This is a genomic window from Apibacter raozihei, assembly GCF_004014855.1.
GTDB classification, from domain to species: domain Bacteria; phylum Bacteroidota; class Bacteroidia; order Flavobacteriales; family Weeksellaceae; genus Apibacter; species Apibacter raozihei.
This window is the reverse complement of sequence record NZ_CP034930.1, coordinates 2941244-3056586: the sequence shown is the minus strand read 5'-3', so window position 1 is coordinate 3056586 and position 115343 is coordinate 2941244. Positions and strand designations below refer to the sequence as shown.

General features: G+C 31.8%; 100 protein-coding genes, 5 tRNA genes and 1 riboswitch (2 of these 106 running past the window's edge). Of the genes, 54 read left to right on the top strand and 51 right to left on the bottom strand.

What is annotated here, in order from left to right; genetic code table 11:
- The 3 genes from EOV51_RS13600 to EOV51_RS13590 all read left to right on the top strand — a co-directional run.
- Positions 1 to 543: the 3' portion of a Crp/Fnr family transcriptional regulator gene (locus EOV51_RS13600; RefSeq protein ID WP_164875317.1), read on the top strand. 33 nt of this gene lie to the left of the window's left edge; the window shows 543 of its 576 coding nt (coding positions 34-576); its start codon lies off the left edge, out of view; it ends in the stop codon at positions 541 to 543.
- A 66-nt stretch (positions 544 to 609) separates the two neighbouring features.
- Positions 610 to 1053 (top strand): carboxymuconolactone decarboxylase family protein, encoded by a 444-nt coding sequence (locus tag EOV51_RS13595; RefSeq protein WP_128153072.1) that lies wholly within the window; start codon positions 610 to 612, stop codon positions 1051 to 1053.
- Positions 1054 to 1223: 170 nt separating this feature from the next.
- A complete protein-coding gene (locus tag EOV51_RS13590; RefSeq protein WP_128153356.1) occupies positions 1224 to 2369 on the top strand; it encodes an acyl-CoA dehydrogenase in 1146 nt (381 codons plus the stop codon).
- A gap of 75 nt (positions 2370 to 2444) precedes the next feature.
- Here the strand turns inward: EOV51_RS13590 and EOV51_RS13585 are convergent, their stop codons facing one another.
- The 6 genes from EOV51_RS13585 to EOV51_RS13560 all read right to left on the bottom strand — a co-directional run bounded on the left by EOV51_RS13585 (position 2445) and on the right by EOV51_RS13560 (position 11075).
- The gene (locus EOV51_RS13585) at positions 2445 to 3839 is read right to left on the bottom strand and encodes an NADH-quinone oxidoreductase subunit N (protein WP_128153071.1); all 1395 of its coding nucleotides are present in this window, start codon (positions 3837 to 3839) and stop codon (positions 2445 to 2447) included.
- A 132-nt stretch (positions 3840 to 3971) separates the two neighbouring features.
- Positions 3972 to 5570: a T9SS type A sorting domain-containing protein gene (locus tag EOV51_RS13580; RefSeq protein WP_128153070.1), complete on the bottom strand. Its 1599-nt coding sequence runs from the start codon at positions 5568 to 5570 to the stop codon at positions 3972 to 3974.
- A gap of 28 nt (positions 5571 to 5598) precedes the next feature.
- Positions 5599 to 6798, bottom strand: coding sequence for a cell surface protein (locus tag EOV51_RS13575; protein WP_128153069.1), 1200 nt, complete (start codon positions 6796 to 6798; stop codon positions 5599 to 5601).
- Positions 6799 to 6801: 3 nt separating this feature from the next.
- Positions 6802 to 7953: a YncE family protein gene (locus tag EOV51_RS13570; protein ID WP_228427636.1), complete on the bottom strand. Its 1152-nt coding sequence runs from the start codon at positions 7951 to 7953 to the stop codon at positions 6802 to 6804.
- 5 nt (positions 7954 to 7958) lie between these two features.
- Positions 7959 to 9053, bottom strand: a complete 1095-nt coding sequence (locus EOV51_RS13565) for a YncE family protein (protein ID WP_128153068.1) — start codon at positions 9051 to 9053, stop codon at positions 7959 to 7961.
- A 9-nt stretch (positions 9054 to 9062) separates the two neighbouring features.
- Entirely contained in the window at positions 9063 to 11075 is a 2013-nt protein-coding gene (locus EOV51_RS13560) for a TonB-dependent receptor (RefSeq protein ID WP_128153067.1), read from the bottom strand.
- Between the two features lie 125 nt (positions 11076 to 11200).
- Positions 11201 to 11398: riboswitch (cobalamin riboswitch) on the bottom strand.
- 62 nt (positions 11399 to 11460) lie between these two features.
- Between EOV51_RS13560 and EOV51_RS13555 the strand changes: the two genes are divergently transcribed.
- The 3 genes from EOV51_RS13555 to EOV51_RS13545 all read left to right on the top strand — a co-directional run bounded on the left by EOV51_RS13555 (position 11461) and on the right by EOV51_RS13545 (position 13010).
- Positions 11461 to 11793 carry a MerR family transcriptional regulator gene (locus tag EOV51_RS13555; protein ID WP_128153066.1) on the top strand — a complete coding sequence of 111 codons (333 nt, stop codon included), beginning with the start codon at positions 11461 to 11463 and terminating at the stop codon, positions 11791 to 11793.
- A gap of 19 nt (positions 11794 to 11812) precedes the next feature.
- On the top strand, positions 11813 to 12049 hold the full coding sequence (locus tag EOV51_RS13550; protein WP_128153065.1) for a hypothetical protein: 237 nt from the start codon (positions 11813 to 11815) through the stop codon (positions 12047 to 12049).
- Between the two features lie 82 nt (positions 12050 to 12131).
- Complete coding sequence (locus EOV51_RS13545) at positions 12132 to 13010, top strand: SDR family oxidoreductase (protein WP_128153354.1); 879 nt, start codon at positions 12132 to 12134, stop codon at positions 13008 to 13010.
- A 7-nt stretch (positions 13011 to 13017) separates the two neighbouring features.
- Here EOV51_RS13545 and EOV51_RS13540 read toward each other — a convergent pair whose 3' ends face one another.
- Together EOV51_RS13540 and EOV51_RS13535 are read right to left on the bottom strand one after the other, a co-directional pair.
- Entirely contained in the window at positions 13018 to 14043 is a 1026-nt protein-coding gene (locus EOV51_RS13540; RefSeq protein WP_128153064.1) for a glycosyltransferase family 2 protein, read from the bottom strand.
- 3 nt (positions 14044 to 14046) lie between these two features.
- Complete coding sequence (locus EOV51_RS13535) at positions 14047 to 15003, bottom strand: glycosyltransferase family 2 protein (protein ID WP_128153063.1); 957 nt, start codon at positions 15001 to 15003, stop codon at positions 14047 to 14049.
- A gap of 144 nt (positions 15004 to 15147) precedes the next feature.
- Between EOV51_RS13535 and EOV51_RS13530 the strand changes: the two genes are divergently transcribed.
- The 3 genes from EOV51_RS13530 to EOV51_RS13520 all read left to right on the top strand — a co-directional run bounded on the left by EOV51_RS13530 (position 15148) and on the right by EOV51_RS13520 (position 17912).
- Positions 15148 to 15495 carry a PadR family transcriptional regulator gene (locus tag EOV51_RS13530; RefSeq protein ID WP_128153062.1) on the top strand — a complete coding sequence of 116 codons (348 nt, stop codon included), beginning with the start codon at positions 15148 to 15150 and terminating at the stop codon, positions 15493 to 15495.
- Entirely contained in the window at positions 15488 to 17173 is a 1686-nt protein-coding gene (locus EOV51_RS13525; RefSeq protein WP_128153061.1) for a PspC domain-containing protein, read from the top strand. The genes EOV51_RS13530 and EOV51_RS13525 overlap by 8 nt, the downstream gene beginning before the upstream one ends.
- Positions 17174 to 17339: 166 nt before the next feature.
- Positions 17340 to 17912 (top strand): 1-acyl-sn-glycerol-3-phosphate acyltransferase, encoded by a 573-nt coding sequence (locus tag EOV51_RS13520; protein ID WP_128153060.1) that lies wholly within the window; start codon positions 17340 to 17342, stop codon positions 17910 to 17912.
- 229 nt (positions 17913 to 18141) lie between these two features.
- On the opposite strand, the gene EOV51_RS13515 is transcribed toward EOV51_RS13520, so the two are convergent.
- Positions 18142 to 18834: a hypothetical protein gene (locus tag EOV51_RS13515; protein WP_128153059.1), complete on the bottom strand. Its 693-nt coding sequence runs from the start codon at positions 18832 to 18834 to the stop codon at positions 18142 to 18144.
- A gap of 71 nt (positions 18835 to 18905) precedes the next feature.
- Here EOV51_RS13515 and EOV51_RS13510 point away from each other — a divergent pair, with 71 nt between their 5' ends.
- The gene (locus EOV51_RS13510) at positions 18906 to 19292 is read left to right on the top strand and encodes an RNA-binding S4 domain-containing protein (protein WP_128153058.1); all 387 of its coding nucleotides are present in this window, start codon (positions 18906 to 18908) and stop codon (positions 19290 to 19292) included.
- 25 nt (positions 19293 to 19317) lie between these two features.
- Here the strand turns inward: EOV51_RS13510 and EOV51_RS13505 are convergent, their stop codons facing one another.
- Complete coding sequence (locus tag EOV51_RS13505) at positions 19318 to 19827, bottom strand: shikimate kinase (RefSeq protein ID WP_128153057.1); 510 nt, start codon at positions 19825 to 19827, stop codon at positions 19318 to 19320.
- A gap of 118 nt (positions 19828 to 19945) precedes the next feature.
- On the opposite strand from EOV51_RS13505, the gene EOV51_RS13500 reads away from it, so the two are divergent.
- The 3 genes from EOV51_RS13500 to EOV51_RS13490 all read left to right on the top strand — a co-directional run bounded on the left by EOV51_RS13500 (position 19946) and on the right by EOV51_RS13490 (position 20258).
- A tRNA-Lys gene (locus EOV51_RS13500) sits at positions 19946 to 20018 on the top strand.
- A 55-nt stretch (positions 20019 to 20073) separates the two neighbouring features.
- A tRNA-Lys gene (locus EOV51_RS13495) sits at positions 20074 to 20146 on the top strand.
- Positions 20147 to 20185: 39 nt separating this feature from the next.
- Positions 20186 to 20258 (top strand) — tRNA-Lys (locus EOV51_RS13490).
- Positions 20259 to 20270: 12 nt separating this feature from the next.
- Here EOV51_RS13490 and EOV51_RS13485 read toward each other — a convergent pair.
- The gene (locus EOV51_RS13485) at positions 20271 to 21281 is read right to left on the bottom strand and encodes a LacI family DNA-binding transcriptional regulator (RefSeq protein WP_128153056.1); all 1011 of its coding nucleotides are present in this window, start codon (positions 21279 to 21281) and stop codon (positions 20271 to 20273) included.
- A 189-nt stretch (positions 21282 to 21470) separates the two neighbouring features.
- Here EOV51_RS13485 and EOV51_RS13480 point away from each other — a divergent pair, with 189 nt between their 5' ends.
- The 5 genes from EOV51_RS13480 to EOV51_RS13460 all read left to right on the top strand — a co-directional run bounded on the left by EOV51_RS13480 (position 21471) and on the right by EOV51_RS13460 (position 26550).
- Positions 21471 to 22805, top strand: a complete 1335-nt coding sequence (locus EOV51_RS13480; protein WP_128153055.1) for an MFS transporter — start codon at positions 21471 to 21473, stop codon at positions 22803 to 22805.
- A 21-nt stretch (positions 22806 to 22826) separates the two neighbouring features.
- A complete protein-coding gene (xylB, locus tag EOV51_RS13475; RefSeq protein ID WP_128153054.1) occupies positions 22827 to 24368 on the top strand; it encodes a xylulokinase in 1542 nt (513 codons plus the stop codon).
- A gap of 58 nt (positions 24369 to 24426) precedes the next feature.
- The gene (locus EOV51_RS13470; RefSeq protein ID WP_128153053.1) at positions 24427 to 25482 is read left to right on the top strand and encodes an NAD(P)-dependent alcohol dehydrogenase; all 1056 of its coding nucleotides are present in this window, start codon (positions 24427 to 24429) and stop codon (positions 25480 to 25482) included.
- 171 nt (positions 25483 to 25653) lie between these two features.
- Positions 25654 to 26322: a ribulose-phosphate 3-epimerase gene (gene rpe, locus EOV51_RS13465; protein ID WP_128153052.1), complete on the top strand. Its 669-nt coding sequence runs from the start codon at positions 25654 to 25656 to the stop codon at positions 26320 to 26322.
- A 144-nt stretch (positions 26323 to 26466) separates the two neighbouring features.
- Positions 26467 to 26550 (top strand) — tRNA-Leu (locus EOV51_RS13460).
- 101 nt (positions 26551 to 26651) lie between these two features.
- On the opposite strand, the gene EOV51_RS13455 is transcribed toward EOV51_RS13460, so the two are convergent.
- The 6 genes from EOV51_RS13455 to EOV51_RS13430 form a co-directional block, all read right to left on the bottom strand.
- Positions 26652 to 28790 (bottom strand): DEAD/DEAH box helicase, encoded by a 2139-nt coding sequence (locus tag EOV51_RS13455; protein WP_128153051.1) that lies wholly within the window; start codon positions 28788 to 28790, stop codon positions 26652 to 26654.
- Complete coding sequence (locus tag EOV51_RS13450) at positions 28790 to 30112, bottom strand: ATP-binding protein (protein ID WP_128153050.1); 1323 nt, start codon at positions 30110 to 30112, stop codon at positions 28790 to 28792. Before EOV51_RS13450 ends, EOV51_RS13455 begins: the two co-directional genes overlap by 1 nt.
- Positions 30109 to 31995, bottom strand: coding sequence for a tellurite resistance TerB C-terminal domain-containing protein (locus EOV51_RS13445; RefSeq protein ID WP_128153049.1), 1887 nt, complete (start codon positions 31993 to 31995; stop codon positions 30109 to 30111). Before EOV51_RS13445 ends, EOV51_RS13450 begins: the two co-directional genes overlap by 4 nt.
- Before the next feature lie 303 nt (positions 31996 to 32298).
- A complete protein-coding gene (locus tag EOV51_RS13440) occupies positions 32299 to 33561 on the bottom strand; it encodes a Y-family DNA polymerase (RefSeq protein ID WP_128153048.1) in 1263 nt (420 codons plus the stop codon).
- Position 33562: 1 nt separating this feature from the next.
- Positions 33563 to 34030, bottom strand: a complete 468-nt coding sequence (locus EOV51_RS13435) for a LexA family protein (RefSeq protein WP_128153047.1) — start codon at positions 34028 to 34030, stop codon at positions 33563 to 33565.
- A gap of 231 nt (positions 34031 to 34261) precedes the next feature.
- A complete protein-coding gene (locus tag EOV51_RS13430; RefSeq protein ID WP_128153046.1) occupies positions 34262 to 34909 on the bottom strand; it encodes a helix-turn-helix transcriptional regulator in 648 nt (215 codons plus the stop codon).
- 1241 nt (positions 34910 to 36150) lie between these two features.
- Here EOV51_RS13430 and EOV51_RS13425 point away from each other — a divergent pair.
- From EOV51_RS13425 to EOV51_RS13410, 4 genes are all read left to right on the top strand, one after another.
- Positions 36151 to 37026 carry a C-type lectin domain-containing protein gene (locus EOV51_RS13425; protein ID WP_128153045.1) on the top strand — a complete coding sequence of 292 codons (876 nt, stop codon included), beginning with the start codon at positions 36151 to 36153 and terminating at the stop codon, positions 37024 to 37026.
- A gap of 3 nt (positions 37027 to 37029) precedes the next feature.
- Positions 37030 to 37944, top strand: coding sequence for a C-type lectin domain-containing protein (locus EOV51_RS13420; protein ID WP_128153044.1), 915 nt, complete (start codon positions 37030 to 37032; stop codon positions 37942 to 37944).
- 24 nt (positions 37945 to 37968) lie between these two features.
- Positions 37969 to 38949: a C-type lectin domain-containing protein gene (locus EOV51_RS13415; protein ID WP_164875316.1), complete on the top strand. Its 981-nt coding sequence runs from the start codon at positions 37969 to 37971 to the stop codon at positions 38947 to 38949.
- A gap of 99 nt (positions 38950 to 39048) precedes the next feature.
- A complete protein-coding gene (locus EOV51_RS13410) occupies positions 39049 to 39390 on the top strand; it encodes a hypothetical protein (protein WP_128153042.1) in 342 nt (113 codons plus the stop codon).
- Positions 39391 to 39446: 56 nt separating this feature from the next.
- Here EOV51_RS13410 and EOV51_RS13405 read toward each other — a convergent pair whose 3' ends face one another.
- Genes EOV51_RS13405 through EOV51_RS13390 form a run of 4 tightly spaced genes read right to left on the bottom strand, consistent with a single transcriptional unit; the run spans position 39447 to position 41927 of the window.
- Positions 39447 to 40127 carry an OmpA family protein gene (locus EOV51_RS13405; protein ID WP_128153041.1) on the bottom strand — a complete coding sequence of 227 codons (681 nt, stop codon included), beginning with the start codon at positions 40125 to 40127 and terminating at the stop codon, positions 39447 to 39449.
- A gap of 42 nt (positions 40128 to 40169) precedes the next feature.
- Positions 40170 to 40646, bottom strand: a complete 477-nt coding sequence (locus EOV51_RS13400) for a lipocalin family protein (RefSeq protein WP_128153040.1) — start codon at positions 40644 to 40646, stop codon at positions 40170 to 40172.
- Positions 40647 to 40684: 38 nt separating this feature from the next.
- A complete protein-coding gene (locus EOV51_RS13395) occupies positions 40685 to 41155 on the bottom strand; it encodes a DUF6702 family protein (RefSeq protein WP_128153039.1) in 471 nt (156 codons plus the stop codon).
- Between the two features lie 58 nt (positions 41156 to 41213).
- A complete protein-coding gene (locus EOV51_RS13390; RefSeq protein ID WP_128153038.1) occupies positions 41214 to 41927 on the bottom strand; it encodes an LOG family protein in 714 nt (237 codons plus the stop codon).
- 610 nt (positions 41928 to 42537) lie between these two features.
- On the opposite strand from EOV51_RS13390, the gene pdxS reads away from it, so the two are divergent.
- From pdxS to EOV51_RS13360, 6 genes are all read left to right on the top strand, one after another.
- Positions 42538 to 43413, top strand: a complete 876-nt coding sequence (gene pdxS / locus EOV51_RS13385; RefSeq protein WP_128153037.1) for a pyridoxal 5'-phosphate synthase lyase subunit PdxS — start codon at positions 42538 to 42540, stop codon at positions 43411 to 43413.
- A 168-nt stretch (positions 43414 to 43581) separates the two neighbouring features.
- Positions 43582 to 44148 carry a pyridoxal 5'-phosphate synthase glutaminase subunit PdxT gene (pdxT, locus tag EOV51_RS13380; protein WP_128153036.1) on the top strand — a complete coding sequence of 189 codons (567 nt, stop codon included), beginning with the start codon at positions 43582 to 43584 and terminating at the stop codon, positions 44146 to 44148.
- 751 nt (positions 44149 to 44899) lie between these two features.
- Complete coding sequence (locus tag EOV51_RS13375; protein WP_128153035.1) at positions 44900 to 46675, top strand: hypothetical protein; 1776 nt, start codon at positions 44900 to 44902, stop codon at positions 46673 to 46675.
- Positions 46676 to 46756: 81 nt separating this feature from the next.
- A complete protein-coding gene (locus EOV51_RS13370; protein WP_128153034.1) occupies positions 46757 to 48502 on the top strand; it encodes a hypothetical protein in 1746 nt (581 codons plus the stop codon).
- Positions 48503 to 48683: 181 nt separating this feature from the next.
- Positions 48684 to 49478 (top strand): SDR family NAD(P)-dependent oxidoreductase, encoded by a 795-nt coding sequence (locus tag EOV51_RS13365; RefSeq protein ID WP_128153033.1) that lies wholly within the window; start codon positions 48684 to 48686, stop codon positions 49476 to 49478.
- A 291-nt stretch (positions 49479 to 49769) separates the two neighbouring features.
- On the top strand, positions 49770 to 52034 hold the full coding sequence (locus tag EOV51_RS13360) for an ATP-binding cassette domain-containing protein (protein ID WP_128153032.1): 2265 nt from the start codon (positions 49770 to 49772) through the stop codon (positions 52032 to 52034).
- A gap of 207 nt (positions 52035 to 52241) precedes the next feature.
- Here the strand turns inward: EOV51_RS13360 and EOV51_RS13355 are convergent, their stop codons facing one another.
- The 5 genes from EOV51_RS13355 to EOV51_RS13335 form a co-directional block, all read right to left on the bottom strand.
- Positions 52242 to 52664, bottom strand: a complete 423-nt coding sequence (locus EOV51_RS13355; protein WP_128153031.1) for a hypothetical protein — start codon at positions 52662 to 52664, stop codon at positions 52242 to 52244.
- A gap of 3 nt (positions 52665 to 52667) precedes the next feature.
- A complete protein-coding gene (locus EOV51_RS13350; protein ID WP_128153030.1) occupies positions 52668 to 53327 on the bottom strand; it encodes a hypothetical protein in 660 nt (219 codons plus the stop codon).
- A 659-nt stretch (positions 53328 to 53986) separates the two neighbouring features.
- A complete protein-coding gene (locus EOV51_RS13345) occupies positions 53987 to 54781 on the bottom strand; it encodes a GIY-YIG nuclease family protein (protein ID WP_128153029.1) in 795 nt (264 codons plus the stop codon).
- Positions 54782 to 55121: 340 nt separating this feature from the next.
- The gene (locus EOV51_RS13340) at positions 55122 to 55637 is read right to left on the bottom strand and encodes a 5' nucleotidase, NT5C type (RefSeq protein WP_128153028.1); all 516 of its coding nucleotides are present in this window, start codon (positions 55635 to 55637) and stop codon (positions 55122 to 55124) included.
- Positions 55638 to 55650: 13 nt separating this feature from the next.
- Positions 55651 to 56406: a DeoR/GlpR family DNA-binding transcription regulator gene (locus tag EOV51_RS13335; RefSeq protein ID WP_128153027.1), complete on the bottom strand. Its 756-nt coding sequence runs from the start codon at positions 56404 to 56406 to the stop codon at positions 55651 to 55653.
- A 126-nt stretch (positions 56407 to 56532) separates the two neighbouring features.
- Here EOV51_RS13335 and EOV51_RS13330 point away from each other — a divergent pair, with 126 nt between their 5' ends.
- Positions 56533 to 57162 (top strand): Crp/Fnr family transcriptional regulator, encoded by a 630-nt coding sequence (locus EOV51_RS13330; RefSeq protein ID WP_128153026.1) that lies wholly within the window; start codon positions 56533 to 56535, stop codon positions 57160 to 57162.
- A gap of 35 nt (positions 57163 to 57197) precedes the next feature.
- Here the strand turns inward: EOV51_RS13330 and hxlB are convergent, their stop codons facing one another.
- Together hxlB and hxlA are read right to left on the bottom strand one after the other, a co-directional pair.
- A complete protein-coding gene (hxlB, locus tag EOV51_RS13325; protein WP_128153025.1) occupies positions 57198 to 57764 on the bottom strand; it encodes a 6-phospho-3-hexuloisomerase in 567 nt (188 codons plus the stop codon).
- Positions 57754 to 58395: a 3-hexulose-6-phosphate synthase gene (gene hxlA, locus EOV51_RS13320; RefSeq protein ID WP_128153024.1), complete on the bottom strand. Its 642-nt coding sequence runs from the start codon at positions 58393 to 58395 to the stop codon at positions 57754 to 57756. Before hxlA ends, hxlB begins: the two co-directional genes overlap by 11 nt.
- Before the next feature lie 416 nt (positions 58396 to 58811).
- Here hxlA and EOV51_RS13315 point away from each other — a divergent pair, with 416 nt between their 5' ends.
- Positions 58812 to 61205, top strand: a complete 2394-nt coding sequence (locus EOV51_RS13315; protein ID WP_128153023.1) for a WG repeat-containing protein — start codon at positions 58812 to 58814, stop codon at positions 61203 to 61205.
- 619 nt (positions 61206 to 61824) lie between these two features.
- Complete coding sequence (locus EOV51_RS13310) at positions 61825 to 62442, top strand: hypothetical protein (protein ID WP_128153022.1); 618 nt, start codon at positions 61825 to 61827, stop codon at positions 62440 to 62442.
- A gap of 100 nt (positions 62443 to 62542) precedes the next feature.
- On the opposite strand, the gene EOV51_RS13305 is transcribed toward EOV51_RS13310, so the two are convergent.
- Both EOV51_RS13305 and EOV51_RS14715 read right to left on the bottom strand, forming a co-directional pair.
- Entirely contained in the window at positions 62543 to 62950 is a 408-nt protein-coding gene (locus tag EOV51_RS13305; protein WP_128153021.1) for a hypothetical protein, read from the bottom strand.
- 103 nt (positions 62951 to 63053) lie between these two features.
- On the bottom strand, positions 63054 to 63209 hold the full coding sequence (locus EOV51_RS14715) for a hypothetical protein (RefSeq protein ID WP_164875315.1): 156 nt from the start codon (positions 63207 to 63209) through the stop codon (positions 63054 to 63056).
- A 298-nt stretch (positions 63210 to 63507) separates the two neighbouring features.
- On the opposite strand from EOV51_RS14715, the gene EOV51_RS13300 reads away from it, so the two are divergent.
- Complete coding sequence (locus EOV51_RS13300; protein ID WP_128153020.1) at positions 63508 to 64386, top strand: HEPN domain-containing protein; 879 nt, start codon at positions 63508 to 63510, stop codon at positions 64384 to 64386.
- Between the two features lie 75 nt (positions 64387 to 64461).
- On the opposite strand, the gene EOV51_RS13295 is transcribed toward EOV51_RS13300, so the two are convergent.
- From EOV51_RS13295 to EOV51_RS13240, 12 genes are all read right to left on the bottom strand, one after another.
- Positions 64462 to 65781 carry a 5-methylcytosine restriction system specificity protein McrC gene (locus tag EOV51_RS13295; RefSeq protein ID WP_128153019.1) on the bottom strand — a complete coding sequence of 440 codons (1320 nt, stop codon included), beginning with the start codon at positions 65779 to 65781 and terminating at the stop codon, positions 64462 to 64464.
- Positions 65782 to 67470: an AAA family ATPase gene (locus EOV51_RS13290; RefSeq protein ID WP_128153018.1), complete on the bottom strand. Its 1689-nt coding sequence runs from the start codon at positions 67468 to 67470 to the stop codon at positions 65782 to 65784. It lies immediately after the preceding gene.
- 802 nt (positions 67471 to 68272) lie between these two features.
- On the bottom strand, positions 68273 to 69040 hold the full coding sequence (locus EOV51_RS13285) for a hypothetical protein (protein ID WP_128153017.1): 768 nt from the start codon (positions 69038 to 69040) through the stop codon (positions 68273 to 68275).
- A 109-nt stretch (positions 69041 to 69149) separates the two neighbouring features.
- Positions 69150 to 72182, bottom strand: coding sequence for a hypothetical protein (locus EOV51_RS13280; RefSeq protein ID WP_128153016.1), 3033 nt, complete (start codon positions 72180 to 72182; stop codon positions 69150 to 69152).
- Positions 72183 to 72184: 2 nt separating this feature from the next.
- Positions 72185 to 72661 carry a DUF4280 domain-containing protein gene (locus EOV51_RS13275; protein ID WP_128153015.1) on the bottom strand — a complete coding sequence of 159 codons (477 nt, stop codon included), beginning with the start codon at positions 72659 to 72661 and terminating at the stop codon, positions 72185 to 72187.
- A 52-nt stretch (positions 72662 to 72713) separates the two neighbouring features.
- Entirely contained in the window at positions 72714 to 73703 is a 990-nt protein-coding gene (locus EOV51_RS13270; RefSeq protein ID WP_128153014.1) for a hypothetical protein, read from the bottom strand.
- Between the two features lie 265 nt (positions 73704 to 73968).
- Positions 73969 to 74355, bottom strand: a complete 387-nt coding sequence (locus EOV51_RS13265) for a hypothetical protein (protein ID WP_128153013.1) — start codon at positions 74353 to 74355, stop codon at positions 73969 to 73971.
- 251 nt (positions 74356 to 74606) lie between these two features.
- Positions 74607 to 76241, bottom strand: a complete 1635-nt coding sequence (locus EOV51_RS13260) for a type I restriction-modification system subunit M (RefSeq protein ID WP_128153012.1) — start codon at positions 76239 to 76241, stop codon at positions 74607 to 74609.
- 13 nt (positions 76242 to 76254) lie between these two features.
- Positions 76255 to 77334, bottom strand: a complete 1080-nt coding sequence (locus EOV51_RS13255) for an AAA family ATPase (RefSeq protein ID WP_128153011.1) — start codon at positions 77332 to 77334, stop codon at positions 76255 to 76257.
- A 1-nt stretch (position 77335) separates the two neighbouring features.
- Positions 77336 to 78538: a restriction endonuclease subunit S gene (locus EOV51_RS13250; RefSeq protein WP_128153010.1), complete on the bottom strand. Its 1203-nt coding sequence runs from the start codon at positions 78536 to 78538 to the stop codon at positions 77336 to 77338.
- Positions 78531 to 81563: a type I restriction endonuclease subunit R gene (locus EOV51_RS13245; protein ID WP_128153353.1), complete on the bottom strand. Its 3033-nt coding sequence runs from the start codon at positions 81561 to 81563 to the stop codon at positions 78531 to 78533. Before EOV51_RS13245 ends, EOV51_RS13250 begins: the two co-directional genes overlap by 8 nt.
- 1507 nt (positions 81564 to 83070) lie before the next feature.
- A complete protein-coding gene (locus tag EOV51_RS13240; protein ID WP_128153009.1) occupies positions 83071 to 83358 on the bottom strand; it encodes a hypothetical protein in 288 nt (95 codons plus the stop codon).
- Between the two features lie 143 nt (positions 83359 to 83501).
- On the opposite strand from EOV51_RS13240, the gene EOV51_RS13235 reads away from it, so the two are divergent.
- Positions 83502 to 83915, top strand: a complete 414-nt coding sequence (locus tag EOV51_RS13235) for a helix-turn-helix transcriptional regulator (RefSeq protein WP_128153008.1) — start codon at positions 83502 to 83504, stop codon at positions 83913 to 83915.
- A 153-nt stretch (positions 83916 to 84068) separates the two neighbouring features.
- The gene (locus EOV51_RS13230) at positions 84069 to 84593 is read left to right on the top strand and encodes an energy transducer TonB (RefSeq protein WP_128153007.1); all 525 of its coding nucleotides are present in this window, start codon (positions 84069 to 84071) and stop codon (positions 84591 to 84593) included.
- An 875-nt stretch (positions 84594 to 85468) separates the two neighbouring features.
- Here the strand turns inward: EOV51_RS13230 and EOV51_RS13225 are convergent.
- From EOV51_RS13225 to EOV51_RS13215, 3 genes are all read right to left on the bottom strand, one after another.
- A tRNA-Ile gene (locus EOV51_RS13225) sits at positions 85469 to 85542 on the bottom strand.
- A 161-nt stretch (positions 85543 to 85703) separates the two neighbouring features.
- Complete coding sequence (locus EOV51_RS13220; protein ID WP_128153006.1) at positions 85704 to 86561, bottom strand: DMT family transporter; 858 nt, start codon at positions 86559 to 86561, stop codon at positions 85704 to 85706.
- 80 nt (positions 86562 to 86641) lie between these two features.
- A complete protein-coding gene (locus tag EOV51_RS13215) occupies positions 86642 to 87508 on the bottom strand; it encodes a sigma-70 family RNA polymerase sigma factor (protein WP_128153005.1) in 867 nt (288 codons plus the stop codon).
- A 221-nt stretch (positions 87509 to 87729) separates the two neighbouring features.
- Between EOV51_RS13215 and EOV51_RS13210 the strand changes: the two genes are divergently transcribed.
- The 6 genes from EOV51_RS13210 to rsgA all read left to right on the top strand — a co-directional run bounded on the left by EOV51_RS13210 (position 87730) and on the right by rsgA (position 93442).
- The gene (locus tag EOV51_RS13210; RefSeq protein WP_128153004.1) at positions 87730 to 88671 is read left to right on the top strand and encodes a LysR substrate-binding domain-containing protein; all 942 of its coding nucleotides are present in this window, start codon (positions 87730 to 87732) and stop codon (positions 88669 to 88671) included.
- A 307-nt stretch (positions 88672 to 88978) separates the two neighbouring features.
- Positions 88979 to 90031, top strand: a complete 1053-nt coding sequence (locus EOV51_RS13205; protein ID WP_128153003.1) for an NAD(P)/FAD-dependent oxidoreductase — start codon at positions 88979 to 88981, stop codon at positions 90029 to 90031.
- A gap of 7 nt (positions 90032 to 90038) precedes the next feature.
- The gene (locus tag EOV51_RS13200; protein ID WP_128153002.1) at positions 90039 to 90371 is read left to right on the top strand and encodes a 2Fe-2S iron-sulfur cluster-binding family protein; all 333 of its coding nucleotides are present in this window, start codon (positions 90039 to 90041) and stop codon (positions 90369 to 90371) included.
- A 5-nt stretch (positions 90372 to 90376) separates the two neighbouring features.
- On the top strand, positions 90377 to 91156 hold the full coding sequence (locus EOV51_RS13195; RefSeq protein ID WP_128153001.1) for a TIGR02757 family protein: 780 nt from the start codon (positions 90377 to 90379) through the stop codon (positions 91154 to 91156).
- A 228-nt stretch (positions 91157 to 91384) separates the two neighbouring features.
- Positions 91385 to 92461, top strand: a complete 1077-nt coding sequence (locus tag EOV51_RS13190; protein WP_128153000.1) for a bifunctional 3-deoxy-7-phosphoheptulonate synthase/chorismate mutase type II — start codon at positions 91385 to 91387, stop codon at positions 92459 to 92461.
- Positions 92462 to 92527: 66 nt separating this feature from the next.
- Positions 92528 to 93442: a ribosome small subunit-dependent GTPase A gene (rsgA, locus tag EOV51_RS13185; protein WP_128152999.1), complete on the top strand. Its 915-nt coding sequence runs from the start codon at positions 92528 to 92530 to the stop codon at positions 93440 to 93442.
- A gap of 59 nt (positions 93443 to 93501) precedes the next feature.
- Here rsgA and EOV51_RS13180 read toward each other — a convergent pair whose 3' ends face one another.
- From EOV51_RS13180 to EOV51_RS13160, 5 genes are all read right to left on the bottom strand, one after another.
- Positions 93502 to 94890 (bottom strand): efflux transporter outer membrane subunit, encoded by a 1389-nt coding sequence (locus tag EOV51_RS13180; protein ID WP_128152998.1) that lies wholly within the window; start codon positions 94888 to 94890, stop codon positions 93502 to 93504.
- 19 nt (positions 94891 to 94909) lie between these two features.
- A complete protein-coding gene (locus EOV51_RS13175) occupies positions 94910 to 98065 on the bottom strand; it encodes an efflux RND transporter permease subunit (protein ID WP_128152997.1) in 3156 nt (1051 codons plus the stop codon).
- A 41-nt stretch (positions 98066 to 98106) separates the two neighbouring features.
- A complete protein-coding gene (locus EOV51_RS13170; RefSeq protein ID WP_128152996.1) occupies positions 98107 to 99243 on the bottom strand; it encodes an efflux RND transporter periplasmic adaptor subunit in 1137 nt (378 codons plus the stop codon).
- A gap of 5 nt (positions 99244 to 99248) precedes the next feature.
- Positions 99249 to 99779, bottom strand: coding sequence for a MarR family winged helix-turn-helix transcriptional regulator (locus EOV51_RS13165; RefSeq protein ID WP_128152995.1), 531 nt, complete (start codon positions 99777 to 99779; stop codon positions 99249 to 99251).
- A gap of 293 nt (positions 99780 to 100072) precedes the next feature.
- The gene (locus EOV51_RS13160) at positions 100073 to 100954 is read right to left on the bottom strand and encodes a mechanosensitive ion channel family protein (protein ID WP_128152994.1); all 882 of its coding nucleotides are present in this window, start codon (positions 100952 to 100954) and stop codon (positions 100073 to 100075) included.
- A 242-nt stretch (positions 100955 to 101196) separates the two neighbouring features.
- Here EOV51_RS13160 and rbfA point away from each other — a divergent pair, with 242 nt between their 5' ends.
- The 6 genes from rbfA to EOV51_RS13130 all read left to right on the top strand — a co-directional run bounded on the left by rbfA (position 101197) and on the right by EOV51_RS13130 (position 107347).
- Positions 101197 to 101556, top strand: a complete 360-nt coding sequence (gene rbfA, locus EOV51_RS13155) for a 30S ribosome-binding factor RbfA (RefSeq protein WP_128152993.1) — start codon at positions 101197 to 101199, stop codon at positions 101554 to 101556.
- 78 nt (positions 101557 to 101634) lie between these two features.
- Positions 101635 to 102744, top strand: a complete 1110-nt coding sequence (locus tag EOV51_RS13150; protein ID WP_228427635.1) for an ABC transporter permease — start codon at positions 101635 to 101637, stop codon at positions 102742 to 102744.
- 144 nt (positions 102745 to 102888) lie between these two features.
- Positions 102889 to 103812 carry a UTP--glucose-1-phosphate uridylyltransferase GalU gene (gene galU, locus EOV51_RS13145; protein ID WP_128152991.1) on the top strand — a complete coding sequence of 308 codons (924 nt, stop codon included), beginning with the start codon at positions 102889 to 102891 and terminating at the stop codon, positions 103810 to 103812.
- Positions 103813 to 103894: 82 nt separating this feature from the next.
- Positions 103895 to 104218, top strand: coding sequence for a hypothetical protein (locus tag EOV51_RS13140; RefSeq protein WP_128152990.1), 324 nt, complete (start codon positions 103895 to 103897; stop codon positions 104216 to 104218).
- Positions 104219 to 104310: 92 nt separating this feature from the next.
- Entirely contained in the window at positions 104311 to 106731 is a 2421-nt protein-coding gene (locus tag EOV51_RS13135) for a TonB-dependent receptor (RefSeq protein WP_128152989.1), read from the top strand.
- A gap of 10 nt (positions 106732 to 106741) precedes the next feature.
- Complete coding sequence (locus EOV51_RS13130) at positions 106742 to 107347, top strand: hypothetical protein (RefSeq protein WP_128152988.1); 606 nt, start codon at positions 106742 to 106744, stop codon at positions 107345 to 107347.
- 98 nt (positions 107348 to 107445) lie between these two features.
- Here the strand turns inward: EOV51_RS13130 and EOV51_RS13125 are convergent, their stop codons facing one another.
- Positions 107446 to 108690 carry a D-alanyl-D-alanine carboxypeptidase gene (locus tag EOV51_RS13125; RefSeq protein WP_128152987.1) on the bottom strand — a complete coding sequence of 415 codons (1245 nt, stop codon included), beginning with the start codon at positions 108688 to 108690 and terminating at the stop codon, positions 107446 to 107448.
- A 263-nt stretch (positions 108691 to 108953) separates the two neighbouring features.
- On the opposite strand from EOV51_RS13125, the gene EOV51_RS13120 reads away from it, so the two are divergent.
- The 8 genes from EOV51_RS13120 to EOV51_RS13085 form a co-directional block, all read left to right on the top strand.
- Complete coding sequence (locus tag EOV51_RS13120) at positions 108954 to 109808, top strand: AraC family transcriptional regulator (RefSeq protein WP_128152986.1); 855 nt, start codon at positions 108954 to 108956, stop codon at positions 109806 to 109808.
- Positions 109809 to 109971: 163 nt separating this feature from the next.
- Positions 109972 to 110331, top strand: a complete 360-nt coding sequence (locus tag EOV51_RS13115) for an MmcQ/YjbR family DNA-binding protein (protein ID WP_128152985.1) — start codon at positions 109972 to 109974, stop codon at positions 110329 to 110331.
- 27 nt (positions 110332 to 110358) lie between these two features.
- Positions 110359 to 111015, top strand: a complete 657-nt coding sequence (locus tag EOV51_RS13110) for a CBS domain-containing protein (protein WP_128152984.1) — start codon at positions 110359 to 110361, stop codon at positions 111013 to 111015.
- A gap of 22 nt (positions 111016 to 111037) precedes the next feature.
- On the top strand, positions 111038 to 111913 hold the full coding sequence (locus EOV51_RS13105) for an NAD kinase (protein ID WP_228427634.1): 876 nt from the start codon (positions 111038 to 111040) through the stop codon (positions 111911 to 111913).
- A gap of 293 nt (positions 111914 to 112206) precedes the next feature.
- On the top strand, positions 112207 to 113181 hold the full coding sequence (locus EOV51_RS13100; protein WP_128152982.1) for a ribonucleotide-diphosphate reductase subunit beta: 975 nt from the start codon (positions 112207 to 112209) through the stop codon (positions 113179 to 113181).
- Positions 113182 to 113475 (top strand): hypothetical protein, encoded by a 294-nt coding sequence (locus EOV51_RS13095; protein ID WP_128152981.1) that lies wholly within the window; start codon positions 113182 to 113184, stop codon positions 113473 to 113475. It abuts the gene before it with no gap.
- A gap of 4 nt (positions 113476 to 113479) precedes the next feature.
- Complete coding sequence (locus tag EOV51_RS13090; RefSeq protein ID WP_128152980.1) at positions 113480 to 115129, top strand: ribonucleoside-diphosphate reductase subunit alpha; 1650 nt, start codon at positions 113480 to 113482, stop codon at positions 115127 to 115129.
- 145 nt (positions 115130 to 115274) lie between these two features.
- Positions 115275 to 115343 carry the 5' end (the start) of a J domain-containing protein gene (locus EOV51_RS13085; RefSeq protein ID WP_128152979.1) on the top strand. 546 nt of this gene lie beyond the right edge of the window, so 69 of the gene's 615 nt are visible here — the first part of the coding sequence; the start codon lies at positions 115275 to 115277; its stop codon lies off the right edge, out of view.

Sequence of the window (115343 nt, the reverse complement as noted above, 5' to 3'; positions counted from 1 at the left end):
TACGTGCTCCTGACTAACGAAGACAAAAACAAATTAACCAACTACTTTACTTACCAGAAAATAAACAAGAAAGAGTATTTACTAAAACAAGGAGATAAATGTCAGTATAATTATTTTATAATTTCAGGAGTATGTAGAATGTATACCTTTACTGAAGAAGGAAAAGAACAAACCATACAATTTGCTATCGAAAATTGGTGGATTACCGATTACGACAGCTTTGGTAAGGATAAGTCTTCTGTGTATTATATCCAGGCACTTGAAAATGCAGAAGTACTGAAAATTAACAGAAAAAAACTGGATGAATTGCTGGAAGAAATTCCTAAACTGGAAAAATATTTCAGAATGTTGTTAGAACGCGCCTTTGCAGCAGCTATGCATAGAATATATCTTATTTTAACAACCCCCAAAAAAGAGCTTTTTTTAACTTTTGTACAAAGTTATCCTCAATTTGTTCAAAGAGTATCGCAGAAAATTTTATCAACATTTTTAGGGCTTACACCAGAATATGTAAGCGAAATTAGAAAAGGGAGCATTTCTTAAACAGGCTTAATTTTTTTTCGGGAATGAATTGCAAACTTTGTAGTCAATAATTTAAAATATTTCATTATGGATACAAGGTTAAACATGAGTAAATTAGAGCCTGAAGCTTATAAAATTATGTATAGTTTCGAAAAATATTTAGATAATTCTGAAATAACTATGACTCATAGAGAATTATTAAAAATAAGAGCTTCACAAATAAATGGGTGTGCCTTCTGTTTAGATTTACATACAAGAGAGGCTCTTAAAACAGGTGAAACGCAAAAACGTATTAATTTAGTAGGAGTGTGGAGAGAAGTACCTTTTTTTACAAAAGAAGAAAGAATTATATTACAACTGACTGAAGAGGTTACTTTGATTAATAAGAAAGGGGTGAGCGATGAAACCTATGAAGAAGCGCTTCAATTGTTAGGAGAAAAATATTTAGCCCAAATATTGATGGCCATAACCATTATCAACTCTTGGAATCGTATAGCAATATCAACAAAAATGTTTCCTGAAAGTGTATAGCAAAATAAACTGAATTTTAACTAAAATTTTTAAATGCCGGATTTATTTCATAAATAAATCCGGCATTTTTTATTGATTTGATAAATATAATCTCAATAAAAATTATTATATTTAGTACAAGTAATAATAAGGGGTTATTAATTGCTATAAATTTAAAATTACAGCTTATGATAGATTTTCAATTAACTGAAGAGCAGGAAATGATAAAACAAGCTGCGAGAGATTTTGCTCAAAGTGAATTATTACCTGGAGTTATAGAAAGAGATGAATTACAAAAATTCCCTACTGATCAGATAAAAAAAATGGGAGGACTGGGTTTTTTAGGAATGATGGTTGATCCAAATTACGGTGGGAGTGGAATGGACACAGTTTCCTATGTGCTTGCTATGGAAGAAATTTCAAAAATAGATGCTTCCTCAGCTGTGATTATGTCTGTAAATAATTCATTGGTTTGTTGGGGAATAGAAGAATATGGAACCGAAGAACAGAAACAAAAATATTTACCCCGATTATCGAAGGGTGAAATTTTAGGAGCATTTGCTTTATCAGAACCAGAGGCAGGTTCAGATGCGACCCGTCAGCATACAACAGCAGTAGATATGGGAGATTTTTATCTGTTAAATGGAACAAAAAACTGGATAACTAACGGAAATTCAGCTTCGGTTTATCTGGTAGTTGCTCAGACACATCAGGATAAAGGACATAAAGGAATAAACGTTTTCATTGTTGATAGAGATATGCAGGGTTTTGAAATAGGGCCTAAAGAGAATAAATTAGGAATCAGGGGGTCTGATACTCATTCACTAATGTTCACTGATGTTAAAGTTCCCAAAGAAAATAGGATAGGAGAGGACGGATTCGGATTTAAATTTGCAATGAAAACGTTGGCAGGGGGAAGAATAGGTATTGCTTCACAAGCATTTGGAATAGCCTCCGGAGCTTACGAATTGGCTTTAAATTATTCTCAGGAAAGAAAAACTTTTGGTAAAGAAATTTTTAATCATCAGGCGATAGCATTTAAACTTGCAGATATGGCAACACAGATTCAGGCAGCAAGGTTTTTATGCTTAAAAGCAGCATGGGATAAAGATACCCGCAAAAACTATGATCAATCCGGCGCAATGGCTAAATTATATGCATCCAGAATAGCGATGGAAACTACCATTGAAGCAGTTCAGATATTTGGTGGGTATGGATATGTGAAAGAATATCACGTTGAAAGATTGATGAGAGACGCCAAAATAACTCAGATATACGAAGGAACTTCCGAAATTCAAAAAATAGTTATATCTAGAGGATTACAGCAACAAAATTAAATTTTTTCTATAAAAAAAATCCTCTCATATTGAGAGGATTTTTTTATATAAGGTCGTATTATTTTTAGATTTAATTTACCAGCTTATTGATAAACAATTGAAAATAGGTGCAGGATAAACTCCTAAAGCAATAATCAAGACTACTACGATTAAAGCAACCAAGTTATATATAATCGGAGCTTTTTGAGCATTCTGAAGTTCCTGATAACCCGGTTTAAAATACATAGCTATAATAAGTTTAAGATAATAAGCTATGCTGATAGCAGATCCTATGACAGCAATAATTACCAACACAGGTTGTGTACCCATAGTTTGTGTAAATAATGATAATTTGGCAATAAACCCTGAGGTTAAAGGAATTCCGGCCATTGAAAGCAACGAGATAGAGGTTGTGAAAGCCAGAAGCGGTTGTTTTTTTGCTAAACCATTAAAGACTTCAAAAGTAGAAGAACCATGTGATACTCTCTCAACATAAATAAGACTGGCGAAAGCTCCTACCGTAGCTAAAGAATAAGCTAACAGGTAAAATGCTAATATATAAACAGAATTTGAATCAGTATTAAAATAAATTAATAAAAGATAACCTGCATGGGATATACTAGAATATGCCAGCATTCTTTTTGCATTTTTTTGTAAAATTCCAATAATATTTGCAACCAGTAAAGTTAGGATAGCTGTATAAAAAATTACATATTGCCATTCGTTTAGCTGACCTACAAATACAGTTTCAACTAATTTATACAAAGCAACAAATCCACTAATTTTTACGACAGAAGCCATAAATGCTGTGATCAAAGAAGGAGTTCCTTCGTATACATCCGGTGCCCAGAAATGAAATGGAACTATGGAAATTTTAAATAATAGTCCTACTAACATTAAAATTATCCCAGTAATATAAATAGTAGGAACATTTTTTGTTTCAAGGCTGTAGTGTCTTATAGCAGCAATATCAAATGAACCTGATGTGCCGTAGATTAAAGCTATACCAAATAATAAGAAACCGGTAGCAAAAGCCCCTAAGAGAAAATATTTCATTGAAGCCTCATTCGATCTTAAATCGCTTTTGTTACTCCCTGCCAGTACATAAAGGGGAATAGATAATATTTCTATACCCAGAAACAGTGTTACAAGATTTTGATAGCAAAAAAGTACTATTCCACCGCTTAAAGAAAATAACATTAAAGAATAAACTTCAGATTGATGATGATCAATTAACCGGAATGCATAGCGTCCCAATAAGAAAATTAATAATGTCGCAATAATTACTATTTGAGTAAAAATTTTGGATGTTCCGTCAAATACAAACATGGAGGAATATTTTAAGAAGAAAGGAACTTCTCCGTAAAAAGTAGCTGCAAAGGCAACTAATAATCCGATAACAGCAATAGGTTGCGAATATTTACCGGAACCAAAAACTCCAGAGTAAAGACTAAGGATAGCCGTAACAAAAATAATGATAATAATACTCATCCTAAATTAGAATTTTATTTTATTTAGTTCGGCGCCAAAGTTACTATATTTAAGTTAAATTAAGAAATTAAAAAAACAAAAAAACAGTTTGCACAACAAACTGTTTTTTTGAAATAAAAGACGTTATAAAATCTATTTTTTAATAATTTTATAACTGTCGTTACTTGTTTTAACCCAATAAATACCTTGAGCTAAATGGGAAATATTAATCATGTTTTTTCCAGTGGTAAGGTATTGTTCATAGACTTGTTGTCCATTAACTGAAAAAATCTTCAGATTTTCATTTTTGGACACATCAATAAAGAAATAATCAGTACATGGATTAGGATAAATAGTAAGTTCCTTTTTTATTTGAATTTCTTCACTAGATAAAGTGGTGGGAACATTTATAATCATAGCATGTCGGGCTATCTTGCCATTTGAATTAAATACAATTTCAATCTCAGCATTACCAGGTTTAAGTGGAGTAAGAACCAATTCATCTTCTTTATTTACTGAAGCTTCCAGAATCTGCTCATTGGTAATATAATTAACAGACTTAACAATTGCTGCATCTAAATTGTCTGAATCAGTTGCCATATTCTTTAAATTAATATGAATCGTATTTTTAAGTTCGTTAATGGTTTGTGATAACTGGCTGTTTATAAGTGGTGAATAATTATCGGGAAAAACAGTAATAGCCGGAAACCAGTAATAATCTGTAAGTGAAAACGTATGTACTAAGTCACCTTGGTCAGAAACCATGTGTACCCAATTTTTTTGGTAATGTGCACCCCAACCGGACTCAGTGGCAGTAATAATCAGACGGTTACTTACAGGGTCAATACGTAGTGCAGAACCATAGAAAATCTGCTTATAAGTTCCTTCTTGTCCCGGCAAAGTGAAAAAAGAAGTATTCAATACCTTAGCATCTATATCATATTTACTAATGGTAGAGCCACCTCCGAAAGTTCCGCTGTTCGTCCAGTATAAAACATTGTTTTGAATGCTTGAACACAAACTGCCGGCATTCCAGGCTCCCCAGGAACCGCTGATAGATGTACCGGATAAAGTAATTTCTTCAGTGGTAAATGTTACCGGGTTTATCTTTACAAGTTTGCTGCCTGCACCTGCCCACACATCTCCGTTTTTAGATTGAACAATTGTAGTATAGCTTCCCGAAAGAGTTTTTATAACAGAATTGTTTGATGGATCAATAATTATGATTCCCGTATTTTGTTTTACTGCAAATACGTATTGAGAAGTTCGTATCATATTCCCTACCTGTGAACCATTACTTCCTTCAATAAGATCTCCTAAAGACATTTCTTGTAGGTTTAAAATATAGATACCATTAGAAGTCGCAATATAACCTTTAGATTCATCAACTCCTACAAAAGATCTCCCATCAGCTGGGAGGGTTAGTTCCGCTTTTTTCAAAAGGTTTTTTGAATCTGAAATCACTATTTTTTTACCGGAATAATCCCCTTTACCCTCTTGTTTGGAAACAAAATAAAACTGATCTCCATATATAGTAGCAAACTGGGTGGTGGTTCCTAGTGTATAGAGATTTTCATTTGCTGATTTATAGGCATTATAAGTAAACTGGCCCTGATCGTTTAAAAAATTTACAGAGCCGTTATCATGCCCGAACCAGCCTTCATTAATTATAAATATTCCTTTTGAATAATCCTGAGAGTAACTTATTACCAAAAAGAAGATGAAAGCAAAAAAGGATAAATGTTTTTTCATTAAATTATATTAGTTATTATTATTGTTGTTATTTTATATGAAGATCGTAAGCTCCGGTAACTTCCGTTGAAACCTCTCCTAAATTTCCGGCTTCCTGATTGACGCCTGTATAAACCTTTATAAAATCAATACCAGGTAAACTCACTTTATTTCCGTATTTATCTACCGCCCAGTCAATATCAATATTCGAAGCATCATCGTCGTTGGGTACATTATCAGCATATCCAAATTCATAAGATTTTCCTATCCAGTTAGTACCATTTCCGCTAAGATCGTAATAATTATCCTGTAGCTTGGTTCCTGTATATGTTAAAGATGACGAATTAACCCATTCAGGGTAATAGCTTTGTGAATGAAATTGATTTTTTGTTTTAAAACCCGTATTTCCCTGATTATCCATCCATTTTATGTAAGTTGGATTTACCTCAGCCGTTTCAGGCTTTTGTGGCTGATAATATGTCAGTGAATAGTTCTTAATAGTTTCTTGTTTATAATATTCACTACCAGCCATTTCAAACCAATCATCATCCGGAATACCATTCTTATTTTTATCATAAGAAACCATTATAATACCGGGCTCACTACTTCCACCTCTTTCATTCGGTAGAGCATTACTCCAGAAGGCATTACCTAAAACTTTAAAATCTTTTTTTCCTTTTATATTAATTATAGTATGGTCAAAACCAAAAATAACATAACCGCCAAATCCACCTAAACTAATCATTCCGGGATTGGGACCTGTTAATGTCTGGTCTGCTTTTTTTATCATAGTTTCCCTTGAATCACCAGCTATCCATTCAGGTAAAGTATTAGTAAATTGGCCAACAGCAGGAAAAAAATCATATACTTTTGAAATATAACGACTGTAAGACGGCGTTTCTAAAGTTACATAAATGTATATTTGTTTAGTAAAGACATCATTTCCCCGAGTAATTTTTAAAATTACAGGATATGCTCCTGTATACAAAGCAAGAAATTCCAACTGTTGATTTTTAATATTAACAGAGTCCTTTAGGGTAGTTTTGCTTTGAATAATCCATTCAAATGTGGTAGGGGATTCGGCCGTTGATTGTGGGGATAGAGTCAACAATTTTAATCTATTAACACTGTAGCTGTCATTAATTCCAATGTTTTCTGTTTGTTCCGTATCCGAAGAATCATCACCAGAGCAACTAATAGTAGAAGCTAAAAGTAAAGTAAAATTAAAAATATAAATAATTTTTTTCATAGGCTATTTTTTTAAGTTTTTAGGTAAAAAGGCAAAATGTCCGGGAATATCTCCCGTAACGGCTTTCCATTTTAAATAACCAAATTTATCAAAGCAATAAATTGTTCCGGGACTTACATAATTTTTAGCATCAGTTATAAAGATATCTCCATTATCGGAATTTATCGTTATGCCATAAGGGACAGTTATCTGGCTTTCTACATTATTTTTGATAAATTGGTCAGAAATGATTTTTTGAGTATTTATATCAATGATACCATAAGTTTTAATTTTATCTTTTGTACTCCATTGGTAACTAAAAAAATAAATTTTATCGTCTATAAAAGCCATATCAGAAATTGGAATATCTAATTTTTTTTCAACGTTGTCCGTTTCGGGATCAATAATAAAAGTCTTAGAAGGAATATCGTTATAGTTTCCGCGAGAAGTAACCCAAAGTTTATTATTTTTATCTTTTTTTATTTTCCATAGATTAATATCCACTTCTATTTTTTTTATTTCTTTAAAAGTAGAAAGATCGATGACAGAAACAGTGTGATCATAGTCAGGAGCACGATAACCTCCGGAATTGGCTACGTATAATTTATTATTAGCTATAGTCATCTCTTCTGGTTGGTAACCCACTGTTTCTTTTGAAATTATCTCAAAAGTAGCAGTGTCTACTTTGGCTATATACCCCAACTGGGCGTTAGGATCCATTCCTACAGGCCCTGCATACGATGAGATGTATGCATACCCTTTATCAAATATTATATAACGGCAATTAGGAATTTTAATTTCTGCGATATGTGTTGCATTTTTTGCATTCATTACTTCAACGTAATTAGATACGTTGATAACTGCATATAGTTTAGAACCATATATTTGAATATCATTGCCTACATCTCCTAAATTTCCAACTACTGAAGGATTAGCTTTTCCATAAATATTTTTTGAGTAAGTTCCTTTAGTATAATCGAAATAATCTATAGATGCTTTATTATAGCCCATATTTCCTTCATTAAGAATATATAATCCATCCGTATCAATATCTTCAGGAGTAGTGATACGGTCGTTTTCAGGATCCAATGCCGAAATTTCATCATTGTGACATGAATAGAAAATGAAAAGGGATAAACAAAGTATCCCTACGTTTTTTATATAATTAGTTTTCATGGAAACTATTTAGTTAAGAAAGCGAAATGTCCCGGTATAACTCCTGTCTGATTTTCAGATAATAAAGTTCCGCTTGAATTGAATCGGTACAATTTACCTGGTGAATAATAATTGGTTGCATCTGCAATAAATATATCACCATTTTTAGGGTTGATAGTTATACCATAAGGAGTTTTAATTTCAGATTGTGTGGATTCATCCAAAAAGCGATCAGCAATTTTTATTTGAGTAGTAATATCAATCACCCCATATTGATTAGTTGATGTACTTCCCACCCATTCGGTACCATAGTAATAAAGTTTATCCTGATAAAAAGCCATATCACTTACCGTAATATTAAAAGTTTTTATTATTTCATCATTTTCCGGAGATAAAACAGACAAACCGGGTGCATTGCCTCTAGATGAAATCCATACCTTATTATTTTTATCGGTTCTCACTCTCCACAAATTAGGAGCAACCACTTTACGCTGAGTTTCCGTAAAGGTATTTAAATCAATAATGGATACAGTATTATCTAAATCATCCTGTGTATATCCTCCTGAGTTAGCTACATATAATTTATTATTAGCAATAGCCATTTCTTCCGGCTGATAACCCACGGCAACTTCATTAACTATAGATAAGTCGGCAGTATTTATTTTATAAACAATACCTGTTCGTTTTTGACCGGAAACAATAGGACCGTTAAATGAAGTAACATAGGCATACCCATTATTAAAGACAATGCTTCTGCAATTGTTGATTTTTATTTGTCCCAGATGTTTGGCGGTCTGGGCGTCCATAACTTCAATATAATTAGAACCGTTGATTACCGCATAGAGTTTTCCATTATATATTCGAAGATCATTACCAATATCACCCAGCTTATTTACTATATCAGGATTTACCTTTGTATAAACACTTAATGTATATTCTCCGGTATCCAGATTTAAAAAATCCAGTGAGGCGTTATTATTACCCATGGCACCTTCATTTAGAACAAATAATCCGTTGCCTAAAGTGACTGTGTCGGAAGCCTCACTCCAAATATCATCGTTATTACAGGAAATAAGACTGAATACTGCAAATAAAAGAAAAAGTAATTTTTTAAAGTTCATATTTTTAATTTATAAATTTATACGTAATGAAAGCCTGTAATTTCTTCCAGGCATAGGATAATTTCTTATAACATAATACTGTCTATCGAAAATATTATTAACTTCAGCCGCTATTTTAAACTTAAAATGACTGGCTTGAATGGTATGAGATAGAGATAAATCATGGGTATACCATTCTTTTTCGTAATTATCTGGAATATTAGCAGACATATTGTATCTTTCACCGGTGTATATAAAACTGTAATTTAAATCCCATTTTTTAAATATCAGCCCAGCCAATAAGCTGCCACTGTTCCATGGTATATATGGAATTTGATTTTTATAATAACTATCTTTAGGTGATGTAACATCCTGTGCATCTTCATAAGTATAAACTGCTTTCAGATTAATCAACATCTCTTTCTGAAATAATACCGATGCCTGGGTAGATATTTCTATACCTTTAATACGAGTTTCACCTAAATTGATCATAGACCACCTGAAAGGCTGTATAGCCAATGCAATAATTTTATCTCTGACTTCATTATAATAGATATCGGCAGAAAATCCCCAATTTTTGACTACAGAGGAAGAAAAGTCCTGACTGTAATTAATTCCGAAATCATACTGTGTTGTATATTCTGGTTTTAAATTAGAAGTACCGATTTCTGTATAGTATAGATCATTAAAAGTAGGTGCCCTGAATATTCTCTTATAAAAGCCATGAAGTGTAAAATCACTCTTGATAAAAGGCTTATAACTAAGAAAAAGAGTAGGAGTAAATTCATTTTTATCAGGTGAAGCCTGTGTAGATAATTTATTATTTATTTTTTCCTGAATAAATGTTCCTAAAACACTGGCCTGAAATTTCAGGCGTTTTAATTGAATATTACTAGCCAGTGCTACAAGTTCTGTGTTTCTTTCCGGGTAAGCAAATTGGTAAAGATTAGCATCCAGAGAGTTATATTGATAGTCTGCGGATAATCCTAAATCCCAAAATGGTAATAAAGAATATTTTTGAGCTAGTGAAAAATAAAATTCTTTTTGCTTATAAATATTATTTATGTATTTAGTAGACTCATCATTGCTAAGATAATGAGTATAGTCATATGCAAATTTGCTGTTTAGGAGTAGTTTGTATTTATCAGTTATTTCTTTTTCAAAAGAACCCTGAATGAAAAAATTTGTATCCCACTGTTTTTGTTTTTTTTCATATACGTTTTTAACAATAGCCGTAGGAATGCCTCTTTCAGAGTCATAATAATAGCTTTTAAAATTCCATTTTCCGCGGTAAATATTTCCAAATATACCTGCCTCTGCTCTTATCGCATTTATGTTTCCATTTTTTCGGATTGCAGTGGTATCCCAAGCGATAGCACCTCCTGAGGTCCTCATAGTCTGACGAAATTTATATTTTCCGCTTGAATTGAGAAAGTCAATACTTAGAGAGGTACTAATAAAAGGTGAAATTTTTTGCTCCCATATAAATGAAGGATTTACAAGTGAAAATGAACCTGATCGATAGCTAACTATTAAATTAGTTTTTTTATTTATTTTAAAATCAGGCTTTTTACTTTTTAAGTAAATACTTCCTGCAGTACTATAGTCTTTAGCTGTCTGAAGAATTTGACTTTTCTGACCATTGTACAACGAAATGGATTCCAGATTGTCTAATGAAAATTTTCCTAAATCAACAGTTCCGTTCTGGGCATTACCTAACTGAATTCCGTCATAAAACACACCTACGTGCTGGCTACCCATTCCTCTTATATTAACCGTTTTCATGCCGCCAATACCTCCGTAATCCTTTAACTGTACACCTGAAAAAAATCGGATAGCATCAGCAACAGTAACGCTGTTAAGTTTTTCCAATTCTTTACCGGACAACTTTTGATATGGAATTATATTATCATTTTGTTTCTTTCCTTCAATAATAATCTCAGAAATGTCTTTTTCTTCAGAATCAGTAATATTCTGGGAAAAAAGAAAAGTGGAAATAAAAATTAAGGTTATGGAAAATAATATGTTGTTATTCCTGTTCATTCGTAATTAGCTATATTTATGAAATATAAATTTGCAGCTTGGAATAAGTGAATAAACAGCAAAAGCAATACATTTTAATATTACTTAAATTGTTTACAGCTTTGTTCCTCGAAAGCTTATAAAACTATATTTCGATAGATTTGGCAGGTTTTCTGACTTTCCCCATTTAAAAGAATTGTATATGAATATGGATTCAATACATCTCTGAAATTACATAGCGAGATTACAGTAGCGGGCCTGTTCCGGATTTACACCGGATTTCCCTTTAAGTTTATATTGTTTGAAAATAAAAACAGATAAACACCAATCACTTACAAATATAAAGATTTAAATTACTTCGCCAATTATTTTTTATTAAGTAAATAAAATATCATAGATTTGAATCATGAATATCCAACTTCCTGAAAAATTGTATTACTCAATTGGAGAAGTCGCACAGGCTTTTCAGGTAAATACTTCTCTTATAAGATTCTGGGAGAAGGAGTTTGATATAATTGCTCCAAAAAAAAATAAAAAAGGAGATAGATTTTTTACACCGGAAGATATAAAAAATCTGAGACTTATTTATCATTTGGTTAAGGAAAAAGGGTATACTTTAGATGGGGCAAGAACCGTATTGAGTACTCAATCAAATATATCAAAAAAAATAGAAATTATTACCCGTTTACAAGCGGTTAAGGCAGAACTGATTAAGCTAAAAGATTTATTAGACGATTAAATTTAAATTTAAATAGAAAATGGAATTACCAAAATTTTTAATTGCAGACAACTCTAACTTTCCTGATGACTTGTTTGTAGTACACACAGAATATCCTCGTTTTATTTTAAACGTAGAGGAAGAAGAAGTAGAATGGTTCGATCAATTGGAAGGAGAAGAAGAAGATGTTACCAATGAGGTAAACGAATTACTTCAGCAAGCTTTTGATTTTTGCGATGCCGAAATTGATAAGTACGAAGAGGAAGATGAAAATTAATTTTTAATAAAATAAAAATGGAAAAATAAGCAGTATCACTGCTTATTTTTTTTATATTTACTATAAACAAAACATATAAATGATGAACTATAATCAAGGAATGATGATGCCCGGAACACTTGAAGGTAAAGTGGTTATAGTTACGGGAGGAGGAACGGGCTTGGGAAAATCCATGACACAATATTTTCTTACATTGGGAGCTAAAGTAGTCATTGTTTCCAGAAATTCAGATAAATTAAATGAAACTGCTCAGCAATTAAGAACTGAATGTGAGCAGGGTGAAATTCTTACTTATGCTTTGGATGTTAGAGAATATGAGGCTGTTGAAACTATGGTTGACTTTGTAATTGATCATTTGGGTAAAATTGATATCTTAGTAAATAACGCTGCTGGAAACTTTATTTCTCCGACTGAGAGATTATCATCCAGGGCTTTTGATATAATAATTGATATTGTATTAAAAGGTAGTAAAAATTGTACGTTGGCAATAGGTAAATATTGGATTAAGAATAACTTGCCAGGTACCGTGTTGAGTATTGTAACTACCTACTCATGGACAGGTTCTGGTTATGTTGTCCCATCAGCAATGGCTAAAGCAGGAGTTCTAGCAATGACACGTTCTTTGGCTGTGGAATGGGGGAAATACAAGATAAGGTTTAATGCGATTGCTCCGGGTCCTTTTCCCACTAAAGGAGCCTGGGAACGGTTATTACCTGGGCATTTAAAAGAAAAATTTGATTTAACTAGTAAAAACCCATTGAAAAGAGTAGGCGAACATCAGGAATTGTCCAATTTAGCAGCTTTTCTTATTTCAGATTATTCTTCATTTATAAACGGTGAAGTTGTAACAATCGATGGAGGAGAATGGCTTCAAGGTGCTGGAGAATTTAATATTTTTGACCAAATTACCCCTGAAGAATGGGAATATATTAATCAAAACATAAAAAAGATAAATAAATAAATGCTGATTAATTATTGTCTACTTCACATCCTTGTACCCTATATTGATCTTTAAATTTTTCAGCCCATTTTTTCCATTCATCTGATTTTGCTTTTGGGTTTTGTGCTTCATCTAGAAAACTGGTAATATAAGTTTCTGAAAAATCATTAGGATAATTTTCAATTGGATTAAAATTGTCGCAATACCACTTTTCATTAATAATATGATTAAAAATATTTACATCAAAATTAAAACCGTAAGAATGGTATGAATTAGTTGAAGAAGAAACAAATGTTGTTTGCATAGCCTCAGTTTTAAGCTGGCAGATTAAGTTTTTATTATTTTTATGCTTTCGATAGTACATAGAAGCGTTGAGCAATTGTCGAATTTCATTTACTTTCCCATTGTTATTTTGCCATATTTTAAGCCAGTATTCTTTTTTATACATTCCCATGAGTATAGAGTTTAACTCCCAGTATTTTCCGATACTTTCATTATTAACAAATCGTAGTTTATAAAGCAGGCTAAAAAATTTGTATTTATTAAAAAAATACATATTCATTATAAAGTAAGGAGCAGTAAATAAGTCGATTTGATTCGCTAAAACATCATCAGCTATTGTCATGGATTCATTCTTTTTATTTTTCTTTCCTAACCATCCCAACTTAAGTAGCGAAATATTTTTATCTTTCATTATTTTTGAAAGAAGATCTACGTTAATTGATTTTGTAAACCAAACATCATCTTCAGTAATAATAAAATAATTGGAACTATTTTTAACAGAATCTATCCATAACTTAGAAGGAATTTCAAAACCGTTAATTTCCTTCCCTGTTTTAAGGTTTTCTTCAATAGCTTTATTTTTCTTTAAATAAGTTTCTGACTTAATTATAATGACTTCCGGATATTTAATTAATATTTTTTTTAAATATTTTTCAGGAGTGCCGTCATCTAGAATTTTTATATTTTTAAAACCTTTGATGTTTTTATAAATGCTAAATAAGCATCTATCCAAATAATATGGTCTGTTAAATGATTTTATAAGAATATCCATAAATTAAATTTTAGAATATAAAAAATTTAAAAAACTAAAAATATTTTTATTTTTTGAAATATTGTAGTAAAATAAGTAAATAAGAGATGATGAGTGAAATTTTTTATATTTTTTTAATAAAAAAGTAAGGTCGTTTAAATTTTTAGCATAAATAGATATTTTAAAAGATTTTATGAGATCCTGTTTATTTATATAATAATCCAAATCATAAATATTTAAAAATTCCTCAGGATTAAATGTATTATAGGAATCTATTTTATTTTTTAATCTTTCTTTATAAAACTCACGGGTTTTGTTTAAAAAAAGCCACTGAATAAGTTGATTATTTTGTCTAGAAAGAGATCCTTGTGTAGTTCTGTATTTAATCAGTTTATCATTAAGATTGTTAATTATAAAATTTTTAGAGGCAGCATTTAAAGCAAAATCATAATCTTCGCAATAAAACATTTTTTCACGATATCTATAACCTATATTTTTAAAAAAAGATGCTGAATGAGGCATTAAGTTCTTTTTTAAAATTCCTTTTTTTATATCTAACCATTCTGTAGGATAATGATAATCAAATAAAAAATCATTTTTTTCATTAATAAATACTACAGTTCCACCTAATAAAAAAACGTCCTGATGAGTTTCCATATAATTGACTTGTTTTTCAAGTCTTTCCGGAAGTGCAACATCATCGGAATCCAAAATAGCAATATATTTTCCCTTTGCCTTTTCAATACCAAGATTGCGTGATTTAATAACAAACATGTTTTGCTCATTATTAATAAGTTGGATTCTAGAATCAATTAAACAAAAAGATTCAGCTATTTTTTTTGTAGAATCGGAAGATCCGTCATTTATTATAATTAATTCCCAGTCAGTGTACGATTGATTCATTACAGATTCAATAGATTCAGAAATGAATTTTTCTGCATTATAAGCAGCCATAATAACAGAGACTAAAGGAGAAGACATAATTAATAGATAAAGTATTTTTTAATAATTGTTACAAAAGTATGAATATTAATTTTAAAATAATAGTAAAAAAAAATAGTACTTTGTATTGCATAATACTAAATAATAACTATATTTGCTGTATTATTTAATTAAAAGTTTTAAATGAACACTGAAAATATTAAGGCCCAGATGCGTAAAGGTGTTTTAGAATATTGTATTCTAAGCATTATAAAAAGAGGCGATGCTTACGTATCTGACTTGATTGATGCGCTTAAAAAAGGGCAGCTTATCGTTGTAGAAGGTACACTCTATCCACTTTTAACCAGGCTTAAAAATGCTGAATTTTTAACTTATCGTTGGGAAGAATCCACTTCAGGTCCTCCAAGAAAGTATTATGCAATTACTCCCAAAGGTGAAAATTTTTTAAAAGAATTAGCTCAGACTTGGGGAGAATTAACCCACTCAGTAAATATTATAACTAAAAGTACAGATACAAAAAATCATGAATAAATCAATATCAATAAGTTTAGGTGGCAGATCTTTTTTTATTGAAGAAGATGCTTATAGTAAACTACATCAATATTTAATTGAAGTGAAAAATTCTTTGAATACGGCAGAGGATGAAACTGAAGAAATATTGAAAGATGTAGAAACACGTATTGCTGAATTATTTACTGAATGGTTAGGTATTCATAGACAAGTTATAGATGATATAGATGTAGATAAAATGATTAGTATTATGGGGACACCCGAACAATACAATTCAGAAGATGAAGGTACCGACTACTCAAACACTTCCAGTAAAGAACAAAATTCAGATCATGCAGAAAAAGGTAAATTTTATCAGAGACAATTATTTAGAGATGTTAATGATAAAATTATAGGAGGAGTTTGTAGCGGGATCTCCCATTTTTTTGGAATCCAGCCCATTTGGTTACGATTAGCGATGGTTTTATTATTATTTTTCTCAGGGTGGCTATCTGAAGGACTGGTGCCAACTATTATATTAGGATATATTGTTCTTTTAATAGTAATACCTAAGGCCAAAACAACTTCAGATAAATTGAAAATGAAAGGAAAGCCGATTAACTTTGATTCAATTAAAGAATATGTTAATAAAGAAGAACTAGTTGAGCAATCAGGGAAAATTAAAAATAATATTTCAAAAGCAAGCAATGGAATAGGACATTTTTTAGAAACTTTATTTAAACTGATAGTCAACATAATTTCCATGATTGCGGGGGTGATATGTTTGCTGATAGGCTTTTTATTATTATTTGCATATATCATCGGAACCTTGTCCGATATTTATGAAAGTAATAGTCCTTATCATCTCATGGATTTTGTGTTTGATTCACCTTGGCAGTTATACACTATGATTATTTTATGTGGCTTATTTATAGTTATCTCTTGTTTTTATTTGATATTATTCGGACTAAGATTGATAACAAGAAAAAAAATAATAAAGTTAAATATGGCTGCATCAATAACTTTACTTTTTATATGGCTTACATCGCTGATTATAACACCTGTTTTTGCCTTCTCATTTTTAGTAAGTAATTATTCAAGCAATGTAGAACGAGCAAACAAATACGTTTTGAATTTACCATCGGACACTCTAACTGTAACTATGAATTCAACGGATTTTACTTCTCCCTATATGCATAACAGGCGATTTAATGTGAACTCTATTAAAGGAATTGTATTTACTTCACAGAATATTAAAAAGAAATTATCTAATAAATTGGAAATCAGACAAAGTAATGACTCAAATGCCTACATACAAATTATAAATTCAGCTTCTGGAAAAACAGAAGCACAAGCATTGAAAAATCTTTCAGAAATTTCATATAACTATAACTCAAATAATAATGTATTAAACCTGGATTCATATTTTTTACTTCCTAAAAATGCTAAGTTCAGAGAACAACAAATAGAACTTGTTTTATTTCTGCCTAAAAATAAATATTTAAAAACTCATAATGTAAAAAAAGTTATTTATAATGAGCATGATGAGCATAATATTTTTATAATCAATGATAATTTATCAAATAAAGTTTTTAAATTTGCTGATGATAATCTGGAATGTATTAATTGTTCCGAATTTGAAAATGAAATTTCAGATTCACAATCAGAAACTAACATCTCAATTAATAGAGATGGTATAAAAATTCGTTCAAAAAAATAATAAAACCTAAACAGATAATTATGGTACAAGTTATATTTAAAATTGTTTTAGTCGTTGTGGATTGGATAATGGCTATATTTGGCTGATTAATAAATAAAATAAAATATATAAATTTGCAAGTTCAGTTATCGTATATAGCTGAACTTTTTTAATTTAAAAATTATAAATGAAAAAAATTATAGGAAGGTTTATGTTATGGATTGCTGGCTGGAAATTCGAGTGCAGTATTCCAGTAAACGATTTTAAAAAAAGTGTCTTAGTATGTGCCCCACATACAACCAATTGGGATTTTTATTATTGTCTTGCATGCTTTTGGTCTATGGGAATACCATACCGAATTATGATTAAAGATGCTTATACTAAGCCGTGGTTTGGTTTTATTTTCAAAGAATTAGGATGTATTGGAGTTAACAGAGGTCAGCATAATAATTTAGTTGATTACTCGGCAGCGTTAATTAAAAAATCAGAATCCATGTCATTGATAAATACTCCGGAAGGTACACGTTCTCGGGCAAAAGAATGGAAAAAAGGGTTTTATTTTATAGCTAAAAGAGCAGGTGTGCCGGTAGTACTTGCTTATGCTGATTACAAAAATAAAATTGCAGGTATATCTAAAGTTATTCATATAGGTGACAAAACAGTAGAAGAAGTTTTTAATGAAATTGAAGGTTTTTATAAACCTGAGATGGCAAAATATCCGGATAACTATAACCCGCAAATCTATATTAGAAAAGAATAAAAAAAGAGGCTTAAAAGAAGCCTCTTTTTTTATTTTAAAGTGGTAAATATTAAAAAACATACTTAACCCCTAAGTTAATATCGTTAAAGTTTAATCCAAAAAAATCATCATCATTATGTTTTGCTCCGTCTGGATTAAATGTTCCGTATCCGAAACGACCAATTGTCTACTGTTGGAAAAAAGTTATTTATATGATTTATATCATATAAATAAATAATCCCTTTTATAATTACTCGCAGGTTACGCCTTCAGCGCACACTTTATAAAGTTCAAAATTTAAAACAAAAGTAGCATTACTCAGGCTCATGTAATTAGAGTTTCGTGCGTAAGCTAATCGGGAAGGAACAATAATAACCCCTTGTAATACATCGTAAGGATCATTTTTACTTTTATTAGTTGGAGAGAAATACTTGAGTCCATCAACAATTCCTTTAATTACATAATAACTCTCAACATTGGTAGTATCAGTCGAAGGTTTTTTGTAAAAGCTTGGATTTTGTTGAGCAATACCCAAACCGTCAATAGAGCTGGATGCTGTTGTTTGGCTGGAATATCCGTTACCTCCTTCAGAAGCTACATAGTAATTCAAAGTATAATGAAGTAGAATATTGTTAGACCCATTAGGTTTAGTTCCGCTGGCTGAAGTTACAGCCGGATTAGGAACATACCAGAAACCGGAAGCATCCTTTTTAGCGTTTTTACGTAAAGGATCTTTATCTTTAGAAGTTACGGTTTCAGTAAACTTGGTAACTTTTCCCAAATCATCAAAATAATAATTATCTAAAAAATTTACAATGGATGCATCATCCGCAGCATTCTGCTCATCAATAGTAAGAGTCTTCGTTTTATCATCATCACTGCTGCATGAAGTTAGCACGGTAAATAAACTGATAACACCCAATAAAAGAAATTTTTTAATCATGTGAATAAAAATATTTAAATTAGGTGCTAATTTACAATTTAATTTAAAATTGATAAATTTTTTTAGATGATATGAGAATAGATAAATTTTTATGGTGTGTTAGGTTTTACAAAACCCGTGCACTAGCAACAGACGAATGTAAAAAAAACAGAGTTTCTTTAGGTGAAAATGTTTTAAAGCCTTCCAAGGAAGTGAATATTGGGGAAATTTATACAATAAGAAAGAATCAGATTGATTATAAAATGCAGGTAATTCAGATTCCTGCCAGCAGGTTGGGAGCAAAATTAGTTTCTTTATACGTAAAAGATTTGACAGATCCGGAACAGGTTGAAGAAATGAAAACCCGAATGCAGGCACAAAACTATTATCGACAGAGAGGTCTGGGTAGGCCTACTAAAAAGGATCGGAGAGATTTGGAAGATTATACCACTGATGAATACGGATGGGAAGATGAATAAAATTTTTTCTTTTACAATTGAGAGTTTACGATAGAAGATCTAAAATTTCAGTACAAATTTCAGAAACCGATTTATTGTTATTATTAATTTTATGGATAGCTTTTTCATAAAATACAGAGCGTTCAAAAAGATGTTTGGCTATAAATTCTTTAATATTTTCTTCATTCAGATGGGCAATAAGGGGTCTGTGATTTTTTTCCTTAATGAGTCTTTCGGCTAATTCTACAGGTGTCATTTTTAAATAAAAGGAAATACTTTTATCATTAATCAAGTCCATGTTATTATGATAAGCAGGAGTTCCTCCTCCCAGACTAAGTATAAAATTGTCCTGAGATAAAAGTTCTTTTAAATATAAATGTTCAGCTTTTCTAAAATAAATTTCACCTTTTTTAGAAAAAATATCTTTAACGGACATGTTTTCTCTAAAAATAACATACTCATCCAGATCAATGAATTTTAAATTTGTTATTTTAGATAAACTCTTTCCAATAGTGGATTTACCGCTCCCCATGTAACCAGTTAAGGAAATAATCATAATGTAATTTTTTTTACAAATATGAGATTTTTTTATGATATTATTTGGATACAAAAAAAAAGTAACTATATTTGCACTCGCTAAACAGAAATAGCGACAATAACACTAAATAAATTAAGACCTGGTAGCTCAGTTGGTAGAGCACAACACTTTTAATGTTGGGGTCCTGGGTTCGAGCCCCAGCCAGGTCACTTACTATTTGTATTTTTATACAAATGGTAGGTTGTACAATTATTAAAGACAAATGACCTGGTAGCTCAGTTGGTAGAGCACAACACTTTTAATGTTGGGGTCCTGGGTTCGAGCCCCAGCCAGGTCACTAAATGCTTGAGCACTTGCTCAGGCTTTTTGTTTTTAAGACTCCGTAGCTCAGTTGGTAGAGCAACTGACTCTTAATCAGTGGGTCGAGAGTTCGAGCCTCTCCGGGGTCACTCATTCATTAATTAACCTTCTGTTGAGGCTCTCAGTTTTATCTCAGCATCAAGAATCAAGGTTTGATTTTCTTTCTCAGGATTTTTTATTTTTTCCAGAATTAACTCTGCAGCGACTTTTCCCATTTGCAATAAAGGAAGTTCTACAGTTGTTAAGGGAGGAGACACCATTTCAGATAGTAAGGTTCCGGAAAAACCCGCAATTGCTACGTCTTTAGGAATATTAAAACCTTCATTCTGCAAATATTTCATTACTCCAATGGCTATCAAATCCGTATAAACATAAACAGCATCAAAAGATATTTTTTTAGATATTAATGATTGGGCTGCTTTAATCCCATCTTTAAAATGCATCCCGGTACAAGTGATAACCAGATCGGAATCATATGGAATTCCGAATTTTTCTAAAGAATCTTTATACCCTTTCCATCTTACATACGAACTTTGCATATATTCAGGAGCCATAATATGAGCTATTTTTTTCGCTCCTTTTCGAATCAAGTGTTCTGTTAATAAAAATGATTTAACATAATCATCAGCAATTACTTTTGTAACGTCAATATCCGTAGGAATACGGTCATAAAATACTAAAGGAATACCCTTATTTATCAACCGTTGAAATTCGTTTTTATTTTTATCTTTATGACAAATGCCTATAATGATACCATCGACCATAAAACTTTCCATCAGAAGAAGGTTTTCTTTCTCTCTATCCGGATTTTCACCAGAGTAGGCAATTATAACTTTAAGACCTTTTTTATAGAGCACATTTTGAATACCTTCAATAATCTGTGCATAAAAAGGAGTATCAATTTCCGGAACTATAACCCCTACAGTATTAGAACGTCCCGTTTTTAAATTAATAGCTACCGGATTGCGCATATAGCCGAGTTTTTCTGCTGTATCCAAAACTCTTTTTTTGGTTTCCTTTCGAATATTCTTATCGTTGGTTAAAGCTCTCGATACTGTAGAAATAGATATTTTAAGTTCTTTAGCTATATCTTTTATAGTAATGTGCTTCATAAATTCCGGCTTAATTCAGCAAAAGTACATTTTGCGTGAGATTTAACCAAATATTTGAAATAAATGAAAACGTTTGCAGTATTTGGAAACGTTCCCGCAAACGTTTCCAAACTAATTTTTTTTAAAACGGTGATTTTATTTTTATCCATGTTATAAATTTACGTCTATAACCACAAATTATTACTTGCTATGAATGATACAAAAGTTTCCAATACATTGGGACCCTATCTTGTCTTAACCTTCGTTTTTTTTATTTTAGGCTTTATGACCACTATTAACGGTCAATGTCAGGGTCCCTTGAAAATTCTTTTTCTGGATCAAGCAGGAGAGCTTAAAAATACCTTAACTAATCTTATTTCCTTTTGTTTTTTTTCAGGATTTGCAATCAGTTCCTTAATTAGTAGCAAATGGATAAATCGGCACGGCTATAAAACACCACTATTAAGAGGTCTGGTTTTAATGGTAATTGCTCTACTTGTAACCTGCCTTTCCTCATGGGTAGCTGAAAATTATAGTCAATATGTTATAAACATAGGAGATGGAAAAGTTCCTTACGGATTTTTTATTTTTATTTTAGGATCTTTTCTTTTGGGCTCTTCAGTTTCATTAGTACAAACCGTAATTATTCCCTACGTATCTGCATATGTTATTCCCAATACATCCACATTACAAAGAGTTAATATTACCTGTGCCGCGAATTCATTTGGAACTACAATTGCTCCTTTTTTCGTAACAGCAGTCATTTTTGGAGGAGCTGCTATGAATGATTTCAATGCAGGTCAGCTAATGGTTCCTTTCTTGCTTATTGCTCTATGTATTGCATCTACCCGAATAATTGTCGGTCGAATAGCATTGCCGGATATTAAAAATACAAGAATAGATAAAGAAGATAATAAACAAAGAAATATATGGTCATTTAGCCATCTAAAATGGGGAGTAGTTGCCATCTTTTTTTATGTAGGTGCCGAAATGGGAGTAGGAACCAATGTAAATCTGCACGCAATGGAATTAGAACGTACAGGTAGCGGATTGGCTTTTTTCGGAAAAACACATTTAATGGTTGGAAATATTGATTTAGGTATTCCAGCTTTATTAGCTACTTTTTATTGGGGAGGAATGATGATTGGTAGGATTATTTCCGGATTATTTAATAACATTTCTCCACGTTTACAGTTGATGATTGCTACAGTGGTAGCAGCTCTATTAACATTAATAGCTATAATTACAAATAATCTCTGGATTTTGGTTTCCGTAGGATTATGCCATTCCGTTATGTGGGGATGTATATTTACTTTGGCTGTTAAAGATTTAGGTAAATACACTTCTAAAGCTTCCGGAGTTTTTATGATGGGGGTTTTTGGTGGAGCTGTGTTTCCTGTTTTACAAGGCTTTTTAGCAGATTTCTGGGGTTCCTGGCAATGGACCTGGGGACTCATAATTATCTGCGAATTAGTTATGTTTTGGTATGCAGTATATGGAAGTAAAATTAAAGAAAAGCCAATAACTGCAGATAACAATATATAAAAATCATAAAAAAATAATTATATGGAATTTCAAAAAATAAATAAATATGTTATTGGTGTCGATTTAGGCTCCAGTGCTACCAAAACTGTTCTTATAAATGAACAAGGTAAAACTATAGCTACAGCCAAACAATTATACTCCATGAACCAGCCTAAAAACGGATGGGCAGAACAAAGTCCACAAGTATGGAAAGAAGCTGTTTTATCTACAATACAGGAAGTAGTTAAAAAATCAGGAGTAAAGTCAGAGGATATATTAGGGATAGGACTTTCCGGACAAATGCATGGGTTAGTTATGCTGGATGAGGAAAATAATCTTATTAGTGATGCTATCATTTGGTGTGATCAGAGGAGTAGTCAGGAAGCAGAAGAAATGCTGGACTTAATGCCAATGGAAAAATGGATTGAAATTTCAGCAAATCCTCCGCTGGCAGGTTGGACAGCTGCAAAAATAGTATGGGTAAGAAAAAACTTACCGGAAAACTATTCTCGTTGCAAACATATTTTATTACCTAAAGATTATATCAGATATATATTGACCGGGAAATTTGCAACAGATGTATCAGATGCTTCGGGAATGCAGCTATTGGATGTAAAAAACAGATGCTGGTCAGAAGAAATTATCAATGTTCTTCAGATAGATCCCAAACTGTTGGCAGATGTGTATGAAAGTCAGGAAATAACCGGATACCTTTTACCTGAAATAGCAGATAAATGCGGATTAACAGTTAATTGTGCTGTAGTTGCAGGGGGAAGTGATAATGCCTGCGCCGGTATAGGAACCGGGGTGGTTAGACAGGGACAAGCATTTACCTCTATAGGAACATCTGCAGTATTATATTCACATTTAGATGAATATACTGAAATTCCCAGTGGAGGTTTACACCTTTGTTGTAGTGCAGTGCCGGGGTGTTGGCACACGATGGGAGGACCGCAATCCGGAGCTCTTTCTATCGAATGGTTTAAAAATAAATTTTGTCTTGATTTAGTTGAAAAAGCAGAGCAGGAAGGTATAACTTTTTACGATGCAATGATGAATATGGTACAGACAGTTCCTATCGGAAGTGAAAAGCTTATCTATTTACCATTTTTAATGGGAGAACGTACCCCGCACATAGATCCTCTTTATCGAGGTGCTTTTTTAGGCTTGAATGTGGTGCACACACAGGCACATATGCTCAGGGCGATTATGGAAGGGATAACCTATTGTCTTGCAGATTGCAATAACCTGTTAAAAGAGCAGGGGGTAAGTCTGGTTTCTGTACGTGCTTGCGGTGGAGGAAGCCGAAGTCCTGTCTGGAGAAAAATGATGGCTGCTCTTTACGAATGTGAAGTTTGTACACTTGAAAATGAAGAAGGTCCGGCATATGGTGCAGCCATTCTTGCAGGTACCGGAGTAGGAATTTATTCTTCTGTTCAGGATGCCTGTGATCAATTTATTAAAGAAAAAGATTCACTACTTCCCGATTTGGAAGACAGTGTAGTTTATAAAAAGTTTCATACAGTTTATGATAGTATGTGTGATTCTTTAAGAGCTGATTTTACAGCTTTAGCGAAACTTTAACTTGATATGAAAATTCATTTGCCTTTACTGATGACTTAAAACTTTAAAACCAATAGTTATGACAACGAATGTAAAAAACAAAGGAGCATTTATGGATAGAATAGATCACATGATCATCAAAGAGATACCTGTGCCGGAAATAACTACCTATCAAGTGCTTATCAAAGTAGAATATGTAGGTATTTGCGGTTCAGATGTTCATTACTTTCATGATGGCAGGTGTGGAACTTTTGTCGTTGAAGATAAGGAATTTATGCTGGGACATGAGTGTGCAGGAACCGTAATTGCAGTTGGAAGTGAAGTTACACATTTGGCAACAGGAGACAGGGTCTGTGTAGAACCGGGTATTACCTGTGGAAAATGCGAATTTTGTAAATCAGGAAGATATAATTTATGTCCTGACGTCAAATTCTTAGCAACTCCACCGGTTCAAGGATGTTATGAAAGATACCTGGCCTTTCCGGCCGATCTATGCTATCGATTACCCAAAAATATTAGTACCCGGGTAGGTGCTTTGATAGAACCTTTGTCTACTTGTATGTATTCTGCGCAATTGGGTGAAGTTACTGTAGGAGACACTGTAGTAATTCTTGGTGCAGGATGTATTGGTTTATTGATATTGATGTGTTGTAAAGCGAGAGGGGCTAGTAAAGTTATTGTATGTGATCTGGAAAGTATACGTCTTGATAAGGCTAAAGAATTAGGAGCTGATTATGTGATTAACGGAAGAGAAAAAGATTTGTTAGCCGAAATTAATCGTATAACTGGTAATAGAGGAGCCGATGTAGTTTTTGAAGCAGCAGGCAATTCTGTAACTATAGCCCAGACGCCGCATGTAGTCTGTCAGGGTGGATTGATCGTTTTGGTAGGAATGGCTGCTGAAGAAGAAATTACGTACAATTTTGGATTGTTTATGGCCAAAGAAGCCAGAATAAAATCACAGTTCAGATTTGTAAATACATTTCCTAAAGCAATAGCATCGGTGGAAAGTGGACTAATTCCTTTAGAAAAGATTATAACTCATGAATATTCGCTGGATCAGATTCAGGATGCTTTTGAAGCTTGTATTTACGATAAATCAAATGTGGTTAAAGCAATTATCAAAATTGATTAAAGATTAATTATTTTAATGTTTTTTAAGTGAATATTATAAATAATAAAGATTCATTTTATTGAAATCGATATTGAATATACCCTTTCTTTAACACAAAGAGAGGGTTATTTAATTGATTATAATAAAGTTAATATGTGTTGGCGTTGAAAAATAAAATATAAGATTTAATACATGAAAAAAAGAATTAAACTGGCACCTTCATTATTGGAAGCCGACTATCGCTTTTTGGATAAACAGCTGAAAATGATGGAAACAGTAGGGGCAGATAGTGTACATATTGATGTTATGGATGGTACATTCGTTCCTAATTTATCTATGGGAATGAAAATGATTCAAAGTATACGTCAATCTACCAAGTTAGAATTTGATGTTCATATGATGGTACAGGAGCCGCATCGCTTTATAAAAAAAATGGCTGAAGCAGGATCAGATGTCATAACAGTTCATTTTGAAGCTTGTAAAGATTTAACGGGAACTTTGAATAGCATAAAAAAAGAGGGTAAAAAAGTAGGACTAGCCATAAAACCGGAAACCTCTTTAGATGTTCTTACAGAAAACCTTTTAATGCCTATAGATGTTGTGCAGTTAATGACTGTAGAACCGGGATTGGAAGGGCAGAGTTTTATTCCCGATTCAATAAATAAAATATCTGAGATACAAAAAAAACTTCATGAAATTGATAAATCGGCAGATATTGAAGTGGACGGGAATATAACAATGGATAATATAAAGCAAGTAGTTCAGGCCGGAGCAACTATTATTGTTGCAGGAAAAGCAATTTTCTCTGGTGATATGGTTGAAAATATTCGTAAAATGAGAAGTTTACTTGATACATTATAGAATTTGCAATGTAACTAAGTAACTAACTTAGTTTGTAAATATGGTTGCTTTTTGTGTATAGTATATTTTTTATATATCTTTGGCGTTATAAACAAACACTTTGTTTGTACCTTAAGTGATATTACAAATATTTATGCAATTAAAGCTCGCGTGGTGAAATTGGTAGACACGCCATCTTGAGGGGGTGGTGTCCGTACGGATGTACCGGTTCGAATCCGGTCGTGAGCACAATATTGTAATGTTAAAACGATATTCTAACTTTTTCTACCCGTTGTATAAATATTTATTTCTGTTTTTTCGATATAAATCCAAAGCTTTAACATCAAACATTAGTAGGGCTGATTGTGAGATACCACTAATTTTATAGATTTTAAATAGTTTGCAGTACTTTCAAAATCATAATATTTTTGTTTTAAAATGTAAATCTGGTACTTTTTAGGAAGTAAAAAACTCCATTTAGAAAACTCAATGATAGAAGGATGTTTTTCCAAAAAACAAAGAAGTTGTTGATCAATATTTTCCATAGAGTTAAAGAGTATATGTGTTAAATTATTCCATTTTAAATCTGTTGTTTGAAGTTGAAAGGTACTTTCTTGTTTGTCCATTGAATATGGTATGCCCGCTATTTCAAATAATAATTCTAGTGTCCTGTTAATTCTGGAGCCTGCAAACGTATACCATGTCAGTTGTATACCCTTAATGGATACAGGTCTGTTTTCAGTATTCGGATTCAGGTTGAAAACTTTAAACTTTTTCCTTAATAGTTCCAATTCTTCATAGCTGGCAATATCTAGAAATTCATAATTCTCATTAGAAGTAAGGATTTCCAACATTTTTTTTCGTATTTGGGAATGTACTTCTCCACCGGTTCCAAAAAATTTTGGCTTTTTACCATCAGTAGCTGGACAGACTTCGATTCGGTGAGATTTAAAATTAATAGTTTTTATTTTCCATACACGTGCAGCCAGGAAAATATTCTCCTCAACTTGTATTTGTGGTGAAAATGGTAATTCTCCTATCGTGTTTCCTGAATTAATGACTTTAAAATTATTTTCAGTTTTAAAAACGCTATAAAAATTACGGTTATTTACAATTTTTTCACCCTCTATACCCATAATGATTTCACTGCCTATTTTTTCTATTATTTTATTCTCTATAGAATAAGATATAAGCTCTTTAATTTCTTCCACAGATATGTTTATGAAAGCAGAATTTTTTTCAATTTTTTTTATCAGGTTATTTATACTTATACCTGTACCTTCTTTAACTATAGACAGTATCTGATGAATTAATATATCGTACGGTTTTTTTACAGATAAAGGAGGTTCCAGAAATCCATCCATGTATAAAAGCCAGGTAGCTGTTGATTGTAATAAACTCCACGAATTAGTGGAGTAAAGTATAAGCTTACTTGAGGCATCTTTCTTTCTTCCGCTTCTTCCTATACGCTGTATTAATGAGGCTATGCTGTGTGTTGCATCTATTTGAATCACTTTATCTACAGAACCAATGTCTATTCCCAGTTCCAGAGTTGAAGTACATGCAATAGTAAAATTTTCACGTTTATTATTTTTGGCAAAAAATTCTATGTATTCACGAACATCTTTGTCAATCGAAGAATGATGTGAAAAATAATTTTGGTATTTACCTACACGTTCTGAAATTTTTTTTAGTTTAACGGCTATTTCTTCCACCTTTCCTCTACTGTTGGGAAAAATTAAAACATTATTATTTAGAGTTTCCAAATAAATATCTTTTAATATATCTAAAGGAAGTTCCGACTTATCACTCGTAAAGTATTTAAAATAACATTGAACCTTGTTAGTGGTTTTGTCTAAAAGAACTTTTGTTTCATCATAGCGACCGGTAAATTTTTTAGCTTCCTCAAAATCTCCGATAGTTGCAGAAAGTCCAATGATGCGAGAGGGAGAACTGCTATTGTCGTTTAACCGGGAAATAATAGACATCAGTTGTATTCCACGATCAGTACCAATGAAAGAATGAATTTCATCAATGACCATAAATTTTAAACTGGAAAACAAATGCCTGACATGATATGAATTATTTACGAACATGGCTTCTAATGATTCAGGCGTAATCAAAACTATTCCTTTAGGATCAATAAGGAGTTTATTTTTTTGACTTTTATTTGCTTCTCCATGCCACTTGACAACCGGAACTTCTAAATATTTACAAAGTTCTTCAATACGTAAAAACTGATCGTTGATTAAAGCTATCAAAGGCGAGATGTATAAAACCTGAACACCTGATTCATTAAAATTAACAGTAGATAGAATAGGAAGAAAGGCAGCCTCCGTTTTGCCGGAGGCAGTTTTAGATGCAAGTATATAATTATTATCAGTCGTTAATATACGAGCAATTGCTGCTGCCTGAATAGGTCTTAACTCTTCCCATCTTTTATCTCTGATATATTTTCTGATAGGTTCTGAAAGTAATTCAAAAGACATTATAGCTCTTCTATACCCTCAAGTTTGTCTAATAAACTATCTTCATCCGGACGTTCGTCAGTAATTTCAATTTCTCCAAATAACTGGGTTTTATCTACCATCGGATTTTGTCGGATGATATTCAAAATATTTAGGAAATCCCGAATGACTTCTCTAGGTGTTAAGAACTCTGATGCGCCTGGTTTATTGAATATTTCTTCCATGAAAGCGAGTATGTCTTCATTTGAAATATCGACAACAATCTTGTAATTAAAATTAAAAATTTCTTTTAACTTTTTTAATAAAACAAAAATTTCATTGTGGTTCAGTGGCATAAGCCGAATAACTGGCTGTGCAAAATCTCTTATTTCCAGTGTCTCAAACTTATTGGTTTCCAATCTTGATTTTAAAGCATGATAGCTGAATAATCCCCTGCGTTCATTTTCTAAAAAGTCTTTTGTCCCCGCATAATTAAAGAATAGATGAGATATTTTACCTTGGAAACAATCATTATAAATAGCTAATATTTTTTCATAGTTCTTTTCCCTCATGGCAGAGGTAGATATTTTATACAGATTTATAGCCTCATCAAGATTAATCATAAATCCACTATATCCCATGCTTACAAACAACTTACAGAAATTTTTGAGCATATCGTAGTAATTCTGATCGTTAATTATTTCACGAATGCCAAGATCCTGACGGGCTTCTGTTTTTGTGCTGTATTCACCTTTCAGCCATTTCAGGGCATTTCTTCTAAGCTGTTCATCGTCTTTAATGTAGCCTTCATAATATCTTATGATCACCGTTCCAAAATCAAAACCTCCAGTTTCGGTGATTTCATTGATGGTTTTCATTATATTGGTACTGATTAAATCAAGGTACTTCTCATTTCGTATTTCCAACGTTGGAATGAGGTTTTCCTGAGCTGTTTTTATAATGATCTGTTCAATCCATTTTTCCATTAAAATAGCCAACGCACCCCCTTCCGGTTTAGTTTGTATAGCAATATTATCCATGATGGATTTATATAAAGATACAGCTTTTCCATCATTGGAATATAAACGGTTTTCAGGAGTAAAATCCGCATTAGCAACTACAAATTTTTGTTTAAGGGCTACCGTATTTAGTAGATGTAGCATAAATGATTTTCCCGAACCAAAATCACCTATCCAAAATTTAACCAGGCTTTGTCCGTTCTTAACATCTTCCAAGGCGGAAACAAAAGCAGTAATTTCTTCGGATCTTCCAACAGTTATATGTTGCACTCCTATTTTAGGTACAACTCCGCTGATTAGTGAATTAATAATAGCTGTGGCTTCTTTAGGCTTAATATTTATCATGAGAGTGTTATTTTTTGATAGTAGTTTTCTAAAATTGTGTAAAATTCTTCTTCTTCTTCAATTAAAATATCATCTAAAGTATCGTAATAAATTTCATTGATACTATCTATTACATGATTTTTTAAAAAGTTTTTTTCTTTTGCATAAGCTTCAAAATCTTCGAAGGAAATACACAGGTTACTTTTCGAAAAAAAGTTTAAAACATCTATCTGGTTAGATGTTAAATTTATTTCGTTTACATAATTGGACTTTGTAAAATCAACTGGCTTTTTAGATGTAATTTCAATTTTGATTTCCTCATTATTTATATCTTGCGATTTTATAGATAAATCTTCACTTTCATATTCATCCTGTAAATATTCATTGAGTAGTTCAACAGTTTCTGAATGTTGTTCTTGGACTTCTTTTATAATCTCTTTATTGAGATGAATTCTTTTTCGTTTTGATATATAGATGGATGGGATTTTTTGTAATGTGCTTTTTAAATCTCGGGTTTTAATAAAGTCATCTATAATTATTTCAAATTCATGAAGTTGCTCATTGTTTTTAAATAAACTTTTTTGAATCGTTTTTGTTAAAGGTTTATTATTAAAAGTCGAAGATTTTAAATCATAATATAAGTAATGGATATATAGTGTTAAGGCAGTTTCTTTATCATATTTAGCTATAAACTTAGAGGAATCAAAAAAAATATTTTCAACCGAGGGATTATTTTCATTATGTTTTCCTAAGCGTATGATTGCTTTTGAAAATTCTTCAGGTTTGCCGTTAAAACCTTCAGTAATTTCATTAAACTTTGTTTTCCAACGGGTTGTATTCATTGTGTACAGCATTGTTTCTGTATCATCATCAGGAGGAAGAATTGTTGGAATTAGCCTGGACAACGTATCCGTAATAAAGGGGGCTATTTTATTCTGGTAAAGACTATTTACTTCAGGAACATGTAGTAAAAAATCCTCATTTAATTTTCTTTTATGTCCATAAGATTCACGTACGGTATTTTCACAGATTTTAAATATAGCTTGATGAAAATATTTGATTGTATCTTCAAAAGCATAATTATAATTATGACTATCAGTTTTATACTTGTAATGTTTTTTAATATAAAGATCTGAGATTTCAGCCAATATCTGTTCAATATTTTTTCCACCCTCAAAGCTGGTATCATTTAAATTTTTAAATAATAATAAATAAAGTTTGAGAGTCTCTTCCAAACACATTTCTATTTCAGTGAAAGTATTTTTAGAAATACATAGCTGGTCTAATAGTTCAGTTTCTTTAGCATTTAACTTAAGTTTTTTGCCGTATATACTGCTCGGATTTTCATTTTCATAACTATAATTGTCGGAAGGATATTCATTAATGAGTTCATTAATTTTTGCATAATCACCAATAATTTCAAGCTTTTTGATTAAAAATGAAACACAATAAGATTTGGTTTTACCGTAATAAAAGCCTAACAAATTCAATTGATTTTCTAAAACCTGTATATTTTTATGAATTTTATACTCATTTAATAAATCAAATAATAAAATGAAAGCATAATTCCAATTTCCATATAAATTATAATAATCTCCATAGAGAAAGCCTTCTTTAAATAGCAGATAAAAGTCTTTTTGTTCTGTAGTAGCACTCTCTAAGTCAACATAAGAGTTTATGTATCTATTACCCCAAATAGGAACATTAGCTCTAGGGGTTAATATTTCCCCATGAGTGAAAATTTTTTTTTGCCAGTTTATAGAATGTCCTTCATTAGAAATATTTTCTACTGAATTTACTGATCGCCGAACTAACTTATCCGAAGAGGCTTTTTTAGTTGTAGATGCATTATTTTTAAAAAGAACAATTATAACTATTATGAATAGAATAATTAAGAATATCATGAATTTATTTAAAATAATAATTCAAAGATATTAATTTTTGTTTATTTTTATTCTTACAATTCATTTTTTATTTATTATTTAATATGAGCTAAGACATAGTAGGTTATTGATTAATTAGATAGGTAATGGATTAAAAATTACCTTCTGAAATGTTTTTTTACGCCAAATAAATATTTGTTTAGGGAGAGAAATAATAAAATTGTCGAATCGTTGATTGGCATGAAATAATTTTTTAGGAAAAAAAAGTAATTCTTATATTTAATCATGAATCGTAAAACAAATTTCCTGTGTCTAAAATGAAAATTATATTTTTACCCGGATAATTTGGTTGATATTGGTAGAATAATGCTGAGATAATAAATTCTGTTTCATTTTCCAGGTTCTTTTAATATCCTGAGATGCTAATTTTATTTTATCGCAATGGAGTTTTTTATTAATTTTATCAATAGTCTCCATCAAGGGAGCGTGTTTCATATAGTTATCTTCATCAAAAAGACTGATTTGTCTGGTTTGTTCCGGAATTAAGCCGGAAACTATAACTCCTGCTTTTTTATACAAATATCCTTTTTTATAAATAACATCCAAGGCCTTTTGTGCATACTTGCTAAGTTCTATGGCACTATTGTGAGGGTTGGGTAAAGTAATGGTATATGAAGGATGGTATTGAGTATGGTCACCCCTGAAAAAATTAGTATGTAGAAAAACCGTAATATAATTACAGCAGGATTGTTGCTTTCTTAAACGTTCCGAACACTTTACTGCAAAAGTAGTAACTCTTTCTTTTAAAGGAGCTAAATCTTCCGTCATAATATCAAAAGTTCTGGTCGTTGCAATAGTTTTCTTTTTTGAGGGAGGACTCAGTTCTAGTTGAGGTATGCCTTTCAATTCATTAATCATCCTTATTCCTATAATTCCCATTTCTTTCCGGATAAATGTATCTGGCATATTAACTAGGTCCCAGGCTTTTCTTATACCCATGGTTGAAAAGCGTTTATTGAGCCGTCTTCCAATTCCCCAGATATCTTCGATGTTGAGCCATTTAAGCGCTTTTTCTATTTTCTCGGGAGTATCCATAAGATAAACAGATTTTGTTTGAACGGAATATTTTTTAGCGATTAAGTTGGCTGCCTTTGCTAGTGTTTGAGTAGGAGCAATACCTATGGAAACGGGGATACCTACTCCCTTAAAAATATAATTACGCATGGATAAACAATGTTCTTCCAGATTTATATTTTTCAGTCCTTTTAAATTAAGAAATGCCTCATCTATAGAATAAATTTCTACCTGAGAACTGTAGCGTTTTACAATATTCATAACCCTGTGGCTTAAATCTCCATACAGAATGAAATTGGCAGAAAATATTTTTACCTGATGGTTTTTAAAAAGTTTATCTACCTGGAATGCAGGAACGCCCATGGGGATTCCTAACTTTTTGGCTTCATCAGATCGGGAAATAACACATCCGTCATTATTACTTAATATACATATGGGAACATTTCTGAGTGAAGGATTAAAAACCCTTTCACATGAGGCGTAAAAATTATTACAGTCAACAAGAGCATACATTTTATATAAACTTGATAATATTATAAGTTAAAATTCCCCAGATAATAAAGTCATTTTCAGGAGTAACATAAATAGGCTTGTACTCTTTGTTTTCCGGAAGCAATATAATTTCTCTTATAAGCCCTTTTTCTTTTACTATTTTTAACCGTTTCAATGTGAAGTCTCCATCAATGAAACAAACTGCTATATTGCCGTTTTGAGGCTCCAAAGCCTTATCTACAATAATCAAATCTCCGTCGAATATACGCAGGTCCTTCATAGAGTCTCCATTTACACGAGCTAAGAAAGTAGTTTCCGGATCTCGTACAAGTTCTTCATTTAAATCTATTTTCTGCATAGGGAAATCTGAGGCAGGAGAAGGAAATCCTGCCTTAACCCCATCATCCACAAAAGAAATTTGTTTTTTATGAGTGATTTCAAAAGAAAATATTTCAAGTGTTTTGTTTTTATGTATTGAGCCTGATTTCACAATACAAATTTATTAATAAATGATTAAAAAAATAAGCAAAAAAATACGAATAATTTAATTTATCGTTGATTTTTAAGGTATTTTTAAAAATAAATAATCTTGTATTTTATATTATTAATAATTCTTTTTTAGCCATTGGTATGGTAATGTACTTTATTTTTTTAATTTTTTAATAGAAATAAATACTTTAAAAAGTGTCATTTTTTTATTAAAATAAAGCAGATTCAGTTATCATTCAATAAGCCCCCAATTAGCAAGAATAAAAAGTAAATGGGTAGTGTTGCTCGCGCCTGTCTGCTGTCTGAGTATCATGAGCCTTTTATTTATATAACTTTCACTATTGGGGTTTATCTCATTTTTTTTTAAATACGCAGATATTTCTTCAATAGTCATTCCCTTAGCCAATAAGCTTGCTATTTCAATGTCCTGATTTGTAAATTCATAAAAATTGGTATTTTTATATGAAATATGCTTCCCTCCTTTATAAATTTCGGTAATTATCTCTTTTAAATCATCAATATCTTTAGGCCCTTTAGTTACGAATCCATCAATGTCATGAGTTTCAAATAATGACTGAATTTTATAAATGTCACTTTCAACTGAGAAAACAATAATTTTTATATCCGGAAATTCTTTTTTGACCTGATGGATAAATTCTTTTTTTTCACAGATAAGATGTTCAGATGATTCAGAAGCAGATAAATCAGTAATTAGTAGTTCGTAGTTGGAATTCTTTAAAAAAGCATTTCTAATATTTGAAATAGCGTCTTTTGGAGTGAAAACTTGTTCAGCAGTAGTAGAACCTAATTCCTCAATCATTTTGAGAATAGGTGTATTGTAACTGCCAAAATCACCTGTGATTATAATTTTTTTGTACATAATAATTTTTTAGTGCTATAGTTTTATATTCTTTACAAAATTAAGATTATTATTTTGAATATTTATCATTTCATTAGTATATAATTAATATTGTTCTTTTTTTTCTTTTATCTATATTAAATATGAAATAAAACTATCAGTATAGGTAATTTTATAGAAATCAAATACCTGAAACCTGAGTTAATAAAAAATAGATAATCACTTATTGGATAAATAAATAAAAAGCAATAAAATGGGTATATATAAATAACCTCTTGATGAAAGAGGTTATCGTGTAAGTAATATGTATTTGATCTTTGATCAAACGTTTTTTGCCTTAGCATAAATTTATGTTTTGGGGCCTTGAAATATTAATAATATCATGTTCAAAGTTGTATTCTGTTTTAATTATTTTAAAAGAATGACCAACAATACTAACATTGCTAGTCTGAAGCTATTTTTATGCACGATATCCAATGCATAAATTAAGTCTTTCAGTAGTTCCTTCAATTTAACTATCGCTTTTTGGATTTATTTTATTTTGAATATATATAAAATATCAAATGTACCATACAATTACATTTTGTGTGTTAGTATTTAAAATTAATTATTTCATACACTGATATTTAGTTTTATTAAAAGTAGCGGATAAATTAAATTAACTCAAAAACATAGAGTTTCATTTACACACAAAAATTAAACAGTTTTTAGAATATAATAAACTAAGATATAAACGATCCTATTGATTTTAAATAAGTTTTAAGTAGATAATCAGTTTATTAAAGTTAAATTATACTAAGAGTTAAATAAATTAAAAAACTATTCATTGAATTTGTTCTTTTTCAATCCTTATTCCTGTCAATTTAGTCTTTATATGTATAATTATATTGTTAATTATCTAATATGTAAAAATAAAATACACTTATTATGATTTTTAATCTTAAAAATAAGATATAAATATATTTATGATAACCATTAGCGTTTAAAATCATATCAATTACATATTAAAATAAATTTCACTATTTATAATATGAGAATTTAAATCTAAATATTTGTTAATATTGTTAATAAGTTGGTTTAAAAGTGGTTATTTTGAAAAAAATAATAAATTTGTACTTCGATTTTTGATATTTTAATAAAAAAACTGGCAACTTATTATTCGTAATAAAATACTTTCAGATACAATGGATATTCAAATCTGAATATCAAAGTCAATGCGGTAATCTGATAAGATAAGAATAAATTAATTAATTATATATAATATGAAACAACTTATAACGATAGGCTTGTTTAATAGCCTTGTTATGCCCTCTCTCTATGCGCAGGTTGGAATAGGAACAGACTCACCCAGTTCGGCTTCCATGTTGGAAGTCTCGAGTGGGGAAAAGAAAAATTTAGGTTTTTTAGGACCCAAAGTAAAATTAGTAGATTCGAGCTTGTCTGAACCTATTAATAACCCTAAAAAAGGCTTGATTATCTATAACACTGAAACTGTATCGGACTTAACTCCTGGTTATTATTTCTGGAATGGAATGCAATGGCGAACCATGACAGAAAAAAAAACATATACCAAGTATTATGTTGACGGTATCAGAGTAGCCGTACTAGGATATTATCCATACGGAGATGGAAACAAATCTCCGGATGTTATTGAGTATAGCAATATTCAGGCCACAAAAATGGAATGTGTAAAAAATAGTACCAATACAGGATTTGCTTCTCATTCATATTGTGGATATAAGATAAATCGTGAAATTGACTTTGAGGAAGCATTTAACCTTGCAAAAACAGCCGGAGGTTTTTTACCTGTTATTACAACAAGTGAAGAATGGAATTACTTGAAAACAAACTTGGTAACAACAAACACAAGTGACATTTGGATAGGTTACAGCAGGGCTCAATATCCCGGAACTGTTTGGAATAACCAGTATATATGGATAACAGGAGAACGTAGTAAAATTGGTTGGTCGCAGACTACCAATACCGGAGCTCCCATAGAAACTAATTTTGCACCTTCAGAATCTTTTTCCGGAGATTGCTCATATATAAGTGGTAACAGTACCAATAAATACTGGCAAACAAGAGACTGTAATACTGCAGCTAATACCACTTATTTAATTGTTGAACTTTTAAATTAAAATATGAATAAATATATTGTTTTCTTTTTTATATGCACCTTTTATAACTATGTTAATTCGCAACTTGTCATTTATTCGCTCGAAACTATGGAAGAACCAGATGGTTCTGCTATGCTGGAAATACAAACTTCCGATAAAGGTTTATTATTACCACAGCTAGCCCTAACATCTTTAACAGATACTTCCTTTATATCAGGTACTGTTCCTGAGGGGTTAATGATTTATAATATCAACGAAAATCAGGGAATTGAGCTTTATGCAGGATATTACTTCTGGTCAGGTAGCTCATGGAAAGGTATGGGCATTTTACAAAGAGATATCACTGTTTCAGATGTGTTTGAAACTAATGTTTTAGGTTATGATCCCTTAGGTACCGGTGAAACGTCGCCCGCTGTATTATCTGTAAATGGTATTACTGCAACTAAAGATATATGTGCAAAATGGATTCCTGAAGAAGGAGGCAACAATCATTCATATTGTGTATATACTCTTGATACGTCGGCTGATTGGGCGCAATCATTCAATATAGCTAAGGCCTTGAGTGGATACTTACCCACCATTACTTCTGATAGAGAATGGGATTTTATACATTTAAACAATATAAAGTCAAATACAAGTGATTTAACATCAAATAACTTTTGGTTAGGATATAATCGAAGAGGATTTCTTAATAATGATGGCAGTTCTGATTCTGCAGTTAAATTCAGGTATTCCTGGATTACCGGAGAAATTGATAAAACTAATTGGACTACAGGTTCCGTAGAATCTCAGTTTGATAATCTGGATTTTGAAAATTCAGATGTAAGTAGCAAAAATTGTGGATATATTTATCTGAATAATAATGGAGGAAATTCATGGGGAGCAACAGATTGTACTCTCTCAAATGCTAATCATCTTATCGTAGAGTTTAATAGTTAAAGATATAAAATGAAACATTTTAACATGAAAATATACAGTACATTATTAATCTTTTTTTTCACTTGGTCATTATATTCACAAGTAGGGATTGGTGTAGAAGATCCACATCCTTCCGCCATACTGGAAGTATCATCATCAAACAAAGGTTTTTTAGGACCTAAAGTTGAATTGAAAAATGTCAATGATACACTCACTGTAATTAAACCGGCTGAAGGACTATTGGTATATAATAGCTCTGTAATACATACGGCAGATCCTGAAACCAGTTTGCAAAAAGGATATTATTTTTGGAATGGATTACGATGGGAAGTTTTAGGAAATGGAATTCATTATGATTTAGTAGAAAATACTCAAAATAACAAATTCAATACCCTTGGGTACGAGCCTTCCGGTAAAGTTTCTGAAGTACCTGCAACTGTTACGGGCTACCCGTGTTATAACTCTACATCAGCATCTACGTGCACCATTTATAAACGAACCTGTTCGCAATGGACAGAAGCACAAGGCGGAAACGGACATTGGTACTGTTCATTCGGAGTAAATCAGCAAAATCCAACCGGCGGTAGTAGCGGACGAAATGTAACATGGGCTCAGGCCTTTGCTTTTGCACAAAGAATGGGAGGATATTTGGCAACAGTGACCACCCAGGATGAATGGAACTGGCTTAAAAGCAATGCGGGAAGTGCATCAAGTGGTAGTTCTGGTTTGTTACAGGGATTTTACTATCCTATTTGGTTAGGGTTAAACAAGGTAACTTATAGTGGAAATAATCTAGAATACACATGGATTACCGGAGAAAACTCAAGTCAGTGGGGAATTCAATCCAAGCCCTTTGGAGATTGGCAGAATACATCAGAACCCAATAACAGCAATTCAACCGAAGGTTGTGTCCATACATTGTCCAGCAATCATTCTGCTGCAAGTAAATGGAATGATCTCAATTGTGTAAGTAATAATAATTACGGTAGAAGATTTGCTCTTATTCTGGTAGAGTTTGATCAGTAAAATAATAAGTTTATATTAAAAAGAATTTAACCTGTGATTTACCGGTAGTTTAATTAAAATTATTTTAAATTTGGGCAAAATTTAATACAGATAATTAATATGAATGAAGCACAGATATGGGGACAGATAGAAGAATTTTTTAAAGAAAAGTTTACCTGTGATGAAAAACCGGATTTAGATACAATGATCTTTTTAATAGGTTTGCAAGAAGTTGGATTAGGATATAAAAAGTATAAAAAAGATGAAAAAATGAATTTAATTCATATTGCGGTTTGTCGTCTTCTAGAGCCTTTTGGTTATTATAGGTTCGATGGATATGATAAAGATAATTGGCCACATTATGAATTAATAGATGAACTTCCCTCACTAAAACCTAATGAGCAAACATTATTAATGAAGAAAGCTATAATTCAGTATTTTACAGATGAAAAGCTTTTATAAATAAAAAAGAACAGATAATTATCTGTTCTTTTTTATTTATAAATAGGTATCGTTTTTTATTTATTTGCTTGTTCCTGAGCTTCACGAACCATTTTTTCGTTAGCTGTTATGGAAAATTCAACTCTTCTGTTTAAAGCTCTCCCCGCATCAGTAGCATTGTCTCCTATAGGATCAGCTTTACCATAACCTTTAGTAGTTAAACGGCTTGCGTTGATTCCGTGTCCTGTTAAATATGAAGCTACACTTTGTGCTCTTTTTTCAGATAGGTTTAAATTGTATTGATCAGCACCCTTTGAATCAGTGTATCCGTAAATACCGATATTAGTATCAGGGTATTGTTTGAAAACAGTGATAATTTTATCAAGATTTTGCTGAGCTGCGGTTGTTAAAGTTGCTTTATCGAAATCAAATCGGATAGCATTTTCATTTAAAACCACTTTAATTCCTTCACCCACACGTTCAACACTGGCTCCGGGAATACTTTGCTGAATTTCTCGTGCCTGTTTATCCATTTTGTTCCCAATAAGCCCACCTGTAGTACCTCCCACAGCTGCACCTATTACTGCACCTAAAGCGGCATTGTTTTTATTACCTACATTATTACCGATAACAGCACCTAAAACTCCACCGGCAACAGCACCGATACCAGCTCCTTTTTGAGTGTTATTAGCGTTACAAGATAGCAATACGCTTACAGATAACAGAATAAGGGTTAATTTTGTATAGATTGTTTTCATAATTTATAAAATGTATTATTTACTAATTAATTAATTATTTATTTATTTTAATTTTCCTGAAGCTAATTTTGTGAAATGGTACGTAATGGTTACACCACTTATTACTTGGCTAAGATTGAATTCGTTTTCTGAAATATTTTTAAACAGATAGGTAGTTCCGGTTGTAACTTTACGCGCTTTATCCCCTTCATTTAACAGTTTTAAAATAAACATGTCTTGTTTATCAACATACCAGGTAAAATTTTGTACTCCGCTTGGGCAGCCTGCTCCTCCGGATAAAGTAAAATTACCCGTATTATTATTGGCAATAAAATACCACGTACTGTTAGTTAAACACTGAGCGTCATAAGCATCAAAGGCTTTAACCTTAACCATAGTTTCAGAATATGTAACTTTATCAAGATTCCAGGTTCCTCTGATATCCCTTTGAGAAGGTCTGTTTACAGCTGTTGGATTCGTGCTGGAACAAGAGTAGAAAAAAAACATACTCAAAATTCCTATAAACATTAAATTTTTCATATATCAAAAATTCTTTTAAAGGTTATTGTATAATTGTATTAAAAATTTACTTTTCCGCTTTCAGAACCTTTTTTACAAACAAATGATTTTTTCTGACCGTTGATTATAAAGTTTGTAAAATTCTGTTGTTCAGGAAACTTATCAAGTAGTAGCGTATTTTTCATAGTAATTGAAGAAATGTTATCTACACCAGCTACTTCATAATAAATCCACACCACATTCCCATCTTTATTTTTAGAAGAAAAAGAATAGTTTACTGGAGAATCATTAACACTTATTTTTACATTATTCTGCAGATATTTGCTCAAAGAAGAATCAAAATCGCTGGCATCCGTTTTTTTACCTACAGCCTGTTCAATATGAGCGGCATTTACTTTAGAAGATATTTTTAACGTTTTATTATTACTTACATATTCAACTTTAGTTATAGAGGTGTAAAATTCACTGGAATAAAAAGCAAATATGGCAAGTAAAGCCAGGGGTATAATTGAAAGAATAATTTTTTTCATTATTTGATAATTTTTATCTGTGTTATAAGAAAGACAAATTTGATGCCAAATGCTCAAATCAGAAGTTTTGTTTAATACTGTATTTATCGTAGAAAGCACGTATATGTTCTACAGCTTCATCGGCTGTATCTACCAGCCGGAACAAGCTAAAGTCTTGTTCTTTAATATAGTTATCTTGTAACATAGAATTTCTTAGCCAGTCAAGTAAGCCTTTCCAATACTCAGAACCTACCAGAATGATTGGAAATTTACCTGTTTTTTTCGTTTGAATCAAAGTCAGAGCTTCAAAAAGTTCATCCATAGTACCAAAACCTCCGGGCATCACAATAAATCCTTGGGAATATTTTAAAAACATAACTTTTCTGACAAAAAAATAAGTAAAATTCATACTTAATTTATGATCAACATAGGCATTACTTCCAGTTTCAAAAGGTAATTCAATATTAAGTCCTATAGATTTACCTCCTGCAGCCTGAGCTCCTTTATTTCCCGCTTCCATAATTCCAGGGCCGCCGCCGGTAATGATTCCGAATCCTAGCTTAGTAAGTTTGTAGGAAATGTCTTCAGCCATTTGGTAGTAAGGGTTTTCTGGTAGTGAACGCGCCGATCCGAAAATAGATACGCATGGACCTATTTTGGTCATAGTTTCAAATCCGTTCGTAAATTCAGCCATTATCTTAAAAAGCATCCAGCTGTTTTTAGTTTTAATTTCGTTCCAGTTTTTTTGCTTGAACTTATGAGTAATTAGTTGATTATCTTCTGAATTATCCATATACTATATTTTTATTTTATTTATGTTTAATTACAAAAATACACTATATTTAATATTTTTAGCCTATTAATGTACTTTTAATAATCTGATTATTACTTTCGAAATTAATACAAAAATTTTGCACTTCATCTTGTTTTTTTTATAAATAAAAACCAAAATATAAAACAGATATTTTAATAACTTGTTATATAATTCTTTATATAAATTATAAAATTTTTAAAAATGGCTAAGACGGATTATTATATAATAATAGATTGTCGAATTAGAGTTTTAATTTTTTACTACTGTCAGACTAAATAAATAATAAAAAAAAGATGTCTTATCATTGTTTTTATTTTGCTTTAAGTTAAGAATGAAAGGTAAGTTTGACTATTTTTTTATATGTAGTTTTTATTTAAATTAATGGAGGATAATAAATATAATCATTTTTATTTTAATATTAAAATCCTGTAATTAACTAAAATTAAGGAAATTTAAAAATTATAACCAAGTTAATTAATAAAATCAGGGGGTACACAAATAAAAAATCTAAAAAAATGAAGTTATTAGTGAGAACTTAAGCTTATTTTATAATACTTTTGTATAATCTAAAAATATAAATTTTTATACTATGGGAGAAAACAGGTATGAATTAAATAAAAATTTAGCTCAAATGTTAAAAGGAGGGGTAATTATGGATGTTTCAACTCCAGAGCAGGCGCGTATAGCAGAAGCAGCTGGTGCTGCTGCAGTTATGGCATTAGAAAGAATTCCGGCAGACATTAGAGCGGTAGGTGGAGTTTCCCGAATGAGTGATCCTAAAATGATCAAAGGAATACAAGCAGCAGTAAGCATTCCGGTTATGGCAAAGATCAGAATCGGGCATTTTGTTGAAGCTCAAATTTTGGAAGCATTGGAAATTGATTACATAGACGAAAGCGAAGTGTTAACCCCTGCAGATGATAAATACCATGTGAATAAAACTAAATTTAAAGTTCCGTTTGTTTGTGGAGCTAAAAATTTAGGTGAGGCTCTAAGACGTATACAGGAAGGTGCTGCCATGATTCGTTCTAAAGGAGAACCTGGTACTGGCGATGTAGTACAGGCCGTTCGTCACCTTAGAGCAATGAGTGAAGGAATAAGAAGAATACAGGGAATGTATGAGGATGAACTTTTTAATGAAGCTAAGGAACTGCAAGTACCTTACGATTTAGTTAAATATGTTCATGAAAACGGGAAATTGCCGGTTGTTAATTTTGCCGCTGGAGGAGTTGCTACCCCTGCAGATGCAGCTTTAATGATGCAGTTGGGAGCTGAAGGAGTATTTGTCGGATCTGGTATCTTTAAATCAGGAGATCCTGAACGAAGAGCTGAAGCTATAGTAAAAGCAGTTACTAATTTTAATAAGCCTGAAGTTTTACTTGAAGTCTCTGAAGATTTAGGAGAAGCAATGGTAGGAATTAATGAAGCTGAAATAGAATTGTTAATGGCTGAAAGAGGAAAATAATATTAGCCAATTATAAATAAAAAATTGTAATCATTTTGGGAAATGATATTCTGATGTTCTTTAAGGGTATCAGCTATCTTATGTAATTGTCTTTTTGGTTTCATTTGCATCTGATTAAAAAGATTTTTCACTTCCCAGGATGATTTTTTTATGTAAATATTATATAATATGAAAATAGGAGTATTGGCTCTGCAAGGAGCTTTTATTGAGCATAGAAAAAAATTAACTGAATTAGGGGCAGATTCTTTCGAAATCAGAAATAAATTTGATTTATCAGAATCCATGGATGGACTTATTTTGCCAGGAGGAGAAAGTACTGTTATGGGTAAGTTATTATATGATTTAGATATGTTAGACGATTTAAAGTCTAAAATAAAAGAGGGATTACCTGTCTTTGGTACATGTGCAGGACTTATTCTTTTAGCAAAAAAAATAGAAGGTAGTCAAGAGTCATTTTTAAACGTTATGGATATAACAGTGAAACGCAATGCCTATGGAAGACAATTAGGAAGTTTTTTTGCAGAAGCGCAATTTACAGGTATAGGAAATATACCCATGACATTTATTAGAGCACCTTATATTTCAGAATTATCAGATAGTGTCACAGTGTTATCTGAAGTAGGAGGAAATATTGTTGCAGCAAGTGAAAAAAATATTTTAGGAACTTCCTATCATCCGGAATTAACTTCATCAAATCAGGTACACAAATATTTTCTTGATAATTTTTGTTACTAGTCTCAAACTTTTTTTACATTAAAAAATTTCATAATCTGCTAAATAGTTATACTTAGCAGTTTTTTTATTTATTATAATTATTTATTAATAAAATTATTATACTTAAATCTATTCACTAGCTAAATAAGTGTATTATAAATGATTTATATCAAAATATTATTAAATTATAAAAGAAATTAAATCTTATAAATAATGTTAATAGTTCAATTATATTTTAAATTAATTAAATAAATTCTTGGTAAGAATTTTGTCTTATTTTTGCATAAAATTATGATTTAATTGTTAAATTTTTATTCTATTTGTTTTGTGCAATTTTTTTAATCAAATTATTAGTATAAATATTTAAAATTTATTCATAATAAAATAAAATATTTTCTTATTGATTAAATTATGTCAGTAAATCTATCAATTTGACTTATTTACTAGTTTTTATGTGAAAAAATATTATATATAAATGATTTAATAAATGGTTTTTAATCCAATATATATTAATTTGTTAATTGATGAAAGAATAATTAAAAATTTAATTTCAAATCCTATATATTTATATTATATATAATTTTTATAATTAATTTAATAAATGTATATGTTTTTTTTCAATTTGATTATTTTTACTCGTTATATTATGTAAAATTTGTTTTTTTAAATATAAATTTAGAAATTTGTCAATCAAAAATTAAAGCTCATATTATAATTTTTAAAATTATAATATTATTCATAAATTATAATTTAAACAAAAATGTATTAACACATGAAAAGGACTTTATTATTTTTAATGTTTACATTCTTTCTTGGAATAAATTTAAATGCCCAGGTAGGAATTGGAACAGATTTACCCGATCAAAGTGCGCAACTGGAAATTTACTCTAGAGATAGAGGTGTTTTACTCCCACGTTTGCAGCTTGCAGAGAGGAATGCCATTACTAATCCGGCAGAAGGATTAATTATCTACAATTTGAATGAAAAATGTCTGAATATTTATAAAGGAAGTGACTGGAAAAGTTTTTGTGGGGATGCAGAGCTAGCTAAAGTATCTGCTTTGGATTGCACCGAAGCTCAAACTGACTTCGATTTTGCAACTAAGACCATTGATTATACCCAGGATCCACCTGTTGCAAACGGTACACCTACAATACGGGCACAAAGGCCTTTAACTGGTGATAACACTATCAGGCTAACCATTGATGTTGTTAGTGAGGGAGCTATAACTGTAACTGCAGTTACTTCTAACGGGTATAATTTTTCATACTATAATCCTTTAATTGGTGTTGGATCACAAACAATAGATTTAATACCCAGTGGTAGTCCAAAAAATGAAGGAACCGATTCAGTTACTATAACTATTAACGGAGAAGTTCAAAGTTGTAAACCAACTATAACAGTAGGCCCGAATGTTGACCCTAAAGAGTTTACTGTAGATTGTACTACGGCTACAGTTAACGGAAGATATATTAAAGGTCAGGCTGTAGACGGGAACAATTATATAACTATTAAAGTAACCAATACTTCATCCACTGAATCAGTTAACTATCATGTATATTCTTCAGACGCAATTAACGGGGTGTCTTTTGACGGAAGCGGAACACTGGAAGCATCTCAATCTAAAGTGATAGCTTTATTGGCTAGTGGAACCCCTACGGACCAGGGCTCTTTTACTTTTACCATAAATTCCAATAGTACTGTTGAAACAACAAGTTGTACAGTTCCTATAATTTTCGAAAAAATTTATCGCAAAGTAAATGTTTTAGGATTAGGAGGAGGAGCCTATCAACCAGGTTCAGCAAGTAGTGCATATGCTCCCAGAGCAATATTAGAAAATTCAGCCAATTTCGGTATAGATGTAAATAGTAAAATTTTAGTCAACGGTATTAACATTGTTAACGGTGCTTATGCTCAGGGTACGGCATTGCAAAATTTTATTACAAATAATAGTATAGATATTGTGATAATTGGATATGATTATCAGCCAACGGACGAATCAATAACTATTTTAAGTAATTTAGTGAAAACAAGTGATAAGCCAATTATCCATTCACAGGAAAACGGGGTTGTGAGCGTACAAAATATGTTAAATTCTATATTCGGTACCTCTAATATTACGGTTACAGGTTCGTCACCGACATTAGTTAATCCGTTTACAAATGTGGACAATGAAATATTAAACGGTCCGTTTATGGATTTAAGAAATGCTACAGGGACTACAGATATAAAATATGGTGCTAATGATGTAAATAATGCATATTATGTAAATAATTTACCATCTACTGCTGAAATATTAGCATATAATAACACAAATACATCAGTTTGGGGGCTTAAACATGCCAGCCTTCCTTATGTATATATTGGAGATTCAGGGTGGATGTTAGGTCTGGTTAATAATCCAAGTGATACTACCTACCCTTCAGCAATGCAACCATTGGGTGTTCCAATATCTAAATCTTATCAGGGTGGAACTGTTTATAATAGTTACTTGTATGCTAATGCAGTAGCTTGGGCAATAAAATATGTAACACGTAACGATAATTAATAGGTCAAATAAAAGACAGAATTCAAATTCTGTCTTTTTATGCATTTATTTTTGTTATTAAATTTAACATTGAAATACAGAATGAAAAAATATATACTAACAGTACTAACTTTTATAATCTGTGTAAATATACAGCTTTCAGCTCAGGTAGGAGTTGGTACAGATGCTCCAGAAGACAGTTCACTCTTAGAAGTTAATTCAAGAACTGCCGGAGCACTTATCTCACGTTTATCAGAAAAAGAACAGGAAAGGATAACTACTCCTGTAGAAGGGCTTTTAACTTATAATATAACAGATAACTGTCTGAATTTTTATAATGGTGAAAAATGGAAAAAAATGTGTGGAGATGCATCGCCAGCCAATTTTGCTAAAATTAGAACAGGAACAGATGCCTGTAATAGTTGGCAGTCAGCATTTAATAATTCTGGAAGATACATTCAAGGCAATCCAATAACCTCGGGTAATACTGTATACTTACCGATAGAAATCACTTCTCAGGGTTCTCTGAATATCATTGTTCAATCCAGTAATGGGTATACTTTTTCTTATTACAGTCCAATGGTTGGGGTTGGAGATCAATTAATTGCATTAAAAGCGGGAGGAACTCCTCAGAATGTTGGAACAGATACGCTTAAATTAACAATCAATGGACAGGAACAAACTTGTTATCCTACCATAACTGTAGAATCAAATGTGCCTCCGGTTTATGTAACGGTAGATTGTAGTAAAACAAAAGTAAACGGACGCTATATTGTTACTAAAGATACTAATACTTCAAATAACTATATTTCTGTGACTATGGTAAATACTTCAAACAGGAACAGTTATAGTTATAATTTATATACGGATACTATAGATGGTGTTTCATTTAGTGCTACAGGTACCATAAAAGCTGCACAGACTTTGGTTGTTAACTTAACGCCAACCGGGACATTTACTACCGAGGGGACTAAAAACTTTACAATAAAGTCTAATAGTACAATGGAAATAACGAATTGCGACGCAGCAGTTAAAGTAGAAGAAATTATGAGAACCATAAACATCTTAGGTTTAGGTGGGGGAGCTTATCAGCCTGGAACAGCATCAAGTGATATTGCCTCAAGAGCTATTTTACAAAACACAAGTAATTTTGGGTCTACTGCTGATAGTAAAATATTAGTTGATGGGATTAATATTGTAAATGGTGATTACAATCAGGGAACTGCCCTTCAAACGTTAATCACCAATAATAATATTGATATTGTTATTATAGGATATAATTATCTGCCAAATGATCAATCGATAACTATTCTGACAGATATGATTAGAAATAACAAACCGGTGATTCATTCACAGGAAACAGGAGAGGCAGGAATTCAGAGTATAATGAACAATTTGTTTGGCACTACTACCGTAACGGCTACAGCCGCATCTCCGTCACTTCTAAATCCGTTTACTGATGTAGACAGTCCAATTCTTAATGGTCCTTTCATGGATTTAAGAAATTCTGCTGGAGCTGCCAGTATAAAATATGGAGGAAATGATGTTAATAATGGAGATTATGTTTCCGGATTACCTTCAAATGCAATTATCTTGGCGAAAAATAATGGTAATGATACCGTTTGGGGAGTACAGCACCCTACCTTACCTTATGTTTTCTTTGGAGATTCCGGATGGATGACAGGTACTGTAACTAATACTGATACAACTACGTATCCTGCAGCTATGAATCCTCTGGGAATACCGGCTTCTAAGACATATGTAGGAGGTACAGTATATAACAGTTATCTATATGCCAATGCTGTTGCCTGGGCAATTGATTGGGTACACACTCATGATACTCAATAAAAGAATTAATATATTATAAATCAAATAAATAAAAAGCCTTGTATTAATACAAGGCTTTTTTGTGTCTAAAATTTACTAATAATTTAATTTTCAGAAAAATAAAAGAAAATAGTTAGGTGAAATAGGGTAGAAGGATCGGTTTTTGAATATATACTATCATTAAACCTAAAAAACAATCGGAATGGATTTAGAATTAAAAGGAAAAACAGCCTTGGTTACTGGTTCAACAGCAGGCATAGGATATGCAACCGCCGTAGGACTTTTGAAAGAAGGAGTAAAAGTATTTATCAACGGACGTGAAAAAGAAAAATTAAAAGAAGTATTAAAAAAAATTCGTAAAGAAGTTCCAGATGCTGATGTGGATGCAGTTGCGGCAGATTTTTCCAAAGATGAAGATATAGAGTCTCTTATTAAAAAAGTTGATCAGGTAGACATTCTTGTAAATAACGTTGGTGTTTATGGTGAACAACCTTTTGAGACAACCTCTGATGAAGAGTGGATGCGTGATTTTAAAATTAATGTTATGAGCGGGGTTCATTTGTCAAGGCATTATATACCAGGTATGAAAAAGAAAAAATGGGGTAGAATCATATTTATATCCAGTGAGTCTGCAATAAATATTCCCGAAGATATGATTCTGTATGGAGTAACTAAAACGGCTCTTTTATCCCTTAGCCGGGGATTGGCTAAAAGTTTACGAGGTACACAGATTACAGTAAATTCCATTTTGCCTGGTCCAACCTGGTCTGCGGGTAATCTGAAAGGAATGGAAAAAACAGCAAAAGAGAAAAATATAACTGTTGAAGAAGCATCTTTTGAATTTGTAAAGGAGAAAAGACCGGATTCGATTATACAAAGATTTGCACAGCCGGAAGAAGTTGCTAATCTGGTGGTTTATACTGCCAGTCCCAGAGCTTCTGCCACTACCGGTGCAGCCTTGCGGGTAGATGGAGGTGTTGTTAATACAGCATTTTAATTTATAAATAGAGAGTTAAAAAACAGGTAAATTTATTTACCTGTTTTTTTGTATTTATATTTTAAACTAAAACTATTTTAATATTAAATAATTACGTAAAAAATTAAAATTAGAGTAGAGGTAAGGCCTGATCTTTGTAAATAAGAAAAAGTTGTTATGCTATTCTGATAGTATCATTTTATAAAATTAATATATTACAAAGAATACATTAATAAAATATTGAAATATCAATTAGGCTAAGCTCAGCAATAATTAATTAATTTAACATCATCTATATATATTTAAAATTTTATGGAAACTCATGATATTATAATATCCGGAGCTAAAGAAAATAATTTGAAAAATATTTCTTTGGTAATACCTAAAGGAAAAATAACTGCTTTCACTGGCGTATCAGGTTCAGGGAAATCTTCTTTAGTTTTTGATATTGTAGCTACTGAATCACAACGTTTGCTAAGCGAAACTTATAGTAGCTATATACGACATAGAATGATGGCTAAGTACACGAAACCGGAAGTTGATAAAATAGAAAACCTTGCAGTAGCTATAGTTATAGATCAAAAACGAATCGAAGGTAATTCTCGCTCAACGGTTGGTACTATTACAGATATATATGCTTTATTAAGATTATTATATTCAAGAGTTGGAGAACCCTTTGTAGGTTATTCAAATATATTTTCATTCAATAATCCCCAAGGGATGTGTCCACGTTGTGAAGGTTTAGGAAAAGTAAATACGATAGATCTAACACGTATTATTAATAAAGATAAGTCATTAAACGAAGGAGCTATTGAATTTCCAACTTTTGAACCTGGAAAATGGAGATGGATACGGTATGCTTATACCGGTTTATTTGATAGAGACAAGAAGCTGGGTGAATACTCAGAAGAAGAATGGCATAATTTGTTATATGCAGAAAAAGTGAAGCTTAAAAACCCGGATCCAAAATTTCCTAAAACTGCTGTTTATGAAGGATTACTTCCCAGGTTTGAAAGAAGTTTTTTTAAAAATGAAGGAAGATTGAAAACCGGAAAAGTTGCAGAAAGATTCAATGAAATCGCTGTAGAAGGAGAATGTCCGTTATGCCATGGTAAAAGGCTCAGTCAGGAAGTGCTTAAATGCAAAATACAAGGAAAAGACATAGCAGATTGTTGTTCATTGCAGATTGATGATTTACTGGATTTTTTAAAAAGTATAAAAATAAATCCTGTCATAAAGCCGATATTAGAAGAGTTAATGCCAATGCTTGAGAATTTGATTCTTATAGGATTAAGTTATCTTACTTTAAATCGTATAACACCTACCTTATCAGGAGGAGAATCACAGCGCATTAAATTGGTACGTCACTTGGGAAGCAGTCTTACCGATCTAATTTATATTTTTGATGAACCCAGTATAGGCTTACATCCCAGTGATGTTCATAAATTAAACAAATTATTGATAGAACTTAAAGAAAAAGGCAATACGGTTTTAGTTGTTGAGCATGATCCAGATGTGATAGCGCTTGCCGAACATATTGTAGATATGGGGCCAAATGCCGGAAGAAATGGAGGAGAGGTTGTTTATAAAGGAAGTTTAAAGGGGTTATTAAAATCCGGTACCCGAACAGGTAACTATTTATCGGAACCAAAGTCTATAAAAACTCAATACCGAAAACCGAAAGGATATATGGATCTATCCCATGTAAATCTTCACAATTTAAAAGATGTTTCAACACGAATACCGGAAGAAGTAGTTACAGTAATCACAGGAGTAGCAGGATCAGGAAAATCTTCATTAATTAAAGCTTTTCTTTCTCGCAATCCGGAAGTAATTATGATTGATCAAAGTGTTTTAAGAGGATCCAGACGTTCAACACCAGCAACTTACACCGGAATTATGGATACTATCAGAGAGATGTTTTCCAAACAAAATAAAGTTAAAGCATCATTATTTAGTAATTTTTCTGAAGGAGCCTGTCCGGAATGTAAAGGAAATGGAATTATTTCCACTGATTTAGCATTTATGGACTCTGTAGAGGTTATCTGTGATTCATGTAATGGAAGTGGGTTTAAAAATGAAGTTTTACATTATTTACTAAATGGTAAAAACATTGTTGAGGTATTAGGATTATCCGTTGAAGAAGCTTTAGGTTTTTTTACCGAACCTGCGATTACATCAGCATTAGAGAGATTATATGAGGTTGGTTTGGAGTATTTAACGTTAGGACAGTCATTGAACACGCTTTCCGGAGGAGAAAGGCAGCGGTTAAAACTAGCCAATGAACTGGGTAATAAAGGAAACTGCTACGTTTTTGATGAACCCACCACAGGACTTCATGGTTCAGATATAGCGAAGCTTATGAAGCTTTTTGATCGTTTATCCGATAACAAAAATACATTAATTATTATTGAACATAATCTGGATGTAATAGCAAAAGCTGACTGGCTCATAGATGTAGGTCCCGGAGCCGGACGCGACGGAGGTAAAATTATTTTTGAAGGATATCCTAAAGATATAATTAAACTATCAGATAATAAAACCGGATATTATTTGAAACACTATGTTAATATATAATAGAATTAATTATTTTATATGAGTTAAGAGAAATGTACATTAAAATACTTTCCCTTTATTAAAAGTCTCATAATCATATTAATAATGAATTAAACAGGAACTATTGCATTATAAAATAGGGTAAGGGAAAATTTTGTATTAAAATCACTGTTTGATATTATTTAAACAAAGTAAAATAGATAATCGTATAGCTTTGTAGAATAAACGTTAAAACTCGGCTTCCTTGCTATAGGTAGTATGGGCAATAGAACTCCATCGGCCATTTTGCTTATGATACCATACTGTTAAATTATCTTTTTCATTGGCACTCCAGGTAATTTCTCTGATCCAAATATTTTTATTTTCAATATCTTTTTGTTTAAAATGGTTTAACAAGCCCGATCTAAACTCGTTTATAGCACCTTCTTCCTTGCCTAATATAAATGTATCATCTCTCAGCGGAGGATATTTTTGTACGGCTTCTTCTATACTAAGATTTTCAATATTTTCAAAAGATATATTCGTGACCATTGGAATCTCTGATTTTTTTACTTTATTAGATTTCTGATCTGCCTGAACAGAATTTTTTGTTTGTGATTTATTACAAGAATAAGCCAGTAAAATGAATATATACAGAATAATTTTTTTCATAGATTAAGCAATTATAAAATAGGTATTAGGTATCATGCTGTTCAATTGAATTAGAATATAATCCAAATGTCTGTTTCTTAGTTCGTTGCCAATGTTCATGATGCTGGAATAATCCAGTTTGAATCCGCCGTTCAAAAGATTATTGAGGCTGTATTCATCGCTATGAATGGCTGTTTTGCCGATCAGGGCAAAATAAGAATTTCCAACTGTGTGTCCAAACTCATGAGCTATAGGATATTGATAAAAAGATTTAGAATTTACCTTTCCTTTAAAATTTAATTTAGTATCCTCAGTATCTAAATGGATAACTCTTTCATTCCATTTGATATAACTTTGTTCAAAAGTATTAGGTGCAATTTTGGTAACAGTAACATTCCAGTGGGGATTCTTTAACACCCATTTAATATCAAAGTTCAATGTAAACGAAGTGCTCTTATGCTTAGTAGCAAAATTGGAACTACCGGTAACTTTCAATTTAAAATACCCGCTCCAGACAGACCATATACGCAAATCGGCTAATTTATGAAAATGCCTTTTTTCACTCAATAACCAGGGAGTTACTTTTGTGTGCCATAGATATTGCCATTTTTCCTGAACAAGAATACTATTTTGTTCTTCCTCAATAAAAATATCCATTCTATCTGTCTTTTTAGTTATAGACATAAATTATAAAGTTAAATTCTTTATATAAATGAATTTGTTAAACAAATATAATATAAAAATAATAATTAAAAATATATTTTAACATAATTGTTCTTTTACTTTTTTTTATTTACATATAGGAATTAATGTGTTTTATTAATATAGTCAAGAAAATAGATATTTGTAAAGGAATTTTAATAAAAGTAAAATGTAATCTGTATTTGACTTATGATGAGTATTTATCAATATAGATGATTTACAGGAGCGAATTCTTAGACAAAATGTATAATTGATATTGGGGAGATAAAAGATAAAGAGATATAACTAATAGGAAAGCGTTTAACTAAGTAAAAATTATGAAATTTTTGAAGCTCACATTGTTTAGACGAACCTATATTTTCTGATTAATTTAATAAAATCAGAGTAAAAAATTGGGGTGAAAGAGTAAAGATCACAAATAAATAGAATTAAATTGATAAATCAATTACATGCAGCTTACTTTAAATAAGGTTTTGAAAGGAGTGAGACTATTCTGAGATTTAAAATTAATCATTAATGGATAAAAAAACAGATTAAAATATTATTTCTCTAATTTAAAGTTAAATAGAGTATTAATTTATAGGTCAGTGTTTTACTTGAAAATTTAATTAAAAACCATTACTTTATTACATAAAGAGAATTTAAATACAGGAATTATTTCTTAAATAACTACGAATTATTCTACGTGCGTCCTTAGTATCTGTTTTAGGGTCTATAAAACTTTCCAGCTTTTTTCGGGTTTTTTTAGAGCAAAAGCCAAATCCTTTGTAAGTTCCATTCTCAATAAGGACGAGCCCTTTTTCATTGGTAGTTCTTCCTGTTAATTGCAGCAAAAAGGTAGATTCCGGAAATGAATTCTCACTCAAATACTTTTCAACTCTTAAGTTATATTCCATAACCGGCTCCTTAGAAATACATGCGCCCAGACATTCCTTTATAGTGTAGTGGAAACATTGAGCTTTTGACTTATATAATCCGTTTATTTTTTGACAGAGATTGTATTTTTCAGTAATACGGAATAAATCTTCACGTCCGTGTTTAAGACTAGGGTAAGAATTAACTTCCTGAAAAGAATTATTTATTTTTTTTAAGACTAAAGCAACATAACCTTCAGCAGTAGTTTCTGCATACAGTCCATAATAAAATATACTGTTTCTTTGTGCTCTGTTATATATAGGTTTGTATTTTTTTATTTGTTCTGATTCCCAAAGCAGAGCAATAAGTTCACTTCCGGTAAGTTCATAGCTCACACGACAGGCAAATGTTTGAAGGTTTATAGACTTTCGATCTGTGCATGTAAAATGTTGAGCAAGTCTTTTTTTTATATTGTTACTTTTTCCAATATAAATTAATCGGTCATTCAGGGAATAAATATAATAGACACCAGGCTGATTGGGTAATTCGTCAACAATTTTTTTTAAATCTTCACGCATCATTACTTTACAAAGTTACTAAAGATTAATAAGATAGTGAAAAAATATAACTATAAATAAGGTGATGATGCAGATGTTCAACGTATCTACATATAAATGAAATATTTTTATCTTATAATTTATATCAGTAAGTAAACATTCGTAAGATTATTTTTTAGCTGGCTTAGCTTATAGGTATATGCATGTAAATTACTCAAAGAATATTAAAAAATTTAAGAGGCTTCCTAATATTGTGAGACTCTTAAATTATACAAAGCTGTTTTTTACAAAGGAAAATATTAAAATTTAAAAGTAATTCAAAGAAGTACTTTTAAAGTAAATGTATTCAGTAATGCTTTCAACTTTAAAGAATATCAGTTATTTGATTCCAATTGTTAACACGGATGTAGTCATCGTTTTTTATAAAGATATTATGAGGTTGACTAAATATTATTTTATCACCTTCAAAAAAATCCAGATTTTTAGGATGGTCGTCAATCATAATATCTCCTCTTACACAATCTTTATTACCACACAGAACCACCTGTTTCCATGAAATGAACGGGAAAAATTCAGCCAGCCAATCTAATTTTTCTTTTAGACTGTTCGGAAACTCTGTAGCTGAAGAAACAATTAATACTTTGTATTTATCATTAAGGTAATTAAGCCCTTCGACACTTCCTTCAATTAAAGGAGCCGTTCTGAAGAATCCTTCTGATCTGATAATAGAATTAAAGTTTGGAAAAGCTTCGGATTCCGGCTTTCCGCTTAAAGTAGACAACTCTATTAATGTTCCTGATTGTTCAGATTCTTTTTTTAAAAATTGAGTATAGAAATCGGCCAGTACGCCGTCCATGTCAACTAAAATTTGTTTTTTCATAACTTAATTAGATTTAAATGACCGTACAATGCATAGCATCATTCAGCCAGGTTGATTTTATTTGATGAACCTGCTCGTCTTTTACAATAAGATAATCTATATGGGAAAGCTGAGCAGTTGTATAGGTTTCTGCGGTGTTAAGTTTATAACTGTCTCCTAAAACCAAAATTTGCTTGCTTCGTTCCGTCATAGCTATTTTAGTAAAAGCTTCTTCTCGGTTAGGGTCTGTGGTTCCTTTTTCAGGGTGTATATTACTAGCTCCCAACACATACCAGTCAGCAGTAAAAGTTTGTAAGGCTTTTATGACAGGCACACCCGTAGTAATGCGTGAAGAAGGAAAGACATTTCCTCCTAAAAACATTAAATCTATAGATTCTCTGTCTATTAATTCATTTACAACAGGAAAACTATTGGTGTAAATGGTCAGATGTATATCATTCGGTAATTGCCTTGCCAGTTCCAGATTAGAAGTTCCTCCATCAATTAAAATAATGTCATTTTCAGAAAATAAAGGAATTGCTTTTTTAGCAAGTTCTTGTTTTTCAGGGATTCCGGTATCCAGTCGTTTAGTAAATTCAACAGGAATGCCTGATTTGGCTATAGCTCCCCCATGAACTCTGGTTAAAAGACCTAATTTATTTAGTTCAGCAAGATCTCTTCGCAGGGTATCATCAGATATAAGCAATTCTTCGCTTAGCATTGTTACCTGAACTCTGTAATCCTGTTTGAGTTTCTTAAGTATGTATTGGTGACGCTCTTCTTTAAGCATAAACTTATGAGTATAAATTAAACAGGCAAATATAAGTAATATAACCGCATAAATGCGCATTATATTAAATAAAAAAATTAATATATGCGTTAATATGCTTATATTTATAAATAAATTATTACGCTTATGATTCATTCGGATGTATACAATTGGAAAAATGAAAAATACTTGCCGGCTTTAGCTGTTGCTGAACTCTTTTCTGAAAAGTACTGTACTTTACCTATTGAAGCTCTTAACCATTTATCATTAATGATAAATACAACAGTATATACCAAAGGAGAGATAATTTTAAATATAGGGCAGACTGCCAAAGATATCCTATACGTTGAAAAAGGTATATTGAGACAATACTATTTTAAAGATGATTTTGAGATTACAGAACATTTTACCTGTAACAGTCAAGTTACATTTTGTATTGAAAGTTTGTTTGAAAAAAAACCAACTAAACTATTGATTGAAGCTGTTGAGACAAGTATCATACATGCAATTCCCTACCAGGGCATCGTAGATCTTACACACCATTATCCCGCAGCGATTCAGTTACTTCAAAAAATATTGGAAACTTCATTAATAATATCTCAGAAAAAAGCAGATTCCTGGAGATTATCTACAGCTTCCGAAAGGTACAAACGTTTTATGAAAGAATATCCTTCAGCGCTTTTAAGAGCTCCGGTTAAGCACATTGCTTCTTATTTATCCATGGCTCCGGAATCATTAAGCAGAATAAGAAAAACCATCGCAAAAATAGTAGAATAACAGAAAGTTTACATACTTTAATTGAAAAGTAGTAATTATTCCAAATCAGCGTGTCGGGCAAACATACTATCTCCGGTTTCCTTCAATTGATCCATGAGGCTTAGGACTATGGCATCATAAAGTAAAAAACTAAGTTGTTCAAAAGCAGATCCCATGGGTTGTATGGATAAAGTTTTATTTGTTATCTTTTGATCAGCCTTTGGGGATACTCCGGGAAGGGGTATTATGGTATTAGCTAGTAATCCGATACTGGAATGAGGGTTGAGTGTAATTAATGCTAAATCTAATCCGCTCTTTTTCGCTTTATTAGCCATAGCAACTAAGCTCTGGGTTTCACCCGATCCGGATCCAATGATTAATAAATCGCCTTTCTTGCTGTGCGGAGTTGTAACATCGCCAACAAAATTTACGGAAAATCCGAGATGCATAAGTCTGTTGGCAAAGCACCTTATAACATATCCGGAACGACCTGCACCTGCAAGATATATACGATTGGCTTTCATAATATAGGCAACGAAATTATCAACTTCGTCATCATTAATCAGGCTTGAGTTGAATGATAGTTCCTGAATGATTTTTTGTAATTTTTCTTTAGTTTTCATATTTGTTTTTATTTATTAAAGTATAAATGGTTTTAGCTGCTTGTAAAGGATTCTTACATGCCATAATACCGCCACCTACAATAAGTATTTCTGGACTATAGACTAAATAAGCCTGCAAATTGTCGGTATTAATACCCCCAGCCACAGCTATTTTAGATTTTTTTGTAAGATTTTTAATCTCAACAAGATCCTCCAAAGGAGTTCTTCCATTTTTCTGTTGATCAACTCCTGTGTGCACACCCAGGTAATCAACATCAAGATTTTCAATGATAGGAATACGTTTTTTTAAATCGGCACATAGCATATCTGCCACCACTTTTTTTTTATAAAGCTTAGCCGTATCAACACATGCCTGTATAGTAGAATTATCTGTAACCCCCATAACGGTAATATAGTCTGCTCCCGCATCCAAAGCATGTCGGGCTTCCATTGCTCCTGCATCCATTATTTTAGTATCGCAAAGTATTTCTTTATCAGGAAAATGTCTTTTTAATATACGCACGGGTTCCATTCCTTCCAGCATCATCAAAGGAGTGCCAACTTCTAAAATATCAACATACTCAATGAGCGGAGTAACTTTACTAACTAGTTCATCCAAACGAATAGTATCTAATGCTAATTGTATTTTCATAATTGATTTAATTAAAACAAGTGTAAAATTATAGCGGTTACATCATATATAAAATAACATTTGTTAGAAAATACAGGCTCGGTTCAAATCTTTATTACTTGCTGATAGTTATTTGATCATACCCCATTAACATAAAAAAAATTTCCAAATTTCCTGCATTTTTCTTTATGGTATAAACAACTGTGACAAGTACCAGTTAAAATTAAAACTACCAATGAATGAAGAAAATAAATGAATAAAGCCTTGTTTAGATTTATATATAAATAAAAAAGGCTAAAATAATTATTTTAATATAGGATTTTAATTATAGAAGCTTACATAAAAGGATTAAATTTGTAGAAGTAATATGTATTATCCATAATAATTATAGAGTTTTGTAGTAAATCAAATTAAATAAAAATAAAAAAACTGTTGAAATGAAACATACATTCGCCTTACTGTTGTTTATGACATTTGCCCTAATTTATTCTCAAAATAATACTATTAAGATTGATAACCTCTTGATAACAAGAAAATATGGTGAAGATCAAAAAGTAAATTCAGATGTTGAAAATGACTATTTTATCGTTGATATAAGCTCTTTAAGAGAATATTCTGATAATATAGATGAAAAATACGGATTAAAAGACATTGCAGGAAAAGAGATAGTACCAGCCATTTACGATAAAATTTATTTCCTAACAAAAAATTTGATAGCTTTAAATAAAGAAAATCAATGGAAACTTGTAGATGCTCAGGGTAAAGAATTATCTCCAGTAACTTATGATAAAATTCAAGATTTCAGTAATGGATTGGCTGCAGTATCAAAAAGTAATAAGTGGGGATATATAGATACCACAGCAAACGAGGTCATCCCTTTAATTTATGATAAAGCAGAAAAATTTAATGAAAATTTAGCAGTTGTAACAAAAAAAGGTAAATCCGGATACATAAATACCAGTAATAAATTAATTGTTCCACTTGTTTATAATAGTACAATTAAATTTACTGGAGGATTAGCGCCAGTAAGTAAAGGTAAAAAATGGGGAATTATCGATAGTTTGGGCAAAGAAATATTTCCAGTAAAATATGATGAAATTGAAATTTTAGAAGAAAGACTCATACAGGTAGGTATCAACGGAAGAAGGGGAATCTTTGATAGGACAGGTGAAGAAATACTTCCTGTAATCTATGATTATATTAGAATTTTAAATAAAAGTCTGATAAAGATAGGTATCAACGGAAAATGGGGTATCGTAGATAGATCTGGTAAAGAAATACTTCCTGTAAAATATGATGGAATAAATAATTTGGATAAAGGACTCATACAGGTATATATCAACTGGAAATTTGGAATCGTAGATAGCGCAGGTAAAGAAATACTTCCTGTAAAATATGATGGATTAAATAATTTGGATAAAGGACTCATACAGGTAGGAATCAACGGAAAATGGGGAATCGTAGATAGAACAGGTAAAGAAATACTTCCTGTAAAATATGATGGAATAAATAATTTTGATGAAGAATTCATACAGGTAGAAATCAACGGAAAATGGGGAATCGTAGATAGAGCAGGTAAAGAAATACTTCCTGTAATTTATGATTATATATATAATCTTATTGAAGGACTAATACATGTAGAAATCAACAGAAAATGGGGAATCGTAGATAGATCTGGTAAAGAAATACTTCCTGTAAAATATGGTGGAATCAATAATTTTGATGAAGGACTAATACAGGTAGATATCAACGGAAAATTGGGAATCGTAGATACATCAGGTGAAGAAATACTTCCTGTAATCTATGATAAAATTAGTGATTTTAAAGAAGGGCTGGCCTACGTAATAAAAGACAATCAATATGGATTTATGGATAGATCAGGTAAAGAAATTGTTCCTTTGAGTTATGATTATGCCTCATTTTTCCAAGATGGGCTGGCACTCGTAAAAAAAGGTAAAAAACTGGGCTATATAGATAGTTTAGGGAAAGAAATAATTCCTGTAATTTATAATGAAACACATAAATATGCAAAAGGTATTATTATAGTAAAAAAAGAAGATAAATGGGGGGTTTTAGATAACACGGGAAAAGAAGTTACTCCGTTGAGTTATGATAATTTCAACAAAGTATCTTATAATTTACTAGCAGTAAAAAAAGAAGATAAATGGGGAGTATTAGATTACACGGGAAAAAAAGTTATTTCATTTATTTATAATGATTTATACGAAATATCTTACAATTTACTAGCAGTAAAAAAACAAGATAAATGGGGATTTATAGATAACATGGGAAAAGAAATTACCCCTTGCCAGTATGATCGAATTTATGCATCAGAAATAGAAGGTATTGTTATAGTCTGTAAAGATGAAAAGTATGGATTCCTAGATAATAGTGGAAAGGAAGTAGTAGCCTGCAAGTATGATGATATAAGTAAATGTGTTTATAAAAACAGGATTAGGGTAAAAAAAGACATGTATTATGGATTATTAGATAGTGATGGTAAAGAAATTCTTCCATGTATTTATAATGAAATAGGAGATTTTACCGGAGCAGTTGCACGCGTGAATAAATACGGTAAATATGGTTATATTGATTTATATGGGCAGATAATCATTCCCATTGTCTACGATGCCGGTTTGCATTTTTATGGTGGATTGGCAGCCGTATCGAAACAAGGAAAATGGGGAGCTATCAGTTTAGCTGGAAAGGAAACAGTTCCGTTTATCTACGATAAAATTGAGTATTGTAAGTATGATATAAACAATTGGGCAAAAGCGTATAAAAAAAATAAATATATATTTTTAGACAGATTTGGCCGAGAAAATAAATAAGAGGGTAGATCAAAATATATCAACTGCTAAATTTTAAAAAAAATCAGAGAACTAGATAATTACTATTTTTATTAAATACTCTTAACTGAATTATATTACACCTGGTAAAAAAATGTTTTAATTGATTACAAACATAAGTAATTAAATACATATAAATAATTGTAATTAACGAGATGCTTATCAAAGTATCTCGTTATATTTTAAACTAAGTAATTATTTATTATATAGTAATTCCTAAATTCTAACTTCATATTTTTCACGATTATTTCAATATAAAGGCAATATACTGTATCTAAATAGAGATCAATGTAAATTATATGAAAGCCGGCTAATCAAATTGTATCTATATATAGTTATACACAAAAATAGATTTTTAAAGCTACGCTTTCCTTTATCTTATAAAAGGTAAGCTATTGAATTTTTTAGTATAGCCCTACATAAGTTTCAACAGCCTTCGAACTAAAAAAGTTAACTGATAATTTAATCTTAAATTTTTTAATAATCAAATATATAGGATAAATAACTTTTATTATTATCTCTTATTATTATTTATGTTTGGTTTATTTGTATTTGTTTTGTATATTAGTTTACTAATAATAACAATATAAAATAAATAACTATGAGAAAATTTAGCCTTTATTTTTTACTTATTTCGCTATTGTTTACAGCATGTACGGAAGATATAGTAAATGAACAAATCAGTGAATCAAATGCTCAGCGAATAATGGGCAGTACCGCATTAAAAAAAACGGATTTTTACATAAACCTTAATTCGGCTGGTAACTATGTAGATTTGGAAGTGAAGGCCCATAAAACTTCCAACACCAGCCAATTAAATTCCAATTATACCATCGAATGGTTTATAGTTGATGATTGGGGGTGGTTAAAATACGCTTTTAACTATGAATATAAATTGTTATCTGTTAATAAAGCAGGTAAATATGGAAAACTTTGTTATGCAGCCCATCAGGGCGATTATTATAAATATAATTATGCCGGATATAAGGCAGAATATTTGTATTACGTAAGAAACAATACCCAAAGTCGTTTTATAATGCTAAAGTCTCCTGAAAATCCTTCAGAAAACAGTGCTGCAATGTTTATTATTCCTATCCGTGCAAAATTAACTCCGAAAAAAGGAGGTGCGGTCTTAACCTATGATATTGGTTTGAGATCTGTCATTTGGGGAGGTATAATATACAGTTATAATTGGGATTATTCCACTGTAGGCCAGTAGAAAACAAATAATAAATAATAATAAATAACAGTTTAGCTGCAATAAAGAAAATAAAACAGGCTCACCCTTTTGGGTGAGCCTGTACTGTCTAAGAAAACTATTAGTTAAACATTTCCAGCGGAACCAGAGAAAAAATAAACTTCTTTTTACGAAGCTGTAGCCGTAAAGAACAACGATCCATCTCCCATGATTGGGTATGCACATTATATACGTACGTTTCGTTGCAGTAATTTATATATTCTATAAGGTTACACAAACTTTTAAAAATATAGCCGGAAAAATTGCAACGTCCTTTTTCCGAGAATGTACACATCAGAGAAGCCTCCGGAAATTCAATTTCCATTAATTTATGTACTTCCTTAGTATCAAAATACTCAAAAGTGCAGGATTCCTGCTCTTCAAAAGTGCTGCGTATGCTTTCCCGGTATTGTCCGTGTATAATTCGGGCATAGCCAAGTAAAGTTGCAAAACGCTGTGCTATATTTGGGTCTTTACAATTTATACTCATGATAAGTTACTTTATTTTTTACCTGTTGTCCCCGAACAGGAAGTCAGTTTATAGAAAATACATAAAAACAAAGGGACGTTATGTCTGCACCTCTATAGCTATATCATTCATATTCAGGGCAACCTATAAATACAATTCCACCAAGGCTAAATTCGTACGGCAGATTCTTGCACGGTTTTATCCATGCCCGTCTGGTAAGGGCACGATAGATAAAAGAAATAAAGAAACAGCCGGCCAGTAGTTGATAAATGCTTTTCACACAATCATTTTTCCTTAAGCAGAGCCCTTGTGCCCGACATAAAATTTACTATAACCATCAGTTTTAGTGTCAAACACTGTTTTAAGTATTACGTATAATTTATGTTATTTTTTCAATATATAAAATAGTTTATAATTACTTTACAAATATATAAGATAAAATAAAACTTTGGGAATTTCTTTTTTGTTACCTTTAGCTTTAGAATAATAAAAAATAAGAATTTATCTTAAAAAGGTTATTTTTGTAATATCAAAAGCTGTACACGAGTAAGAAAAAACAGAAACGAAGACACCCGCAGATGAAAAAGTCCATAGCCTATCTTCCCAAACGCAAGCAGGAAGACATCAATAATCTGGTAACCGAAATACGTAAGAGACTTCCGCAGGCGGAAATGATTATCCTGTATGGAAGTTATGCAAGAAATGAATATGTAGACTATGATGAACGCATAGAATTTGGTATACCCACTTCCTATATGAGCGATTATGATATCCTGGTGGCTACTCACCATATATCCGATAAAGATGCAGGACGCATTCTGGATCAGGTAGACGATAAATACTACCGAAATCCCGAAAAACAAACACCCGTACAATTTATAAACGACGATATAAAAAAGCTGAACAAAGATCTGGAAGAAGGACGATATTTTTATACCCAGATTAAACAGGAAGGAGTGGTTTTGTATGATAGCGGAAATTTTAAGCTGGCCCGAAGAAGAAAGCTCCGGTACGATGAAATACAAAAACAGGCACAAGAGTATTTTGAAGAAAAATTTGAGAATGCAGCAAATAAATTTAAGGTAGCACATTTGTGTTATAATGAAAAATTATATAAAGATTCAATATTTAATCTTCATCAGGCTTGCGAAAACTGTTATTACGCGATACGGTTGGTTTTTACCCTTCGGAATAATAAACAGCACAATCTGGCCAAATTATCTTCCTCAGTAAAAAAATATTCCGAAGAACTGGCTAAGGTTTTCCCTCTACACACAGCAGAAGAAAAAAGGTTGTTTCATTTAGTAAAAGCCGCGTATGTAGAAGCCCGTTATAATCCGGACTTTGTAGTTACCAAAGAGGATATTGATGCACTTATCCCCAAAGTGGAGTTACTTATGGATATTACCCAACAGATTTGTCTAAAGAAGATTAAAGAATACGGGGAGATGAAGTAATGAAAAAGTTTTTCTATTGGTATTACAATATGAAATTGCTAAGATTAAATTTGGTTTAATTCAGATAAGCTCTTCTTATTTTGGTAAGCCAATTCCTATTTTATAAAAGTTCTGATAGTTCTTGTCTTCTATAGATATAAGTTTCTCTTTCTTTAATTCATAAATATCTGATGTATCAGAATATATAACCAAACAATCTATCAGTTTATTTTTATCCACTTTAAGATTTTCATATATGCTTTTCAATCGCGCATAACCACTAATTTGCCTGGCATCATCTGTAGAAATATTTTCATTCTCATAACGGGGCTTGTATTTAGCATCAATAACCAGTTGAAGTTTATTTCCATCTACATCGGTATGGTTCAATAGAAAATCTAATTCCTGGCGATTGGTTTTTAAATGATAGGTTAGTTCTCCTTGTTTTGGAAAAATATCTCGTAACTTCTTAAAAACATACAATTCAAATAATTTACTCATATCTATCCAGTAAGGAGGAGTCTTTACCTTATCTATTAATGCTGTATTTTGAATATTATATGAATATCTTTTTAAGATTAACAAAGCCAACTTTAATCCATGTTCATATTCTTTGTACATTGGATTAGGTTTGAATATCTTAAGTTTATTCAAATTTACATCGTCTGTAATATTCTCGAAAGCAGGGTTTATATAATTTATAATATGTTGAATTTCTTCTTCTTTAATCCCTTTATATGATAAAATCGCATATTTTGCAAAGTGAAAAGCTCTTTTCAAAATTTTGTTTTCCTCATTATTTATGCCAAATTTCTCATACTGACATACTGTTTTTGTGAGTTTGTTTTTTAAAACATTTGTTTTTAATGTTTTATGAACTAGTATTTTACCTTTCACTTTCGCTTCAAAGTTTTCTGTGACTTGAAAGTAAGATTTCTTCAATCCTTTACGAACAATATTTTTCAATACCTGAATGAACTGAATCAATAAAAAGGGTGATAGAATATCGATTTTTTGCTCTATTTCTATGTAAGGTTTATCAAAATCAATATCCAATAAACCCTCAAGATGGTTGAAGTTTTCAGGTTCCTGCATGGCTTCAAACAACATGGATAGATAATCAACCTGAATTTCCTCCTTATTCATCTTGGGCTGAACGTATACGGCTTGTTGGTTGGGAATGATCCAGTCTACCCCTACAAAATAAGAAGTCTCAAAATGGAAATGTTGTTCTTTTTCATCATAATCGATATTCAGGCATAAGGCATCTTGTTTGTATCGGCTTACAGTTTTTCTAAATCCACATTCTTTAAGAGATGAAAGTTTTTGTATTATTTTAATCGCTTCATTCTCTTCAATATGTTGTAGATAAAATCCGCTGCGTTTATAGCCGTATTGCTCAAACAGAAAAATCATTTATACCAGGTTTTGGATTATTTCTTTTGCAGAATCTTTCAATATCCCGTCTTTAAGATACTCTTTTAAAATAGGAATAATTTCATATTTTAACCGTAACTCTCTGTTATCTTTCATAACAAAATAACTATGCCCTATCCAGACATCTTCCGGACGAAATTCACTTGATAAATGATCGGAAGGCAATAATATAACAGTAGTGTCATTTATGTATTCTTCTATGTTTTGGATGAAAAGTTTTGATATTTCCCTGAATAAATCAGAATCAAAACCATCTACCTCTAATATAGTGGGCAGCATATCTACAAAAGCAAATCTACGACGAATAGCATAGTCTATTTGTCCCACACTTCGGTCAGCAGTATTCATAGTTCCGATAATGTAAAGGTTAGAAGGCAATATCAATTCATTATCCCCATCAATAGCATACATACTTTCTACTATTTCTCCACGATATTCAAGAGCATAGAGCAACTCTCCCAATACAGCAGAAAGATTAGCTCTGTTTATTTCATCTATGATAAGAACATAATTATTGAGTTTTACTCTATTTTTAGAGGAATCTGTATAAGTGATCTTTAGGTCATTCAAATATTCTCTGAAATGATCTAAAGCTCTTATATAATAACTAGCATGTTGTTTTGCCAAACCAGACAAATTGTTATTGTTTTTTATATCCTGCCGAGTTTTATTACCATCTAAAAATGCCTGTATTATATCTCTAAATAACATTCTGTTTGAGCCATGCTTCCAATTATTACCAGTATAACGAAAAGCATCATTCTCCACAGCAATGATATTAACATGGTCTGTTAACTGATAATTGTCTTCCAAATTCGAAACAACTTTTTCACTGATAAAATCTACAAATTTCTCAAATTGATCTGCCACCCATTCTTTCTTAGAAATTTCTTCTTCTGTTTTTTGACTATCAAGCAGATTATTATATGCTTCTCTAGCAAATTCACCTAATATTTTATTTTGGTTAATATACTCAGCTACGCCATTATCTGTATTTACTACGATACCACGTACGAAATCTTCGTACGAATAAGAGGGATGGAATTGTACTAATTTAAACTGATTGTTATTCTTTAATTTTTCAGATTGTACTTTTTTATCTGCTGATATCGTATTATCAAATATCATCTTTTCCGCAATATCTTTTGCAAGATATGTTTTACCTGTTCCGGGTGCTCCTTGAAGTATGATTTGATTTTTATTCAGTAAAAGTTCAACTATTTTTTGTGTTTTTTGTTCTTTCATTCTTAATAAGACTTTTTTATACCACTCATTAATATAGTTCCAAGAACGAGTATCAGATGTTTTATATAATTTTTTTAATGTGCCTTGCGAAAATAGAGAACTCGATTCATCTTGATCGGCCCAGTCTAGAACCTCCACATATCGAAACCAAGAGTTCAAATAGTTATTTGATAGTTCATCCGAATGAAAATAATTACTTATTATTTCACATAGGGCTAAAGGGCGACTTCCTTCCCGAACCATTATAACATCCCCGATTCTTAGGCCGTCTTGTTCTCCTTTAAAATGTCTACATTGAATATCATCCCAATCTCCAGTTCCTATTATAGCTTTTTCTTCCTTCAGCATAAGAGAAGAGTCTATTTTTGTTCCTCCTTTTCCTTCCGGAAGAAACATTTGTATATGCCAGTATCTATCTTTCATAAAGCTTGTGTATTTATACTTCAGGAAATCCAACCATACAGTTTAGTAAGAATGAAACTCTATAATTTTTATCTTTAGACTTTTCTAAACTATCATATTGTCCTAGTATCATTTTAGTCCTATTGTTAAAGTTGTATTCTTGTTGTTTACAGTGGTTCCTAGTTTAGTTGTTATTTTTTTAATTTAGTATTATTTTATTACATTCTTATGCCAGCCCGCTCTGATAATAGTATTGAGAGCAACTTTCGTCCTTTGTTCTTAAAATTTAGCCACTTTATCTGGAAATTACTGTTTTGGCGTTTTCCTACGTTTCATCTCTTCCCTAATCTGGGATAGCTTAATGCTCTGTGTACCTTTCATACCTTTCAATACGGTTTATAAAACTTATGTTTAAGGCTCTATTTCATCTTTAAATCCTATCTGACCATTCATTAGCATAGGTAATAACCAATCTCACAAAGAGGCGAGTTGTTGGTTTTCTTTTAAATTATTATAATATCTTAAATAAACATCTTTTATTTTATTGTAAAGTTAGAGACTATATCATTTACAGGCTTTATAATTTGTAGTTTTTTAATTTTTTCTTGAGATAAATTATCTCTAGCGGCGCCTGAACTTAGATTTACTAAGTACGCATAAATATTTTCCTTCCAAAACTCCTTGCAAAGCAATATCCCCTTTATATTTTTTATCTTCAAAATTATAGGCAATATGCGCCGGCTTAGTTTCTCCGTCTTTGGAATCGGTTCCTACTAGTTTTATTTTCGCACTAAGTTGGAAATAGAATTTTCACACTAAGAACTTAATAAACTTCTAATTTCCCGGTTTTTATTGAACGATACAATTGCAAACCATAGGTTTTTATTCTTTTATTATCATCTATTGAATATAAGGGAGTTTTCCCTTGTGAATTAACCAAACTTACAATTTTTTTGTTAGGATGTATTAGTAATTGAAAATCATTTAACGGTTGCATAAACCCTTTAGATAACAATACACGGTTTTCAAGTCCTGCTAAATATTCTTTTTGTTTAATATCATCATAATACATGGAAATCATCTCTCGTTCTCTTGATTTTTTATAGATTGTCATATATTCTTCAACATTACCACTATTTATTAACTTATGAACTCCTTGATACTTCTTTATCACTTCTTGTAAAAGTTTTTCTGGATTTTCTTGCGTTAAATCTTTAGCATTTGACAAGGTATTTATTTCAAAAGGAACATCTGCATCAAAATTCCATGTATACACTAATGAATCTACCGGTTGACTAATAGGCGGAAATGAACATCTCATGACATTATGAATAGGAGAGGGCTCTCCATTATTTGTGTAAATAATATCAATAAAATAATCTTTAGCATCTTGTATAGAAATTTTATTACCCTTATTTAATGGTTTTATACTAAGAGTTATATTTTGTTGTCCAGATCGTGAAATATAGGGGTTTAAATACTCTAATCCGTTTGAAACACCATTAAGTTTATTCCTTTTAATAGATATTCCATTGAATATAATCTCAAAATCTCCACTAAAATTAAAATCTGCAAAATATGTTCGTTTCATTGTTGTATTGTATTTAATTGATTTATTTAAAGAATTTATAGTGTTTTTATTGTCATTATTATTACAAGAAAATAGCATTATTATTACTATTATAATCAAGTTTTTCATGTTAAAATTTTATTTCTTTTTTGATATTTATTTCAGGTAGTATATCTTTTGTAAAACTAGGTTCAGAATTTTCTTCATCTCCATTTAAACTTGCCTTAAACCAAACTTCGAGTTTTATACCTGAAAAGAAAAAATCTATATCTAAGTTTCCCTCTTTATTGAGTTCAAAAGGACAAGTTAATTTTACATACGAACTAGCTTTTGCTCCTACGCTTGCTTCAGCAACCTGTTTTTTTTCATCTAAAGGTTTTCCTTTCGCATCTTTTACATTAGCTTTAATCTTTACTGAGGCACTAATTTCTAATTCTCCTAATATTTTCCCTTGTAATCCACCATAGAATTTTAATTGTTTATCCAAAAAATTATATGTTAGTTTAGCTTCAGATTCATATTTTTTTTCTCCTGTTTCAGAATTTACACCTATTTCTTTACCAACTAACTTTACCTCAGCATAAAATCTTATTTCTATTTTGTATTCTAGTTCAATCCTTCCTCCAGAAAACAGATTAGCTACAAAAGATGCAATATCCAAGGCATCAATTATGGCGCCCCAGGGTTTAAATTTACTTCCTAGAGCAAGAATATCCAGTGTTACATTTGCTCCTAGTATAGGATTAGCCTTTATCCTTCCATCCAGTTCATAGGTGATTGTTCCGTTCTGCGAAGTGGCATAACCTATTCCCAATCCGGCGCCTAGGCTTGGTGGTTTTAGCTCAAAACTCATAGCTAAACTAGAGTTATTAAATCGAGCCAAAAGCCCTTTTGAAGTAGATGGGTTAGCTAAGAGACTTGCTTGTTCTGCCTGTGCATTTGATACTCCTAAATCTGAGTCTAATTTACTTACCATCCAAAATAAAGGCTGAAGCATTTTTCGATATTTTTCAGCAAAATCATTTCCAATTTCAAATGGTTTGTCGTTACCGTTTACTTCACAACTTACATATAAGCCAAAGCTGCTTTTACTTCCTACAAAGCTCTGTAGTTCATTGGTGACACTTTTATTTAGGATCTCTTTTCTTTTAGTATTGTTGGACGTATTAATCTTATCTTCATTATACCCACTGTAATATTCTGTTAAAGCTGTATTGGCTTTATAATAGAGCGGCGTTTTAATGTTGTAATTAAAGTTAATTACCCATTTCATATCCGGAAAAACACGGATTTTGGCTATCTGGTTAGGGTAGCGGCAGGTGGTAACCGGAACAAAATACAGCTGTTCCAGCGGTTCATTTTTTATCCATTTAATCAGGTAGCGTACCACCCACAGGTTTTTAATATTGTCTGATAAAATACCATTGGTTAAATAATTTTGTTCTCCGGTTAAATAGTTGATTATCTGAGAATCATAAGATTTATTATACTTGTACTTGAGTTGCAGGGTTATGGAATCATCGGCTTCGTCAATCGAAAAATCTTTTTCGGTAAGTCCTTGTATGCCGGCTACGGTTACCGTTTCATAATGTTCTTTATAAGGAGATTCTATACCTTTGGCTTCCTGGTCGGTGGTGTATGGTTTTAATTTGGGGGCAGAAGAGGCATGGGAAGGATGAATAAATTGAAGGAATTTTCCTATTTTTAATTTTTCATACAGATTTTGAAAGTAAAGTATAGGATCTCTGGACGGAACCCACTGCCCGACAATCCATTCCATTTTAAACACATCGTGAATACCCCTATGGAATTCTCCGTCATTCAATATTTTTTCACACAGGTGTCCGTTTTTTGAGGTTCTGACGGCTTCCGGTGTTGCTCCCTTATGCTTTAAATACTTAGCGGTTATTTTTACCGTCTTTTTTTCTTTGTCTCCGGCAACAATATCTGCAAATCCCTGGGTTTTATCATCAACCTTATCGTTTAGTGTATATTCATTAAATAGTTCAAGATCTTTCTCTCCGTCGTTTACCGTTATTACAGAATAGGCACACGGATTACTTTCCTTTCTGTTATATTCTATATCCCCAATGTACTGTATCATATTGTTTTTCTTGGCCTCCAGCTGTCCAAGAATGGTATCCATAGAATCATATTTAACAGAAAATAAACTGTCTACCTCTTCATTTTCAAAATCCCGGTTAGATTTTGCAATTCTAAGAATGTTTGTCATATTGGGAGTATACTCATACGTAGCTCCTGTTTCCGTATTTTTAATTACCACATAAACGGAATAATGTTTGACCCGTTCGCTCCGGGTGTGTAACGTATCCTTCCATTTAAAGTCTATTAAAAGGGGGACTTTAAAGTCTAAGTTAGCCGCTGTAGCAGTTTTTTTATTTGAGGTTGTATTGTGCTCATTAGCTAAATAATCCTGTAAACTTCCGGATTTGATGGGTTCTTCTAATAATTTTTTATGAGTATCGTTAGTTAGGTATACTTCGATAATTAAATTTTTAAACGATTCTTCAGTTTCTATTTTCCCGTATTTGTCATGATAAAATGGGTGTATCTCCATAGGGAGAAGATGGGTATTTACATACAAGGTAATAACTTCTCCATAACAGTAATAGCCATCATCTATGCTAAACCCTTTATGTACAGGTTTTAGGATCTGCTTATCAAAATAAACCATACGGATTTTAGGTTTATCCAGAACCATAAAATCAAAGTTTAACCCGGTACCGGGCGTATAGTTAAAGACCTCCATCCGGTAAAAATATCCTATCCAGACATCATCTAATGCAGGAGTTATTTCCATATAAGATCCTTCTTTATATTGTTTTCCTATACCTAAGTCATTTACAAACTCAGATCCTCCTTCCAGGCTTGCCCATAAAGGTAGTTCTTGTCCTTTTTTGGTTTCTTTAGCTTCTTGCCAATAATACGCCAGCATAAACGCCCATTTGGCTTTTTTTATGGTTGCTTCTCTGTTTTTAGTTTCCGGCCCTAAAATGGAATCCGTATCTTCAAGATAAAAACGGTTTTTTCTTCCTGCCAGAAGGTAAATTACCTCACCGGGACTCAAAAGAATAACATGGCTTTGTTTTTCAGGCAATTGATAATAACAGCCCTTGATTCCCTTCCTTATATCATTCCCCATAGTTACTCAACTTTTAAAAAATCATACGGATCTATTTTTTCAAAATTTTTCATATCAATAACAGGAAGAATATGAGATAATAATTCCTCGTCTGCATTTTTAAAATTTTGTTTAGAAGGTTCTGCCTGTTGTCCGCTGTTCATAATGCTTATACAGTTATTTCCGCCCACTGGGCAGGTTGCTTTACTATCTTCAAGAAGGATATAACCTTCCGGGGGTGAATATTTTACTTTTTCATAAAATCCGCTCCATTGTACGACTGTACTGGTACAGGGATTATTATTCATTTTTTTGCATGAACCGAACGTGTTTTTTTCAAAAGTAGTACCTACATCTTTATGGGTAGCTGCTAATTTATTTTTCGCTTCGTGGTCATTAAGATAATATTTGCCTTGTGTAAGTACTTTGAGCGTATCCGTACCGGTGCCAAATTCACAGGTACAGGTTGCTCCCTGTACTACCATTTCTTTAAGTGCCATTAGTTTTACATTTTAATAATTACAAAAAATTAAGTATAATAAGTATGTTTTTTTATTTAAATAAGTCCCAAAATCCACTTTTACGTTTTGCTTCTTTATTTTTTAGTACCTGTTCTTCATCTTCTTCATAGGCAAAAAAAGCACTTCTTTTTTCAGGTGGAGTGGTTGTATTAGTATCAGTATTTGATTGATATTGGGTAAATCGTATTTCTTTTATTTTTCTTTCATTTCCTTCAGAGTTTCTAAAGTATACATTAAAATAAGCCCTTGTATGCATAGGGCAAAGACCATGTATATCTAAATCGAAATAAACATGCAGCTTCATGTAAAACTCACCTTCCTTATCAATCAGGCTCTTCTGTTTCTTGGGAACAAAATAGGGATGAGCTTTCATTTCTTCCGATTTAAAATAAATTTCTACCGAGTTATATTCTGTTATTTCCCGATTTATTTTTTGTTTTCCAGTAAATTCAACAGGAAACTCATAAGGAACAATCGGTAAATATAAAGAGGTATCTACACTAAGTTCTTCTCCATAGTCTATATATTTGGGATGAAACAGTAAATTCCAGAACCAGTCGTACTGCATGCTTTTTTCAAAGATGCTTTTACTCTTCAAATTTCCTTCAAAAAAGGTAAAAAACGAACGGGCAATATCACTATTATATTTTTGTATTATATCCTGTTTTCTTTTATTCCAGCGATTATGAACGATAGAATCCCAATTGGTGACTCCTACAAACAGGCCTTTTTTATCTATTCTTACCTGTACGGGATAAATAATTTTGGATAACTCCGAAGCCATCATTTCACTTAGTAAATCGGGTTCATGCTGGTTATACCAAATGGCATCTTTATAGATCAATAACTGTATATCCTTAGCATCCGTAGTTACCAGCTGAGACTCATAATCTATTCTTTTGACAGGCAAATGTTCTTCTCCTTCAAAATATTGTATGGAAACATTATATTTTCTTGGCTTAAAATTTCTGAAATCTATTTCAGGAGTATGGTTTTTTATTTCTATAAATTTTTTATCCATCAAATTACTATTTACAAATAATTCTAATAGTAAATATTTTTAGTTTAACGTAAATATAGTAGATATTCTTATGTCATTTATATTTATCCACTCAAGATAAAATTATTATCTTGAATAAGCAAAATATTTTTATTGAATTTTAATTAATATTTCCGGTGAAAAATAATTTCTCATAGTATATGCCTCATTAATAGAAGTTTTACAGTAACTATATTTTAATTGTTTTATTTTAACCGGTGAAGTGAAAAAACGTTCACAGAATTTATTAATGATAAAAATGTATAATTCCCGATTTTTCTAAATAATCCAATATTTTTGAAAATGTTAAAGCAGTTAATATAGCCGAAAAAAGAACGCTTATAATAAGAATAGGATAAAGTCTGTTTTTATTGTTTTTAGTAATCAAAATACATATTCCCGGAAGGATAAACATTAAGGTTGTTAGTAAGAAACAAGGGCTGAAAATATAAGTTTCTCCTCCGTAAGTTAGGATATACAAGACAAAAGTATATAAAAGAACAGAAATAAAAGAACCGGTTAAATGTGGTATAAGTGTAGCTTTACGGGTTTTTACTAAGCGTACCCATTGCAGGAAACAGTATATAAAAATTCCAATACTTCCCAAAATTAGAGGTAACATTAATAATCCCATAGTAATAGCAGTATAATGAGTGAAAAAGATAACCACTTATACAAATATAGAGTTTTTTGATAATGGGTAAATAATATTTTATTTATCTAAAATATTAAATTATATTCGCTACAATATTTTTTGTCGTTCTCTAAATCCTGAAATTGTTTTCTCTGAATCTGAGAATTTTTTATGAGTATCCGGTGAAAATAAATTTATGTAATATGCCATAGGAAATAAATTTTTAAATATTCAGAGATATACAAATGTATTTAGATAATGAGAGGTAGCCCCAGCTCTTTTAGAAATTCATTATGTTTATCCGTATTTGTTTTTATCTTTTCGTTTATTGATGTCAATTTTTCGTTTACCTCTTTCAAATCGATTTGCACTTCATCTTCTGATATACTGACATATCTCGAAATATTTAGATTATAGCCATTTTTTTCAATTTCTTCCATGGAAACTTTACGAGAATATCGCTCTATTTCATTACGGAACTGGTATGTTTCAACGATTTTATTTATATGTTTATCTTCCAACGAATTTTGCCTTTTGCCTTTTTCATAATATTCACTGGCATTAATGAACAAAACATCATCCTCTTTTTTACATTTTTTCAAAACCAAAATACAGACGGGAATACCTGTTGAGTAGAATAAGTTGGAAGGCAAACCAATAACCGTGTCAATATTATTGTCTTTTAATAGCTTGGTTCGTATTCGTTCCTCTGCCCCTCCACGAAATAAAACACCGTGAGGCAATATAATTGCCATGGTACCTTCTTTAGCTAAAAAGTGAAATCCGTGTAATAAAAAAGCAAAGTCGGCTGCTGATTTTGGTGCTAAGCCATGACTTTTAAAACGAAAATCTTCTGCCAGAGTATCGTTAGGCTCCCAACGTAAACTAAAAGGTGGATTAGCTACTATGGCATCAAACTCAATCTTTTTAGAAGGATTCATTTCGTTCAATATATCCCATTGGTTGAGCAAGGTATCTCCGTGGAAAATTTCAAACTCTGTATCTTTCATGCCATGTAAAAGCATATTCATCCGAGCCAGATTGTAAGTGGTTACGTTTTTTTCCTGCCCGTATATTTTCCCTATAGTACCTTTATTATCTCTTAATTGTTTTTTTACATTCAGAAGTAACGAACCCGAACCACAAGCAAAATCCAATACTTTATCTAATTTAGATTTGGGACCTCTTACCGGGTCTTGCGTGTCTAAAATAACGATTCGGGAAAGAATGGTTGAAATTTGTTGAGGTGTATAAAATTCTCCTGCTTTTTTTCCGGAACCAGCGGCAAATTTTCCAATCAAATATTCATACGCATCTCCAAGCGTATCGGTATCTGTAGAAAAATCAGCAATGCCTTCGGCTATTTTTGTAATTACCTTACAAAGCTTATCATTTCTTTCTTTGGGCGTTTTGCCGAGTTTTTCAGAGTTCAGGTTGATTTCCGAAAATAATCCTTTAAACGAGCTTTCGAACGAATCGTTTTCTATATAGCGAAATCCCTTTTGGAGTGTTTCCAGTAAATCACCGTTTTGGGTACGAGCGAGTTCAGTAACATTACTCCATAAGTATTTCGGTTTGATAACATAATGCACTTTCCTTCGCATCTGCTTCTCAAACTCCTCTATATCTTCTTGGTTTTCATCGTACCAAATTTCCAAAGGTGGAGGCACAACGAAATCGGCTCGGCCTTCCATAGAAGAACTTTTGGGGTAGTCTTTTCCCAGTTCCTTTTTAGCTGCTTCTTCGTAATTAAATGACAGATACCGGAGAAAGAGAAACGAAAGCATATAATCACGGAAATCATCTGCATTCATGGCCCCTCTTAAATCATTTGCAATATCCCAAAGGGCATCGCCTAATTTTTTATATTGTTCTTTTTGTGTCATTAATTTATATTTTTTATGCGAACACCTCAGGTAATTGGAATTCATATTTATCCAAGAACGCTGTTAATATTTTATCAAATAATTCTTTATTGTCCTCATTCATTATCACAGGTTGATAAATGGAATATTTGCCATGACTCAAAAGGTTTAAAGCCCGAGAAAAAAGCACTTCATCCTCAACACCACTAATACAATCTGAGAAGTCATCATATCCAAAAAAAGTTGATGTTTTTTCTAAAATACTTCTCAACATATTAAAATGATATGTATTTACCATATTGTTTTCTGAAGCCCTTTTTAATTCGCTTAGCAAGGCAACATGATGAAAAAAAGGGGTTTCATTTGTGGACATTAATACATAACCATCAACTCCGTTTTTATGTAAAAAATGGCTTTTATGTTTAATCTTTTTTAGTTCATTATACATCACATTGTAAAACAGCGAATGATGTGATGAAATAACCACTTTTACCTTGTCTTTTCCTTTTTTCAAAAGTTTGGCTAAATCGCTTGCCACGCCAATAGCATTATTATCATCAAGTGAAGAAATAGGATCGTCAATATAGATATATTTTACCCAATTATAGGGTCCGTTTCCATCATCATCTATTACAAGTTCTGTTATCGCTAAAAATATACACCAGATAAATATATTCTCTTCCCCTCTTGAAACTTTTATATTAGCTTGTTCTCCTTTATTGAAAGTTATTGTCCAATTTTCGTAATCAATTCTAAAATCAAAATCTGCATATCGTTCAAGAAAACTGAAAATTTTTTCTTCCAATGCTAGTTCTTTAAATCCTTTAAAAAAACGTGATTCTTTATTAATGATTAAATGCCTTTGTATATCATTTTCAAGATCGTTGTTCCAATGGAAAAGGTCTTCTGTATAAGCATTATAATAAAGAGTATCAGATATAGGATTTTTCTTTCGTTTCTTACTGATATCTTTAAATTGCATTGAAAGACGAGTTTTTCCAGTTCCATTGTATGCATAGAGTAATATGAAATGATGGTTATTTAAATCATCTCTTAGTCGAACTGCTACATTTTTCAATGTTTTATATTTATATAGCTTTTTTTTGATAGTCATTCTAATCGTTTATTTTAGGAAACAAACCCTGCATCAATCCTTTCTTATGTAGTTTTAATTGCTCTATCTTCTCTGTTTGCGCTGTGATTAAAGCATCTAGGTAGGAAAGGCAGGAAGCGATTTTTTGCTGTTCTTTTAATGAAGTGTGAAAAAGCATTGTTTTATATACAATCTCACTACTAATATTTTGGACGATTCCCCCAGCTGATAATTTTTGATATTGCCTTTGCATATAATCTGAGTTAAGCAGTTGTAATAAGAAAGGTTTATAATAATGGTTTTCATATTCACGAAGCACAAACCAACCATCATAAATAAAACCGTCAATTGCTAATTCATAGGTTTTTCCAAAACTCATTGAGTTTGCTAATATCAATTCTCCAGATTTAACTTTGCGAGATTTTTGAGCTCCTTTAAGAGTTATTTTTTCCTCAACCTTATAAATAATAGAATTAATAGCATTCTTCGTATCGCCAATTTTTATCCAATTAACACCACTTTTATCTTGTGTTAAATAATTTTGGATTGGTCTTGGAGAGCTTCCTCTATATAGTTTAATGTAATTTGAAAACTCTTTCAAATTCCAATTTCCATCATTCTTAAACTCCTTAAACCGATATTTAGGTACTTTTTTTCCTTCTTGCGGAAAAAGGTTTTGCATTAAACCTTTTTTATGGTCTTTAAGCAAGTCCAGATATTGATTCTCAGCTACTATCACCTCATCTAAGGAAGAAAGACAGGAAGCAATTTTTTTTTGTTCTTTTATTGAAGGGAATGAAAGTTGTAATTTTTGATACTCAGAAATATAATAACGTTTATGTTCTTTTGCATCAAACTTAATTTGAGAAATAAGTTCGTAGACAAATTTTAAATTATCTTTCTTTTTGGGAGTTAATATTTTAATTGCAGAAGATTTAACTTTAAAAGGAAAATCGACAAATTTGCTATCAACAGTAAAGTCATCAAATATAATTGTAGGTAAATTGTTATAAATGCCAAAATTCTCATTTGTATAACCTAATATAAAACTTTTATTGGCTGTTAATACAGGTGTGCCTTTACTTTGATAATTTGTATCAGTAACAATATAATTATCTGGTCGTTCATAGTCTAAAACATCTTCTAATGTTTGTTCTTTCCATTCCCCTTCATTCACAAATTCAGGAAAACGCAATGCAGGTATTAATTTTCTTTTCTTACTCATATGCTGTTAATCCTGATATTTCACGTCCTTGAGCCAATTTATTTAATTGGGGAACTAAGTCTTCCATTAAAGCCAATTCTTTAAGCCTTCGTTCTTTCCAGCTTAGTTCCAACGGTTCTAATAAGTCAGTCAGTTTTTCACCATCAAAAATCATCCGGCTCATGATCTCTTCTACAAAAGCTTTTAGGACTGCGGTTTGTAACCCGTACTTTTGAGCAATGGCAGCTAATTCTTTATTATATTTATCATCCTTAAATGTATCGTACCCCTGGTAAAGTGTCTTTACATCTTGTCCACTGTTCCAATCCAAACTGTTGATATATTCGGTTAGGTCTCCTTCTTCTTCCATTAGATTGGAATTGGATTTCAGCAAACTAATTACCTGTTCTTTGGTCATTTTCTGCTTAGAAGGTTTCTTTTGCGTATTGTCTGCAATCAGATTCATGATATAATCATAGTCTATTACAGCAGAGGCAAACAATACAAACTCAAAATCCAGCTGTTGAATTTCGGGTGGTACTTCATCGCCTCCTTTCTGCTGAATTTCTCTTAATTGTTTTGCAGTCTCTAAATACGAACTTCTAAATCCTTGTAAAGTTTCATTAGGTAAAATGGTTTCGATAACAGTTTTTTGTTCTTCATCTAAGTCCGTATATTGGTCAAGTTGAGTTTTAAGCCGTTGTACCTCCTTAAAGTTTTTCACAAAGGTAATCCTTGCAGCATCTCCTCTCAATCCGTATACTTCTTGTGGTTCATTCACAAGGTTTTGTTGTTGCATAAAGTCTCCTAACTTTTCTACAGCTTCTTTATATTTCTCAATCATCACCGGAGCAGGATCAACCAGCCAAATTTCTCTGGAATGTTCACTTTCTCCACCGGAAAAAAGGGCGATAGCCTGATTTACGGCTTCCTGTTGCGAGCGGAAATCTAAGATATTGCCGTAAGGTTTGGAATCATTGAGTACCCGATTGGTTCGGGAAAATGCCTGAATCAGTCCGTGGTATTTCAGGTTTTTATCTACATATAAAGTATTTAGATATTTGCTGTCAAAACCTGTGAGCAACATATCCACCACTATAGTAACATCAATTTTGTTTTTATGCGGGTAGTCTTTATTGCTGTATTTTTGATCTTTAATGCGTTTTTGCACGTCCTGATAGTATAAATCAAACTCATTGATGTTATGATTCGTACCGTATTGTTTATTGTAATCGGTAATAATTTCCGTTAAAGCTCTTTTCTTCTCTTCAGGATTTTGTGTATTGTCTTCTCTTTCCTGAATTAAATCTTCCTGAAGCTGCTTAATATCTGCTGCATTCTTTTGGCTTTGCTGGTCGCCATCTTTAGCAATTAACTGTGCGGGTGGTGAAAATACACAAGCAATATTCAACGGCATATAATCGGGATTTTCGCGCTGCTTCTTTTTCTGAACTTCTTTGAATAATTGATAGTATTCAATAGCATTGTTGATAGAAGCCGTAGCCAAAATAGCATTAAATTTTCTGTTATTGGTCGCTCCATTATGTTTTTCCAAAATGGACTCCACAACTGCCTTCCGTTCAACCGTATCTCCCGGATTTAATTTAGCGGAATTTTTGCCTTTAAAAAAATCTATATGAAAACGCAATACATTTCTGTCATCAATAGCATGAGTGATGGTATATTTATGCAACTCGTGTTCAAATATATCTTTCGTCTCTTTGTATTTTGCTTCTTCACCCTCTCTTATAACATAAGTCGCATTTTTTTCAAAAATGGGTGTACCCGTAAAGCCAAATAGCTGTGCATTGGGAAAAAACGCTTTTATCGCTTTGTGATTATCACCAAATTGAGAACGATGGCATTCGTCAAAGATGAAAACCATTCGTTTATCCCTCAAAGGTTCTAACCTCTGCTTATAAGTTTCTTTACCGTTTTTCTCTTTTGCTTTGTTACGTTTGCTGTCCTCATCTAAAGCCAATCCCAATTTTTGGATGGTAGTAACAATTACCTTGTCAGCATAGTCAGTAGAAAGTAAACGCTTTACTAATGTTTCTGTATTGGTGTTTTCTTCCACACTTCCTTCCTGAAATCTATTAAATTCCTCACGGGTTTGTCTATCGAGGTCTTTTCGGTCAACTACAAACAAACATTTTTCAATATCAGGCATATCTTTCATCAAAGTAGAAGCTTTGAAAGATGTTAGGGTTTTACCGCTTCCTGTGGTATGCCAAATGTAACCGTTTCCTCTGTTTTGTTCAATAGAGTTAATAATAGCCTCTACTGCATAAATCTGATACGGACGCATCACCAGCAATTTTTGCTCGCTTTCCACCAGTACCATATATTTACTAATCATTTCTCCAAGTGTGCATTTTTTGAGGAATTTATCAGCAAAATCATAAAGACTATTAATCTTATTATTTTTGATATCAGCTAATTCATAAACCGGAAGAAATTGCTCATCTGCATTAAATGCAAAATGCTCATTTTTATTATTCGCAAAGTATAAGGTTCTGCTTCCATTACTCACTATAAATAACTGCATAAAGCAAAGCAGAGAATTTCCGTAACCGTTGCCCGATTCGTTTTTATAATCCACTATTTGTTGCATGGCTTTTCGTGGCGAAATATCTAACTTCTTTAATTCAATCTGCACCACTGGCAAACCATTGATTAAAAGAATAACATCATAACGTTGATGACTATTTTCTGTATTAATGCGTAATTGATGTATAACTTCATAATCATTTTTACACCAATCTTTGATGTTTACTAAAGTATAGTGTAGAGGGGTTCCGTCCTCACGCTGGAAGTATTGTTTTTCCCTTAACAATTTAGATGTCGTAAATACATCGGAATTGATAATTTCTTCCCGAAGTCGTGAAAACTCACTATCTGAAAGATGCACACGGTTAAGCTCTTCAAATTTGGCTTTAAAGTTTTCCTCAAGTGTATTTCTGTCAACTATATCCGGACGATAATTATACTTTAAATCAGAAAGTTGCGTAATTAAATTCTTTTCTATTTCTATTTCTTTAATCATATATGCCAAAATGATATATTTTATCCTTTAGTAATCTAATTGGAGGTGTTTTTGTTTCATTTATATAAGATTAGCTAATAGATAAATTTATACAAAGATACATAAAAAAGTCGCGATTATTGAGGATAGTAAATCCATATTTAATGGAATAATTTACATCATTTCTATAATATTATCTTTTGTTATGTTCTAAGATACTTTCTTTCTTTTCCCTTAGCTTATTTTCTCCCATAACTAACACGTATTTACCAGACATTTAAATTGCGATTTAGGAGCTGAATTTTGCAATGGTTTTGAACTGATTAAAACATATCTTGCTGTAATCTTACGATTTCTAAGTTTGCATTCTCAAATATATTATAAACCAATTATTTAAGCGTAGAAATATCTGCGTCATCTTTATGACATATTAAGGCAAATGAAAGTTTTTTAATAATCTATCGTGACATGTTATAACAAGTCGACAATCTGAGAAAAGTACCAAGCCCACACATTATTTTTTTTAATTGTTTACTTCTCAGGCCTGTACCATAATTACAGGTGTGGGAATACGTTAAGGTTTTCGAATGAAAAATATCACTGCCAAAAATAAAGGAAAAAATTAAAACCGGAAATAAAAAAAGGGTATTATTTAAAAACAAAAAACGATGTCAATTAGCTTTAATATATATATTAAAGCTAATTGCAAAGATCGATACTATTAATAATAATAATCGATTATTTTCATTTTTTCAAGATAATCAAATATTAAAGAGAAAGTAGAAACAGATAAGATCCCTGAAAACAAAATACTTGCTAATAAAATATTAAAAATGTTATTTGTTTTATTTATTGAAACTAAAAAAAATATACATACAAATACTCCCGGAATGATAAACATAAAAGTTATTACTAAAAAAATAGGTTCAAAAGCGTATATACTTTGATTTAAGATAAAATAAAATATTATGGAGGTATATATTAAAATAGATAATAAACAACCCAATAAACACTGTTTAAGTAGAATTTGTTTAGATACAATTAACAGAATAAATTTAACAAAGCAAACCATATAAAATATAAAAATAACAAGAAGTAAAGGTATTAGTATTAATCCCATTTTTATTTCAAAGATAAAATAAATTACTAAAAAATGTTAAAGCAAAAGGTTATGGCTATATGTACAGGCTTTGTTTGAACTGTATTAAATGCCATACCTAATTCAGTAAAACACAAAATATAAACATATCTGCTATCTGTTGTAATCTGGTTTGTGAGAAAGTATAGTTTTTTAATATCTTCAATTATTTTGTAGTAAGATTTATAACTTTATTCTTACTATGTCTGGCTTTATAGCGAATAAAGTGGGCTTTATCAATTATCCTTTCTGAAATAGAAATCTAACCATTCATCTAAATATTTACCCAGGATAAAAAATAACTTTCCGAGCTAAAGGAAAAACCTTTTAAACCGGAAAAAGATATACAAACCTTTTTTGAGGCCAATTTGGAAAATATTGCAGGCTTATTTACTCCCTCAGCACCCTGTCCAAAAATTCAAACTCGATGTGGGGGAGAAGGTGTTTCGCCATTTCCAGCAGGTTATAAATATCAATCCTAGTTTCTTCTTCTTGTTCAGGTGTTGGTTTTTTGTTTTCCATTGAAAATACATGCGTTTGGCAGGTATTAAGCAAGGAAAGCAAGGTAAAGCCTAATTGCTTATAATTAGTAGTACCCGTATTCATAAAACGCAGGGCTCGGTCTTTTTTTAAATCTTTGATCCAGCCTTGTATTTCCCTATATTGTTCTTCGTTCATTTTTAGTATCTTTATACAAACAAAATAAAGAAAGGAAAATAAGATAAAACATTCTGTGACGGAAAATAAAATTCCAGAAATAAGAATCTCTTATTTTAGCGTATTATTTGTTATTTTTGTAAACAGATGAAAAGTGATAAACCATGAACACACATATAGAACCTAAAAAAGTGCACCACGGAAAAAATGTAAAAAGATTAAGGGAAATGCTGGGTATAAAACAAGATGCTTTGGCTGTAGAGTTAAACATTACCCAGGCCACCATGTCTAAACTGGAAGCTAAGGAAGAAATTGAAAAAGAAACTCTACAAAAAATTGCTCAAATCCTGAAAATTCCGGTAGAAGCTATTGAAAATTTTAATGATGAGGGAGCTTTGAATTTTGTAGCAAATTCTTTTCATAGTCAAGATTTGAATGATAATTCTATTGGACATCAATTTACTTTTAATTTCAATCCTATAGATAAAATAGTAGAACTTTACACAGAAAAAGAAGCCCTTTACGAGCGCATGGTTCAGGAAAAAAATGCGTTGATAGAGAAGTTGTTGAGTAAATAATCAATATAAAAAATAGTAAAATATTTTCTAATTATATTTCATGCAAGTACAGAATTTGTACGGCTGCTAAAGCGGTAATCATAACTCGCTTTCGCAAGCCTTAAATTAGCAGCATTAATTAATAAACCATTATTTTTGAAAAAAATTCTACAAATGAAAAAGTTGTTTGCTCTTTGGCTTTTAGTAAGTATTAATATTTTTTGTTTTGGACAGGAAGAAACAAATATGTCAAAAGACTTGGAAAGTTATGTGGCTCTTCCTGCATTTTCTTCAGCACCTATTGAAGATGAAAATTATATTTTTAACCAGGTGGACAAACGAGCTAAATTTACGGAAGGGGAGATTTCTCGATATATTGCGCAATATATTGAGTATACAGAAGTTGCCCGAGATAAGGGGACACAGGGGAAAATGCTGATAAAATTTGTAGTCGAGAAAGATGGTTCTGTATCTAATATTAGTGTAGTTGGTAAAAAATTAGGAGATGGATTAGATGAAATGTGTATAGAAGCGGTTAAAAAAACTGAGGGTAAGTGGAAACCTGCTACTATTGATGGTAAACCTGTTAGGAGTTTTTTCAGACTTCCAGTTAGTTTTGTATTACCTAAAGAACCTACTCATTCATCTCAAATAAATAATAAAAACGTTATAATACCATATAGATATAATCTGGATTAATATATACTTTACAACAAATAATAAAAATTAATCTTTATTAACCTCTTACATATATGGTTAATAAGGGTAAAAATATTTTATTCTAAACATGTAATTAAAATACTTGTTAACAGATTGTTATTTGTGAGTCTTATATTTTATTTGTATTTTTAGATAAAGGTTAAAACCTCATCTTCCTTAAAGATTTAGGTTTGCATAACAAAAGACACTAAAAATGCCAAGGATTTCCGGTTTTTCTATTTCATCAAATGAATGTAAAAACATAGAGATTACTTTCTAAAGAAAAACGGATATTTAGCTTTACATACTTCATTAAACGGAACCATACAATGGAGCAGGAATGGCTGTAATACAGATTCTGTTTCCATAGTTTCTTATATATGAAGAAAAATCATATATAAAACTTTCTTATATCTATAAACAAATAGAAGAGGTAAAATATAAAATATATGTAAGCTCTAAACCTTCCAACTTAAGAAAAGGTAAAGTTTGGTATTTTATATGTCCGGTAACTCATAAGTTTTGAAGAAAATTATATGACGGAGAAAGATTTTTTGTATACAGAGAAGCCTTATCTAATCCTAACTATAAAAAACAAACACTTTACCAAAAGAACAGAGATTGATTAAATATATTTAAAGGGTTTTTATTGAGAAAGTTTATGATGAATATTATAAAAATACAGAAAGAAACATTACAAAGGAAAGCTAACCAAAAAAGAAATTATTTTAAGAAGAAAAGTAGATATTGCAGAAAGCTATCCGCCCGGTACGTATGAAAAGTTGTTATGTAGCTAATAAAATTCAATTCATTGTCTAAAAATAAAAAACCTGTATGTTAAAATACAGGTTTTAAATAATTTAAATTTTAAAAAGTGGTCCCACCTGGGCTCGAACCAGGGACCACCTGATTATGAGTCAGGTGCTCTAACCAACTGAGCTATAGGACCAGTGCTGATTAGCGATTGCAAATATACGCCTTTTCTTTAATTCTCCAAATCGTAATTAAAAAAATACTTGATATTTTTTAACCATAACTATCTTTTTTGCTAAGAATCAGTAAAATAAAAGTAATAAAAAATAAGTGCTCAGTTAACTATTTTTTGTCTTATCATTTCCAAAAAGTGATTAATATAATAGATATAAGAGCTAAGAGCAATCCAAAATAATTACGGGAAGACATCTTTTCCTTAAAAAAGCAAATTCCGGTAATACTACCTAAGATAATAACGCCCAAATTCATGGTAGCAAAAACCATAGAAGGATTATGCTTTAAAGTCTGATGAGCTTTCAAATAAAACAACACATTTCCAAAATTAAAAACACCTACCGCTAAGCCCCAAACCAGAGAAGAAAGGTTAAATTTTTGTTTGCTAAATGCTAAAATAATTACTCCGGTTATAAAAGAACCAACGAAAATAAAAAAAGTAGATGTGGTAAAAGAAATTTCCTGATTAGCAGCTATCACTTTGTATAAGATACTTATGACTCCCATACCAAAGAAAATTAAAACAGGCAATAACCATGAATATATACCCTCGGATTTGCTTTTCCGGCTTTGGTGGAAAATAAAAAAGATAGATATAAAACCTAGGGAGAGGCCAGCTATTTTTTTCCAGGTAAAATCTTCTTTAAAAAAGAGAAAAGAAGCTACGAGAGTTAATAGTAAGGAAATTCGTTGGGCAATATCTGTACGTGCAATACCAATGTGTTTAATTGATAGTCCAATAAGAATAAACATCACCGGCATAAGTATACTCATAAGAATATAAATGAGCCAGGGAGCTTGGCTATCGTTAATAGTAGTTAACGAAGGATGATATATAAAATAGCAAAACAGTGCAGAAAAAATGTAATTATAAGTAATAACTGGAAATAAGGACTGAGATGCAGATGATTTGGAACTGAAAATTTTTAAGATTATGGAAACTCCGACATTAAACAGTACACTGATAAGGACTTCTTTCATAAAATAACAGTAAAATTAAAAAAAAGGCAAATAAAAAAGCAGTGCCAGAAAACACTGCTCAATTACTTATATAGTATAAATTATTTTCCTAAATACGATTTCAGAATTTTACTTCTGCTGGTATGTTTTAATCTACGAATAGCTTTTTCTTTGATCTGACGAACACGTTCGCGGGTTAAATCAAAAGTTTCTCCTATCTCTTCAAGAGTCATTGGGTGTTGGCCGCTTAGCCCGAAATATAGACGGATTAAATCAGCTTCCCTTGGAGTAAGAGTAGATAGAGAACGTTCAATCTCAGTTTGTAAAGATTCCAGCATCAGGTCTCTGTCCGGACTTGGTGATTCACCGGAGCGAAGTACATCATACAGGTTGGAGTCTTCCCCTTCAACCAAAGGAGCATCCATGGATAAATGACGTCCTGAGTTTTTCATCGATTCTTTAATATCCTCTTCGCTCATATCAAGCACTTCACTCAGCTCAGCAGCTGAAGGAGCCCTTTCATGTTCCTGCTCTAAATGAGCAAATGCCTTGTTTATTTTATTAATGGAGCCGATTTTGTTAAGAGGTAATCTAACAATTCTGGACTGTTCTGCTAAAGCCTGAAGGATAGACTGACGAATCCACCATACCGCATAAGAAATAAATTTGAACCCCCGGGTTTCATCAAAACGTTTGGCCGCCTTAATTAATCCCAGATTTCCTTCATTAATTAAATCCGGTAAGCTCAACCCTTGGTTTTGATATTGTTTTGCCACAGAAACTACGAACCTTAAATTAGCCTTGGTCAGCTTTTCCAAAGCAACTCTGTCTCCAGCTTTGATGCGTTGGGCTAAGTCAACCTCCTCATCCGCTGTAATTAAATCTACTTTTCCGATTTCTTGTAAATACTTGTCAAGAGATGCAGTTTCTCTGTTTGTTACCTGTTTGGTAATCTTTAGTTGTCTCATTCTTTTTAAAATGCTTTTTTTTAAATGTATCTAAAAAATTAAACACAATGTTACCCTAAAGAGTAGAAGAATAAACCAGTTTTCTCTACCCATACATACCATATACGAAAACAAAACGCAAAAGGTTACAAAATTTTTTTTATTAAGAATATTTGGAATAATCTTAGTAAATTGCGGTGAAAAACTTTTTTTTAAATCAAAATAAAATATAGCTAAATAGAATGACTTTAATCCAACTTCAATATGTATTAACTGTTGCAGAACATAAAAATTTTACAGTTGCCGCAGAAAAAGCTTTTGTAAGCCAGCCTACGCTAAGCATGCAGATTCAGAAACTTGAAAAGACCCTGGGAGTTGAATTATTCGATAGAACGACCAATCCTATTAAAATTACTCCGATAGGGAAGAAAATTGTCAACCAGGCAAAAATTATATTGCAGGAAGCAGGAAAATTATCCAAAATAGTAGAAGAAGATAAAAAAAGTATGAACGGTACCGTAGTAATGGGTATCATTCCTACGATAACCCCAACCTTGGTACCTTTATTTTATAAAACCTTCAGAAACAAATATCCGGAATCCGAATTAGTCATAAAAGAACTTAAAACGGAAGATATTCTGAAAGGGATAAAAGAAGGGTATATAGATTTCGGTATAGCAAGTACACCACTGGATGAAATGCAAATTATAGAGCGCCCCATGTACAGGGAACCATTGGTTGCTTATGTTTCTCCTCAAAATAGTGCTTTGTACAAAGAAAAAATATTAGATACTGATAAACTTGATTTCAATTATCTTTTAATGCTCGAAGAAGGTCATTGCTTCCGAGACGTGGTTCTGGATCTTTGTAAGCATAAAGAAGCTATCAATTCTAATATAAAGCTCGAAGGCGGTAGTTTTTCAACTTTGGTGAGCCTGGTAAATGAAGGTTTTGGTTTCACCATACTTCCTTTACTGGAGTCCGAAATTTTATCAGAAGTAGATAAAAAAAATGTAAGATATTTTACTGCTTCTCCATTCAGGGAAGTATCGCTAATATATTCAACAAACCAAATAAGGACTACCTTTGCAGACAAGTTTATAGAACTGGTAAAAAGTATACTCAGAGGAAAATTATTTTTAGAAGAAAAAACCGAAAACAAACCTCAAATCAAAGTGATATAACAATAATTAGGTTCTCTGTGTAAATAAAGTATTGCTCAAATATATATTGTAAATACAGAGCTTGAAGTAAAAAAGTATGTTTGATTGTCAGATCAAACATACTTTAATTGTATATATATACATTAACTAAAAATTTACAAGGTTTGGCTTATAAAAACAGGTTCATTATCTTTGCAGCTGAATAATAATCTTACTAAACTACCGTGTTTTTTATCTTGAATAATTCAGGAGCAGACCAAATGAGCGGAAAGATTATACTTGATTAAAAAATATATCATTAAACAACAACAACTTAACAGATAGAATTATGATAGAAACCGATATACTGATAATAGGGGCAGGTCCTACAGGTCTGTTTACAGTTTTTGAAGCAGGCTTATTAAAATTAAGATGCCATATTATTGATGCACTTCCCAATATAGGAGGGCAGTTAACAGAGTTATATCCAAAAAAGCCTATATTTGATATTCCTGGGTATCCTACCGTTCAGGCAGGTGAGCTGGTGCAAAACCTTCATGAGCAAATCAAACAATTTGAACCGGGATTTACTTTAAATGAAATTGCACAAACTATAGATAAACAGGAGGACGGTACTTTTATCGTTACCACTGACAAAGGAACCCGGCATCACGCAAAAGCGGTAGCTATTGCAGCCGGACTGGGAAGTTTTGAACCTAGAAAACCTCAGATTGAAAATATTTCTGATTATGAGGAAAAAGGAGTGGAATATTTTGTAAAAAATCCAGAACAATTCAGAGGTAAAAAAGTGCTTATTGCTGGAGGAGGAGATTCTGCATTGGACTGGAGTATTTTTCTGGCAGACATTGCTGCTGAGGTCACTCTTGTTCATAGACGAAATGAATTTAGAGGTGCTTTGGATTCCGTAGAAAAAGTTCAGGCTTTAAAAAACGAAGGCAAGATTAATTTAATTACTCCAGCAGAAATTACCGGTATAAAAGGAGACGGAAAAGTTGAATCTTTAGTAATAGAACAGGAAGGTACTGTTTTTGATAAATCGGTGGATTACTTTATTCCTTTATTCGGACTAACACCTAAGCTAGGACCTATAGCGAATTGGGGGCTGGAAATTGAAAAAAATGCCATTAAAGTTAACAACGCATTAGATTATCAAACTAATGTAGAAGGCATATATGCCATTGGCGATATCAATACTTATCCCGGAAAATTAAAGCTTATTCTTTGTGGTTTCCATGAAGCGACACTCATGTGTCAAAGTATTTATAACAGAGTAAATCCGGGAAAAAAATATGTACTAAAATATACAACCGTAGGAGGAGTTCAAGGTTTTGACGGAACTGTAAAAGAAGCGGAAAAAGCGGTTGTAAAATCCATAGAATAAATTTTATATGTCAGATGTAAAGATTACTATCATAGACAGGGAAGGAAATAAACACGAAGTGGAAGCACCTACCGATATGTCTATGAATTTGATGGAAGTTATACGTGCCTATGAACTGGCTCCTGAGGGTACTATAGGTACTTGTGGAGGAATGGCAATGTGTGCTTCCTGTCAGGTATATGTGCTAAACGAAAACCAGCCGCTTCCTGAAATGGGAGACGAAGAAGAAGCTATGTTATCAGAAGCCTTCAATGTCAAAGAAAACAGCCGTCTCGGTTGCCAGTTAGCTATAACGGAAGATTTAGAAGGGCTGGAAGTGGAAATAGCTCCGGAATATTAATTTTTATGGAGGATCTTTCAGTAGTAAAATATTTTTTAGATGAAAAGGTAGAACAATATAACCATGTGGAATTCATAGAGCCGGATCCGGTAAGTGTTCCACATGGGTTTTCTTTGAAAGAAGATATTGAAATCTCAGGATTTTTAGCAGCTACCATTGCCTGGGGAAATCGTAAGAGCATACTTAAAAGCGCAGGTAAAATAATAAAGTATTTGGACAACCAGCCGTTTGATTTTATCATGAATCATACTTCGGCAGATTTAAAAAAAATACAGGGAAGCGTACACCGTACATTCAACTCCGACGATTTGGTTTTCTTTATAAAATCACTTCAAAATATATATGTAAATAAAGGAGGGCTTGAAAAAGTATTTGCTGTCAAAGAAAACGAGGTTAATACGTATCATGCTTTGGAACGTTTCAGGAACGTTTTTTTTGAAATAGAGCATTCATTGAGAACACGTAAGCATATAAGCAGTCCGGCACGTAATTCTTCGGCCAAGCGACTGAGTATGTTTCTTAGATGGATGGTTAGGAAAGATAATAAAGGAGTGGATTTTGGCATTTGGAACAGTATTAAACCGTCTCAATTAGTTTGTCCTCTGGATGTACATTCGGGAAACACGGCGAGGATGCTAAAATTGTTAAACCGTACACAGAATGATTGGAAATCTGTTTTGGAATTGCAGGAAAACCTGGTAACTTTAGACAAGGAAGATCCTTCCAAGTATGATTTTGCCCTTTTTGGATTAGGGGTATTTGAACAATTTTCTTCCAATAAATAAAAATCAAGAATTGTTAAATTATAAAACATTAGCCAAATTTATTTAAAATAGTATAAAAGATATTTGAGTTTATAAGAACATGTTTACTTTTTACTATAAAAATAAAAATATAATTTTTTATTTTTTAAGTTTGATATTAATATATATATTAGTAACGAATTTATAAGTAATATTTACTCAACTTATGAATTAAGTTTATAAATTTGCATTTTTCACGTAATTTTAGATATGAATATACAGGATATAAAACAAGATTGGATAGACCAATTTGAAAAACCGTTGATTATTGCTGGGCCATGTAGTGCAGAAAGCGAAAAACAAGTAATGGAGATTGCCGAACGATTGGACAAAGATTATGTTCAGGTGTATCGTGCCGGTATCTGGAAGCCAAGAACTAAACCAGGAAGTTTTGAAGGGGTAGGAGCTATAGGTCTTAACTGGTTAAAAAGAGTTAAAGATGAGTTCAACATGCTTACAGCTACAGAAGTAGCAAATGCTTCTCATGCTAAATTAGCATTGGAGTTTGATGTTGATTATCTTTGGATTGGTGCACGATCTACGGTTAATCCTTTTACTATGCAGGAAATTGCAGAAGCATTAAGAGATACGGATAAAGTGGTTTTAGTTAAAAATCCGGTAAATCCAGATTTAGATTTATGGATTGGAGGACTGGAAAGACTGGCAGCTCAGGGTATTAAAAATTTAGGAGTTATCCACCGTGGATTTTCTTCACACAATAAATCTAAATACAGAAATAATCCGCAATGGCAGATTGCTCTTGAATTGAAAGATCGTTTACCGAATATTCCAATTATAGGAGATCCTTCTCACATAGCAGGAAGAAGAGATTTAATTGCAGAGGTTGCTCAGCAGGCTTTCAATCTTGAGTATAACGGATTAATGGTAGAAACACACTGTAACCCGGATGAAGCATGGAGTGATGCTAAACAGCAAATACTTCCGGAAACTTTAAAAGACATCCTGGTTGATATAACTTTACGTAAAAAGAATGATTCTTCTGATGTTTTTTCTACTAAGTTAAACAGATATAGAAACGAAATTGACGAATTAGATAACCAATTATTAGGATTATTAGCTTCCAGAATGGATGTAGCTAAAAAAATCGGTAATCTTAAAAAAGAACATAACGTAGCCATTTATCAGCCGGATCGTTGGAATGTACTTAAAAAACTAGCAATTCGTAATGGTACCCGTATGGGATTATCTGAAGAATTTCTAGAACATTTGTTAGTTTCCATTCATAAAGAATCGGTGGACTTACAGAACGAAATTATGGATAAATAAAAATATATTTATACAGATATAGTTAAAATGCATCCTTATGTGATGCATTTTTTTTATTTTTGAGAGATGAAGCAGGCCCTGGTCACAAAATCAACGGGAAGTTGGTACCTTATAAAGGATATATCCACAAATGAAGTTTATGAGGCTCGTATTCGTGGGAAATTTAAAAAAGAAAAAATAAGGAATACCAATCCTTTAGCAGTGGGAGATAAGGTTGAGTATGAACTGGAAGAAACTTCAGTGGCATGGATAACAAAAATTTATCCAAGAAAAAACTACCTCATTCGAAAATCCGTTAATCTTTCTAAAGAAACCCATATACTTGCGGCAAATATAGATTTAGCCTGTATCATATTCACCACTCGAAATCCTCAAACATCCTTAGGGTTTTTAAATCGTTTTCTAATCACTTGTGAAGCTTACGAAATTCCAGTTCTTCTGGTATTTAATAAAATTGATTTATTAACAGAAATTGAAAAGGAGGAACAAAATGAGATTATCGGTATTTATAAAAATATTGGTTATGATACCCTGGAAATTTCTGCAGAAAAAATGATAAATATAGATAAACTGAAAGAAAGGGTTAAAAATAAAACAACCGTATTTTTTGGTCATTCCGGAAGCGGAAAAAGTTCAACCATTAACTCGTTGCAGCCTGATTTATCATTGAAAACAGCTTCGGTATCCGGATATAATGAAAAAGGGAAACATACTACAACTTTTGCTCAGATGTATGATTGGAGTTTTGGCGGAAGTATTATTGACATACCGGGAGTGAAGGAATTTGAGTTGGTAGATGTGAAAAGAGAAGAACTTCAGGATTATTTTCCTGAAATATTCAAAGAAAGGGAAAATTGCAGGTTCAGTAATTGTTTACACATCAACGAACCACACTGTGCAGTTGTTAAAGCGGTAGAAGAAGGGAGCATATCGAAGAAAAGATATCAGAATTATCTTAAAATAATGGAAGATTTAAAGTAATTCATAAAAATAAAAAAACCGGCTTTATTGCCGGTTTTTTCATATCTAATATCGAGAAATTAGTTTACACCTCCTCCTAAAGCTTTATATAGATTTATAGAAGCCTGAAGTTGCTGTAACTTATCATTAACCTGACTTAGTTTGGCACTTAGCAGATTTTGTTCTGCAGTTAAAACCTCAGTATAATTAGCACTGCTGTAAATCAATAACTCTTTGGTATAATCAACTGAATTTTGAAGAGAAGCAATTTGAAGTCCTCTGTTGGTGTCCTTACTTTTTGCTTGTTCATAAGCAAAAAGAGCATTAGAAACTTCAACGCTGGAATTCAATACTGAATTTTTGAAATTCAATAAAGCTTCTTCTTGTGCAGCCTGATTAGCTCTTAGCTGGGCTCTTAATTTCCCTTGATTAAAAATAGGCTGGGTTAACCCACCAACAACACTTGCAAACAGATTCGAATAATCAAAAAAGTTATTTAGATTTTTCAATGTTGAATACCCAGCGTTTCCTGTAAGAGTTAAGGAAGGATACATTGAAGCCTTAGCAACATTGGTGTTTTCAAATGCAGCCCGGTAGGCATATTCATACATCATTACATCCGGTCTCTTAGATAAAAGCTGAGCGGGAACACCGTAATCCATTTGAGTAGGTATTACCTGTTGACCCATAGATGATCGGGAAATAGTACTTGGTGTACGTCCTAAAAGCAGACAAATTGCATTTTCCAAAGATTTAATGTTTTGCACTAAATCAGGTACACTCACCTGTGTGGAATAAAGTAAAGCTTTACTTTGTTCTACAGCAGCTCCCGTAACAATATCTGCTTCCTTTAAGTACTCCATAGTCTTAACGTTCTCTTCCAGAAGCTTAATTGTATTATTGGTAATTTTCAACTGCTCATCTAAAGCTAAAAGAGAATAATAATTATTAGCTATGTTAGATACCAAAGAAGTTTGAACAACACGTTTGTATGCATCACTTTGTAAATATGTTGCCAATGCAGCTTTTTTAGCACTGGTTATTTTGCCCCAAACATCAAGTTCCCAGCTGGCAGAAGCCCCTAACTGAAATACTTCCGTATGGGTTCTTAAACCAAAACCTTGAGTGTTATTAAGCTTGCTGCTTGTATAAGAGCCATTAGCGCTTAACGTGGGCAGATATCCTAATTTAGCAGAATATAAACCTGCTTCAGCCTGCTTAATCCTAGCAACAGCTATTTGTAGATCATAACTGTTCTGTAACCCTTCATTGATCAGATTTTGAAGCTCTACATCTTTAAAGTATTCTCTCCAGGGAATGTCAGCAATAGTGGTACTATCTTTAATCTCCATATCCCTGTACAGTTTATTATCTGTAATTTCTGGTCTTTCGTATTTGGCAGTCACGCATGAAGTTAGCGCTCCTGCCAGAATTAATACGGTAATATATTGAATTGGTTGGATTTTCATTCCTTGTCTTTTTATAGTATTATAATATTTCGTCATCATCGTCATCATCAGAATTTCCTTGAACTGTTGCAGGTTTACTGGTAAATCTTTCCTGTAAACTTTGGAAAACAACAAATAGCATAGGAGTTACAACTAAACCGATAAGAGTCCCTATAAGCATACCTCCGACAGCCGCAGTACCAATGGAACGGTTACCCACAGCACCAGCTCCGCTGGCTATCATTAACGGTAATAGACCAAATATAAATGCAAATGATGTCATCAAAATAGGTCTAAGACGGGCTACAGCACCATCAATAGCTGCATCAATAATAGACATTCCATGTTCTCTTCGCTGAACGGCATACTCCACAATTAAGATAGAGTTTTTAGCTAATAATCCGATAAGCATGATTAAACTAATCTGCAAATAAATATTATTGGTGATACCAAATATTTTAGCAAAAAGGAAAGCACCCGCTAATCCGATAGGTAAAGAAATAAGAATAGATAGTGGTAAGATGTAACTTTCGTATAATGCTGATAATAAGAAATATACAAATATCAAACACAATAAGAAAATATATACAGTTTGAGACCCACTATTTTGAACCTGTTCTCTGGACATACCTGAGTACTCATAAGAGTATCCCTGAGGGAGTGTTTGAGCTGCTACTTCATTGATCACTTTAATAGCATCTCCGGCACTATATCCCGGATTAGGCTGTCCGTTTACAGGCATGGATTGGAACATATTAAAACGTTGAAGAGATTGGGGTCCGTAAACTCGTTTTAGTGTAATGAAACCGGATATAGGAGCCATTTCGCCTGAGCTGTTTCTTACATACATTCCATTTAAATCCTCAACATTTTTTCTATATTTAGGATCTGCCTGAATCATTACCTTAAATTGTTTTCCAAATTCATTATAATTGGATGCATACAATCCTCCGATGTATCCTTGTAATGCACCTAAAACATCAGTAACAGCAAGGCCGGCTTGTTTAACCTTAGCAACATTTACATTGATTTCATATTGCGGGTAGTTAGGGTTAAATGATGTGGTGGCATACATGATTTCTGGTCGTTGGTTTAAAGCTGCAAGGAACTTACCACTAGCTTCATAAAATTTCTGAATACTACCACCTGTACGATCTTGTAACTGGAATTCAAAACCATTGGATAAACCAAATCCCTGAAGGGTAGGAGCTCCGAAGAAGATTACTCTACCTCCTTGTATGTGTCCGGTTTTCATAAACAATTGTTGTACAACGTCACCAATTTTAATGTTCGGACGTTCATTCCAAGGTTTTAGTTTTATTAATACAACTGCATAATTTCCACCGACACCACTGATGAAACTGATACCATTCAGCTGGGCAATATTATTAACTCCGTCAATACCTTTAGCTATTTCATTTACCTGATTGGCTATAGCTGTTGATTGTTCTAGCGTAGATGCCGGAGGCAAGCTGATATCACTTAATATAAATCCACTGTCTTCCTGTGGCACAAAGTCGGTAGGAGTGGTTTGCATAAGAAAATACAAGATTCCGCAAAATCCTAGTATAATAGCAAATACTACCCATTTGGCTTTAGATGTCCAAACCAATACTTTTTTATACTTTTGAGTCATATTATCAAAAGCACCATTGAATCCATCTTTCAATTTTTGTACAAAACCTGTTTTATGCTCATCGCTGTGAGGTTTTAGGAATATGGCACAAAGAGCTGGACTCAGCGTTAATGCATTAACGGCAGATAGAATGATAGAAACGGCAAGAGTTAAACCAAATTGTTTATAAAACACCCCTGAAGTACCTCCGATAAAACTAACCGGAATAAATACGGCAGCCATTACTAACGTTATAGCTATAATAGCCCCGGCAATTTCATCCATTGCATGCAATGAAGCTTTTTTAGCATCTTTCATTCCTCCTTCCAGTTTTGCATGCACCGCCTCGACGACCACAATAGCATCATCCACCACAATACCAATGGCAAGAATCAAAGCGAAAAGAGTAAGGATGTTTATGGTAAATCCAAATATTAATAAGAAAAAGAAAGTTCCTACAATTGCAACAATTACTGATATCGCAGGTATTAAAGTAGAACGTAAATCCTGAAGGAATACCAGCACCACAATAAACACTAAGATAAATGCTTCCACTAACGTATGTAGTACTTTGTCAATAGAGGCATCCAGGAAGTCATTGGCATTCATCATAAACACAGTCTCAATACCCGGAGGAAATGAGCTTTTCGCTTCATCCATTGTTTTTTCAACCTCTTTGATAATTTGCTGAGCGTTAGAACCTGCAGTCTGTGCAATAGATATTACTACAGAAGGATATCCGTTAACAGTAGAAGTTACCAAATAACTTTCTGATCCTACTTCTACTTTAGCAACGTCTTTTAAACGTAATACATCTCCATTAGGAAGGGATTTAAGAACCATATTCTGAAATTGCTCAGCACTTACCAATCGCCCGGTATATTTCAAAGTATACTCAAAGGTCTGGTTACTGTTCTGACCCAGGGTACCCGGAGCTGCTTCAATATTTTGTTCAGCTAATATTCCGGAAATATCAGAAGGAGTAACTCCATAGGTAGCCATTACATCTGGTTTTAGCCATATTCTCATTGAGTAGGTGTTTGAACCTCTCGCCTGAGCATCTCCTACACCGGTAATACGTTTTATCTGTGGAAGTATATTGATGTTGGCATAATTCTGAAGAAACTTCTGGTCGTAATTTTTGCTTTTACTGATTAATGCCATAAACACAATGTTACTACTTTGTGTTTTTTGTACAATTACCCCGTTTCTGGTAACCTCAGCAGGAAGTAAGCTATTGGCTCTGGCAGCAAGATTCTGAACGTTTACCGCTGCAATATCAGGGTTAGCATCCTGTTTAAAATAAACGGTTATGGAAGCACTCCCATCGTTTCCAGCACTGGAAGTCATGTAAGTCATATTCTCAACCCCATTGATTTGTTCTTCCAAAGGGATAATTACACTTTTCATAACTACATCAGCATTAGCTCCTGGATAGTTAGCGGTTACCTGTACAGTAGGCGGGGCAATTTCCGGATACTGAGCTACCGGTAGGGATATAATTCCCAAAATTCCCAAAATCACAATTATAATGGATATAACTGTGGAAAGAACGGGCCTTTCAATAAATATTTTAAGCATTTTTTATTCTTTTTTATTAAATTAAAGTAACTGAATTTAAATTAAAGTTGAGGTTTGATTTCCATACCTTCTTTAAGGTTTTGAATTCCGTTAACAACAATTTTATCATTTACATTAAGTCCAGAGTTAACTATAAATGATTGTCCGTCAGAGGCAGGAGTTACATTAATAGTTACCTGTTTAACTTTATTGTCTTTTTGTACTACAAATACAAAAGTTTGTCCTTGTAATTCGAAAGTAACTTTCTGAGGAATTACGATAGCATTTTTTACGGTGCGGTTTATTCTAATTGATCCGGTAGACCCACTTCGCAATAATCCTTGAGGATTAGGGAAGTTAGCTCTGAAATTAGCAGAACCAGTAGAAGTATTTACGATACCGTTTATGGTTTCAAGTCTTCCTTTTTCACTGTATTCTGAACCATCAGCCAATATAAGTTGAATGGGTTCTGCACGGCGTATTTTTTCAGCCTGATTAGCTCCCGGAGTATCTTTTAAAAAGTCAAGTAATTGTTTTTCGTTCAATGAAAAATATACATATACGTTAGAAGTGTTGGCAACGGTAGTTAATGTGCTTGTACTTCCAACCAAACTACCTAAACGAAAAGGAATAGCTCCTACAATCCCATCTACCGGACTAGTAATATTTGTATAAGATAAATTAGTTCTTGCATTAGCCAAAGCAGTTTGTGCTTGATTTAAAGCAGCTCTTTTAGCTTGTAATGCAAATTTTGCAGCTTCAAGCTGGTATTTACTTACAATTCCTTTTTCAACCAATGGAGTAATTTTTTCAACGTCCATTTGGGCATTGTTTAAATCGGCTGTAGCCGTTTTTATAGCTGCTTCTGCGCTTAGTACATTTTGAGCATATTGAGGTGCATCTAATGTAAATAAACGTTGTCCTTTTCTAACTGAAGCACCTTCGTCAACGTGAATGGTTTTTATAAAGCCTTCAACCATTGGACGAATTTCAATATCTTGTTCTCCTTTTATTGTAGCAGGATAATCGCTGGTTAGTACGGCAGTTTGAGTAGTTACGACTTTAACCGGGTAAGGCATTACCTGGTTTGCCATACCTGCAGCAGCGGCTCCCGACTTTTTATCTCCTCCGCAGGATGTGAAAATTACAGAACCGGCTGTAAATAGCAAGGCTATAATTTGTATTCTTCTGAGTTTCATACTTATTATTTTTCGATATTAATATTATATTTTTTAAATTCTTCCGGATGATTGTTAATAAACTCTTTTTTTGTGTCTTCATCAGACATAAGCAAGGTTATCAAATTTTCCTGAAATTGTTTTTGATGTTCTTTTAATGCTTCAAAAAATGAGTTATTAAATTCTTTAATTATTATTCCGGCATGGTCAACTATTTTTTTACCCTCATCTGTAATATATATCAGACGGGTTCTGGAATCCTTTTTATTAAATTTTCTTTTAATCCACCCTTTTTTCTGAAGTGTTCTCAAAACGGTTGAAGTAGTCATTGGATCTATTCCTGCTTTATCGGAGAGATCTTTTTGGGTAACTTCCAAGTGATGGGTTTCTCCCCATAAAATTCCGAATAAAAGCAAAAGCTGGCTATGGGTTATATCCAGTTCTCGAAAATTTTTTTTAAAGGCTCTTTGCCAATAATTATTGACTTTCCAAAGCAGAAAACCTGTTTTGTCATTGTCGGTTATATTGGAAAAAAATTCTTTATAATCTGTTTGCATACCTCACATAATTAAAAATTGGAAGTGCAAAGATAATATGTATACTTATAAAAAAAAATTTTATTTTCTGAAAATTAAACTATAAGTATACATATTATATAAGAACTTACTGAAAAATATGAATATCAAATAACAGACCAAAAAGACATTTATGGTAACAAAAAAATGATGTATAATATTCATTTTATTACTTTTCAGTAAGATATGTTAATGATTGGTTTGATTTAAAATTTAATAAGTAAATATTTATTATGTTCAATAATTATAAATGATAAATTTGATAGTTTTAGTCTTTATTTATTTTCTGTTGTATTGCCAGCCATATGCACCGTCAATTGAGGGAATGGAATATTAATATTTTCTTTGGTGAACCGTTCATAAATATTTTCATTAAGATAGTAATAAACATTCCAGTATTCAGATGACTCAGCCCATACTCTTATAACAAAATCTATAGAGCTGTCATTTAGTTTTTGTAAACCTACAAATGGTACTGGTGATTGTAAAATTGAAGGGTTAGAGCTTATTATACTGTTTAAAATTTCTTTTACCTGGGAGAGAGAAGTTCCATAATCAACACCAACAATAATATCAATTCTTCGTTGTTCCTGAGTAGAAAAATTTAAAATATTACCAGTAGAAAGAGGACCGTTAGGAATAAATACTGTTTTATTGTCTGCTGTAGTTAACAAAGTATATAATATACCGATGGATTTAACTGTGCCTTCTTGGCCCTGTGCTGAAATATAGTCACCGATTTTTATGGGTTTGTTAAATAATATCATCACCCCTCCGGCAAAATTTCCCAGATTATCTTTCATAGCCATACCTATAGCTAAGCCAGCAGATGCTATTAAAGCGGCAAATGAAGTGGTTTGTATTCCAAGAATGCCAATAATAGACATTATCAACATAATTGTTAATGTGATGTTTACCAGACTTCCTAAAAATGACTTAACGGATTGATCTATTTTTTTTCTTTCAAGAATTCTGTGTACAAGTTTTTCAACCCATTTAATTATGAATTTACCAATGTAATAAACAATTAGGCAGGTAATAATTTTTAACCCTAATTCATAACCCAAATCGATTAATTTATCCATTAATTTTTCCAGTGTGGCAGAACTTACAATTTCTTTTGGGGTAGTTTCTTGTGCTACTTGAAGTATATTCATATTTTAAATAATTTATGTATTTACGGACAAAGCTCAACTAATATGCCATTTGTAGTTTTTAGATGTATGTAAACAAGTATTTTATACCTTACATTTATTAAAAACTAAATTAAATTCTAAAATATTTATTAAACATTTTAGGTTAGGCGAAAATATTTATAAGCAATGACTTTATAATTTCAAAATTGAAAGTAAATTTAAATTTTATAAGTTATTTAATTTCTATAAATTTGTGAAATATTATGGAAAGTAATAGACAAAAAAAAATTAATCAGTTATTGCAGGAAGAATTAGCAGAAATTTTCCGTAAGCAGTCAGCCGATATAGGTCAGGGAATTCTTATTTCGACCACTGGAGTTAAAGTTTCACCGGATTTAGGAACAGCTAAGGTTTATCTTAGTATTTTTCCTCAAAAATATAGGGATCCTCTTATGAAAGAAATTACTGCATTGCAATCACAAATACGAAAAATTTTAGGCAAAAAACTTGCTAAACAGTTGCGACAAATTCCTGAGTTGTCTTTTTATTTAGATACCACTTTAGATGATGTGGAAAAAATAGAAAGAGCTTTAAAGGGAGAAGATGAAAACCCTATTTTATAGTTTGTGAAAAATTTATCATGGTATATAGCTTTTCGATACTTTATTTCTAAAAAAAGTACACAAGCCGTAAGCATAATTATGTACACTTCGTTGATAGCTATTTCTATAGCTACCTGTGCTATGTTTGTAATTTTGTCGGTTTTTAGTGGTTTAGAAAGCTTTAATATCAGATTATTCAGTGATGTTAATCCCGATTTGAAAATACTACCGGCTTCCGGTAAGCTATTAAATAATATACAGAAAATAGAGGCTGTTTTAAAATCAGAAAAAGACATTCAAACTTTTACAAAAGTAATTCAAGAAAAAGTTTACGTTTTATATAACGATAAAGATGAAATAGCCTATTTAAAAGGTGTAGATTCTAATTTTTTAAATGTTGTTAAAATAGATACCTGTTTTCAGGCAGGTAAATTTCCTGATCCTTTGCGTGAAGACGAGGCTGCTTTTGGAACTGCTTTGGCATACAGACTGGGAATGCCGATTGATAATGAAGCTTATTCTTCATTGTATATGCCCAAACCGGGTAGGGGTGTGTTGACTATAGATAATGCATTTGAGAAGACACAGGTACATATGACCGGAATTTTCGCACTCAATGATCAATACGAAAACTATATTTTTGTTCCTATTCAAGTATCTCAAAAATTACTGAATTTACCTCCTGAAAGTGCTTTTTCCATTGAGATCAAAACAAAAACCAGAGATGTTAAGTCTATTCAGTCAAGATTGAAATCAGAATTAGGCAATCAGTATCAGGTTTTAACACGTCAGGAGCAAGATGCTTCTTTTCTGAAAATGATGAAAGTTGAGCAATTATTTATTTATCTTATTTTTATACTGGTCATTATCATTGCATCCTTTAATATGGCAGGAGCTATAATTATTATTATTTTAGATAAGAAACATCAGTCAAAATCATTAATATCTCTCGGATACAGTCGAAAAGGATTGAAAAAACTTTTCTTTACAATAGGAATTATCATAACTGTATCTGGTGTTCTTTTAGGAATTATTTTAGGTACTGTACTAACCTGGCTTCAGGCAGATTATTCTTTAGTCATGGCTAATTCATTTATGCCTTTTCCCGTTAAGTTTGATTCTTATAATTACTTGATTGTGATTTCAACGGTTTTATTTATTGGTTTACTGGTCTCATTTTTATCATCCAGGAAGTTAACTTTTAAATAATAAAAGATTATTATATCAGCTATTTAGAATATTTAAAGTAACACTTATTTACGGATAAAAAACTAATTTTTTAGTATATTTGTATAAAATTCAAAAATTAAGATAAAAAAATAATTATATTAAGTATTTTTAATTAGTGTATATATGAAAAAAGTAAAAAAGGCAATTATACCTGCTGCCGGTTTAGGTACAAGATTTTTACCTGCAACAAAGGCATTAGCAAAAGAAATGCTTCCGATTGTAGATAAGCCTACCATTCAGTTTATTGTGGAAGAGGCTATCAATTCGGGTATAGAAGATATATTAATAGTTACCGGAAAAGGCAAACGTCCTATAGAAGATCATTTTGATTCAAACCCTGAGTTAGAAAATAACCTAAGAGAAAAAAATAAAACCGAATTACTAGAATTGGTAGAAGAAACTACAGGTTTAAATTTACATTTCATTAGACAATCTCATCCCAAAGGTTTAGGACACGCGGTTTTAATGGCTAAAGCATTTGTAGGTAACGAACCTTTTGTAGTAATGCTGGGAGATGATTTAATGCAGGATGAGGTACCTTTAACGAAACAGTTGATCGATGATTATGAAAAAATTCATGCTCCAACTATAGCGGTTATGGAAGTTCCTAAAGAAGAAACATCTAAATATGGAATTATAGCTCCTGAACATTCAGTAGAAGAAGGTTTGTATAATGTACAAAAATTTGTTGAAAAACCTAAACCAGAAGATGCTCCCAGTAATTTGGCTATTATTGGACGCTATCTGCTGACTCCTCAAATATTTGAAATTCTTGAAAGTCAGAAGCCCGGTGCAGGTGGAGAAATTCAACTTACTGATGCCATAGATACTTTAAACAAAACACAAAGAGTATTCGCTCGTGTTTTCAAAGGAACCCGCTATGATGTAGGAGATAAATTCGGTTTTTTAAAGACCAGTATACAATATGGATTAAAACATCCGGAAGTCAAAGATAATCTTCACGATTATATCCTAGAACTAGCTAAAGAGCTTGAAAAATCTGAAGAAAAAAAATCTAAAAAACAGCTTGTAAAAGAAAGTAAATAATATAAGAAACTGAAAATTTACAACCTTCCGAACTTTACGGAAGGTTTTTTTTATTAAATTTGCACTTGAATTTTAGCTGTTTATGAAGTTAATTCAATTATATAAATTGAAAATTATTTATTTCTTTTTTGCAATAATGCTTGCTTTTAAGCTTATTGCAGTTCAGGAATTTATTCATATTGAGCAACATAAACAAGAACAAGTACATCAGGATCACTGTTCTGTATGTCAAACAATTTTTCAGATTGGTAAATTTCAGAATGCCGAACCGGTTGAAATTTCTCATTTCTCATTTGTACATACCTCCAATCATAATGAGCTTTATCAGATTCAGTATAAATCAATTTTTATAAACGAAAAGCTTTTTAATAAGCTACACAATCGTCCGCCACCTTTTTGCATATAATTTTATTATTAGTGTCAATTAATTTTTGATGCCTGAAAGATCAGGAAATCAAAAATATAATTATTCGTTATTATTTTTATACAAAAAGATTTATGGCTAAATTAATCAGTGCATTGTTATTGTTGCTTACAACAATAGTACAGTCGCAAACAACCTGTACTTTATCATTATCAGGTTCGGTTACCGATATACATACCGGTGAAGGTTTAGAAAATGCAGAAATAAGCTTGAAAAATACAAAGAACCAGTCTTTGTATAACACCTATACAGATGCTCAGGGAACTTACCGTCTAGAGAATTTATGCGAAGGTACTTATCAGGCAGAACTAAAACATTCAGAGTGTAAAACCAAAGTTTTTCAGGTAAGTATAAATCGGGCAACGATTCGTAATTTTTCATTAGAACATCACGAAAAAGAACTTCAAAATATTATAACCGTTGGAAAAGCGAAAAAGCAAACTACTACTTCAATAGAAAACAAGCTTACTAAAAGTCAAATTAATCAGTATTCTGATACTAACTTAGGTACAGCGTTAACATCCATTGCAGGAGTAAATGCATTAAGTACAGGAAACAATATTGTAAAACCAGTAATTCATGGTTTACACAGCAGCAGAGTTCCTGTATTAAATAACGGAATAAGACAGGAAGATCAGCAATGGGGGGTAGAACATGCACCTGATATTGATATAAATATAGCCAATTCCATATCTGTAATAAAAGGTGCAGGAGCTCTTCAATATGCGGGAGATGCCACGGGAGGAGTTATTTTGATTGAACCTAAGAAACTTACGACCAAAGATACTCTTATGGGAAACCTTTTGACTTCATATATTTCTAATGGTAGAGGAGGCAATATTTCTGCTAATATTGAGAAAGGTTGGAAAAATGGTTTTGCCTTACGTTTGCAGGGAACCTATAAAAGGTTGGGAGATTTATCTGCTCCCGATTATATTTTATCGAACACAGGGATTAAAGAAAACGATTTTTCAGCACAATTAGGCTACCATAAGCATAATTGGGGAGTTGAAGGTTTTTTTAGCTTTTACGGTACAGAATCAGGAATATTAAAGTCGGCACATATCGGAAACCTTGAAAACCTGGTTAACGCCATTAATAGCCGACAGCCGACTATAATCAATGATTTTACTATGCGTATAGATGCTCCTAAGCAAAAAATACAGCATAATTTAGCCAAATTTGATACATATTACAATTTTGATTTTGGTAAACTTACGTTTGTCTATGGGTATCAGTTTAATAACAGAAAAGAGTACGATATCCGTAGAACCGAATATAAAAATAAACCTTCGTTAAATCTGGATTTAACCACTCATGATTTTAATTTGAATTTTGATCATGCTGAGTTTAATGGATTTAAAGGGAAAATTGGAGTATCGTATGTTTATCAAAAGAACTTTCCTAATGCAGGAACAGGTGTAAGTCCACTTATTCCATATTACGAAAAAAATAATTTTGGTATTTACTTGATGGAAAGCTACAAAGTTAATCAGGCATTAACTTTGGAAGGAGGTTTTAGATATGATTATCAAAAAATTGATGCCTTAAAATTTTATAAAAAGACCCGTTGGAGGGCTTTGGGATATGATAAAAAATATTCTAATTTAATTATAAAAGATACGGGATTAAATTATTTAACCAATCCGGTGCTAGAATTTAATGGATATGCAGCAACTTTAGGAGCCGTTTACAAGCTGGGAGCCGTTAGCGATTTAACAGTGAATTATTCATTAAGCAGTAGAAACCCCAATCCTTCTGAGTTGTTTAGTGACGGATTGCATCATTCTGCTGCAGCTATAGAACTGGGGGATTTGGAGTTAAAAAATGAAAAATCCAATAAGTTTATTGCTTCTTTAAACACTCATTTGCTGGATTACAGGTTGAACATTGATTTCACAATTCATTATAATTATATTAAAGATTTTATAAATCAGGTTCCAACAGGTGCTGAATACACAATAAGAGGAGCATTTCCCGTTTGGCAGTATTTGCAGACCAATGCCGAAATTTATGGAATTGATGTAACCGCTAATTATAATTTTATCCGAAATTTCACTTTAGGATCTAATTTTTCATATCTGCGGGGCAATGACAAAAAAAATAACATTGCACTTATTAGCATGCCACCTGTTAAATGGGTCAACTCTTTAGAATATAAAAATAATAAATGGAATAATTTCTTTGCCAAAATTACTTCTACATCCGTATTTAAACAATCCCATTATCCGGATTATAATTTTAGTATAGATATAGCTAAAAATGGAATTTTGGTACCTACTTTATTAGATATAAGTTCTCCGCCGGCTGCATATCAGCTTTTTGATTTAGCAACAGGTTTTACTTGGGAAGTAACTTCTCATAACAATTTAGATATTTCTTTGACTCTTAGAAATATATTTGATACTTCATACAGGGACTATATGAACCGTTTGAGGTATTACGCTGATGAAACGGGGAGAAATTTTATCTTAAAATTACAGTATAATTTTTAATAAACAAAAAATGAAAAATATTATAAAATCAATTTCACTGAAAGTAGCTCTATTTTCAGTATTTACAATCTTATTAAGTTTAGCAATAACTTCATGTTCTTCGAGTGACAGAAATGATATTACAGACAGTATCCCTGAACACGAGCATGATGAAATATCTAAAGTAGTATTACAATTCAGAGAAAAAAATTCACCGGCAACGATATACGAAGTTACCTATGAAGTACCGGAAGGCACTACTGTGCTGCCTGTTGCCGATGTAAATTTACCTGCTGGAGAATACCTTGTGGAAACCCATTTTTACTCGCCTCATGATGATCATTTTCATGATGTAACAGATGAAATCTTTATTCAGGATGCAGATGATCATTTCGTATTTTATCAAAAACTAAACACATCTAATGTGAGTATCGTTTATGCCGATGATGATAGAATTGATACTTTAGGTAGAAAATTAGGATTTAAAACTGTGTGGACCATACAAGCAGGAGCTACCGGGCAGGTTTATTTATACTTAATGCATCAACCAGCTGAGAAAAAACAGGATGCAGTATCAACGGATGAATTAGGAGGAGAAATTGATCTGGAAGCCCATTATAAAATAAATTTACAATAAAAAATTTTTACTTAATATCTAATAATAACTTGTTGCGAGTCATAAAAAAACTCTTCACATCTTGTGAAGAGTTTTTTTAATTTTTAAATTGAAATTTTTTAATAGTTGTCTCTTATATATTCAAATATTTTTTTCATTTGTAATTTTAAACTAGAGTTAGAATGCTTGAAATTGTTATTCATATAACTGAATATAAGTATTCTTCCTGTTTTGGTTTTGATGAATCCGCTTAAGTTAAATACTTGTCCCATTGATCCGGTTTTGGCAAAAATATAAGGAGATTTTGCTTTGTAACTATTTTTCAATGTTCCATTTACACCACCAACCGGAAAAAATGATAATAAACGCTCTATAGCAATATCGTGATACATTTCATTTAGCACATACACAAAATCCTTAGGACTGAAATTATTATATCTGGATAGACCGGAACCGTCTACCCATCTAGGTTCCTGAGGGATTTTTGATAAATGTTTTTTTAAAATATGATTAATGACTACTTCACTATTCATTCTTTCATTTACATACAGACTGCTCATAAGTAAAATCTGTTCGGCCAAAAAATTATCACTTACCAGCATCATTCTTCGGTATAAACTATCCGAAGGAATGCTATATAAAATATTAGAGTTTCCTGTAGGAAATGTATTGGTTTTATAAACCTTTTTATTAATTTCACTTTCAATAAGTTTCAGAGTTAAATCCTGTGAAGTAATATAAGGGATTTCATACGTTTTTGGAGTAGAAACATAAAACAGATTATTAGTAAAATCTCTGAAATATTGATGCTTTTCTTTTTTAACTAATGATTGAAAATAAATAGGGGAAACGTTTAAAGTGGACGAAATAGTCACAATATTACCATAGAGAGGAAAAGGTGAACGTTCTGCAGAAAAATATTCTGAATAATCTTCCCAGGACCATCCGGGAGCCCATTTGGAATCATTAAAATTATCCAGATATACAGCAATCGGCAACTTCTGGTTGCTTAAAAAATCAATGACTTTTCTTTGTTTGAAAAAAGGTTCAAGAGTTGTAGGATCTCCTGTACCTGCTATATATAGAGTATCATGTAAGATTTGGTATTTTAGAGAAGGGATAGAGTCCGGCAAAATTTTTAATCCGGTATATAAGGTCATTATTTTTGTATTTGATGCAGGTATAAAATACTTATCTCCCTGATAATTATAAAGTTCTTCATTTTCAACTGGATCATATAAATTAAAACCTACCCATTGATTTTTATAAAAATCGGAAGTAAAATGAGAATCAAGAAACTGAGTTTGGCAGAATACCGGATAATTAACAAAAACTATTATTACTATTATTACGTACCTAAGCATGTTATAATTTTTTTATTGACTATTATATTTTAATTAATACAAAAATAATCTTTAATTCAGTTTAACTAATATGTAAATCTAAATTTGATTAAAGCTGCTTTTATATTTAATTTAGGTTTCTTCTTTAAAACTTATGAAATTAGGTATAAATTAAGTGTACCAGAATATATAAAACCAATGAGTGTAAAGTTAAAAATAGCAACAATGGAAAAGAACGTTTAGTTGCAGGATAGTAATTTTGTTTATAGAAATAAATCGTAAAAATGCATTCTAAATTTTCTACTAAAGAAGAATATTTAAAACGGATTAATATAGTTATCGATTATATAAATAATCATTTAGATGAAGATATTGATTTAAAAAAACTGGCAAGTATTTCCCATTTTTCACCCTTTCATTTTCAAAGAATTATGAAGGCCTTTTTAGGTGAACCTCTGGGATCTTTTATTATCCGAACGAGAGTTGAGACTGCAGCTCAATTAATCAGATATACAAATTTACCACTTAAAGATATTGCCTACAGAATCGGATATAATACACCTTCTTCTTTATCGAAAATTTTTAAACAATATTACGGTATTTCTCCAATCGATTATCGAAAAAATAAAAAATTTACAATTATCAAACCCGTTAGAATTATGGAAAATCTACATCTTGAACCACAGGTGGTATCTATCAAACCCCAGCAAATTATTTATATTCAGTTGTTTGGAGATTATAACTCTTTAGACTATTGCGGAACATGGAAAAAACTTTGGGAATATGTAAAAGAAAACGTTTTATTTTCTTCTGATATAGAGCACATATGTATAAACTATGACGATCCTAAAGTAACGGAACCCGATAAATTACGAACTGATTGTTGTCTTACTATTTCAGCTCATGTTTTGCCTAAGGGTGAAATAGGAGTAAAAGAAATGAAAGGCGGAAAGTATTTAAAAGTCCGGTATCAGGGATCATATAAAAAATTAGGAAATGTATATGATACTATATTTAAATATATACCTGATAACCATTTGAGTCTAAGAAATTCATATAGTTTTGAAAAGTATCTTAACGACCCGGAAAAAGTAAAAGAAGAAGAATTGCTGACTGAACTATACATTCCAATTGAATAAATGTGTTGATATTACAATATCAATTTCAATGATTACCAATAAAAATAAGATGTGTTTAAAATGCATCTTATTTTTATTTATAAATTTATTATTTAGTAAAAAAATTAATTTTGTTACCTATATGAATAATAGTATTTTTATAAGACTAAGATAAATTAAAAGAATGAATATTGAAGAGTTCAGAGATTTTTGCCTGCAATTGCCTGGTACAAGTGAATGTTTCCCATTTGATGAGCATACGCTTGTATTTAAAGTTATGGATAAGGTTTATGCTTTAACAAAATTAAACACGGAAGATTTTAGGGTTAATCTGAAGTGTGAACCTTCTTATGCTTTAGAATTAAGAGATTTATATTCAGATATTCAGCCAGGCTATCATATGAATAAAAAACATTGGAATACGGTTAGCTTCGCAGGAGGGATTCCAGATAAAGTATTGAAAACCTTAATAGAACACTCTTACAAAGAAGTTGAAAAAAAATTAACGAAGAAACAAAGAAGTGACCTTCAAAATTTTGGTTAGTTACAAATCTTGTTATACATTAGCATTATGATTATCACTAATTATTTATCTAAAAATATTCCTCTTTTAAGTGAGAATGATACCGTTAAGAAAGCTAAACAAATTATGCTGGATCTAAAACTTACGCATTTAAGTGTACTTAGCCAGGGTAAATTACTGGGAAGCATTAGCTTTGACATTGTAAGTAATCTGGAGGATGATGATTTTATGAAAGATCATTTGATTGAACTGGATAATTTCTATTTATATGAATATGCAACCATTTTCGACTCACTAAGAATATTCAGTGATAACGAAACTAATAGTATTCCCGTAATAGATGCAAAAGATAAATTATTAGGGATAATATCCGAAGAAGATGTGGTTGAAGAACTAGCATCTTATCCCTTTATTGCAGAATTTGGGGTTTTTATGACAATAGCTACACCTATCCAGAAATATTCAATAAGTGAGGTGGCTAATATCGTAGAAAGTAACAACGGACGTATACTAGGATTGCTGGTAACCAATACAGAAGAAGATCGTACATATATTACGTTAAAAATTGCTGCTGAAAATATAAGTTCAATAGGAGACACCTTTGAAAGATTCGGATATCAGATTTCCAATAAATATTTTGAAGATTCAAAGAACGAATTATTGAAAGATCGATTTGATCAGTTACAAAAATTTATGGAGGTTTAGTAAAGTTTTAATGACGAAAAAAATGAAAGTCGGAATATACGGGCAGGTTGTCAAAGAAGAAGATCAGGAAATTCTTGTGTCTTTTTTTCAAAAGTTAGAAGAAAAGAAAATAACAATTTTGGTCTGTGATACCTATATCGTAGAACTATATCAGGTTTTAGGATATAAAAATTCCAATTTTATTCCTTTTACTAAAGAAGATGGCTTACCACTGGATACAGAACTATTGTTTACTTTTGGAGGAGATGGTACCATTTTATCGGCCATAACATTTATAAAAGATTCCAATATACCCATTATTGGAATTAATACAGGTAGATTAGGATTTTTGGCTACTTTGCAAAAAACAGAAATCTTGAGGGAACTTCCGGATATTTTAGAAGGAAATTACAGCCTGAGTGAAAGATCTTTGTTAGAAGTGCGAAATAACTTTCAGGACTTTCCACCTTATGCAATCAATGAAGCAGCTGTAATGAGAAAGGAAACTACATCTATGGTAACCGTAGATACTTATGTAAATGATGTATTTCTGAATACATTTTGGGCTGATGGACTAATAATTTCTACACCTACGGGCTCCACAGGTTACTCTTTAAGTTGCGGAGGACCTATTATTTATCCGATGGCAGATATCTTTGTTATTACTCCGATAGCTCCCCATAATTTAAATGTCAGACCCTTTATACTTAAAGATGATGTAAGTATCAGGCTTAAAGTTCACAGCCGTTCTCATCAGTATTCTTTATCTCTTGATTCCAGATATCACACTATGAATGAAGAAGACGAAATAGTTATTAAGAGAGCAGACTTTAAAATAAAGATTGTTAAATACAACAATTACTCCTATTATGAAAATCTTAGAGCAAAATTGAACTGGGGTACGGATTCAAGAAATTAACATTCGTATGTATATGTATATCAATTTGTTATGCGTCTTTTGTTTATAAGTTCTTAATATCTTTTAGGCTTTATCCCGATACAGAAGAGAAATATCTATAATTTTATTTCTGTAAATAACGCCTTATAAATAACGCTCAATTGTTTAAGGTTAAGCACACTAAATAAAATCCTTTACGATTTTTAAAGTAAAAAACCAGAAGAATATGAAAAATTTAACTAAAATATAATTCTTCAGGAGTGTTGTCGCCTTATATGAAGTAAAATTTAGAAATAATAATATATAGTTTGATTATGTCAATATTTGATAGAAGAATTAATTATAAACCATTTGAGTATCCGGAGGTATTACAATTTACCGAAGCTATAAACCGTGCTTTCTGGGTACACTCAGAAGTAGATTTTACAGCAGATATTCAGGATTTTCATTCACATCTGGATGATAGTGAAAGAAATGCTATTAAAAACAGTTTACTGGCAATTGCCCAGATAGAGGTAGCTGTCAAGACTTTTTGGGGGAATATTTACCAACATTTTCCCAAACCGGAGTTTAATGGATTGGGAAGTACATTTGCAGAGTGTGAATTCAGACACTCTGAAGCATATTCCCGTTTGCTTGAAGTATTGGGTTATAATAATGAGTTTGAGAAGCTACTTACCATCCCGGTAATTAGGGAAAGAGTAGAATATCTTGATAATGCCCTGAAATATGCAAAATCAGACGACCGTAAAAAATACATTATCTCTCTAATATTATTTACCATCCTTATTGAAAATGTATCTCTTTTCAGTCAGTTTGCTATTATTTTGTCCTTTACGCGTTTTAGAGGGCTAATGAAAAATGTAAGCAATATTATTGGTTGGACTTCTGTAGATGAACAGGTTCACGCTAATGCTGGTATTTATATTGTGAATAAAATTAAAGAAGAGTTTCCTGATTTCTTCGATGAAGATATGATTCGCCACGTAAGAGAAACAGTTGTTAACTCCATAGATATTGAAGGAAGGATTCTTGACTGGATTTTTGAAAGTGGTAATATATCTACCATTGAAAAAGAAAATTTGTTAAACTTTATGAAGTTCAGAGTGGATGAGAGTTTAAAACAAATAGGAATAGAACAGCTTTATTATATTTCAGCCGAACAATACAAACCGATGGCTTGGTTTGAAGAAGAGGTTTTTGCTAATAGTCTGGACGATTTCTTTGCAAAAAGACCTACCGAGTATACCAAACATGATAAGAGTATAACTGAGAATGATTTATTTTAAATGGGTGATTTTTATTTAGTAAAAGCCAGTTTTATTTATCTGGAATTTCAGGCAAGTATAGAAAGAGAAATTCCGGTAAAATTACAAGACAGAGAAAGACATCTTCAGATTTTAAGTGAATTGGAAGAAATTCTATCGGTTTATTTACAGAATTTTAAATTCAGTGAATTTTACGAAATGCCATTTCTTGATACGGAAGGAAAAGATAACGGGTATTTTATCAGAAAGCTGGCTTCTCATAAAGAGTCAGGATTAAAAGGAAAACTAGAATTAATGGTTAAAAGATTAGATTAAAGATATGAATGAAAAACTTTGGTGGAGGAACTCGGAAAGTGAGCAAATTTTAAACAGAGGATATCTCTTAAAAGGTGAAACTGTTGAAGGAGCTATAGACAGAATTACATCCGCCGCAGCCCAGAGATTATATAAACCTGAATTAAAAGAAGCATTTCAGGAAATGATAGAAAGAGGATGGATGAGCCTTAGTTCTCCTATTTGGGCAAATATGGGAACACAGAGAGGTTTACCTATTTCCTGTTTTAACGTTCATATACCTGATAGTATTGAGGGCATTACCCATAAATTGGGAGAAGTAATTATGCAGACGAAAATTGGAGGCGGAACTTCCGGTTATTTCGGGGCTTTGAGAGAAAGAGGATCAGCGGTTTCAGATAATGGAAAAAGTAGCGGTGCGGTAAGTTTTATGAAATTATTTGATACCGCTATGGATACAATTTCTCAAGGAGGTGTACGGAGAGGAGCTTTTGCTTCCTATCTGGACATTGACCATCCGGATATAGAAGAGTTTTTAACAATCAAAGATATTGGAAATCCTATCCAAAACCTGTTTTTCGGAGTTTGTGTTCCTGATTACTGGATGCAGGAGATGATTGATGGAGACATGGATAAAAGAAAAATATGGGCGAAAGTACTTGAAAGTCGTCAGCAAAAAGGCCTGCCTTATATTTTCTTTTCAGACAATGTAAATAAAAATAAACCGCAGGTTTATAAAGACGAAGGCTTAATTATCAGATCATCAAACTTATGTTCAGAAATTATGCTTCCTTCATCATTCGATGAATCCTTTATTTGTTGTTTATCTTCCATGAATCTGGAACTATATGATGAATGGAAAGATACAGAAGCCGTGAAACTGGCAATATTCTTTTTAGATGCCGTATTGCAGGAATTTATTGTAAAAACGGAAGGAAATTATTATCTGGAACCGGCAAATAAATTTGCTAAAAGACATAGAGCTTTAGGGTTAGGGGTTTTAGGATGGCACTCTTATTTACAAAAAAATATGATTCCTTTTGAAGGAATGGAAGCCAAACAAAAAACAGTAGAAATATTTAAATATTTACAAGATAAATCCAACAAAGCAACTGAAGATTTAGCCAGAATATATGGTGAGCCTGATTTACTTAAAGGATATGGAAGAAGAAATACAACATTGTTAGCTATTGCGCCAACAACCTCATCTTCTGCAATTTTAGGACAGACATCACCAGGTATAGAGCCATTTAGTTCCAATTATTATAAGGCAGGATTATCCAAAGGAAATTTTATGCGTAAAAATAAGTATTTGGATAAGTTATTGACTGAAAAGGAAATAAACAACGAGGATACTTGGAGAAGCATCATGCTTAATGGAGGAAGTGTACAGCATATTAATGAACTTTCTTTTGAAGAAAAGCAGGTATTCAAAACGTTTAAAGAGATTAGTCAGCTGGAAATTATTCAACAGGCAGCCATCAGACAAAAATATGTAGACCAGTCCCAGTCTTTAAATTTGAACATTCCGGCAGAACTACCTGTGAAAGATGTTAACCGATTAATTATAGAAGCCTGGAAGTTAGGTATTAAAACATTATATTATCAGCGCAGTCAGAGTGTAGCTAAGGAAATGGTAGTGAATTTGGTGAGTTGCAGTAGTTGCGAATCATAAAATTTTTTCTATAAACTAAGAAAAGATTGCTGTAAAGCAATCTTTTTTAGTTTATATGAAGTTATTTATTAAAATAAAAAAATGTCGTAAATTTGTATTAGTTTCTATAACCATTGTATCTTTTAGATTATAGGCTCATTAAGATATGAAAGATTATTATAAAATATTAGAAATTACTCCTTCAGCAACTTTTGAAGATATAAAAAAAGCGTAC

What these genes read in the sequence shown, in the direction of transcription:
- EOV51_RS13570 (WP_228427636.1), bottom strand. Translation starts at nt 7,953, where the DNA reads ATGAAAACTAATTATATAAAAAACGTAGGGATACTTTGTTTATCCCTT.
- EOV51_RS13115 (WP_128152985.1), top strand. Translation starts at nt 109,972, where the DNA reads ATGAATATTGAAGAGTTCAGAGATTTTTGCCTGCAATTGCCTGGTACA.
- rsgA (WP_128152999.1), top strand. Translation starts at nt 92,528, where the DNA reads ATGAAGCAGGCCCTGGTCACAAAATCAACGGGAAGTTGGTACCTTATA.
- EOV51_RS13480 (WP_128153055.1), top strand. Translation starts at nt 21,471, where the DNA reads ATGAATGATACAAAAGTTTCCAATACATTGGGACCCTATCTTGTCTTA.
- pdxT (WP_128153036.1), top strand. Translation starts at nt 43,582, where the DNA reads ATGAAAATAGGAGTATTGGCTCTGCAAGGAGCTTTTATTGAGCATAGA.
- EOV51_RS13540 (WP_128153064.1), bottom strand. Translation starts at nt 14,043, where the DNA reads ATGGATATTCTTATAAAATCATTTAACAGACCATATTATTTGGATAGA.
- EOV51_RS13415 (WP_164875316.1), top strand. Translation starts at nt 37,969, where the DNA reads ATGAAAATATACAGTACATTATTAATCTTTTTTTTCACTTGGTCATTA.
- EOV51_RS13305 (WP_128153021.1), bottom strand. Translation starts at nt 62,950, where the DNA reads ATGAGTATAAATTGTAAAGACCCAAATATAGCACAGCGTTTTGCAACT.
- EOV51_RS13560 (WP_128153067.1), bottom strand. Translation starts at nt 11,075, where the DNA reads ATGAACAGGAATAACAACATATTATTTTCCATAACCTTAATTTTTATT.
- EOV51_RS13200 (WP_128153002.1), top strand. Translation starts at nt 90,039, where the DNA reads ATGTCAGATGTAAAGATTACTATCATAGACAGGGAAGGAAATAAACAC.
- xylB (WP_128153054.1), top strand. Translation starts at nt 22,827, where the DNA reads ATGGAATTTCAAAAAATAAATAAATATGTTATTGGTGTCGATTTAGGC.
- EOV51_RS13265 (WP_128153013.1), bottom strand. Translation starts at nt 74,355, where the DNA reads ATGGGATTATTAATGTTACCTCTAATTTTGGGAAGTATTGGAATTTTT.
- EOV51_RS13390 (WP_128153038.1), bottom strand. Translation starts at nt 41,927, where the DNA reads ATGGATAATTCAGAAGATAATCAACTAATTACTCATAAGTTCAAGCAA.
- EOV51_RS13420 (WP_128153044.1), top strand. Translation starts at nt 37,030, where the DNA reads ATGAATAAATATATTGTTTTCTTTTTTATATGCACCTTTTATAACTAT.
- EOV51_RS13520 (WP_128153060.1), top strand. Translation starts at nt 17,340, where the DNA reads ATGAAAAAAATTATAGGAAGGTTTATGTTATGGATTGCTGGCTGGAAA.
- EOV51_RS13585 (WP_128153071.1), bottom strand. Translation starts at nt 3,839, where the DNA reads ATGAGTATTATTATCATTATTTTTGTTACGGCTATCCTTAGTCTTTAC.
- EOV51_RS13485 (WP_128153056.1), bottom strand. Translation starts at nt 21,281, where the DNA reads ATGAAGCACATTACTATAAAAGATATAGCTAAAGAACTTAAAATATCT.
- EOV51_RS13555 (WP_128153066.1), top strand. Translation starts at nt 11,461, where the DNA reads ATGAATATCCAACTTCCTGAAAAATTGTATTACTCAATTGGAGAAGTC.
- EOV51_RS13370 (WP_128153034.1), top strand. Translation starts at nt 46,757, where the DNA reads ATGAAAAAATATATACTAACAGTACTAACTTTTATAATCTGTGTAAAT.
- EOV51_RS13270 (WP_128153014.1), bottom strand. Translation starts at nt 73,703, where the DNA reads ATGGATAAAAAATTTATAGAAATAAAAAACCATACTCCTGAAATAGAT.
- EOV51_RS13120 (WP_128152986.1), top strand. Translation starts at nt 108,954, where the DNA reads ATGCATTCTAAATTTTCTACTAAAGAAGAATATTTAAAACGGATTAAT.
- EOV51_RS13165 (WP_128152995.1), bottom strand. Translation starts at nt 99,779, where the DNA reads ATGCAAACAGATTATAAAGAATTTTTTTCCAATATAACCGACAATGAC.
- EOV51_RS13575 (WP_128153069.1), bottom strand. Translation starts at nt 6,798, where the DNA reads ATGAAAAAAATTATTTATATTTTTAATTTTACTTTACTTTTAGCTTCT.
- EOV51_RS13135 (WP_128152989.1), top strand. Translation starts at nt 104,311, where the DNA reads ATGGCTAAATTAATCAGTGCATTGTTATTGTTGCTTACAACAATAGTA.
- EOV51_RS13335 (WP_128153027.1), bottom strand. Translation starts at nt 56,406, where the DNA reads ATGCTTAAAGAAGAGCGTCACCAATACATACTTAAGAAACTCAAACAG.
- EOV51_RS13470 (WP_128153053.1), top strand. Translation starts at nt 24,427, where the DNA reads ATGACAACGAATGTAAAAAACAAAGGAGCATTTATGGATAGAATAGAT.
- EOV51_RS13550 (WP_128153065.1), top strand. Translation starts at nt 11,813, where the DNA reads ATGGAATTACCAAAATTTTTAATTGCAGACAACTCTAACTTTCCTGAT.
- EOV51_RS13130 (WP_128152988.1), top strand. Translation starts at nt 106,742, where the DNA reads ATGAAAAATATTATAAAATCAATTTCACTGAAAGTAGCTCTATTTTCA.
- EOV51_RS13405 (WP_128153041.1), bottom strand. Translation starts at nt 40,127, where the DNA reads ATGAAAACAATCTATACAAAATTAACCCTTATTCTGTTATCTGTAAGC.
- EOV51_RS13260 (WP_128153012.1), bottom strand. Translation starts at nt 76,241, where the DNA reads ATGACACAAAAAGAACAATATAAAAAATTAGGCGATGCCCTTTGGGAT.
- EOV51_RS13530 (WP_128153062.1), top strand. Translation starts at nt 15,148, where the DNA reads ATGAACACTGAAAATATTAAGGCCCAGATGCGTAAAGGTGTTTTAGAA.
- EOV51_RS13280 (WP_128153016.1), bottom strand. Translation starts at nt 72,182, where the DNA reads ATGGGGAATGATATAAGGAAGGGAATCAAGGGCTGTTATTATCAATTG.
- EOV51_RS13105 (WP_228427634.1), top strand. Translation starts at nt 111,038, where the DNA reads ATGAAAGTCGGAATATACGGGCAGGTTGTCAAAGAAGAAGATCAGGAA.
- EOV51_RS13535 (WP_128153063.1), bottom strand. Translation starts at nt 15,003, where the DNA reads ATGTCTTCTCCTTTAGTCTCTGTTATTATGGCTGCTTATAATGCAGAA.
- EOV51_RS13160 (WP_128152994.1), bottom strand. Translation starts at nt 100,954, where the DNA reads ATGAATATACTTCAAGTAGCACAAGAAACTACCCCAAAAGAAATTGTA.
- EOV51_RS13235 (WP_128153008.1), top strand. Translation starts at nt 83,502, where the DNA reads ATGAACACACATATAGAACCTAAAAAAGTGCACCACGGAAAAAATGTA.
- EOV51_RS13110 (WP_128152984.1), top strand. Translation starts at nt 110,359, where the DNA reads ATGATTATCACTAATTATTTATCTAAAAATATTCCTCTTTTAAGTGAG.
- EOV51_RS13205 (WP_128153003.1), top strand. Translation starts at nt 88,979, where the DNA reads ATGATAGAAACCGATATACTGATAATAGGGGCAGGTCCTACAGGTCTG.
- EOV51_RS13365 (WP_128153033.1), top strand. Translation starts at nt 48,684, where the DNA reads ATGGATTTAGAATTAAAAGGAAAAACAGCCTTGGTTACTGGTTCAACA.
- EOV51_RS13220 (WP_128153006.1), bottom strand. Translation starts at nt 86,561, where the DNA reads ATGAAAGAAGTCCTTATCAGTGTACTGTTTAATGTCGGAGTTTCCATA.
- EOV51_RS13090 (WP_128152980.1), top strand. Translation starts at nt 113,480, where the DNA reads ATGAATGAAAAACTTTGGTGGAGGAACTCGGAAAGTGAGCAAATTTTA.
- EOV51_RS13340 (WP_128153028.1), bottom strand. Translation starts at nt 55,637, where the DNA reads ATGAAAAAACAAATTTTAGTTGACATGGACGGCGTACTGGCCGATTTC.
- pdxS (WP_128153037.1), top strand. Translation starts at nt 42,538, where the DNA reads ATGGGAGAAAACAGGTATGAATTAAATAAAAATTTAGCTCAAATGTTA.
- rpe (WP_128153052.1), top strand. Translation starts at nt 25,654, where the DNA reads ATGAAAAAAAGAATTAAACTGGCACCTTCATTATTGGAAGCCGACTAT.
- EOV51_RS13455 (WP_128153051.1), bottom strand. Translation starts at nt 28,790, where the DNA reads ATGTCTTTTGAATTACTTTCAGAACCTATCAGAAAATATATCAGAGAT.
- EOV51_RS13250 (WP_128153010.1), bottom strand. Translation starts at nt 78,538, where the DNA reads ATGAGTAAGAAAAGAAAATTAATACCTGCATTGCGTTTTCCTGAATTT.
- EOV51_RS13450 (WP_128153050.1), bottom strand. Translation starts at nt 30,112, where the DNA reads ATGATAAATATTAAGCCTAAAGAAGCCACAGCTATTATTAATTCACTA.
- EOV51_RS13240 (WP_128153009.1), bottom strand. Translation starts at nt 83,358, where the DNA reads ATGAACGAAGAACAATATAGGGAAATACAAGGCTGGATCAAAGATTTA.
- EOV51_RS13285 (WP_128153017.1), bottom strand. Translation starts at nt 69,040, where the DNA reads ATGAAACGAACATATTTTGCAGATTTTAATTTTAGTGGAGATTTTGAG.
- EOV51_RS13125 (WP_128152987.1), bottom strand. Translation starts at nt 108,690, where the DNA reads ATGCTTAGGTACGTAATAATAGTAATAATAGTTTTTGTTAATTATCCG.
- EOV51_RS13510 (WP_128153058.1), top strand. Translation starts at nt 18,906, where the DNA reads ATGAGAATAGATAAATTTTTATGGTGTGTTAGGTTTTACAAAACCCGT.
- EOV51_RS13410 (WP_128153042.1), top strand. Translation starts at nt 39,049, where the DNA reads ATGAATGAAGCACAGATATGGGGACAGATAGAAGAATTTTTTAAAGAA.
- EOV51_RS13595 (WP_128153072.1), top strand. Translation starts at nt 610, where the DNA reads ATGGATACAAGGTTAAACATGAGTAAATTAGAGCCTGAAGCTTATAAA.
- EOV51_RS13175 (WP_128152997.1), bottom strand. Translation starts at nt 98,065, where the DNA reads ATGCTTAAAATATTTATTGAAAGGCCCGTTCTTTCCACAGTTATATCC.
- rbfA (WP_128152993.1), top strand. Translation starts at nt 101,197, where the DNA reads ATGGAAAGTAATAGACAAAAAAAAATTAATCAGTTATTGCAGGAAGAA.
- EOV51_RS13440 (WP_128153048.1), bottom strand. Translation starts at nt 33,561, where the DNA reads ATGTATGCTCTTGTTGACTGTAATAATTTTTACGCCTCATGTGAAAGG.
- EOV51_RS13310 (WP_128153022.1), top strand. Translation starts at nt 61,825, where the DNA reads ATGAGAAAATTTAGCCTTTATTTTTTACTTATTTCGCTATTGTTTACA.
- EOV51_RS13400 (WP_128153040.1), bottom strand. Translation starts at nt 40,646, where the DNA reads ATGAAAAATTTAATGTTTATAGGAATTTTGAGTATGTTTTTTTTCTAC.
- EOV51_RS13190 (WP_128153000.1), top strand. Translation starts at nt 91,385, where the DNA reads ATGAATATACAGGATATAAAACAAGATTGGATAGACCAATTTGAAAAA.
- EOV51_RS13580 (WP_128153070.1), bottom strand. Translation starts at nt 5,570, where the DNA reads ATGAAAAAACATTTATCCTTTTTTGCTTTCATCTTCTTTTTGGTAATA.
- EOV51_RS13140 (WP_128152990.1), top strand. Translation starts at nt 103,895, where the DNA reads ATGAAGTTAATTCAATTATATAAATTGAAAATTATTTATTTCTTTTTT.
- EOV51_RS13425 (WP_128153045.1), top strand. Translation starts at nt 36,151, where the DNA reads ATGAAACAACTTATAACGATAGGCTTGTTTAATAGCCTTGTTATGCCC.
- EOV51_RS13245 (WP_128153353.1), bottom strand. Translation starts at nt 81,563, where the DNA reads ATGATTAAAGAAATAGAAATAGAAAAGAATTTAATTACGCAACTTTCT.
- EOV51_RS13505 (WP_128153057.1), bottom strand. Translation starts at nt 19,827, where the DNA reads ATGATTATTTCCTTAACTGGTTACATGGGGAGCGGTAAATCCACTATT.
- EOV51_RS13215 (WP_128153005.1), bottom strand. Translation starts at nt 87,508, where the DNA reads ATGAGACAACTAAAGATTACCAAACAGGTAACAAACAGAGAAACTGCA.
- hxlA (WP_128153024.1), bottom strand. Translation starts at nt 58,395, where the DNA reads ATGAAAATACAATTAGCATTAGATACTATTCGTTTGGATGAACTAGTT.
- EOV51_RS13100 (WP_128152982.1), top strand. Translation starts at nt 112,207, where the DNA reads ATGTCAATATTTGATAGAAGAATTAATTATAAACCATTTGAGTATCCG.
- EOV51_RS13210 (WP_128153004.1), top strand. Translation starts at nt 87,730, where the DNA reads ATGACTTTAATCCAACTTCAATATGTATTAACTGTTGCAGAACATAAA.
- EOV51_RS13290 (WP_128153018.1), bottom strand. Translation starts at nt 67,470, where the DNA reads ATGAAAGATAGATACTGGCATATACAAATGTTTCTTCCGGAAGGAAAA.
- EOV51_RS13545 (WP_128153354.1), top strand. Translation starts at nt 12,132, where the DNA reads ATGAACTATAATCAAGGAATGATGATGCCCGGAACACTTGAAGGTAAA.
- galU (WP_128152991.1), top strand. Translation starts at nt 102,889, where the DNA reads ATGAAAAAAGTAAAAAAGGCAATTATACCTGCTGCCGGTTTAGGTACA.
- EOV51_RS13515 (WP_128153059.1), bottom strand. Translation starts at nt 18,834, where the DNA reads ATGATTAAAAAATTTCTTTTATTGGGTGTTATCAGTTTATTTACCGTG.
- EOV51_RS13525 (WP_128153061.1), top strand. Translation starts at nt 15,488, where the DNA reads ATGAATAAATCAATATCAATAAGTTTAGGTGGCAGATCTTTTTTTATT.
- EOV51_RS13445 (WP_128153049.1), bottom strand. Translation starts at nt 31,995, where the DNA reads ATGATATTCTTAATTATTCTATTCATAATAGTTATAATTGTTCTTTTT.
- EOV51_RS13230 (WP_128153007.1), top strand. Translation starts at nt 84,069, where the DNA reads ATGAAAAAGTTGTTTGCTCTTTGGCTTTTAGTAAGTATTAATATTTTT.
- EOV51_RS13395 (WP_128153039.1), bottom strand. Translation starts at nt 41,155, where the DNA reads ATGAAAAAAATTATTCTTTCAATTATACCCCTGGCTTTACTTGCCATA.
- EOV51_RS13375 (WP_128153035.1), top strand. Translation starts at nt 44,900, where the DNA reads ATGAAAAGGACTTTATTATTTTTAATGTTTACATTCTTTCTTGGAATA.
- EOV51_RS13180 (WP_128152998.1), bottom strand. Translation starts at nt 94,890, where the DNA reads ATGAAAATCCAACCAATTCAATATATTACCGTATTAATTCTGGCAGGA.
- EOV51_RS13150 (WP_228427635.1), top strand. Translation starts at nt 101,635, where the DNA reads ATGTACACTTCGTTGATAGCTATTTCTATAGCTACCTGTGCTATGTTT.
- EOV51_RS13330 (WP_128153026.1), top strand. Translation starts at nt 56,533, where the DNA reads ATGATTCATTCGGATGTATACAATTGGAAAAATGAAAAATACTTGCCG.
- EOV51_RS13430 (WP_128153046.1), bottom strand. Translation starts at nt 34,909, where the DNA reads ATGTACAAAAAAATTATAATCACAGGTGATTTTGGCAGTTACAATACA.
- EOV51_RS13170 (WP_128152996.1), bottom strand. Translation starts at nt 99,243, where the DNA reads ATGAAACTCAGAAGAATACAAATTATAGCCTTGCTATTTACAGCCGGT.
- EOV51_RS13355 (WP_128153031.1), bottom strand. Translation starts at nt 52,664, where the DNA reads ATGAAAAAAATTATTCTGTATATATTCATTTTACTGGCTTATTCTTGT.
- hxlB (WP_128153025.1), bottom strand. Translation starts at nt 57,764, where the DNA reads ATGAAAACTAAAGAAAAATTACAAAAAATCATTCAGGAACTATCATTC.
- EOV51_RS13195 (WP_128153001.1), top strand. Translation starts at nt 90,377, where the DNA reads ATGGAGGATCTTTCAGTAGTAAAATATTTTTTAGATGAAAAGGTAGAA.
- EOV51_RS13345 (WP_128153029.1), bottom strand. Translation starts at nt 54,781, where the DNA reads ATGATGCGTGAAGATTTAAAAAAAATTGTTGACGAATTACCCAATCAG.
- EOV51_RS13255 (WP_128153011.1), bottom strand. Translation starts at nt 77,334, where the DNA reads ATGACTATCAAAAAAAAGCTATATAAATATAAAACATTGAAAAATGTA.
- EOV51_RS13275 (WP_128153015.1), bottom strand. Translation starts at nt 72,661, where the DNA reads ATGGCACTTAAAGAAATGGTAGTACAGGGAGCAACCTGTACCTGTGAA.
- EOV51_RS13095 (WP_128152981.1), top strand. Translation starts at nt 113,182, where the DNA reads ATGGGTGATTTTTATTTAGTAAAAGCCAGTTTTATTTATCTGGAATTT.
- EOV51_RS13565 (WP_128153068.1), bottom strand. Translation starts at nt 9,053, where the DNA reads ATGAACTTTAAAAAATTACTTTTTCTTTTATTTGCAGTATTCAGTCTT.
- EOV51_RS13350 (WP_128153030.1), bottom strand. Translation starts at nt 53,327, where the DNA reads ATGTCTATAACTAAAAAGACAGATAGAATGGATATTTTTATTGAGGAA.
- EOV51_RS13300 (WP_128153020.1), top strand. Translation starts at nt 63,508, where the DNA reads ATGAAAAAGTCCATAGCCTATCTTCCCAAACGCAAGCAGGAAGACATC.
- EOV51_RS13295 (WP_128153019.1), bottom strand. Translation starts at nt 65,781, where the DNA reads ATGATTTTTCTGTTTGAGCAATACGGCTATAAACGCAGCGGATTTTAT.
- EOV51_RS13360 (WP_128153032.1), top strand. Translation starts at nt 49,770, where the DNA reads ATGGAAACTCATGATATTATAATATCCGGAGCTAAAGAAAATAATTTG.
- EOV51_RS13315 (WP_128153023.1), top strand. Translation starts at nt 58,812, where the DNA reads ATGAAACATACATTCGCCTTACTGTTGTTTATGACATTTGCCCTAATT.